General features: G+C 38.6%; 100 protein-coding genes and 1 tRNA gene (2 of these 101 cut by a window edge). 61 read left to right on the top strand and 40 right to left on the bottom strand.

What is annotated here, in order from left to right; all coding sequences use genetic code 11:
* A protein-coding gene (locus AC1RJ8_RS18385; RefSeq protein WP_492954766.1) for an acyl-CoA dehydrogenase family protein crosses the window boundary here: on the top strand, nucleotides 1–392 show its 3' portion. Its footprint begins 697 nt before the window's first position; 392 of the gene's 1,089 nt are visible here — the last part of the coding sequence; its start codon lies beyond the left edge, outside the window; it ends in the stop codon at nucleotides 390–392.
* On the opposite strand, the gene msrA is transcribed toward AC1RJ8_RS18385, so the two are convergent.
* From msrA to AC1RJ8_RS18360, 5 genes are all read right to left on the bottom strand, one after another.
* Nucleotides 393–935, bottom strand: a complete 543-nt coding sequence (msrA, locus tag AC1RJ8_RS18380) for a peptide-methionine (S)-S-oxide reductase MsrA (RefSeq protein ID WP_492954767.1) — start codon at nucleotides 933–935, stop codon at nucleotides 393–395.
* A 317-nt stretch (nucleotides 936–1,252) separates the two neighbouring features.
* A complete protein-coding gene (locus AC1RJ8_RS18375) occupies nucleotides 1,253–2,302 on the bottom strand; it encodes a hypothetical protein (protein WP_492954768.1) in 1,050 nt (349 codons plus the stop codon).
* A 97-nt stretch (nucleotides 2,303–2,399) separates the two neighbouring features.
* A complete protein-coding gene (locus tag AC1RJ8_RS18370) occupies nucleotides 2,400–3,281 on the bottom strand; it encodes an RsmD family RNA methyltransferase (RefSeq protein WP_492954769.1) in 882 nt (293 codons plus the stop codon).
* A gap of 105 nt (nucleotides 3,282–3,386) precedes the next feature.
* A complete protein-coding gene (locus tag AC1RJ8_RS18365; RefSeq protein ID WP_086547603.1) occupies nucleotides 3,387–4,139 on the bottom strand; it encodes an ABC transporter ATP-binding protein in 753 nt (250 codons plus the stop codon).
* Nucleotides 4,139–4,873, bottom strand: coding sequence for an MlaE family ABC transporter permease (locus AC1RJ8_RS18360; RefSeq protein WP_057932019.1), 735 nt, complete (start codon nucleotides 4,871–4,873; stop codon nucleotides 4,139–4,141). Before AC1RJ8_RS18360 ends, AC1RJ8_RS18365 begins: the two co-directional genes overlap by 1 nt.
* 147 nt (nucleotides 4,874–5,020) lie before the next feature.
* Here AC1RJ8_RS18360 and AC1RJ8_RS18355 point away from each other — a divergent pair, with 147 nt between their 5' ends.
* The 7 genes from AC1RJ8_RS18355 to AC1RJ8_RS18325 all read left to right on the top strand — a co-directional run bounded on the left by AC1RJ8_RS18355 (nucleotide 5,021) and on the right by AC1RJ8_RS18325 (nucleotide 12,545).
* Nucleotides 5,021–5,710: an SDR family oxidoreductase gene (locus AC1RJ8_RS18355; protein ID WP_492954770.1), complete on the top strand. Its 690-nt coding sequence runs from the start codon at nucleotides 5,021–5,023 to the stop codon at nucleotides 5,708–5,710.
* Between the two features lie 20 nt (nucleotides 5,711–5,730).
* Nucleotides 5,731–6,426 (top strand): PspC domain-containing protein, encoded by a 696-nt coding sequence (locus AC1RJ8_RS18350; protein WP_492954771.1) that lies wholly within the window; start codon nucleotides 5,731–5,733, stop codon nucleotides 6,424–6,426.
* Between the two features lie 5 nt (nucleotides 6,427–6,431).
* Nucleotides 6,432–7,412, top strand: coding sequence for a toast rack family protein (locus AC1RJ8_RS18345; protein ID WP_492954772.1), 981 nt, complete (start codon nucleotides 6,432–6,434; stop codon nucleotides 7,410–7,412).
* A gap of 104 nt (nucleotides 7,413–7,516) precedes the next feature.
* Nucleotides 7,517–8,128: an RDD family protein gene (locus AC1RJ8_RS18340; protein WP_492954773.1), complete on the top strand. Its 612-nt coding sequence runs from the start codon at nucleotides 7,517–7,519 to the stop codon at nucleotides 8,126–8,128.
* A gap of 360 nt (nucleotides 8,129–8,488) precedes the next feature.
* Nucleotides 8,489–10,465 (top strand): (E)-4-hydroxy-3-methylbut-2-enyl-diphosphate synthase, encoded by a 1,977-nt coding sequence (ispG, locus tag AC1RJ8_RS18335; protein WP_492954774.1) that lies wholly within the window; start codon nucleotides 8,489–8,491, stop codon nucleotides 10,463–10,465.
* Between the two features lie 394 nt (nucleotides 10,466–10,859).
* Nucleotides 10,860–12,134 carry a mechanosensitive ion channel family protein gene (locus AC1RJ8_RS18330; protein ID WP_492954775.1) on the top strand — a complete coding sequence of 425 codons (1,275 nt, stop codon included), beginning with the start codon at nucleotides 10,860–10,862 and terminating at the stop codon, nucleotides 12,132–12,134.
* 18 nt (nucleotides 12,135–12,152) lie between these two features.
* Nucleotides 12,153–12,545 carry a hypothetical protein gene (locus AC1RJ8_RS18325; protein WP_492954776.1) on the top strand — a complete coding sequence of 131 codons (393 nt, stop codon included), beginning with the start codon at nucleotides 12,153–12,155 and terminating at the stop codon, nucleotides 12,543–12,545.
* A gap of 200 nt (nucleotides 12,546–12,745) precedes the next feature.
* Here the strand turns inward: AC1RJ8_RS18325 and AC1RJ8_RS18320 are convergent, their stop codons facing one another.
* Nucleotides 12,746–13,570 (bottom strand): alpha/beta hydrolase family protein, encoded by an 825-nt coding sequence (locus AC1RJ8_RS18320; protein ID WP_492954777.1) that lies wholly within the window; start codon nucleotides 13,568–13,570, stop codon nucleotides 12,746–12,748.
* A gap of 685 nt (nucleotides 13,571–14,255) precedes the next feature.
* Between AC1RJ8_RS18320 and hemA the strand changes: the two genes are divergently transcribed.
* The 15 genes from hemA (at nucleotide 14,256) to AC1RJ8_RS18245 (ending at nucleotide 28,574) form a co-directional block, all read left to right on the top strand.
* Nucleotides 14,256–15,482, top strand: coding sequence for a glutamyl-tRNA reductase (gene hemA, locus AC1RJ8_RS18315; RefSeq protein ID WP_492954778.1), 1,227 nt, complete (start codon nucleotides 14,256–14,258; stop codon nucleotides 15,480–15,482).
* Nucleotides 15,483–15,829: 347 nt separating this feature from the next.
* Entirely contained in the window at nucleotides 15,830–17,410 is a 1,581-nt protein-coding gene (gene hemC / locus AC1RJ8_RS18310; protein ID WP_492954779.1) for a hydroxymethylbilane synthase, read from the top strand.
* A gap of 219 nt (nucleotides 17,411–17,629) precedes the next feature.
* Nucleotides 17,630–18,598 (top strand): porphobilinogen synthase, encoded by a 969-nt coding sequence (gene hemB, locus AC1RJ8_RS18305; RefSeq protein ID WP_492954780.1) that lies wholly within the window; start codon nucleotides 17,630–17,632, stop codon nucleotides 18,596–18,598.
* Nucleotides 18,599–18,766: 168 nt separating this feature from the next.
* Nucleotides 18,767–20,137: a glutamate-1-semialdehyde 2,1-aminomutase gene (gene hemL, locus AC1RJ8_RS18300; RefSeq protein ID WP_492954781.1), complete on the top strand. Its 1,371-nt coding sequence runs from the start codon at nucleotides 18,767–18,769 to the stop codon at nucleotides 20,135–20,137.
* A 117-nt stretch (nucleotides 20,138–20,254) separates the two neighbouring features.
* Nucleotides 20,255–21,121: a sensor histidine kinase gene (locus AC1RJ8_RS18295; RefSeq protein ID WP_492954782.1), complete on the top strand. Its 867-nt coding sequence runs from the start codon at nucleotides 20,255–20,257 to the stop codon at nucleotides 21,119–21,121.
* Between the two features lie 8 nt (nucleotides 21,122–21,129).
* Nucleotides 21,130–21,834 carry a response regulator transcription factor gene (locus AC1RJ8_RS18290; protein WP_025146905.1) on the top strand — a complete coding sequence of 235 codons (705 nt, stop codon included), beginning with the start codon at nucleotides 21,130–21,132 and terminating at the stop codon, nucleotides 21,832–21,834.
* Nucleotides 21,834–22,349, top strand: a complete 516-nt coding sequence (locus AC1RJ8_RS18285) for a hypothetical protein (protein WP_492954783.1) — start codon at nucleotides 21,834–21,836, stop codon at nucleotides 22,347–22,349. The genes AC1RJ8_RS18290 and AC1RJ8_RS18285 overlap by 1 nt, the downstream gene beginning before the upstream one ends.
* 191 nt (nucleotides 22,350–22,540) lie before the next feature.
* On the top strand, nucleotides 22,541–23,566 hold the full coding sequence (gene hemE / locus AC1RJ8_RS18280; protein WP_492954784.1) for a uroporphyrinogen decarboxylase: 1,026 nt from the start codon (nucleotides 22,541–22,543) through the stop codon (nucleotides 23,564–23,566).
* A 92-nt stretch (nucleotides 23,567–23,658) separates the two neighbouring features.
* On the top strand, nucleotides 23,659–23,838 hold the full coding sequence (locus tag AC1RJ8_RS18275; RefSeq protein WP_492954785.1) for a hypothetical protein: 180 nt from the start codon (nucleotides 23,659–23,661) through the stop codon (nucleotides 23,836–23,838).
* Nucleotides 23,826–24,113: a type II toxin-antitoxin system RelE/ParE family toxin gene (locus AC1RJ8_RS18270; protein WP_492954786.1), complete on the top strand. Its 288-nt coding sequence runs from the start codon at nucleotides 23,826–23,828 to the stop codon at nucleotides 24,111–24,113. Before AC1RJ8_RS18275 ends, AC1RJ8_RS18270 begins: the two co-directional genes overlap by 13 nt.
* Nucleotides 24,114–24,128: 15 nt before the next feature.
* A complete protein-coding gene (locus tag AC1RJ8_RS18265) occupies nucleotides 24,129–24,689 on the top strand; it encodes a CopD family protein (RefSeq protein ID WP_492954787.1) in 561 nt (186 codons plus the stop codon).
* Nucleotides 24,690–24,877: 188 nt separating this feature from the next.
* On the top strand, nucleotides 24,878–26,035 hold the full coding sequence (locus AC1RJ8_RS18260; RefSeq protein ID WP_492954788.1) for a lipid A deacylase: 1,158 nt from the start codon (nucleotides 24,878–24,880) through the stop codon (nucleotides 26,033–26,035).
* 389 nt (nucleotides 26,036–26,424) lie between these two features.
* Nucleotides 26,425–26,958, top strand: a complete 534-nt coding sequence (locus AC1RJ8_RS18255) for an RNA polymerase sigma factor (RefSeq protein ID WP_492954789.1) — start codon at nucleotides 26,425–26,427, stop codon at nucleotides 26,956–26,958.
* The gene (locus tag AC1RJ8_RS18250; RefSeq protein ID WP_492954790.1) at nucleotides 26,939–27,694 is read left to right on the top strand and encodes a hypothetical protein; all 756 of its coding nucleotides are present in this window, start codon (nucleotides 26,939–26,941) and stop codon (nucleotides 27,692–27,694) included. The genes AC1RJ8_RS18255 and AC1RJ8_RS18250 overlap by 20 nt, the downstream gene beginning before the upstream one ends.
* A 94-nt stretch (nucleotides 27,695–27,788) precedes the next feature.
* Nucleotides 27,789–28,574, top strand: a complete 786-nt coding sequence (locus AC1RJ8_RS18245; RefSeq protein WP_492954791.1) for an outer membrane beta-barrel protein — start codon at nucleotides 27,789–27,791, stop codon at nucleotides 28,572–28,574.
* A gap of 252 nt (nucleotides 28,575–28,826) precedes the next feature.
* Here AC1RJ8_RS18245 and AC1RJ8_RS18240 read toward each other — a convergent pair whose 3' ends face one another.
* Entirely contained in the window at nucleotides 28,827–28,991 is a 165-nt protein-coding gene (locus tag AC1RJ8_RS18240; RefSeq protein WP_184463623.1) for a DUF6364 family protein, read from the bottom strand.
* 132 nt (nucleotides 28,992–29,123) lie between these two features.
* On the opposite strand from AC1RJ8_RS18240, the gene AC1RJ8_RS18235 reads away from it, so the two are divergent.
* Both AC1RJ8_RS18235 and AC1RJ8_RS18230 read left to right on the top strand, forming a co-directional pair.
* Complete coding sequence (locus AC1RJ8_RS18235) at nucleotides 29,124–30,116, top strand: ABC transporter ATP-binding protein (RefSeq protein WP_492954792.1); 993 nt, start codon at nucleotides 29,124–29,126, stop codon at nucleotides 30,114–30,116.
* Nucleotides 30,117–30,208: 92 nt separating this feature from the next.
* Complete coding sequence (locus tag AC1RJ8_RS18230) at nucleotides 30,209–31,417, top strand: ATP-binding protein (RefSeq protein ID WP_492954793.1); 1,209 nt, start codon at nucleotides 30,209–30,211, stop codon at nucleotides 31,415–31,417.
* Nucleotides 31,418–31,481: 64 nt separating this feature from the next.
* On the opposite strand, the gene AC1RJ8_RS18225 is transcribed toward AC1RJ8_RS18230, so the two are convergent.
* Complete coding sequence (locus tag AC1RJ8_RS18225) at nucleotides 31,482–31,892, bottom strand: hypothetical protein (protein WP_492954794.1); 411 nt, start codon at nucleotides 31,890–31,892, stop codon at nucleotides 31,482–31,484.
* A 136-nt stretch (nucleotides 31,893–32,028) separates the two neighbouring features.
* Between AC1RJ8_RS18225 and AC1RJ8_RS18220 the strand changes: the two genes are divergently transcribed.
* Entirely contained in the window at nucleotides 32,029–32,589 is a 561-nt protein-coding gene (locus tag AC1RJ8_RS18220) for a DUF4230 domain-containing protein (protein ID WP_492954795.1), read from the top strand.
* Between the two features lie 189 nt (nucleotides 32,590–32,778).
* Here AC1RJ8_RS18220 and AC1RJ8_RS18215 read toward each other — a convergent pair whose 3' ends face one another.
* The 18 genes from AC1RJ8_RS18215 to AC1RJ8_RS18130 form a co-directional block, all read right to left on the bottom strand.
* Complete coding sequence (locus AC1RJ8_RS18215) at nucleotides 32,779–33,129, bottom strand: cupin domain-containing protein (protein ID WP_492954796.1); 351 nt, start codon at nucleotides 33,127–33,129, stop codon at nucleotides 32,779–32,781.
* Nucleotides 33,130–33,372: 243 nt separating this feature from the next.
* Nucleotides 33,373–34,623, bottom strand: coding sequence for a threonine ammonia-lyase IlvA (ilvA, locus tag AC1RJ8_RS18210; RefSeq protein WP_492954797.1), 1,251 nt, complete (start codon nucleotides 34,621–34,623; stop codon nucleotides 33,373–33,375).
* A 270-nt stretch (nucleotides 34,624–34,893) separates the two neighbouring features.
* A complete protein-coding gene (locus AC1RJ8_RS18205; RefSeq protein WP_083488690.1) occupies nucleotides 34,894–36,054 on the bottom strand; it encodes a 2-isopropylmalate synthase in 1,161 nt (386 codons plus the stop codon).
* A 10-nt stretch (nucleotides 36,055–36,064) separates the two neighbouring features.
* A complete protein-coding gene (leuB, locus tag AC1RJ8_RS18200) occupies nucleotides 36,065–37,156 on the bottom strand; it encodes a 3-isopropylmalate dehydrogenase (protein WP_147224934.1) in 1,092 nt (363 codons plus the stop codon).
* A 110-nt stretch (nucleotides 37,157–37,266) separates the two neighbouring features.
* Entirely contained in the window at nucleotides 37,267–38,736 is a 1,470-nt protein-coding gene (locus AC1RJ8_RS18195) for an ATP-binding cassette domain-containing protein (RefSeq protein WP_492954798.1), read from the bottom strand.
* A gap of 119 nt (nucleotides 38,737–38,855) precedes the next feature.
* Nucleotides 38,856–39,443 (bottom strand): 3-isopropylmalate dehydratase small subunit, encoded by a 588-nt coding sequence (leuD, locus tag AC1RJ8_RS18190; protein WP_492954799.1) that lies wholly within the window; start codon nucleotides 39,441–39,443, stop codon nucleotides 38,856–38,858.
* Between the two features lie 121 nt (nucleotides 39,444–39,564).
* On the bottom strand, nucleotides 39,565–39,918 hold the full coding sequence (locus AC1RJ8_RS18185) for an antibiotic biosynthesis monooxygenase family protein (RefSeq protein WP_492954800.1): 354 nt from the start codon (nucleotides 39,916–39,918) through the stop codon (nucleotides 39,565–39,567).
* A gap of 25 nt (nucleotides 39,919–39,943) precedes the next feature.
* Nucleotides 39,944–41,356 carry a 3-isopropylmalate dehydratase large subunit gene (leuC, locus tag AC1RJ8_RS18180; protein WP_492954801.1) on the bottom strand — a complete coding sequence of 471 codons (1,413 nt, stop codon included), beginning with the start codon at nucleotides 41,354–41,356 and terminating at the stop codon, nucleotides 39,944–39,946.
* 107 nt (nucleotides 41,357–41,463) lie between these two features.
* The gene (gene ilvC, locus AC1RJ8_RS18175) at nucleotides 41,464–42,945 is read right to left on the bottom strand and encodes a ketol-acid reductoisomerase (RefSeq protein WP_029276477.1); all 1,482 of its coding nucleotides are present in this window, start codon (nucleotides 42,943–42,945) and stop codon (nucleotides 41,464–41,466) included.
* 136 nt (nucleotides 42,946–43,081) lie between these two features.
* Nucleotides 43,082–43,546, bottom strand: a complete 465-nt coding sequence (locus AC1RJ8_RS18170; RefSeq protein ID WP_492954802.1) for a DinB family protein — start codon at nucleotides 43,544–43,546, stop codon at nucleotides 43,082–43,084.
* An 18-nt stretch (nucleotides 43,547–43,564) separates the two neighbouring features.
* Nucleotides 43,565–43,954, bottom strand: a complete 390-nt coding sequence (locus AC1RJ8_RS18165) for a glyoxalase superfamily protein (RefSeq protein WP_492954803.1) — start codon at nucleotides 43,952–43,954, stop codon at nucleotides 43,565–43,567.
* A 114-nt stretch (nucleotides 43,955–44,068) separates the two neighbouring features.
* Complete coding sequence (gene ilvN / locus AC1RJ8_RS18160; protein ID WP_440827337.1) at nucleotides 44,069–44,707, bottom strand: acetolactate synthase small subunit; 639 nt, start codon at nucleotides 44,705–44,707, stop codon at nucleotides 44,069–44,071.
* 47 nt (nucleotides 44,708–44,754) lie between these two features.
* Nucleotides 44,755–46,506, bottom strand: a complete 1,752-nt coding sequence (gene ilvB / locus AC1RJ8_RS18155; RefSeq protein WP_492954804.1) for a biosynthetic-type acetolactate synthase large subunit — start codon at nucleotides 46,504–46,506, stop codon at nucleotides 44,755–44,757.
* Nucleotides 46,507–46,527: 21 nt separating this feature from the next.
* A complete protein-coding gene (locus AC1RJ8_RS18150) occupies nucleotides 46,528–47,118 on the bottom strand; it encodes an ORF6N domain-containing protein (protein WP_492954805.1) in 591 nt (196 codons plus the stop codon).
* A gap of 47 nt (nucleotides 47,119–47,165) precedes the next feature.
* A complete protein-coding gene (gene ilvD / locus AC1RJ8_RS18145) occupies nucleotides 47,166–48,848 on the bottom strand; it encodes a dihydroxy-acid dehydratase (protein WP_492954806.1) in 1,683 nt (560 codons plus the stop codon).
* Between the two features lie 242 nt (nucleotides 48,849–49,090).
* The gene (locus AC1RJ8_RS18140; RefSeq protein ID WP_492954807.1) at nucleotides 49,091–49,669 is read right to left on the bottom strand and encodes an O-methyltransferase; all 579 of its coding nucleotides are present in this window, start codon (nucleotides 49,667–49,669) and stop codon (nucleotides 49,091–49,093) included.
* Nucleotides 49,670–49,794: 125 nt separating this feature from the next.
* A complete protein-coding gene (ilvE, locus tag AC1RJ8_RS18135) occupies nucleotides 49,795–50,685 on the bottom strand; it encodes a branched-chain-amino-acid transaminase (protein WP_131031715.1) in 891 nt (296 codons plus the stop codon).
* Between the two features lie 173 nt (nucleotides 50,686–50,858).
* Entirely contained in the window at nucleotides 50,859–50,996 is a 138-nt protein-coding gene (locus tag AC1RJ8_RS18130; RefSeq protein ID WP_492954808.1) for a hypothetical protein, read from the bottom strand.
* A 477-nt stretch (nucleotides 50,997–51,473) separates the two neighbouring features.
* Here AC1RJ8_RS18130 and AC1RJ8_RS18125 point away from each other — a divergent pair, with 477 nt between their 5' ends.
* Complete coding sequence (locus AC1RJ8_RS18125; protein ID WP_492954809.1) at nucleotides 51,474–52,343, top strand: alpha/beta fold hydrolase; 870 nt, start codon at nucleotides 51,474–51,476, stop codon at nucleotides 52,341–52,343.
* Between the two features lie 64 nt (nucleotides 52,344–52,407).
* Here AC1RJ8_RS18125 and atpC read toward each other — a convergent pair whose 3' ends face one another.
* Both atpC and atpD read right to left on the bottom strand, forming a co-directional pair.
* On the bottom strand, nucleotides 52,408–52,653 hold the full coding sequence (gene atpC, locus AC1RJ8_RS18120; protein ID WP_029276466.1) for an ATP synthase F1 subunit epsilon: 246 nt from the start codon (nucleotides 52,651–52,653) through the stop codon (nucleotides 52,408–52,410).
* A gap of 86 nt (nucleotides 52,654–52,739) precedes the next feature.
* Nucleotides 52,740–54,242, bottom strand: coding sequence for a F0F1 ATP synthase subunit beta (gene atpD / locus AC1RJ8_RS18115; protein WP_029276465.1), 1,503 nt, complete (start codon nucleotides 54,240–54,242; stop codon nucleotides 52,740–52,742).
* Between the two features lie 161 nt (nucleotides 54,243–54,403).
* Here atpD and AC1RJ8_RS18110 point away from each other — a divergent pair, with 161 nt between their 5' ends.
* The 6 genes from AC1RJ8_RS18110 to obgE all read left to right on the top strand — a co-directional run bounded on the left by AC1RJ8_RS18110 (nucleotide 54,404) and on the right by obgE (nucleotide 59,952).
* Nucleotides 54,404–55,312 carry an SDR family oxidoreductase gene (locus tag AC1RJ8_RS18110; RefSeq protein WP_492954810.1) on the top strand — a complete coding sequence of 303 codons (909 nt, stop codon included), beginning with the start codon at nucleotides 54,404–54,406 and terminating at the stop codon, nucleotides 55,310–55,312.
* A gap of 100 nt (nucleotides 55,313–55,412) precedes the next feature.
* Entirely contained in the window at nucleotides 55,413–55,877 is a 465-nt protein-coding gene (locus tag AC1RJ8_RS18105; protein ID WP_492954811.1) for a redoxin domain-containing protein, read from the top strand.
* A 99-nt stretch (nucleotides 55,878–55,976) separates the two neighbouring features.
* Nucleotides 55,977–56,050: transfer RNA gene (locus AC1RJ8_RS18100), tRNA-Arg, on the top strand.
* 232 nt (nucleotides 56,051–56,282) lie between these two features.
* Nucleotides 56,283–57,626 (top strand): serine hydrolase domain-containing protein, encoded by a 1,344-nt coding sequence (locus tag AC1RJ8_RS18095; RefSeq protein WP_492954812.1) that lies wholly within the window; start codon nucleotides 56,283–56,285, stop codon nucleotides 57,624–57,626.
* Nucleotides 57,627–58,224: 598 nt separating this feature from the next.
* Nucleotides 58,225–58,800, top strand: a complete 576-nt coding sequence (locus AC1RJ8_RS18090) for an adenylate kinase (RefSeq protein WP_492954813.1) — start codon at nucleotides 58,225–58,227, stop codon at nucleotides 58,798–58,800.
* Nucleotides 58,801–58,956: 156 nt separating this feature from the next.
* Nucleotides 58,957–59,952: a GTPase ObgE gene (gene obgE, locus AC1RJ8_RS18085; protein ID WP_029277724.1), complete on the top strand. Its 996-nt coding sequence runs from the start codon at nucleotides 58,957–58,959 to the stop codon at nucleotides 59,950–59,952.
* 81 nt (nucleotides 59,953–60,033) lie between these two features.
* On the opposite strand, the gene AC1RJ8_RS18080 is transcribed toward obgE, so the two are convergent.
* Both AC1RJ8_RS18080 and AC1RJ8_RS18075 read right to left on the bottom strand, forming a co-directional pair.
* Nucleotides 60,034–60,780, bottom strand: coding sequence for a YdcF family protein (locus AC1RJ8_RS18080; RefSeq protein WP_492954814.1), 747 nt, complete (start codon nucleotides 60,778–60,780; stop codon nucleotides 60,034–60,036).
* Between the two features lie 104 nt (nucleotides 60,781–60,884).
* A complete protein-coding gene (locus AC1RJ8_RS18075) occupies nucleotides 60,885–61,250 on the bottom strand; it encodes a YtxH domain-containing protein (protein ID WP_426325679.1) in 366 nt (121 codons plus the stop codon).
* Nucleotides 61,251–61,363: 113 nt separating this feature from the next.
* Here AC1RJ8_RS18075 and AC1RJ8_RS18070 point away from each other — a divergent pair, with 113 nt between their 5' ends.
* The 4 genes from AC1RJ8_RS18070 to AC1RJ8_RS18055 all read left to right on the top strand — a co-directional run bounded on the left by AC1RJ8_RS18070 (nucleotide 61,364) and on the right by AC1RJ8_RS18055 (nucleotide 66,563).
* Nucleotides 61,364–61,744, top strand: coding sequence for an OsmC family protein (locus AC1RJ8_RS18070; protein WP_492954815.1), 381 nt, complete (start codon nucleotides 61,364–61,366; stop codon nucleotides 61,742–61,744).
* Nucleotides 61,745–61,835: 91 nt separating this feature from the next.
* Nucleotides 61,836–63,089, top strand: coding sequence for a DUF2130 domain-containing protein (locus tag AC1RJ8_RS18065; RefSeq protein WP_492954816.1), 1,254 nt, complete (start codon nucleotides 61,836–61,838; stop codon nucleotides 63,087–63,089).
* Between the two features lie 161 nt (nucleotides 63,090–63,250).
* The gene (locus AC1RJ8_RS18060; RefSeq protein WP_492954817.1) at nucleotides 63,251–65,395 is read left to right on the top strand and encodes a glycoside hydrolase family 97 protein; all 2,145 of its coding nucleotides are present in this window, start codon (nucleotides 63,251–63,253) and stop codon (nucleotides 65,393–65,395) included.
* A gap of 691 nt (nucleotides 65,396–66,086) precedes the next feature.
* Nucleotides 66,087–66,563: an acyl-CoA thioesterase gene (locus AC1RJ8_RS18055; protein WP_116251707.1), complete on the top strand. Its 477-nt coding sequence runs from the start codon at nucleotides 66,087–66,089 to the stop codon at nucleotides 66,561–66,563.
* A 96-nt stretch (nucleotides 66,564–66,659) separates the two neighbouring features.
* Here AC1RJ8_RS18055 and AC1RJ8_RS18050 read toward each other — a convergent pair whose 3' ends face one another.
* Entirely contained in the window at nucleotides 66,660–68,411 is a 1,752-nt protein-coding gene (locus AC1RJ8_RS18050) for a HAMP domain-containing sensor histidine kinase (RefSeq protein ID WP_492954818.1), read from the bottom strand.
* Nucleotides 68,412–69,386: 975 nt separating this feature from the next.
* Entirely contained in the window at nucleotides 69,387–69,908 is a 522-nt protein-coding gene (locus AC1RJ8_RS18045) for an NADPH-dependent FMN reductase (protein ID WP_492954819.1), read from the bottom strand.
* A gap of 180 nt (nucleotides 69,909–70,088) precedes the next feature.
* Between AC1RJ8_RS18045 and AC1RJ8_RS18040 the strand changes: the two genes are divergently transcribed.
* The 10 genes from AC1RJ8_RS18040 (at nucleotide 70,089) to AC1RJ8_RS17995 (ending at nucleotide 85,413) form a co-directional block, all read left to right on the top strand.
* Nucleotides 70,089–70,892 (top strand): ParA family protein, encoded by an 804-nt coding sequence (locus AC1RJ8_RS18040; protein WP_029280114.1) that lies wholly within the window; start codon nucleotides 70,089–70,091, stop codon nucleotides 70,890–70,892.
* A 7-nt stretch (nucleotides 70,893–70,899) separates the two neighbouring features.
* The gene (locus AC1RJ8_RS18035) at nucleotides 70,900–71,808 is read left to right on the top strand and encodes a ParB/RepB/Spo0J family partition protein (RefSeq protein ID WP_492954820.1); all 909 of its coding nucleotides are present in this window, start codon (nucleotides 70,900–70,902) and stop codon (nucleotides 71,806–71,808) included.
* The gene (locus tag AC1RJ8_RS18030; protein ID WP_492954821.1) at nucleotides 71,808–72,551 is read left to right on the top strand and encodes a DUF5683 domain-containing protein; all 744 of its coding nucleotides are present in this window, start codon (nucleotides 71,808–71,810) and stop codon (nucleotides 72,549–72,551) included. Before AC1RJ8_RS18035 ends, AC1RJ8_RS18030 begins: the two co-directional genes overlap by 1 nt.
* Before the next feature lie 251 nt (nucleotides 72,552–72,802).
* A complete protein-coding gene (gene dapB / locus AC1RJ8_RS18025; RefSeq protein WP_492954822.1) occupies nucleotides 72,803–73,537 on the top strand; it encodes a 4-hydroxy-tetrahydrodipicolinate reductase in 735 nt (244 codons plus the stop codon).
* Nucleotides 73,538–73,670: 133 nt separating this feature from the next.
* Nucleotides 73,671–74,864 carry a signal peptidase I gene (lepB, locus tag AC1RJ8_RS18020; protein WP_492954823.1) on the top strand — a complete coding sequence of 398 codons (1,194 nt, stop codon included), beginning with the start codon at nucleotides 73,671–73,673 and terminating at the stop codon, nucleotides 74,862–74,864.
* Nucleotides 74,865–75,012: 148 nt separating this feature from the next.
* On the top strand, nucleotides 75,013–76,203 hold the full coding sequence (locus tag AC1RJ8_RS18015) for an ROK family protein (RefSeq protein WP_492954824.1): 1,191 nt from the start codon (nucleotides 75,013–75,015) through the stop codon (nucleotides 76,201–76,203).
* A 104-nt stretch (nucleotides 76,204–76,307) separates the two neighbouring features.
* Nucleotides 76,308–79,628, top strand: coding sequence for a SusC/RagA family TonB-linked outer membrane protein (locus AC1RJ8_RS18010; protein WP_492954825.1), 3,321 nt, complete (start codon nucleotides 76,308–76,310; stop codon nucleotides 79,626–79,628).
* A gap of 29 nt (nucleotides 79,629–79,657) precedes the next feature.
* Entirely contained in the window at nucleotides 79,658–81,241 is a 1,584-nt protein-coding gene (locus AC1RJ8_RS18005) for a SusD/RagB family nutrient-binding outer membrane lipoprotein (protein WP_492954826.1), read from the top strand.
* Between the two features lie 72 nt (nucleotides 81,242–81,313).
* Nucleotides 81,314–82,738 carry an alpha-L-fucosidase gene (locus tag AC1RJ8_RS18000; RefSeq protein WP_492954827.1) on the top strand — a complete coding sequence of 475 codons (1,425 nt, stop codon included), beginning with the start codon at nucleotides 81,314–81,316 and terminating at the stop codon, nucleotides 82,736–82,738.
* A gap of 2 nt (nucleotides 82,739–82,740) precedes the next feature.
* Nucleotides 82,741–85,413 carry a glycoside hydrolase family 3 protein gene (locus AC1RJ8_RS17995; protein ID WP_492954828.1) on the top strand — a complete coding sequence of 891 codons (2,673 nt, stop codon included), beginning with the start codon at nucleotides 82,741–82,743 and terminating at the stop codon, nucleotides 85,411–85,413.
* Nucleotides 85,414–85,647: 234 nt separating this feature from the next.
* Here AC1RJ8_RS17995 and AC1RJ8_RS17990 read toward each other — a convergent pair whose 3' ends face one another.
* The 6 genes from AC1RJ8_RS17990 to AC1RJ8_RS17965 form a co-directional block, all read right to left on the bottom strand.
* Nucleotides 85,648–86,733: an Ldh family oxidoreductase gene (locus AC1RJ8_RS17990; protein WP_492954829.1), complete on the bottom strand. Its 1,086-nt coding sequence runs from the start codon at nucleotides 86,731–86,733 to the stop codon at nucleotides 85,648–85,650.
* Between the two features lie 109 nt (nucleotides 86,734–86,842).
* A complete protein-coding gene (bshC, locus tag AC1RJ8_RS17985; RefSeq protein WP_492954830.1) occupies nucleotides 86,843–88,429 on the bottom strand; it encodes a bacillithiol biosynthesis cysteine-adding enzyme BshC in 1,587 nt (528 codons plus the stop codon).
* 156 nt (nucleotides 88,430–88,585) lie between these two features.
* Nucleotides 88,586–90,430: an alpha-L-fucosidase gene (locus tag AC1RJ8_RS17980; protein WP_492954831.1), complete on the bottom strand. Its 1,845-nt coding sequence runs from the start codon at nucleotides 90,428–90,430 to the stop codon at nucleotides 88,586–88,588.
* Between the two features lie 388 nt (nucleotides 90,431–90,818).
* Nucleotides 90,819–92,720, bottom strand: a complete 1,902-nt coding sequence (locus AC1RJ8_RS17975; RefSeq protein WP_492954832.1) for a DEAD/DEAH box helicase — start codon at nucleotides 92,718–92,720, stop codon at nucleotides 90,819–90,821.
* Between the two features lie 568 nt (nucleotides 92,721–93,288).
* A complete protein-coding gene (locus AC1RJ8_RS17970; RefSeq protein WP_492954833.1) occupies nucleotides 93,289–94,071 on the bottom strand; it encodes a fatty acid desaturase family protein in 783 nt (260 codons plus the stop codon).
* A gap of 35 nt (nucleotides 94,072–94,106) precedes the next feature.
* Nucleotides 94,107–94,574: a DUF4293 domain-containing protein gene (locus AC1RJ8_RS17965; protein WP_492954834.1), complete on the bottom strand. Its 468-nt coding sequence runs from the start codon at nucleotides 94,572–94,574 to the stop codon at nucleotides 94,107–94,109.
* Between the two features lie 281 nt (nucleotides 94,575–94,855).
* On the opposite strand from AC1RJ8_RS17965, the gene AC1RJ8_RS17960 reads away from it, so the two are divergent.
* The 6 genes from AC1RJ8_RS17960 (at nucleotide 94,856) to rlmF (ending at nucleotide 103,718) form a co-directional block, all read left to right on the top strand.
* Entirely contained in the window at nucleotides 94,856–97,345 is a 2,490-nt protein-coding gene (locus tag AC1RJ8_RS17960; RefSeq protein WP_492954835.1) for a prolyl oligopeptidase family serine peptidase, read from the top strand.
* A gap of 73 nt (nucleotides 97,346–97,418) precedes the next feature.
* Nucleotides 97,419–98,171 carry a tRNA pseudouridine(38-40) synthase TruA gene (truA, locus tag AC1RJ8_RS17955; RefSeq protein ID WP_492954836.1) on the top strand — a complete coding sequence of 251 codons (753 nt, stop codon included), beginning with the start codon at nucleotides 97,419–97,421 and terminating at the stop codon, nucleotides 98,169–98,171.
* Between the two features lie 123 nt (nucleotides 98,172–98,294).
* Nucleotides 98,295–100,064, top strand: a complete 1,770-nt coding sequence (locus tag AC1RJ8_RS17950) for an ABC transporter ATP-binding protein (protein ID WP_492954837.1) — start codon at nucleotides 98,295–98,297, stop codon at nucleotides 100,062–100,064.
* A 57-nt stretch (nucleotides 100,065–100,121) separates the two neighbouring features.
* Nucleotides 100,122–101,147, top strand: a complete 1,026-nt coding sequence (locus AC1RJ8_RS17945; protein ID WP_492954838.1) for an isoaspartyl peptidase/L-asparaginase family protein — start codon at nucleotides 100,122–100,124, stop codon at nucleotides 101,145–101,147.
* A gap of 61 nt (nucleotides 101,148–101,208) precedes the next feature.
* Complete coding sequence (gene dctA, locus AC1RJ8_RS17940; RefSeq protein WP_492954839.1) at nucleotides 101,209–102,495, top strand: C4-dicarboxylate transporter DctA; 1,287 nt, start codon at nucleotides 101,209–101,211, stop codon at nucleotides 102,493–102,495.
* A 206-nt stretch (nucleotides 102,496–102,701) separates the two neighbouring features.
* Nucleotides 102,702–103,718: a 23S rRNA (adenine(1618)-N(6))-methyltransferase RlmF gene (rlmF, locus tag AC1RJ8_RS17935; protein ID WP_492954840.1), complete on the top strand. Its 1,017-nt coding sequence runs from the start codon at nucleotides 102,702–102,704 to the stop codon at nucleotides 103,716–103,718.
* 211 nt (nucleotides 103,719–103,929) lie between these two features.
* Here rlmF and AC1RJ8_RS17930 read toward each other — a convergent pair whose 3' ends face one another.
* Together AC1RJ8_RS17930 and AC1RJ8_RS17925 are read right to left on the bottom strand one after the other, a co-directional pair.
* Nucleotides 103,930–104,619, bottom strand: coding sequence for a VIT1/CCC1 transporter family protein (locus AC1RJ8_RS17930; protein WP_492954841.1), 690 nt, complete (start codon nucleotides 104,617–104,619; stop codon nucleotides 103,930–103,932).
* An 89-nt stretch (nucleotides 104,620–104,708) separates the two neighbouring features.
* Nucleotides 104,709–105,137 (bottom strand): cupin domain-containing protein, encoded by a 429-nt coding sequence (locus AC1RJ8_RS17925; RefSeq protein ID WP_492954842.1) that lies wholly within the window; start codon nucleotides 105,135–105,137, stop codon nucleotides 104,709–104,711.
* A 638-nt stretch (nucleotides 105,138–105,775) separates the two neighbouring features.
* On the opposite strand from AC1RJ8_RS17925, the gene sucD reads away from it, so the two are divergent.
* From sucD to AC1RJ8_RS17885, 8 genes are all read left to right on the top strand, one after another.
* The gene (sucD, locus tag AC1RJ8_RS17920; protein WP_057931931.1) at nucleotides 105,776–106,648 is read left to right on the top strand and encodes a succinate--CoA ligase subunit alpha; all 873 of its coding nucleotides are present in this window, start codon (nucleotides 105,776–105,778) and stop codon (nucleotides 106,646–106,648) included.
* Nucleotides 106,649–106,835: 187 nt separating this feature from the next.
* Nucleotides 106,836–107,228: a GxxExxY protein gene (locus AC1RJ8_RS17915; protein WP_492954843.1), complete on the top strand. Its 393-nt coding sequence runs from the start codon at nucleotides 106,836–106,838 to the stop codon at nucleotides 107,226–107,228.
* Nucleotides 107,229–107,447: 219 nt separating this feature from the next.
* A complete protein-coding gene (locus AC1RJ8_RS17910) occupies nucleotides 107,448–107,951 on the top strand; it encodes a methionine-R-sulfoxide reductase (protein ID WP_492954844.1) in 504 nt (167 codons plus the stop codon).
* Nucleotides 107,952–108,095: 144 nt separating this feature from the next.
* Nucleotides 108,096–108,476, top strand: a complete 381-nt coding sequence (locus AC1RJ8_RS17905; protein ID WP_492954845.1) for a septal ring lytic transglycosylase RlpA family protein — start codon at nucleotides 108,096–108,098, stop codon at nucleotides 108,474–108,476.
* A 456-nt stretch (nucleotides 108,477–108,932) separates the two neighbouring features.
* A complete protein-coding gene (locus AC1RJ8_RS17900) occupies nucleotides 108,933–109,904 on the top strand; it encodes a ribonucleoside-diphosphate reductase small subunit (protein ID WP_025145778.1) in 972 nt (323 codons plus the stop codon).
* A 190-nt stretch (nucleotides 109,905–110,094) separates the two neighbouring features.
* Nucleotides 110,095–112,479: a ribonucleoside-diphosphate reductase subunit alpha gene (locus tag AC1RJ8_RS17895; protein WP_057931928.1), complete on the top strand. Its 2,385-nt coding sequence runs from the start codon at nucleotides 110,095–110,097 to the stop codon at nucleotides 112,477–112,479.
* A gap of 207 nt (nucleotides 112,480–112,686) precedes the next feature.
* Nucleotides 112,687–112,923, top strand: a complete 237-nt coding sequence (locus AC1RJ8_RS17890) for a cysteine-rich CWC family protein (RefSeq protein ID WP_492954846.1) — start codon at nucleotides 112,687–112,689, stop codon at nucleotides 112,921–112,923.
* 607 nt (nucleotides 112,924–113,530) lie between these two features.
* Nucleotides 113,531–115,343, top strand: partial view of an SPFH domain-containing protein gene (locus AC1RJ8_RS17885; protein WP_492954847.1) — the 5' portion only. The gene runs 155 nt beyond the window's last position; 1,813 of the gene's 1,968 nt are visible here — the first part of the coding sequence; it begins with the start codon at nucleotides 113,531–113,533; its stop codon lies off the right edge, out of view.

Genomic DNA, 115,343 nt, shown 5'->3' with positions numbered 1-115,343 from the left:
ATAGTTTAGGAATGACCAATCACTTTATTAAACTGGTAGCGCAATCTTTTTACTCCCGTTCGGGTTTGGGGAGATATAGCGAGGCGCAGATTTTGTTTTTTAACAGCGAACTTAACCGTTGTAAAGAAGAAGTACTGGGCCTTCGTACAAAATTCTACCATATGTTTGATAAATCCTGGAGGCAGTTAATGAGTGAAGGAGAAATTGCTGAAGATATTTTAATGGAGGTGAGTTCAATCAGTCGTAAATTGGCCCATGCCTGTTGGAAATCGGCAGCTACTTTATTCCCATACTGTGGTTTAGAGGCTGCAAAAAAAGAATCGGAAATAAATAGGGTTTGGAGAGATATTCATACGGCAAGCCAACATGCTTTACTTACTTTCGAAATTTAATTATTCCAAAAGCGCTGGCTTAATTTTATTTTTAAACTCAGTAGCAAACTTATTCAGTTTGGGTTGTATCACAAATGCACAGTAAGGTTTTCCCTGGTTGTTGCTAAAATAGTTTTGATGATAATCTTCAGCCTCATAAAATTCGGCTATAGGGGAAACTTCTGTTGCAATGGGTTTGTCGAAAATATGTTGTTGGGTTAAATCTTCGATCATTTCCTCCGTCTGCTTTTTCTGATCTTCATTTACGTAAAAAACCACCGAGCGGTATTGTGTACCAACATCATTACCCTGTCTATTTAAAGTTGTTGGATTATGGGTTTTAAAGAACACCAATAAAAGCTCGTTGAACGAAATAACATTTTCATCGAATGAGATCCGAATTACTTCTGCATGTCCGGTATCGCCATTACAGATTTCCATATAGGTAGGATGCTTTAAATCTCCCCCCATGTAGCCTGACGTAACCTGGCTTACTCCATTTAACGTTTGAAAAACGGCTTCGGTGCACCAAAAGCAGCCTCCGCCAAATGTTGCTGTTTGCATATCCTCCTTATATAAAATCTATTCCAATTTTTTAATCAATCAAAAAAAGACATTTTTTTGATATTAAAGATTGGTTAATTACCGATTATTCCTATAAGTTTTAAGTAGGGGCAGTTAGGCAGCATTTAGGGTAAATACTTTAATGTCTTTAAGATGATATACATAAAATGGATCTGTACAGAACTAAAAATCCGTGTTTATCTGGATGCACCTGTGGTTAAACTTAATTAAACGGGATTGATAGATATAGCACAAAGTGTATACTATATAGCATGAAAACAAAAAAGCCTGTAATCGAATTACAGGCTTCAAAATTCTTATTGATATTGAATATAGATCGGTTTTGGTGTAAGCTTTAACAGCTCTTCCGGAGTCATCAAACGCTTCGGTTCTTTCTTTAGATCATTTTTGTAAAATAATTTAAAGCCGGTAAACTGTACAGGTTCGCCTTGTATAAAATGGCGGTAGGTGCCTTTTTTTAATTCAGGTTCGCCCCATCCATCCATATGCACTACAACCTGCACTTCAGGGCGTAATTTAATGTTAGGCGAATTGGTTACCATCTTTTTAGTAAAACGGTGCAATACAAATACTTTTGGAGGCAAATTGTATTTTTTAACAATATCTGCTAAATATCCGGTTACATAGTTAATATCGGCAGCATCATAGGTGCCGATCTTTTTGCCAGGCAATGTTCCGTCTTTCATCGAAAATTCAGGATCTATACCCAAGTGAACGTATGGCAATTCAAGGTATTTTGCAATATGAGGTAACTCGGCTTTAATGGTACTTAAAGCTACCTGAAGATCTAAGAATACGATCGTGTTAGGCTGCATTTTGGCAATTTTCAAAACAGAATCAATCTGTTTATTGCCCATTCTATTGATGTATTTTCCATCTTTTCCTGGTGTTCCACTTGCTACTGCAGCAATATAGTGTAAGCCTGGTTGTACAGGGGTAGAAGGATCGGCTTTTTCCCAATGTTTAACCTCTGCATTTAAACGCTGCCACATTTCTTTAGGTGCATATTCGCCAAGTGCCCCCATTTTTTTTGAATGTAGGTTTCCGTAATAAACAACTATGCGTTTAAAAGGTAAAATAGCGCCCGCTAAAGGATATGGTTGTTTTTTTACCGGCCATCTTCCCGTAGTATCTCCGTTTGCTAGTTTTTTCACCAACGAATCGTAAAGCTTTGGATCAACCGGTTTCATTACGTTTACTGTTGAGTCTGTTTTCTTTTTAGTCGAATCAGAAGAGAAGATTTTACCGATACCGCTACTGCTCTTACCGTCTGAATTACAGTTGGCAAATAAGCTGATTGCGGCAAAACCAAGTATTAGTGTGCCTGCTAATTGAGGAAATTTCATAGATATTATATAGATAATTAAAGTTTAGACAGTTTCCGAATCTGTTTTGATGAAAATAGGGTGGAAATCTGGTAGTTTAAAATAAAGTAATCAACATTTACACATTACAGAATTTGCCAAAAACACCCAATGGCAATTTAATGCCCGAAGTAGCCTGTAGAAACAGTTCTCCGGTTTCGAGGTTTTTAACTGATGGGAATGATGTACGGATTAAATTTTCTACAATTACCGACGAAAACCCTAATGAATAAGTATTTAGGATTAAGAAGTGTTCTTTTTCATCCAGCAGCTGTACTACATCCTGCATCATTTCCTGAATATGATCTTCCAGTTTCCATTTTTCGCCATTAGGGCCGTGGCCATAAGCAGGAGGATCTAAAATGATTCCGTTGTATTTTTTGCCTCTTTTTAATTCTTTTTTTACAAACTTTAAGGCGTCCTCTACCATCCAACGGGTATCTTTCAATCCTGAAAGCTCCTGGTTTTCGTTTGCCCAGGTAACTACCTGTTTAATCGAATCTACGTGGGTAGTCTCGGCGCCAGCAGCATTTGCAATTAGCGATGCAGCACCGGTATAGGCGAAAAGATTTAAAACTTTAGGCTGTGGTGTTTTAAATTTTTTAATCGAAGCGGAAATAAAATCCCAGTTTACTGCCTGCTCAGGGAATACGCCCACGTGTTTAAAAGAAGTTAAACCTAGGCGGAGTTTAATGGCCACTTCATCATTTTTATATTCTACATGCCAACGATCAGGAATAGATTGATTTTTCTTTACCCATTCGCCAGAAGTAGCCGAACGGCCCCTGAAAGTAATGTTGGCCGTTTTTTTCCAATCCTGTTCTGAATATGTTTTTTTCCATACCGCCTGTGGTTCAGGACGGATAAGGGTTACATTTCCAAAACGTTCTAATTTTTCAAAATCCCCGCAATCAATCAGTTCATAATCTTTCCAGTGGGTTGGGGCAAGTAATTGTATCATGTATTATTATGTATAGTCCGTCATTGTGTGGCACCAAGCAATCTTAATGCGATCAATATACAGAAGGAGATTGCTTCGTGCCTCGCAATGACGATTTTATTTAGTTTAAAACTTATCTTTTGCTGCCTTCATAAAGCGGCTGGCGAATACGAAATCGTTTAGTTCCTTAATATCGGTATGTGCAATTTCTTTATTGCTGCCTTCCCAGAATTTTTTCCCTTCGTGTAAGAATAAAATGTAATCGCCAATCCCCATTACCGAGTTCATATCATGCGTTACCACAATAGTTGTGGTTTTATATTCTTCGGTAATTTCCTGAATTAGTTCATCAATTACGATCGAGGTTTTTGGGTCTAGACCCGAGTTAGGCTCATCGCAGAACAAATACTTCGGGTTCATCGAAATGGCACGTGCAATACCTACACGTTTTTTCATTCCTCCCGATAATTCTGCCGGGAATAATTTGTTTTTACCTGCAAGGTTTACCCGTTCCAAACAAAAATCAACTCTTTCAAGCTTTTCTTTTCTGCTCTGATCAGTAAACATATTTAAGGGAAACATGATGTTTTCTTCAACTGTCATACTATCAAACAGGGCAGAACCTTGAAACAACATACCAATTTCTTTACGCACTTCAATGCGCTGTTCGTAGGTCATCGGCGTAAAATCGCGGCCATCGTACAATACCGAGCCCGAATCTGGTTGATGTAAACCTACCATACATTTCAGTAGCGTTGTTTTTCCTGATCCGGAACCACCGATAATTAAATTGGTTACACCTTCTTCAAACTTTCCAGAAATGCCTTGTAGTACATCATTTCCGGAAAAAGATTTATAGATATCTTTAATTTCGATCATTACAATAAAAGTTGAGTAACTAAATAATCGCAAACTAGAATAGAGATACAGCTAATTACAACCGCTCTTGTACTGGCCTGCGAAACTTCTAAAGCACCACCACGAACGTAAAAACCTTCGTAAGCCGGAACTGATGTAATAATGAAACCGAATACAAATGCCTTTACCAAAGCAACTGTGATGGTGTAAGGATTAAAATCAGTTGTTATACCTTGAATATATTCTGCAGGAGTAACAGCACCCGAAATAGAACCGCCAATATATCCACCGGTAATGCTTAAAAACATAGAAATGATTACCAACATGGGCACCATGGTGATGCCCGAAATAATTTTAGGTAGAATTAAATATCCAGGTGCATTTATACCCATAATTTCTAAAGCATCAATCTGCTCGGTAACACGCATCGAACCAATTTCTGATGAAATGGCCGATCCGATTTTTCCTGCAAGTACAATTGCACTAATGGTTGGGCTTAACTCCAATATACTCGAGTCGCGGTTTACAGAACCGATAATTGTTTTTGGAATAAAATCACTAACCAGCTGGAAAGCAATTTGTAGTGTCATTACTGCACCAATAAAAGTAGAGATAATAGCAATTAAACCTAAAGAGCCTACGCCAACATAATCCATTTGTTTGGCGATTTCTTTTAGGTAAATTTTCAGTTTTTCCGGCCTTCTGAATACAGACTTGAGTAGCAGGATGTATCTGCCGAAATTGGTAAAATTCATTCCGTATGTATTTGCTTAATTTAAATGATCATTTATAATACTACAAAGAAACGATAAAAAAGTTGGAGCGCTTTGCTAATTGCAAAAATATTCGTGGTTTTGAATATAAATATGGTTTTTTGTTAACAAAAATTAAACCATTAAATAATGAAAGCTGTAATAACCGGTGCAACTAAAGGAATTGGTAGAGCTATTGCGACTAAATTTGCCCAAAATGGGTACGATTTAGTTTTGGTAGCAAGGGGGAGAGATGAACTCGACAGGCTTCGACAGGAATTAACCCCTTATGGGCATGCTATTTTTACCCAGGTAGCAGATTGTTCAGTTAAAGAAGATGTGTATGCTTTTTTAAATTCGACCGATGTAGATTTTGATCATGTAGCGGTTTTAGTAAACAACGTAGGGATTTTTTTTCCGGGTAGCATGCTCGATGAGGATGACGAAACCTTCGAAAAGCAGCAGCATTTAAATACAAATGCCTGTTATTACATCAGTAAATTTTTCGGAAAAAAAATGCGCTCGGCCAAGCGGGGCCATATATTCAACATCTGTTCGGTGGCCAGTAAAGCACCTGTAAAAAATGGAGGCAGTTATAGTGTAACAAAAGCAGCGATGTTAAGTCTTAATCATGTATTGCGGCAAGAGTTAGCACCTCATAATGTTAAAGTAACTGCATTTTTGCCAGGCTCTACTAAAACTTCATCTTGGGAAGGAACAACAATTCCGGATGAAAAATTTGTACAGCCTGAAGATATTGCAGAAACTTTGTTTACCATTTTAAACTTAAGTAAAGGGGTAAATGTAGACGAGGTTTTGATTACTCCGCTTGATTTTTAAACACAAAAATGAACAACGTTATGGAAAAGAAGCTTTTTAGAAACGAACACGATAAGATGATTGCCGGTGTAGCTTCGGGACTTGCAGATTACATGCAGGTGGAGGTTACCATAATTAGATTATTGTTTGCATTATCGGCTATATTTATGGCTGGAGGTGGCTTAATTGCCTATATAGTAATGTGGATTATTGTTCCGGTTAATGATGATCCGGCAGCAAGATTTTCTAAATTTAACGATTACTTTGGCAAGAAAAACCCAAATGCACAACCCTTTGGAACTGCCGATCCTTTTGCAGGACCAGCGAACCAGGGAAACCAGAATTGGACGCAACCTGTTGATGGTGGGCAGAAAACACCTTTCGAAACACAGCCCAATTTCGATAAATTCAATAAATCTAACGATACCGGCCGCACCATAGGCGGATTGGTATTGCTAGTGATAGGATGTTTTTTCCTGATGCGGGAAATGGATTTTATCCCCGATTGGTTTAGTATCCGCAATTTATTCAGGTACATGTGGCCATTAATATTTATTGCTTTAGGTGTAAGTATCATAGCCAAATCAAAAAGAAAGAACGACTGGGCTGCTTTTCAGCATCAACAGGAAGCCGAACAACAAAAAACAGCTGATTTTTCTGAAACCATTGTAGAAAATGAACCTACAGCACCAGCTAACAAAGATGATAATTCAACATCCGCTAACCCTCAAGTATAAATAAAATGAAATTAGATAGATTAATTTGGGGTATTATCCTGCTTTTTATTGGCGGTGTACTTCTACTCGAAAACTTTGGCGTAATCAATTTTTATTGGCGCAACGTTTGGAGCTTCTGGCCGGTATTCTTAATCATAGCAGGTTTAAATATCCTGTTTAATAAAAACAATTCGCAAACTGGGAGTATCATTTCTATTGGCGTTTTAGTGGTAGCCTTATCGTTCCTTTTTTATAAAGGGCAGCAGGTTCCCGAACGCGGTAATTGGTGGGGGCGCCACTTTAAAAAAGATGTCGACATTAATATCGAACATAACGATGACGACAACGATGATGATAACGATAACGACACTTCGTATAATCATTTAAGTTTGTCTGAGCCATTTGTAGCGGCAGATAATGCGAAAAAAACGGTACTAAATATTTCTGGAGGTGGCATTTCATTTAATCTTGATGGTGAAACAGCTGAGTTGATTAATGCTGACGTGAAGAAAAGGCATGGTAACTTCTCTTTAAAGAAATTGCTTACCGATAGTGCTACCGTACTTACTTTCCAAATGGAAGATAAAAAGAGCAAGTGGAATTTTGGTGATGGCGGTAACGATGTTAATTTTAAATTGAATAAAGAAGCCAACTGGGATATTTTAATGAAACTGGGCGCTGGCGAAGCAAACTTTGATTTTACCAATTACAAAGTTCGCACCTTCCGCTTTGATGGTGGAGCAGCAGCTCTGGATATTAAATTCGGAGATTTATTGCCAATAACCGACGTAATTGTGAAATCTGGGGTGGCCGATGTGAAAATTAAAGTGCCTACCAATTCAGGTTGCCGAATTAAAACCAAAACAGGTTTATCAGCCAAAGATTTCGATGGTTTTGAAAAATTGAGCGATGGTGTTTACGAAACTTCAAACTATAAGGCCTCAACTAAAAAAATCTTTATCAATTTAGATGGCGGATTGAGTAACTTTGAAGTAAGCAGATATTAGGGAGGTTGAAGGTTAGAAGGTAGAAGGCGTAAGGCTTCATTAACGGAATCTTTATAAAATGCTGATCTTACAATCCTAAAATCTCATAATCCTGATCCAATCTAATGAATCCTGATCAATATATAGTTGTAATTAATGGAAAGCCACAAGGGCCATATAGTTTAACCGAACTGACAGATTTAAACATCAGTGCGAATACTTTTATACGTAAGCCCGGAATGGACGATTATAAAGAAGCTCATGCAATTCCCGAATTGCGTGAGCTTTTGGGTTTTAGTTATCAAAAAACAGCACCCCAATATTTTGCAGCTTTCGATCAAAGGTTGTTGGCCTCGGTAATTGATCATTTTATTATTTTTGGAATATATAGCATCATTATTTTAACGAGCTATATTTTTATCGAAGGTAAAGATCAGCGGATTATGGCTTTTTTAATTCCATTTCCCTCCATATTTATCATTAAGCTCATTTATGGCAGCATTGCCGAAGCATCAGCCAGTCAGGCCACTATCGGTAAAAAACTCCTCAATATTAAGGTAACCGATTTAGAAGGCAGCCGGGTTTCTTTTGGAATTTCCCTGGTGAGGAATTTTTCTAAAATCTTATCCGTAATTCCAGTTTTCTTTGGTTACCTGTACAGTTTCCTCAATAAGAAAAACCAATGCTGGCACGATATTGCAGCCAATACGCTGGTGATAAAAGACAGGTTGATATAAGTTAGAAAAGCGAAGTCAATACAACTATTTTCGTTAGCCGGGCTGTACGCTATATCTTTGGCTGGCCTTTCGGCTACACTCAGGCTGACAGTCAAAGGATGCCGCTTCCACCCGTTTATGAACCTGGGCCGGGTGCAATGATGCCAAACCCACCCACCGTTAAAAAATAAACCTGATTGAGGCGGTAGCGCCCGATTTCCTTCTAATCGGGACTAAAGCCGAAAGCAAGGCTGGATTTGCCAAGCAATACGGCTCTTCCGTTTCCAAAAAAACTTTGAATTTTTGCCATTAGGATCGGGGCAATTTAATTACAACATTACAACATTAAAACATTCCAACAATCCTTATCTTTGCAAACAGATGGAAAATATATTGGCAAAACATGATCTGGCTGGCGGATATTGCAACAGTTTAACGGCTTATTCGAGATATTTAACCCGTGAAGTTAACATAGGTGATATTGCTTTAGGTGGGCACAATCCAATCCGGATTCAATCGATGACAACCACCGATACCATGGATACTTTGGGTACTGTAGAGCAGACCATCCGCATGGTAGAATCGGGTTGCGAGTATGTTCGTATCACTGCACCTAGCATTAAAGAAGCCGAAAATCTAGCCAATATTAAAAAAGAACTACGTTTCCGTGGTTATAATGTGCCATTAATTGCAGATATCCATTTTACGCCTAATGCTGCCGAAATGGCTGCACGTATTGTAGAAAAAGTAAGGGTTAACCCAGGCAATTATGCAGATAAAAAGAAATTCGAAAATTTAGAATACACACAAGATGCTTACAATGCGGAGTTAAGCAGGATTTACAAAAAGTTTATCCCTTTAGTTAAAATCTGTAAAGAGTATGGCACTGCCATGCGCATCGGCACTAACCACGGGTCGCTTTCAGACAGGATTATGAGCCATTATGGCGATACGCCCCGCGGAATGGTTGAATCGGCAATGGAATTTATCCGTATGTGTGAAGACCAGAATTACTATAATCTGGTAATTTCGATGAAAGCCAGCAATACCCAAGTGATGGTGCAGGCATACCGTTTACTGGTAGAAACCATGGCTAAAGAAGGGATGAATTATCCTTTACATTTAGGTGTTACCGAAGCGGGTGATGGAGAAGACGGCCGCATTAAATCAGCAGTTGGCATTGGAACGTTATTAGAAGATGGTTTGGGCGATACCATCCGTGTTTCCTTAACTGAAGACCCTGAATTTGAAGCACCAGTTGCTAAGGCTTTGGCAGACCGATATGCTTTAAGGAGTCCGAAGTCTGAAGCCGGAAGTCAGGAGTCGATTTCACTCCTCCCAACGCTTCACGGCCAGCGCCAAACTTATAGCCCTTACGAGTACAATCGCCGCATTACCACTGCTGTACAGCATATTGGTGGCCATCACCATCCGGTAGTAATGATCGATGTTTCGAAAGAAAATTTAAAAGACCCTTACTTTTTAAGTTCAGTTGGTTACAATTATAGCGCAGGTTTAGATAAATATAACTTAGCCGATCAGGCTTGCGATTTAGCCTTCTTGGGTGATAATTTGCCATCGTTCTCTTTTCCCGGGAATTTAAAGCAAGTTTACAATTACGAAACTTGGTTAAAACTTAATGATAAAAGCAACTGCCATCCTTTATTCTCTTTGGAAGCTTTTAAAGAGGCAGAAGCTAAAGACGAATTTTTAAACTTTGTTCAAGTTGATGCCAAGCAATTGACCAATTTAACAATTAACCAGTTAGCCAATGTTGTATTAATTCTCGAAACATCAGCAGTGCATGGAATGGCTGAACAACGGGCATTTTTTGTGGCTTTGCAGGAGGAAAATATTCAGATCCCGGTAATCATTAAGAGAACCTACCAGAATGTAGATGCTGATCATTTAATGCTTTATGCTGCAACCGACATTGGCGCTTTATTTACCGATGGTTTTGGGGATGGGGTATGGATTGATGCAGGAGATCAAAACCTCTCGCTGATTAATTTAACCAGTTTTGGTATTTTACAGGCTACCCGTACACGCATCAGTAAAACAGAATATATTTCTTGCCCAAGCTGTGGAAGAACACTTTTCGATTTACAAGAAACTACACAACTGATCCGTTCACGTACTGACCATTTAAAAGGGATAAAAATCGGTATCATGGGCTGTATAGTTAACGGCCCAGGCGAAATGGCCGATGCCGATTACGGTTATGTGGGTACTGGTCCCGATAAAATTACGTTATACCGCGGTAAAGAAGTGGTAAAGAAAAATGTAACTACCGCTTATGCCTTAGACGAACTGATCGACATTATTAAAGATGATGGCAACTGGGTAGAAAAGGTTTAATTAAATTATCCCTGGTCTGTGTTCTCACAGACCAGTATAAAGATTTTGATTTACATATTTTTACTTTCGATCTGTGGGGACACAGACCGAGGAGTTAAAATTATCCGCCTTGGTTTGTGTCCCCACAAACCACTTTTATAAATTAACTCATTTTTGTTTCGGTCTGTGAGGACACAGGCCGAGGCTGTTAGATCATCATTTCTATCCGCCTTGGTTTGCGTCCCCACAAACCACTTTTATAAATTAACTCGTTTTTTATTTCGATATGTGAGAATACAGACCGAGGAGTTTGAATTTTATCTGTGTGTATCCTCTTTATCTGTGGTTAATGATACATTATGGACAAGTCACACAACCATTTAAATTTCTGATCAATAAATCCTAAATTGCCTTAATGAACATCCCCGAGTTTCAATCCCTGTTTACCGAACTTAGAAACTGGCTCGCCGGCAAAGGCCTTGCTGATGGCGAACTCATTTATTCTTACTTTTTTATCGGACTGGTTGGCGTTATTTTATTTCTGTTCATCACCATATTTTTAACCCGACAGCTTTTTATCGGTGTGGTAAAAAGTGCAAAAACCAAATCCGATTGGCAAAAGGCGCTGTTCGAATTTAGGGTGTTCAGGGCATTTGCCTTAATATTTGGCGCCTACATCATCTATAATGTTGTTCCTTATCTTTTTATCGATTTTGAAAACGGGTTATTTTATGCTTTAATATTTGCTAAAATCTACATGGTTTTAGCCGTAATGTTTGCTGTAAATGCATTTCTGAATGCTTTGGTATCCATTATGGAATCATCAAAGAAATATGCCGATAAACCCATTAGAAGTTACAAACAGGTAGCCAAAATTGTATTTTATATTGTTGGTTTTGTACTCATCCTGTCGATTATTCTTGGTGAATCGCCGCTTTATGTTTTCGGTGGTTTTGGCGCAGTTACCGCTGTTTTTATTCTGGTTTTCAGAGATCCGATTTTAGGTTTTGTAGCTTCCGTACAAATGAGCGCTATTGACCTGGTAAGGGTAGGTGATTGGATTACCGTAGAGAAGTATGGTGCCGATGGCGAGGTAACTGAAATAAATTTAACTACCATTAAGGTGCGTAACTGGGATAAAACGGTAACCATTGTCCCTAGTTATGCCATCGTTAGTGAGTCGTTTAAGAACTGGCGGGCAATGGAAGAAAGTGAGGGGAGGCGGATTAAACGCCATATCAACATTAAAATTTCGAGTATTAAATTCTGCGATGAAGAATTGATCGGTAGACTGCAAAGTATCGATTTTCTGAAAGATTACCTGAAAGAAACGCAGGCTTTTATAGAAAGGTATAATGCTGAAAATACGGTGAACCCCAATAATCTGGTTAACGGCCGCCATATGACCAATATTGGAACTTTTAGGGTTTATACAGAGAAATACCTCGAAAGTAATCCACACATTAATACCGATTTAACCTTTATGGTGCGGCAGTTACAGGCCACAGAAAACGGATTGCCGATTGAGATTTATGTGTTCTCTAAAGAGAAAGGATTGAAGCGTTTCGAAGAAGTTGCCGCTGACATCTTTGATCACCTGCTGGCTGCGGTACCTTATTTTGATCTGGAAATCTTCCAAAGCCCAAGCGGCAGCGATATGCGTAATTTTGTGAGAAGAGGGGATGATTAATTTTCGAACTTAAATAGTATGGAAATAAGAATTGCGACAAATATCAACACAGAAATATTTTATGCAGCTATTAAATTCTTAAAAGAAAAAGGTTGGGAGTTAACGGCTGAATACGATGATAAAATGATTGATAAAGGGATTGACTTTGACTTTTATCGATTTGAAAAAGATAATGGAATCATATTATTAGCATGGAGCAACTGGTTTGAAGGAGAAATTAAGGCAACTGCCAAAATGTTGGATGAAATTGCTAAATATTTTAATTTGACCTTAACATATGGGGCTCCTGAATATTTAAATAACTCGAATATAATTAGTGATAGTAAGGACCTAATCAAAATCAGAAATAAGTCATTTCTCCTGATTTTAGCTTCGAAATTTTCCAAATTTAAAACGATATTCAAATTGTGAGGAGATGATTAAATTACAAGTTTTTACAGCCTAATATTTATTCATAAAGCTTAATTTCTTGTTCCTTTGCCTCATATGATCGTCATGCTGTCCCGAAGTTTCGTGATCAGCATCTTTCTAGCTGACTAGACCCTGACATAAATTACCTTCAGTGAGCTCGCTAAGGCTCGGTTCAGGGTGACGGCCACGAATTAGGGGTACTACTCACCCAAAAATACTAAAACCTTTTCACAAACCTTAAACAACAGCGGTGGTAAAGTTTCGTTGGTGTAGGGCTGTGTAGCACCATAAACATGATTGGCACCTTCAATTTTAACTAACCTGCTGCCAGGATTGGCCTCTGCCAAAGTTTGTGCAGTTTCAAAAGGAACATTTACATCATCATCGCCATGGATAATCAACCACGGGATGTTTACCCGTTTTGCTGCAGCTATAATATTCAATGCTGCTTCATTCTCTTCCAGATCTTCCAATAGACTAACATTTAAAGGCATCTGCTCTTTCGTACGGGCATTGGTCACAAAGATTTTTCCATTCTTTTTCCATTCAGCTTCTTGTTCTTTTTTCCACAGGCTGGTAAAATCACCAATGGCACTCCAGGTAATCAGTTTGTTAATCCTTAAATCGTTTGCAGCCTCAATGATCGATAATCCACCGCCGCGGCTATGGCCTATCAGGTTTACCTTTGTGTCTTTACCGTATGCTTTTTCGATAAAATCGAGTACCGCATTTAAATCAAAAAGTTCTTTCGATACAGTATTGTTAGCAAAGGCATCCATATCGGTTACATCTTTCGGGTCATCAACTGGCACACCACTATGCGATAAATTGAATTTAACGTAACGGTAACCGTTGCTGGCAAAATGCCTGGCTACTAAATTGTGTGCCCCCCAATCTTTAAAACCTTTAAAGCCATGCACAAAAAGTACAATGGGCGTATTAGGGTTTTTCTCATCGAAAGTAATATCGCCGATAATTAATTTTCTGTCAGCACCGATCAGGCTAAAATTGCTTTGTGTAATCATAATTTAAGGAATTGGTACAGATTATAAACCTACGAAATCTTATTTTGTTGTGCATTTTTTGTGTTTAGAATAGAAGGATATTGACCACAGCCGTGAGTATAATAGCCCTGATGGAAATGGAAATCCCTTTTGGATAGGTTAAATTGTTGTTTAGCGAGGTTTATCCAAAAGGATTGGAATGTACAGCAGGACAGTACCCTTCCCACTCGCACCGGAACTGCGCTTCAAAAAAAGGATATATAATATTTTGAATAATAAATATTCTTTAAGTAATAATGCGTGGCCCAATCATAAACAATAACCGCCAAGGCAACCTTATTCATGCAATTATGATCAATATAATTAATAGTACCGCTAGCTTTCCGGTCAATATAATCCAAAAAAGATTTCTAATATCCCTAAGAAATAAATTAAAAAGCCAGGTGCAGGCAACCATTTTGGCATAATAACGTAATATACTGCAGTGGATAAAAAGTAGTTACATCTAGCCAGGACCTAGAAAAGGGCGTAAATCAAGAGGAAAATTATGCAGATTGGTTTGTTCATATAAATCAATATGGTTTGATTAATCTTTAGGTTCTTTATTTAAAACCGTTCTAAATTGATGTAAATTACAGGTTAATGACAGTCACATGCGTTCACCCTGTTACTTTTGTATCCCGATAATAGTTAATAACGGAAGCACTTGGAATATTTAAAAGTAATAGCTTTTACGCATCACCACATCGACCTGAAATCTTTAGGGAAATTAGTTATTTGTGATCAGAGTTTAGATAGCAGGTTGAAGAATGTTCAGGCAGAACTTCCCGTTAGCGAAATTTTCTATATTGGAACCTGCAACCGGGTGGAGTTTGTTTTCCTTACCAAAGAGAAAACAGACAAGGAATTTGTAACCAGGTTCCTTACTGTTTTAGACATGGGCCTACCTCCTGAATTTATGGAGCGTTTTCTGGATAATGTTACGGTATACGAAAACGAAGAAGCTTTTAACCATTTGCTCAGAACATCGTGCTCTTTAGAAAGTTTGGTGGTTGGTGAAAAGGAAATTCTTGCCCAGATCCGTAAAGCTTATGAAAACTGCCGCGATGCAGGTTTTACTGGCGATTACATGCGTATGATTATGGACCGTGTGGTTAAAACCGCAAAAGAAGTTTATACCCACACCAATATTTCAAAGAATCCCGTTTCTGTTGTTTCATTGGCCTACCGCAAACTAAAAGAGTTAAATATGTGTGGCAACTCACGTATCTTGATTATTGGCGCTGGCGAAACCAATCAGAACATTGCAAAGTACCTCAACAAACATAAATACTCGAATTTCTCGATTTTCAACCGTACGTTTTCTAAGGCCGAATCTTTGGCACAAGAGCTAGGTGGTAAGGCTTATCCTTTAGCAGCACTTGAAGATTTTAATGAAGGATTTGATGTAATCATTACCTGTACTGGCTCTACGGAGGCAATTATTAACGAAGCCTTATATGCCAAACTTTTAAACGGCGATCAGGGCAAAAAGGTAATTGTAGATTTGGCCATTCCGAATGATGTTACGCCTGCAGTGATCCATAACAACCCTGTACATTATATTGAGGTAGAATCGCTAAAAGAGGTAGCACGCAAAAATATCCAGGAACGTTATAACGAACTGGTACATGCCGAAGAAATTATCAGCAATAACATCACCGAATTTTTCTCTGTTTTAAAACAACGCCGTATCGAACTGGCGATGCAGGAAGTGCCAAGAAAGATTAAAGAAATCAAAAATACAGCCATAAATGGCGTGTTTGCCGATGAAATTAGTCAGATGGATGAAGCCTCACGCGAAGTTTTAGAACGTGTAATGAACTACATGGAGAAAAAATACATCAGTGTTCCGATGGTAATGGCCAAAGAAATTTTGGTCAATCAATCTTAAGGTTTTACCGCAAAAAACACTAAGCCCAGATATCTTTTGTCTTTTAGCTAAATCCTGAAACCAATTCCCTTTTCGTCATGCTGAACTTGTTTCAGCATCTTTCTTGCAATCAACTTAATTTCTTACATGGTTTAACTGCCATCTAATATAAATAACATTTAAATTTTATTTATGGGGAGCGTTGTGTGGCTTAAGATTCTTCGCTGCACTCAGAATGACAAACCGATTGTGTAATGTCACAGAAATCCTTTAAATTCCCTATTCTGTAACCTCACTGTCTCATTTTTAAACAATTCATGGTATAAACCACTAATTAAATTAAATTTGCAACTCATTTAACCTTTATAGTGAAGAAATTAACCATTGGAACACGCGGTAGCGACCTGGCTTTATGGCAAGCAAATCATATAAAAGATGAATTGGCTGCAATTGGGATAGAAGCAGAAATAAAAATCATTAAAACGCAGGGCGATAAAATCCTGAATTTAAGATTGGATAAACTGGAAGGCAAAGGCTTTTTTACCAAAGAATTGGAAGAGGAGCTTTTAGGTGGAACAATTGATCTGGCTGTACATTGCCTTAAAGATTTACCTACTACACACCCTGAAGGATTGATTATCGCTGCTTTACCACCACGTGAAGAAGCAAGCGAATACCTATTGATTTTAAAAGATTGTGTAGATGTTTCGCAGAAGCTTTCGTTAAAAAAAGGTGCTATGGTTGGCACTTCATCCAACCGTCGCAAAGCCCAGTTACTGGGCTTACGCCCTGACTTAGAGGTTGAAGATTTACGCGGAAATGTGCCCACCCGTATCCAAAAACTTCGCGATGAAGATTATGATGCCATTCTGATCGCAAAAGCTGGTGTTAAGCGCTTAAATCTTGATGTGAGCGATTTACATGTGGAAGAATTAGAAACTACCGAGTTTATCCCGGCACCCGCCCAGGGCGCTTTGGCTATTCAGATCAGGGAAAATGATACTGAGCTTTTTGATGCATTGCAAAAATTGCACGATCCTGAAACGGCAGAGACTGTAACTGTAGAACGTAAGGTTTTAAACCTTTTCGAAGGTGGTTGCCACATGCCTTTGGGCTGTTACTGCAAAAAAGAAAACGGAAAATTCGAAATATGGACTTCAAAAGCCGAAACGGCCGACCATTTTCCAGAACGTTTGTTTTTACGCGCAGAAAGTACCGAAGGTTTGGCAGAAAAAATTGTGGCCAAGTTTAATGTAGAAAGAAAGAAACCGGCAAAGGTTTTCATTTCACGCGAAATTGGCGAGCACAGTTATTTCCGTAGAGCATTAGAAAATAATAATATTGAAATAGAAGGACGTTCATTGATCCGTACCTTCCCGATAGTAACGGTTTTAGATCAGTTTATTTTAAGGCATGTAGACTGGGTTTTCTTCAGCAGCCGCAATAGTGTTGAATATTTTTTCAACTTAAAACCGGTATTGCCAAAGAAAACAAGGTTTGGCGTGGTAGGAAGAGGATCAGAAGATGCCTTGCGTAAATTTGGCCATATTGCCGATTTTGTTGGCGAGAGTGGCGATATCACCGAAGTTGCTGAAGATTTTGCGCAATTGGTTGGTGGTCAGCAAATACTGTTCCCTAGAGCACAGGATTCTTTACAATCGATTCAAAAATCATTGCCAGCTGATGCTAAAATAATCGATCTGCCGATTTACGAAACGGTAATCGAAGATGATATAGACCAGAGTTATGCCGATGTGCTGATTTTTACCAGTCCATCAAATGTTGATGCCTATTTCGCTGATAATTTATTGGAACCAGGCCAACAGGTAATTGCTATAGGAAACTCTACCGGTAAGAAATTTGATGAAATGGGCGTGAAATATGCTTTGCCTTATTCGCCTGATGAAATTGGATTAGCTGAAGCGGTGTTTGGGATAGAGATAAGGTAGGTTTGAGGCGGAAGGTAGAGGGTTGGAAGGCCGAAGGTTTTGAGAGGGTAAAGACTAAAGCGCAAAGCCGATTACCCCCTGCAAGAAATATCCACTGCGAAATCCAAAATCGGTGTAATCATCTAATCCGTGTAATCACCCCGTAAGGAAAAATAGAAGATATTCAGGTCTCGATACTTGATACTAAATACCTGATACTAAATACTTGATACAAATAAAATGTTAAACCGTCCGCGTAGATTAAGGAAAAACCCATTGGTGAGAGAGATGGTAGCCGAAACCCGGTTATCGAAAGATATGTTTGTGTACCCTTATTTTATAGTGCCAGGCAGCAATGTTACCCACGCCATTGATGCCATGCCGGGGGTAAACCATTATTCGGTTGATACCCTTGTTAAAGATGTTGAGGCTGGATTGAAAAAAGGACTCAACAAAATTATGCTTTTCGGTGTGGGCGATGAAAAATCAGAAGATGCTAAGTCAGCCTATCACGATCATTCTTTGGTACCAACTGCAGTTCGTGAGCTCAAAAAACAATTCGGAGACGATTTATATCTAGTTACCGATGTTTGCGTTTGTTCTTATACTACCCATGGTCATTGCGGTATTTTAGAGAACGATTATGTTCAAAACGATAAAACAGTAGAGGTAATCGCTAAAATGGCTTTAACACATGCTGAAGCTGGTGCTGATATGTTTGCCCCGTCTGACATGATGGATGGACGGATTGAGGCCATTCGTAATCTTTTAGATCATAACGGTTTTGTTAATGCAGCAATTATGAGCCATGCTACAAAATTTGCTTCTGCCTATTATGGCCCTTTTAGAGAGGCTGCAGACTGCGCACCAAGCAAAGGTGATAGGAAGGCTTATCAGATGGATTTCAGAAACCCGCTGGAAGCTTTACGAGAAGCGCAGCTGGATGAACAAGAAGGCGCTGATGTGTTAATGGTGAAGCCGGGTTTAGCTTATCTGGATATTATCCAAAGGTTAAAACAAGATACCAATTTGCCAATTGCGGTTTATAATGTATCAGGCGAATACTCGATGGTAAAAGCAGCTGCCGAACGCGGTTGGATAGATGAACAAAAAGTAGTAATGGAAACCATGCATGCTTTCGCCCGTGCAGGCGCAAGTATTATTACCACTTACCATATTAAAGATATTTTAAATAACAACTGGCTTTAGAGGCGGAAGGTAGAAGGCTTAATGGTTGAGGGCTTATACCCACAATCTAGATCCTTAACAATTCGTTCTAAAACCTACAATGAGGTAAAAGATTGATGGCTTATTGGCTATGGGTTATGCGCCCAGATCCTTCTACCTTCTACCTTTTAGCCTTCAACCTTAACAAAAATGTTAGATTCATTAAAGAAAATGTTTTCAGGCAACGAAGCTGATATTCCGGTAAATACGGGTAGTAAACCTGATATTTCGAGAGTAAAATCTGCCGAATTGTACGAGAAATCAAAAACGTATTTCCCAGGTGGGGTAAACTCTCCGGTAAGGGCTTTTAAATCTGTTTATGGTACACCACTTTTTATAGAAAAAGGTGACGGCTGCTTTATCTGGGATGCTGATGGTAATCAGTTTATCGATTTCTGTGGTAGCTGGGGACCACTAATTTTAGGTCATAACAATCCTAAAATCCGCGAAAAAGTTACCGAGGTAATGCAGAACGGAATGAGCTTTGGTGCGCCAACAGCTTTGGAAAATGAATTGGCTGAGCTGATTATTAAAAATAATCGTTTTGTTGAGAAAATACGTTTTACGAGTTCGGGAACGGAAGCGGTAATGTCGGCGATACGTTTGGCAAGAGGTTTTACCAGCCGCGATAAGATTTTAAAATTCGAAGGCTGTTACCATGGTCATAGCGATTCGCTTTTGGTTAAAGCCGGTTCTGGTTTGGTTACTTTTGGTGAGACCTCTTCTGCGGGTGTGCCAAAATCTTTTGCTGAAGAAACCATCGTTGTACCCCTAAATGATAAAACGGCTATTGAACAAGCTTTTGCTCAGTTCAAAGATCAAATCGCTGCGGTAATCATTGAGGGTATTCCGGCAAATAATGGTTTGATTATTCAAGATGAAGAATATATTCATTTCTTACGTAAAATTTGTACGGATAACGGTTCCCTTCTGATTTTTGATGAAGTTATTACCGGTTTCAGGATAGGTTTTGAAGGGGCAGCAGCACATTATGGTGTTACACCTGATATTGTTACTTATGGTAAAATTATTGGTGGCGGCTTACCTGTTGGGATGTATGGTGCACGTGCCGAAATTATGGCGCATATTTCTCCTGATGGTGGTGTGTATCAGGCCGGAACCCTATCTGGAAATCCTGTGGCCATGGCAGCAGGAATCGCCACATTAACAGAACTGAACAAATCGAGCTTTTATAAAGATCTGAATGCGAAAGCACAAGAATTTGTAGCCAGTATTCAGCGTTTTGCAACCGCACGCAATTATAAATTTAAAGTATTTACCATTGGCTCAATCTTCTGGTTTGCATTTACTGATAAGGATAAAATCCAATCGGCCGATGATATTGATGCTGGCAGCATGGAGAAATTCAAAATTATGCACCGTGAACTATTGAACAGAGGAATTTACTTAGGGCCATCGGGATATGAAGTTGGTTTCGTATCTTCAGCACATACTAAGATCGAATTGGAGAAAGCAAAACGTGCTATTTTTGAAGCATTAGATTTAGTGTTTAAGAAGTAAGGCTTTTTTAAGCTACGACATAATGATTTATGATGGTTCGTGGAGACACGAACCATGGGAAAAACAATCTGTGAAATCCAGAAATCTGTGTAATCAACCCGAAGGAAAGATCGACGAATGAAGAAATCTATAATTATATTTTACGCATTATTGCTTTACGCACTCATTCAACTCGTTTCGTGGGGAACACTGGTGGTGCGTTTGCAACCAAGCCGCATGACGATGATTATGGGTGAAGGTTCGGTGTTTTTATTTTTGCTTTGTATCGGCGGGTATTTCCTGCATCAATCGTTAAAACGTGAGGATAAATTAAGAGAGCAGCAGCAAAATTTCCTGATGTCGATAACACATGAACTTAAATCGCCTTTAGCTGCTATAAAACTTTCTATTCAAACAATTGTTAAACGGGATTTGGATAAAGCACGTCAAACTTCATTATTAAATAATTCGTTAAAAGACATTGAGCGTTTGGATGATCTGGTCGAAAATATGTTGTTGGCCACCAAAATTGAAAACCGATCTTACACTTTTCCCAAAGAAAAATTTAACTTTTCGGAGCTGGTATATAAAATTACCGATCGTTTACAGGTTCATTCTTGTGGCAATGAACAATTAATAAGTACGCAAATTCAGCCAAATTTGCAGATAATGGGTGACAAATTTGCCTTATCGTCAGTTGTAACCAATTTGATAGAGAATGCAGTAAAGTATTCGAGCCCATGCGATGAGATAAATGTGCATTTAAACGAGGTGGATGGACATATTCAGTTAAGTGTTATTGATAAGGGGCCAGGTATTTCAGATGCCGAAAAAATGTTGATATTTGATAAGTTTTACCGTGTTGGTAACGAGAATGTCAGAAAAGCGAAAGGAACAGGTTTAGGCTTGTTTATTGTGAAAGAGGTTTTACAATACCATGATGCAGATATTACAGTAAAAGACAATTTGCCTCAAGGAAGTATTTTTGAAGTAACATTTAGTTAATCTCAATTATGTCACAAAAATTAAGAATTCTATTGGTAGAAGACGAGGATCACTTGTTAGATGCTATCAAATTAAACCTGGAACTTGAGGGTTATAAAGTTCACGCCGTTAAAGATGGCAAAACCGCTCTTAAAATTTTTAAAGAAGAACGCTTCAATCTAATTATTTTAGATGTAATGCTGCCTGAAATGGATGGTTTCCAGGTTTGCGAAACAATCCGTTTAGAGAATGCAGAAGTTCCAATTATGTTTTTAACAGCTAAAAACACGTCGGAAGACCGTGTGTTAGGTTTGAAAAAAGGAGCTGACGATTATTTGGTTAAACCTTTCAACTTAGAAGAATTAATTCTTCGTGTGGGTATTTTGGTTAAACGCAGTTTAAAATCTGATGATTTAAAAGAATTGAATTCTTACAAAATCGGTGATAAAACAATTTATTTTAACTCTTTCGAATTAAAACACGATGATGGTACCATTACACCATTAACCAAAAAAGAAACGATGTTGTTGAAACTGTTAATCGAGCGTAAAAACGATGCCGTTTCTAGAGAGCAGATTTTAGAAACCGTTTGGAATTATGATGTTTATCCATCAACGAGAACGATTGATAACTTCATCTTAACGTTCCGCAAGTATTTCGAACCAGATCAAAAAAATCCGGTTTATTTCCATTCAATTCGTGGTGTAGGCTATAAATTTACTGATAGTCATTAATGTACAATAATAAGGGCAGATATGCTTTAATGGCAGTTTTTTTGCTTGCTGCATTTGTTTGTGTATTTTACAATCAATATCAGCTGGCAGCTGTTTCAGGGCTGTTGTTTGCCTTTGTTGTTTGGAGTCATTTTAAGCACAGTTCAGTTTTAATGGCATCGAAACATTTTAAGAATAACGAATTCGGAAAAACCAAAACCCTATTGGCAGAGGTGGTTAAGCCAGAGCGCTTGGCCAAAAGCCGAAGGGGTTATTACGAATTTATGCAGGGCAATATGGCTTTGAAGGAAGAAGACTACGATAAGGCGGAGTATCACTTTCAGTTGGCTAGCCGCTTTCCTGTGGGAGGTAAAAATGAAAAATCGTACGTATTGATCCATTTGGCTAACCTTGCTTTGCGGAAGAAAGATAAAGAAAGGGCAGAAGCTTATACGAAATTGGCGAAAGAACTTGCCGAAACGCAACGCTCGAAAGACATTATCGTTAAAATTGAAAAAGAAATAAGCAAATTATAATATTAATATTGTCATTTTGAATAACGAAGCACCAGTTTAGGAATAAAAAGGTACTTCGTTTTTTTTTTATTTATACCTTTGCAAAATTAAAATTTTAGCTCGGTCGTCATGCTGAACTTGTTTCAGCATCTTTCCTTAGTTAGACCCTGAAATAAATTCAGGGTGACGATACGCGGCACCAGATACAAATCATGAAGAATAACTTATTTTTAGACGCAGCATTTTCAAAACAAACCGAACGCCCACCAGTATGGATGATGCGTCAGGCAGGTCGTTTTATGCCACAATATTGGGAAATTAAAAACAAATACTCTTTTTTAGAGATGTGTAAAAACCCAGAAATTGCTGCAGATGTGACCATGTTACCCGTTGATTTGTTGGATATTGATGCCGCGATTTTATTCTGTGATATTTTGGTAACCGGCGAGGCTATGGGTGGTGATTTGAGTTTTACTCAAGGCGTTGGACCTAAGTTTGCAAATCCGGTGCGTACCGCTAAAGATATCGAAAACTTAACTGTTGATTGCCTGGACGAATTGCAGTATGTTGCTGATGCGATTAAAGTGATTCAACAACGATTGGATAGCAGAATTCCATTGATCGGTTTTGCAGGTGCGCCATTTACCGTAATGAGTTATTTAATTGAAGGAGGTTCTTCTAAAGATTTTAAATTAACCAAGCTCTTTATACATAATCAGCCAGAATTGGCACACAAACTTTTGGCTAAAATTGCAAAAGTAACGGCCGATTACCTGAATCTTCAGATTGCTGCTGGCGTTAATGCTGTTCAGATTTTTGATAGCTGGGCACTTGCCTTATCATGGAATGATTATCAGGAGTTTTCTCACCGTTACATTCAGGAAATCATTGCCAACTTAAACAGAAAAGATATTCCCGTTATTTCTTTCTGTAAAGGAAGTTCGGTTTTTGCTCCGATTATGGCAGAAGCTAAACCAGATGTAATTTCGGTTGACTGGAATGCTGATTTATTGAATATTAAAAATGCTTTGCCAAAAGGTATTGCTGTACAGGGAAATTTAGATCCACATATTTTATATGCTGATAAAGCAGTAATTAAAGCACAGATCCATAAATTGTTCGAGCGCATGCGTGGTACTGAAGGTTTTATCTTCAACTTAGGACATGGTATAATGCCAGATATTCCTTTCGATAATGTGAAGTATGCAATTGAGGTGGTTAAGGAGTTTAGGTATTAACCACTAAATCCCTTAAAGGGGACTTTGAACAGCGAATACAAATTGTTATATTTGGATATATAAGGGCTAGAGCTTATCCTAAAATTTTTCTAATGAAGAAGATCGAAGTTATAGATACGTTGAAAGAGATGCCAGATGAATTTTCTGCAGATGAATTAATTGAAAGGATTTTATTACTTCAAAAAATTGATGCAGGATTGAATCAAGTTCAAACGGGTAAAATTTATTCTGAAGAGGAGGCCGAGAAAAAATTAGAGAAATGGCTAAAATAGTCTGGACAGAAATAGCCATTGATGATTTAAATAATATTGCAAATTTTCATAGTCAGTATTCTCATAACTTTGCTTCAGCTATAATTAAGAAACTCTTTAACAAACCTAAAATTTTAAAGGAAATGCCCGAATTGGGAAGGATCGTTCCTGAAAGAGATAATGAAGCAATCCGTGAACTTATAGAAGGTAATTACCGGATTATTTATTTTTTCGATAAGGGAATTGATACTGTTGAGATCATTACCGTTCATCATGCCGCTCAACCCTTTCTATAATCCTCTAAATATTAAATGATAGAAACCTTACAGCCATATTACTACTATTTTCTTGCAGTACACATTGTATTTGTAATTAGCTGGATGGCGGGATTGTTTTATATCCTTAGTCTTTTTATTTACCACACTGAGGCAAACGATAAGCCCGAACCTGAAAAAAGTATCCTCCAGAAACAGTTTGTTAAAATGGAGGCTACTTTATGGAAAATTATCGCCACCCCAGCCATGATCATTTCTGTTTTGGCAGGTGTATCTATGCTGACTTTAAACCAAGGTTTGCTTCAAGCTGATTGGATGTGGGTTAAGCTAGGTTTTGTTGTTGGCTTACTCATTTATCATTTCATCTGCCAAAACATCGTTAAACAGCTTAAAAACAATCAATATAAGCTAAGCAGCTTTCAGTTGAGGTTATGGCGTGAGCTTGCTACCATTTTTATGATCGCCATTGTATTTGTGGTCATCCTTAAAAGTGCCATTAACTGGATTTATGGTTTAATTGGTATAATGGGTGTAGCTATGGCCATTATGATTGGGGTTAAGCTGTACAAGAACTATCGTAAAAAGCGTGGTGAATAATCATTTTGCCACAAAGTCACTTGGGCATCAAGAATATTGTTTGTAATTAAAGTATTAAAAAACTTTGTGTTCTTGCACCTTAGTGGTTAATTGAATAAATTACTTTGTTTTCTTTGCGTAAACTTCGCGTGCTTCGCGGTTAAATAAACCAAAAACTATTCTAAATTTGGGCGATAAAATTCAAGCGCATGTTTACATCTACGGGTCTGAAAAAGACCTTACTCTTAATATCTTTTCTTTTTAGTACTTATTTCGCTTCGGCACAGTTTAATCAATCGGCTTTCGAAAATCGTATCCGTCCCGATAGCAGCTTAACCAACGAGGTTCACTTCAACTTTTATAATTTAAACTACGTTCGTAATTACGAGTATACCAACGATTTTCACGATGGTTATACATTGTACGGAACACAGTTGCAGCCTCAAATTGTTTATTACGCGCATCCTAATCTGGCGATTACCGCTGGTGCTTTTATCAGAAAGGATTTCGGGCGGAACGGAATTTCCGATGCAAAGCCTTTGTTCAGTGTAAAATACCATAAAAGAAATCTTACTTTAATTTTTGGAAGTTTAGAAGGTAATATTCAGCATAAGTACATCGAACCATTATACGATTTCGAAAGAACCCTAACCACACCAATTGAATATGGAACACAGTTATTGGTTGAGCGCAAGAAGTTTACTTTAGATGCCTGGATAGCCTGGCAGAAAATGATTTATAAGGGTGATCCTGCCAAAGAAGAAATTATTGGTGGTTTATCTACCGAAAGCACCATTGCAGAAGGTAATGGATGGAAATTTAGTTTGCCTGCCCAATTTTTGGCTTTCCATCAAGGTGGGCAGATTGATGTGCTAAAAGAAATTCCCATTACCACCATGTTTAACGGTGCGACTGGGTTAAAACTGCACAAAGCAATTAATACCAACATTAAACAGGTGTATACCGACAATTATATTGCGGTGTATAAAGATTTTTCACCTGATAAAAGAAAAGCTTACGAAGGTGGCTTTGGTTTATGGTTAAATGCAGGTGTAGAAAGTAAATGGGGCAGTTTGGTGGCTTCTTATTGGAAAGGCAATAACTTTATTTCAATTAAAGGTATGCCGCTTTATGAATCGGTTTCAGATAATCTGTACAGTCCGGGCTTAAAGCAGAGTGCAAGAAATATTGTTTCATTGCGTTATGCTTACCAAAAAGAGTTAATTCCACATTTATACCTTGATGTTCGTTTCGAACCGCATATCGATTTAGACAATACCGATAAACAACTTCAGTTTAACCATTCATTCTTTTTAACCTACAAACAGGATTTTAAATTGTTTAAGGTGAAAAAGGATGGAAGGTAGAAGGTGGAAAGGTTGAGGGTGATTAAGTTCATACAATTTCAAACCCCGTAGGTTTTAAAACCTACGGGGTTTGTTATTTAAGCATTGTCCCTGCCAACTAAACCCGATAACAGCGAAAAACACGAAGGTGAGGAACGAACCAAGGCTTTGAAGCGGATAGCGGGACCGCTGCTCCCGATGAAATGCTGAATATTCATTTTCAAATAAAAATCTATATCTTTCTTAAAAAATATTTTAATCATATCTATTTGATAGTCAATAGATATGATTCTGTTTTTAACTTTATTTAACTTTTTTTCTCACCTCATGCAACCATTGTTTGTAATCCGCCATCTTCTATATACAAACACACAATGAAATTGACGCGGAGCTATACGATAAACGATTTGATGGAAGGCTGCAAAGCTGGCGACCGGAAGATGCAAGAGTTGCTTTACAAGCAAACAGCATCGAAGATGTTGGCCGTTTGTATGCGCTACGCCAAAGACAGGATGGAAGCAGAAGATGTACTGCAGATGGGGTACATTAAAATTTTCCAGAAAATAAAAGAGTACAGGGGCGATGGTTCTTTTGAAGGCTGGATTAGAAGGGTTATGGTGAATACTGCAATTGAAAGTTACCGTAAAAATTTACGCAGCTTAAATGTTGTAGAAATAGATGAAGCTTACGAGCAACCGTCAACGGGATTTGATTTTGGCACTTTAGGGATGCAGGATTTAATGAAGGCAATACAAAAATTGGCAGATGGTTACCGCATGGTTTTTAACATGTACGTAATTGAAGGTTATTCGCACAAAGAAATTGGAGAAACACTTGGGATCACAGAAGGCGCGAGTAAATCGCAACTGTCGAGAGCAAGGGCAATATTAAAAGAAGAAATTATTAAAATGGAGGGATTTGGTTATGCAACCTATACGGGATAAGGATTTCGATCAGTTATTTAAAGATGCTTTTGCTGATGCAGAAGTAACACCTTCGAGGGATTTATGGAGCAATATTGAAAGCGAAATAACACCTAAGAAAAAAAGAATCATACCGATTTATTGGTTGTCTGCGGCCGCTGTATTATTGATCGCTACGATTGGGATTTTGGTTTATCAACAGCAAAATACCGGCAGTGGAGGTAAACAATTGGCCAGTAACACGATTAAAAAAACGAAACCAGTGGTACAAGAGCCCGTTGTTAAAGATTCGTCGGCTACAATTGTTGCACCAGTTGAAAATATCGCACCAGTTGTGCCAGTTCAACCTAAGGTGGTAAGTGCTATTGCCAAAACGAAGGTGAAACGAGAAGTTAAGCCTGTTATAGGGCAACCGCGCATAGTTACAGCCCCTGAAATGCAAAAGCAAGAAACAATTGTGGCTAAAGTAGAAGAACCTAAAAAGGATATCAAAACAAGAATTGAAGAGGCGATTTTACAGCCAAAAGAAGAGGTTGTAACTGCGGTTGTTGCAACGCCAGTTAAAACGGATGAACCTGTTAACGATAACGAACAAAATAAAGGTATCCGTAATGTTGGTGATGTGGTAAACCTCATCGTTAATAAAATGGACAAAAGAAAAGATAAGCTGATCCAGTTCCGTACAGATGATGATGATTCTTCTTTGGCATCGATCAATATTGGCCCATTTAAAATAGGTAAACGGAATAAGAAATAAACAGTTTTTAATGATCAGTTGGCAATTATCAGTTAACAGTGTCTAACATTAAACATTTAAACTTTACAACAATTAACATAACAAACACACATATATGAAACGTCTAATTTATACAACACTTTTGGTAAGCGGGCTTGCCGGTGTTATGGCTCCAGGTGCTTTTGCACAACAAGATAGTACCAAAAAGAAAATGGATTATAGTGAAGGACATGGTATCATCATTAAAACCAAATCTACAGATTCAGTTAAAAAAGGCCGTTTTGTGGGCGGAATTACTTTTACCAGGGTTGATTTAGGTTTCTCCAGGTTAATCGATAATGGAAGCTTCAACTTATCTCCAAACAACGATTTTTTGGATTATAAAGGTGGTAAAACCAGTACTTTCTCTTTCGATGTTCTGCAATTAGGCTACCGTTTTAATTCAAACTTTAAGGTTTATGTAGCCGGTGGGTTCGACTGGACATTGATCCGTTTGCGGAAAGACATTACTATTGCTAAAAATTCTAACGAATTTGTATATACCGATCAGGCGCCTGTACATTTTTCAAAAAACCGTTTCTCGAGCAGTTATGTACATATTCCCTTAAACTTCGAATTCCGTACCAGCGAAAACAAAAACAGCAAAAGATTTTACCTGGTTTTAGGTCCGGAGGTTAGCTTTTTGCTAAACGGAAAAATTAAACAGGTAAGTGAAGAACGTGGTAAAGAAAAACAATACGATAGCTACCACTTTCAATCAGTTCGTTACGGTGGTACAGTTAGATTTGGCTATGGTGGTATAGGATTATTTACCAAATATTACTTTAACGATATGTTTACTACCGCTCAACAAGCTGGCTTGAAAAACATGAGCTTTGGGGTTACCTTCGGATTAAACTAAAACACAGCAACACACAAATAAGACAGATCCTGTTTCGGTTAGGCGAGACAGGATTTTTTGATATGAGCTTAAATTCAGTAATTAGTTGTTAAAAGTGTTTTAAAAACGTCTAGTCCAGATCGATTCCTTATACTGATCCAATAGCTATCGGATTTATTTCAACATCTTTTTAGCATGAAAGACCCTGAAATAAATTCAGGGTGACGATCGCGTTAGAAAAAGAGGGAAAAAACTGATCGAAATACATAAGTATTAATCGAATTCAGGTTCTAAAGTTTTGGTAAGATTATTCTCATCGATTAAAGATTTTAAGCAATTCTCTATAAATTCATCCAAACTTATACCTTGCTCTTGCGCATAAATTTTGGCCTGCTCTATAACAGCATCATCAAGTGTTAGTGTGATTTTAGCTTTCATGTCTTTGTATTTTGTTGATTTAAAGATAAATACAGTTTCGCTGAATTTCTAAATAAAATATTAACAATTACACCGGGTTTAACCTTATACCTTCCACCTCAAAACCCTCCACCTTTTTATTATCTTTACCGTGTGAGCAATACCATAATCAGCGTTAAAAACTTAACCAAGCAATATCAGGCAGAACAGGCCGGGGGGATTAAAAATGTAAGTTTCGAGATCAAAAGAGGCGATGTAGTGGCCATAATCGGAGAGAGTGGAAGTGGAAAATCGACTTTACTTAAATCCATCTACGGATTGCTGAAAACCGATGAAGGTGAAATCTTTTTCGAAAATCAAAGGGTTAAAGGCCCTGATGAACAACTCATTCCAGGCCATAAGCAGATGAAAATGGTTACGCAGGATTTTTCGTTGAATATTTATGCGAAAGTTTACGATAATATTGCCTCACAACTCTCCAATACCGATCTTAAAACGAAAGCCGAAAAAACGCTCCAGATTATGGAACATCTCCGGATTTCGCCACTCCAGAACAAAAAAATTATCGAGCTGAGTGGGGGAGAGCAGCAACGTGTGGCCATAGCTAAAGCAATGGTAGCTGATACACAGGTTTTACTTTTAGACGAACCTTTTAGCCAGGTTGATGCCTTACTTAAAAATCAGCTACGTGCCGATATCAAACGGGTAGCCTCCGAAACTGGTGTTACTGTAATTTTGGTTTCTCACGATCCAGCCGATGGTTTATTCCTGGCCGACCAGTTACTGATCCTGAAAAATGGCGAACTGCTGCAAACAGGAAAACCGGTAGAAATTTACCAGCACCCAAAACACATTTACACCGCTCAGATTTTAGGCAATGCTGTGGTTTTATCGAAAGCCGATGCCGAAAAAATTGGTTTAAAAACGGAAAAAGAATTCGTTGTGTTTTACCCCGAATGGGCCGAAATAAGCAATAGTTGGAGCAGTAGGCGCTATGAGGTAAAGGATGTGTACTACAAAGGCTTTTATGATGAACTGCTTTTAGAAAGAAATGGCGTGAACATTCGTGCCTTGCAACTGAACAAGGGAGAGCATAAAAAAAACGACCACGTTCAATTGAACATCAGTCGTTTTTTGGAGTTTTAATTGTAGTTATAGTTTTATGTTTTAATTAAAAAGTTATAATTATAATTATAACTTTTTAGTATATTTGATATGATTGTAATTATAATTATAACATGAATATACCAGCTGACATTTTAAATCGTGATAAATACATATCCCAAATACGACCTTTCATACGTAAAAACCTGATTAAGGTATTAACTGGGCAACGTAGGGTTGGAAAGAGTTATCTGATTTTTCAGATTATAAACAATATTATTGGACAGGATAAGGATGCAAATATTATTTACATTAATAAAGAAGATTTACAGTTCGATTTTATTCGAAATGCAAATGATCTGAATGATTACATCCTATCAAGAGTAAAACCTGATTTGCATAATTATATCTTTATAGATGAAATACAGGATATTGCTGATTTTGAAAAAGCGTTAAGATCACTTTTACTCGATCAAAATAATGATATATACATTACAGGTAGCAATGCTAAAATGCTTTCTGGAGAATTGGCTACTTACTTAAGCGGGAGATACGTTGAGTTTACCATTTACAGTTTGTCATATTCTGAGTTTTTATTGTTTCATAAATTGAAGAATAGTGACAAAAATATGGAGCACTATTTTAAGTATGGTGGGTTACCTTATCTGATTAATTTAACTTTAAATGAGCAGGCTTTTGAATATCTTAATAGCATTTATACAACTATTTTGTTTAGGGATGTTGTTTCCAGATATAATCTGAGAAATAGTAATTTCTTAGAGAAACTTGTTCTTTTCCTAGCAGATAATATTGGAAGTTTGTTTTCTGCCAAAAAAATAAGTGATTTTCTTAAATCTCAACAAACAAAAATAGCACCGAATCAAATACAGACTTATACAGGGTATTTGGTAAATGCATATATTATTCATGAGGTAGACCGTTATGATATTGTTGGGAAAAGGATTTTTGAAACAGGCAGTAAATTTTATTTTGAAAATACGGGCATTAGAAATGCCATTATTGGATATAGGCTGCAGGACTTAGGCAAACTACTCGAAAATGTAGTATATAATCATCTCCTATATTTGGGCTACAAAATAAAAGTTGGCACAATGAATACAAAGGAAATTGATTTTATTGGTGAGCGCAAACGTGAATTTATTTATGTCCAGGTAGCCTTAAAATTAGAAGATGAGTCAACCATCAAGCGTGAATTTGAAAACTTGCTTCTGATAGACAACAACTATCCAAAATATGTAATTACCAATAGTCAATTTAATGGGAATACATATCAAGGGATACAACATGTTTACATCCGCGACTTTTTAATGTGGGAAAATTAGAACATAAAAAAAAACGACCACGTTCAATTGAACATCAGTCGTTTCTTGGAGTTTTAAATACTAGTTATAAATCGTTTCCAACAAGAACTATTTTTACCCTTACTGTTGATGTAGGTTTTATCGGAGTTGTTGCCTGGTAATCTGAACTTTGGACATCGATAGATACCCCGCCTTTATATACTTCGAAGCTGTATGCATCAACATTATAAACAAATGGTAACGCGATATAACTTGCACCGCTATTGTAAGAAATGTAAACTAAGGTGCCTTCATTATCAATATGATATTGATCTATTTCCGGAACAGAAATATCTGCAGTAAATGTTTTTCCGTCATTGCTTAATACCCACGCGTTAGTAGATATATCTTTAACTACAGTTAAAATGGCATTGCCCGGTTGAACAATCGTGTCTTTTTTGCAGGAAGCCAGACCTAGTGTGGCAATGCAAAGCATTAAGATGGTAAGTTTTTTCATGTTGATTAGTGTTTATTTGTGTGTGTGATATTGGTATTACAAATCTGTTGCCAAAAAAAAATAATTGAAGATTTATGGATTAATTATTGTGCAACAGATTAAATACACAAATATTGGTACCCTATTTTTTAAAAATATGAAGCTCTTTTTTCGTCTCTTACCTTGGTTAATTTTAGTCGTAGCAGGGTATTTATTTATCTCCAAAAAGTTTAGTATTAATACCTCTGTAGAAAGCAAACATCAGCTTCTGGTAGAAAAAATTGAGACAATTGGTAAATTGGAGCTGGTAAGGTACCAGATCAGCGATGTTTTAGAACACAAAAATAAAACAGACTTTTTACCGGAAGCCAGTGTTTTATTGATTGTTAAAGCCGAAGCGGTAGGCTGTATCGATTTAACAAAAATTACGCGTGAAGATATTGATATTGATGCGGACACAGCTGTAGTAAATTTACCACAGCCCGAAATATGTTATGTGAAAATCGACCATAAAAACTCGCGTGTTTACGATACAAAAATGGCTTTCTTTCGGGAAGCGGGTTTGGTAGATGAAGCCTATAAAGCGGCCGAAAGACAGGTAACTGCTGAGGTTAAAAAATCGAGTATTTTAACACAGACTAAAACCAATGCTACAACCGTACTTAAACCAATTATTGAAGGTTTAGGTTATAAGAATGTGCGGTTTACCTTTGAATAAGGTGGAAGGTAAAAGGTTTAAGGCGGAAGGTTCCTAGCGATCGACACACTAGATCCCGTCATCTCGACCGAAACGCAGTGTAGGGGAGAGGTCTATCTCGAGACAGATTTAGCTTCGCTGAGCCTGCGAGTTCTCGACTTCGTTGCACTGCGCTCGAAATGACTACACTTTGAACTGCCAACCTCGGTCTTATTTCAAAAAATCTTCCCGATGTGGATTAAAAACATCGATCAATAATCCGGCTTCTAAGCAAAGCACACCATGAAATACGTTTGACGGAGCAAAAAAAACGTCACCTTCGTTTAAAATTTTCTTATCATCGCCCATGCTAACCTCAAAACTTCCTTTTGCTACGTAACTCATTTGTAGGTGAGGATGATTGTGGATAGAGCCAATGGCGTCTTTTTCAAAGTCTACCTTAACCAGCATCAACTGGTCATCATAAGCCATAATCTTGCGTTTAACGCCTGCTCCTAAATCTTCCCAATCAATATCGCTGTCAGAAATTAATGCTTTGTTGCTTAAGTCTTTGAAATTCATATTTTATATTTTTGCGTTAAAAAAAAAATCGTCATCTCGACTGGAACGCAGTGGAATGGAGAGATCTGTCTCGAGGTAGATTTAGCTTCGCTGAGCACTTCGTGGTTCTCGACTTCGCTGCACTTCGCTCGAAATGACGGATTTGATTTTGCGGTTATCCTTCAACAGGCTCAGGATGACAAAGGAATTAAATTATACTTTGTGTGCTTTGTGAAAAACTCTGCGCCCTTTGCGGTTAAACTTTTAAACCAAATATTCAAACAAAGTTTGGTCTTGGTTTAGTTCGATAATTTCGAATTTAAAATCTTTCATGCGTTGTAATAAACTTGCATAATCGTTTTTATTAGAAAGCTCGATACCAACCAATGCAGGGCCATTTTCTTTATTTGTTTTTTTAATAAACTCGAAACGGGTAATATCATCCTGTGGACCTAAAACCTCATTCACGAATAACTTTAAAGCCCCTGGTCTTTGTGGGAAACGTACAATGAAATAATGTTTCAAGCCTTCGAAAAGCAAAGATTTCTCTTTAATCTCCTGCATACGCTCAATATCGTTATTTCCACCACTTACGATACAGACTACCGTTTTACCAGCAATCTGGTCTTTAAGCTGATCTAATGCAGCCACAGACAGTGCTCCGGCAGGTTCAACCACAATGGCATCTTCGTTATACAATTTTAAAATGGTTGTGCAGATTTTTCCTTCTGGGATTAAATGCATCTGATCAAGCAGTTCCTTGCAATATTCGTAAGTGATATGGCCAATTCTTTTTACAGCGGCACCATCCACAAAACGATCTATCTCTTCTAAGGTAAAAGGGCCACCAAATTCCATAGCAGTAACCATTGATGGTGCACCCAATGGTTCAACACCTACCAATTTCACTTCGGGTTTAACGGTTTTCATGTAAGCACTCACGCCTGATGCCAAACCGCCACCACCTACAGGCATTACAATGATATCCAGATCAGGTAGGTCTTCATAAATCTCTACACCAACCGTTGCCTGGCCTTCAATTACCTTTTCGTCATCGAAAGGCGGAATAAAAGTGGCTGATTTTTCTGCACTGTAAGCTAAAGCTTCTTTTAAACAATCATCAAAAGTATCGCCAACTAAAACCACTTCAACATTGTCGCCACCAAACATGTAAGTCTGTTTAACCTTTTGTTTCGGCGTAATCTCTGGCATAAAAATAACACCCTTAATGCCCAGTTTTTTGCATGAATAGGCCACACCTTGCGCGTGGTTACCCGCACTTGCACAAACTACACCGTTAATTAATGCATCTTGTGGCAATGTGCTGATTTTATTGTAGGCACCACGTAATTTGTATGAGCGTACAATCTGCAGGTCTTCTCTCTTTAAATAAATATTGGCATTGTAATGCGCAGAAAGTCCGGCGTTAAACTCTAAAGGCGTGCGTTTTACCACGCCTTTTAACCGTTGCGATGCAGATAAAAAATCTAATGTATTCGGTGTTGTAGTATTCATAATTTAGTATCAAGAAGAGAGATATGAGTATCGAGACTAATATTTCACTTGTATTTTTTTGTAAAGCAGGGTTTGGTGTTCCATCGGTTGCAGCAGTCCTACTTTACATTTTATTCCACTGCGCTTCATGCCCATTTCATCCGATAGCTATCGGATCAGGTTTAGGAAGCAAGGTTTGTGTTTCAAACTTAAATCCCCCCTGCCCTTCCAAAGGGGGACACCCCTCAAAGTTTCTAAGGCAATTCGCTTTAGTCTTTAACGTTTCAGCTTTTACGCCAAATGCAAAGCAACCAATTGGTTTAGATCGTAATCGTTAATACCTTGTTTACTATCGGCTAAAACCAAAAATTGTTTGTAAACAATATCTAAATGATCTTTTTCCAATTTATGGCCTAAACGGTCTAAATGGTGTTTTAAGGCATGGCGTCCGCTTCTTGCAGTCAATACAATGGTTGCATCAGGGAAACCAACATCCTCTGGTTTAATAATTTCGTAGTTTTCACGGTTTTTCAAGAAACCATCCTGATGAATGCCTGAGCTATGTGAAAATGCGTTTCCACCAACAATTGCTTTGTTTGGTTGTACCGGCATATTCATCTGGTTACGCACCATATGGCTCATTTCATAGAAACGGGTAGCATCAATTTGGGTGTTTAAGCCTAAAATCTTGTGTGTTTTCAAAATCATGACGACTTCTTCCATAGATGTATTGCCTGCACGCTCTCCGATGCCGTTTATGGTACATTCTACCTGACGGGCACCATTTTGTAAACCTGCGATAGAGTTGGCTGTAGCCAAGCCTAAATCGTTGTGGCAATGCACAGAGATAATGGCTTTATCGATATTTTTTACATTCTCTTTCAAAAAAAGAATTTTCGAACCATATTGGTCTGGTAAGCAATAACCGTTGGTATCTGGAATATTTACCACGGTGGCACCGGCAGCAATTACTGCTTCAACCATTTTAGCTAAAAATTCGATATCTGCGCGGCCGGCATCCTCTGCATAGAATTCAACATCTTCCACAAATTTTTTCGAATACCTTACTGCTTCAACAGCACGTTCTAAGATTTCTTCGCGGGTGCTGTTAAATTTATGTTTAATGTGGAAATCGGATGAACCAATCCCAGTGTGGATACGTGGTCTTTTTGCATAACGTAAAGCATCTGCAGCAACGTCGATATCATTTTTATTTGCACGGGTTAACGCGCAGATAATCGGGTTGGTAACTGCTTTTGATAACTCAATTACGCTATTAAAATCTCCAGGACTAGATACCGGGAAACCAGCTTCAATCACATCAACACCTAAAAGCTCAAGTGATTTAGCGATTTCTACTTTTTGGTTTGTATCTAACTGGCAGCCTGGAACCTGCTCGCCGTCACGCAATGTCGTGTCGAAAATATAAACTTTGTTCGGGTCGTGAATCATAATCTTAAGTTTAGGAAGTGATTAATTTTTGTGATAAGAATTTAAGAACCAATTTGCCCATTTCGGCTGTGCCTAAAACTTTAAATCGGTTTGTATTTTGGTCGGCAATGTCATGTGTTCTAAAACCTTCTTTCAATACCTGGTCGATGGTATCAACCAATAATTTGGCTTCTTCTTTTAGTCCGAAGCCAATTTCTAACATTAACGCTGCCGATAGGATAGAGGCTAATGGATTAGCTAAATCTTTACCTGCAATATCATGTGCCGAACCGTGGATTGGCTCGAAGAAACCTGTGCTTTCGCCAACAGATGCCGAAGCCAGCATACCCATTGAACCTGCAATCTGCGAAGCTTCATCTGTTAAAATATCCCCAAATAAATTGGCGGTTAAAACCACGTCAAATTTTTTAGGGTTTTTGATCAACTGCATGGCTGCATTATCGATAAACATGTGTTCTGTTTCTACGTCAGGATATTGTTTGGCAATTTCCTGAACGGTTTCGCGCCATAAGCGGGAACTTTCTAAAACATTAGCTTTATCTACCGAACATAATCTTTTGTTACGTTGCTGTGCGGCCTGGTAAGCTTTATGTGCAATGCGTTCTACTTCATAGCGGTGATAAATCATTAAATCTGAAGCCGTATTACGATCCTCAGAGCGGGTTTTTTCACCAAAGTATACATCCCCGGTTAATTCGCGGAAGAACAAAATATCGGTTCCTCTTAAAATTTCCGGTTTAATGCTCGATGCTTGAAGAAGTTCATCAAATAGTAATATCGGGCGGAGATTAGCGAATAAACCCAGTTCCTTACGGATTTTTAACAGGCCTTGTTCTGGTCTAACTTTTAAACTTGGGTCATTGTCGTATTTGGCGTGACCAATTGCGCCAAAAAGGATAGCATCACTTTGTCTTGCTTTTTCTAAAGTTTCATCTGGCAAAGGCTCGCCAGTAACTTCAATAGCCGCATGGCCCATTAAAGCTTCTTCGAATACAAATTCGTGGCCAAAAATTTCGGCAATTTTCTCTAATGCTGCTTTTCCCCAAGTGGTAACCTCGGGCCCAATACCATCTCCAGGTATTACTAAAATGTTCTTCTTCATTGTTGACTCCTCTTTTGCTTTGCAATTTGCTTATTGGTTACCACGGAGGCACAGAAATCACAGAAAAATTTTGTTTCCGTGTTCACCGTGTTTCAGTGGCTAAGCTTGCATCAGCTTAATATTTCTGTGTTTAAACTTTCGACGACTTTCACCTCGCCTTTTTCTAACAATATTCTTTTTTCTATGCAGGTTGGCAGCTGCGATTCAAAATGGCCAACGTAAATTAAGGTCATCCCATTACTGCACAATTCATCAACCAATTGGTTAAAATACCGTGTTTGCTGTTGGTCCAAACCCTGGCAAGGTTCATCCAGAATTAATAGTTCCGGATTTTTTATAATTGTTCGCGCTAATAATACCAATCGTTGTTTGCCGAGTGGAAGTGCGGTTAATAATTCATCTTTGTTTTCGGCTAATCCAAAATATTCAATCAGCTCATCAACTTGTGCGCTTTTGGTATAAGGCAATTGCTGAAACAGGCCTACGGTATCATAAAAGCCCGAAGCAATACATTTCCAAACGGTTGAAGTGGCATCGAAGTACCAATGAAACTCTGGTGATATTAAACCAATGTGCTGCTTAATATCCCAAATGCTTTCGCCAGTTCCACGCCTGTTACCAAATAAATAAAGCTCGTTGGCATAAGATTGCGGGTGATCGCCATTTATTAAACTCAATAAAGTGGATTTTCCAGAGCCATTAGGGCCCTGCAATAACCATTTTTCGCCAGCTTTAATTTCCCAGTTGATATTTTTCAGCACCTGTTTTTCGCCATAACTGATGTTAACATCAACCATTTTCACCATATCATTTGATGAGTAAATTGGCGACTCCTTTAAAAAAGCGGGGATTTTCCTTTTATGTATTTCAGGTGGAAGATCTCCAATTTCTCTTGAAAATGAGGTTACAATCTGCCCGTCTATAATCTCCGCAAAACAATCGATGCTTGCAGGGAATTCTAAATCATTACAGATTAAAATTAATTGTACACCCTCTGCTGTAATCTGATCCAAAAGCGTATTCAGGTTTTTGCGCGATGCTTTATCTAAACCGGTATGAGGCTGATCGATAATTAACAATTGAGGTTTTAACCATAAGGCTTTAACCAACTGCAGTTTTTTATGTTCACCGCTTGATAATTCGATTAGCTGTGAACTGGCAAAAGTAGTAAAGCCCAGTGCTTCTAAAATGGGTTCAACCAAATCGAAATGAAGTCCTTTTTCTTTGCCGTAAGCTACCAGTTCTGCATGTACAGTTAAAGTATCATTGGCCTGTAAGCTAGTGTAGCGTTGCTGATAATAAAAGTTTGCAACACCTTCGAGGTTTTTAAACTGATACCAGCTTTCTACAAATAAAACTTCGGCCGGTAATTTACTTTGGGCGTCGTAATTGATTTCAATACTGCCCTGTGAAGGAATTAAACCTGCAATGGCTTTAGCCAAAGAAGTTTTTCCGCTGCCACTTTCACCCCATAAAACCCAGTTTTGGCACACATTTACTTCCCAATACAAATCCTTTAGCACCGCTTTATTGCGGTAACTTAAGTTTAGGTTTTGTATATAGACAAATGGTTTAAACATTATTTTTTCCTTTCGGGATGATTACACTGATTAGGCGATTACACTGATTTTTTTACTTTAGTCTTTCTGTTTTGGTCTTTCTGCTTTAGTCTTTTACCTTTTTCAGGCCTTCAACCTTTCTACCCTCTACCTTCTTCAAATTCTGTGATTAATTCTTTTTGGGCTAAGATGAAATCGATATCATCATAACCGTTTATCAAACATGATTTTTTGTAAGGATTGATCTCGAACGATTCGTGAGCACCAGTTTCTAGAATGGTAACCGTTTGATTTTCCAGATCAACTTCTAGGGCCGATTTTGGATTGTTTTCAACCGCTTTGAAAATCTGAGCCAAAAAATCGTCACTTACCTGAATGGGTAATAAACCATTGTTCAAAGCATTTCCTTTAAAGATATCGGCAAAGAAACTGCTGATTACTGCATCAAAACCAGCATCTTGAATAGCCCATGCAGCGTGCTCGCGACTACTGCCACAACCAAAGTTTTTTCCAGCTACTAAAACCTGACCGCTGTAGGTTGGGTTATTCATTACGAAATCAGCTTTAGGCTGGTTATCGTTTTCATAACGCCAATCGCGGAACAAGTTTTCGCCAAAACCCTCGCGGGTGGTCGCTTTTAGAAACCTCGCAGGGATAATCTGATCGGTATCGATGTTCTCTATATTTAAAGGCACTACTGCCGATGTTAATTTTGTGAATTTTTTCATGTCAATTAGTATCAAGTAGGGAGTACCAAGTAGCGAGACTTGTATTCCACTTTTTATCTTTAATCTTTAAGCCTTTTGCTTAATCCTGGTAATTTTATGCTCTAAGTTTTTACCCTCCGCCTTAAGCCCTACAACCCTCTACCATCTCAAAGTGTTCAACTGTTGGGAAAGGATCATAAAAGTGATGTAATAACTTTTTCCAATCCTGGTATTCTGCAGATCCCCTGAAACCTTTGGTATGTGCCTCCAGTGTTTTCCAGTTTACCAGCAGGATATATTTATTTTCTACCTCCACACATTTTTGAAGCTGATGCGAAATGTAACCTTCCATCGAAGAAATGATTTTTTGCGCTTCGCTAAAAGCTTTTTCAAAATCAGCCGATAACCCGGCTTTTACATTTAATATGGCAACTTCTAAAATTCCCAACCCCCTTAAGGGGGCTTTAAATTGAGTGCTGGTAATATTATTATTCATCTTGCTAAAGTCTCCTTTAGGGGATTTAGGGGTTAACCTTCTCCAAAAAATCCCTTACGTCAGTAATCTTTCCGGTTACGGCTGCTGCTGCTGCGGTAAGCGGACTGGCCAATAAGGTACGTGCATTTTGTCCTTGTCTGCCTTCAAAGTTTCTGTTTGATGTAGATACACAATATTTACCTGCAGGGATTTTATCTTCGTTCATTCCTAAACAGGCACTACAACCCGGTTCGCGTAACTGGAAACCAGCGGCTTCGAAAATTTTATCCAAACCTTCGTTTTTAGCTTGTTGCTCAACTTGTTTTGAACCTGGAACAATCCAAACAGTCACATTATCTGCTTTGCGTTTATCTTTAACAAAATCGGCAACTTCGCGTAAATCTTCAATGCGTGAGTTGGTACAGCTTCCAATGAACACATAATCAACCGGTTTCCCAATTAATGAAGAATCGTCATCAAAGCCCATATAATCTAACGCTTTCTGGTACGAAAGTTTTTCTTTTTCTGGTTGTGCGCCAGTGGCCGGAATATGTTCGTGAATACCCATACCCATTCCAGGGTTGGTACCATAGGTAATCATTGGTGCAATATCTGCCGCATCGAAAGTTAAAACACTATCGAATTTTGCATCAGCATCACTATATAATGTTTTCCAATAGGCCAGGGCTTTATCCCACTCTTCGCCGGCAGGAGCAAATTCTCTTCCTTTAATGTAATCGAAAGTGGTTTGATCTGGTGCAATTAATCCACCACGTGCACCCATTTCGATACTCATGTTACAGATCGTCATACGGGCTTCCATACTTAAAGCTTCGATTGCCGAACCTGCATATTCTATAAAATAACCTGTACCGCCTGCGGCAGAGATTTTGGCAATAATATATAAGATAATGTCTTTCGCGCCAACACCTTTTCCAAGCTCGCCGTTTACCTCAATTTTCATGGTTTTAGGTTTCGACTGCAATAAACATTGCGTTGCAAAAACCTGCTCTACCTGCGAAGTACCGATACCAAATGCAATTGCACCAAAGGCACCATGGGTTGAGGTATGGCTATCGCCGCAAACCATGGTTTTACCTGGTAAGGTGATGCCCAATTCAGGGCCGATAACATGCACAATACCCTGAAAAGGGTGACCTAAGCCATAAAGCTCCACACCAAATTCTGCACAGTTTTTCGTTAACATATCTACCTGATAGCGCGAAAGCTCCTCTTTAATTGGCAACAATTGATTTAACGTAGGTACATTATGATCGGCTGTCGCTACAGTCTGCTTCGGACGAAAAACAGGTAATCCTCTTTTGCGCAAACCATCAAATGCCTGCGGAGAGGTTACCTCGTGTATTAAGTGTGTATCAATGTATAAAATATCAGGAAATCCTTCTTCACTTTTTACAACGTGAGCATCCCAAATTTTTTCTACTAATGTTTTTGACATTTTAACCCCCTAGCCCCCTAAAGGGGGAATTTAAGTTTGTAATTATTATTTTTATAAGACCTGTCCAAAGTCCCCTCTCTTTTAGGAGAGGGGATTTAGGGGTGAGGTTATGCTGTTTTAATCGCTTTCATTGCAGTCATTGCTTTACGCAAGGTTGCTCCGATCTGCTCTACCTGGTGAGAGCGGATAGCCTCGTTGATATCGATTAATTGTCTGTTATCAACAGCGCCATCTTTACCTTCGTTGAAGTTTTTACCCACTAAATCAGTATCTACTTTTTTCATGAAATCACCTAAAAGTGGCTTACAAGCCTGATCGAACAAATAACAACCGTATTCAGCCGTATCAGAAATTACGCGGTTCATTTCGAACAATTTTTTACGTGCAATAGTATTGGCAATAAGTGGTGTTTCGTGTAACGATTCGTAGTAAGCCGACTCTGGTTTAATACCTGCCTGTACCATGGTTTCGAAAGCCAATTCAACACCAGCGCGAACAAAAGCAACCATTAAAGTATAGTTATCGAAATATTCCTGCTCACCGATTTTAACATCACCGGCAGGCGTTTTTTCGAAAGCGGTTTCGCCAGTTTCAGCTCTCCAAGCCAATAGGTTTTTATCACCATTTGCCCAATCTTCCATCATGATACGGCTAAATTCGCCACTCATAATATCATCCTGGTGTTTTTGGAATAATGGACGCATAATATCTTTCAATTCTTCCGAAATTTCGAAAGCTTTGATTTTAGCTACATTGCTTAATCTGTCCATCATAGCCGTAATACCACCTTGTTTTAAGGCTTCGGTAATTACCTCAACACCATATTGAACCAATTTAGAAGCATAACCTGCATCGATTCCTTTTTCTACCATTTTATCGAAAGATAGGATAGAACCTGTTTGTAACAAACCACAAAGGATGGTTTGCTCGCCCATTAAATCTGATTTTACCTCAGCTACGAAAGATGATTTTAATACACCGGCTCTGTGACCGCCTGTACCAGCACAATATGCTTTTGCCTGTGCCAATCCTTTACCTTGAGGATCGTTTTCAGGGTGAACTGCAATTAAGGTAGGAACACCAAAACCACGAACATATTCTGCTCTAACTTCGCTACCAGGGCATTTAGGTGCAACCATAATAACGGTTAAATCTTTACGGATCTGCATACCTTCTTCAACGATATTAAAACCGTGAGAATATAACAAAGTAGCACCTTCTTTCATTAAAGGCATAATTGCATTTACAACAGCAGTGTGTTGTTTATCTGGAGTAAGGTTAATTACTACATCTGCATTTGGAATCAGTTCTTCGTAAGTGCCAACTGTAAAATTGTTTTCAGTTGCATTTTTCCACGAATCGCGTTTGCCTTCAATTGCTTCCTTACGTAAAGTGTAGCTTACATCTAAACCACTATCTCTTAAATTTAAACCTTGGTTTAAGCCTTGTGCACCACAACCAACAATTACCAGTTTTTTGCCTTTTAATGCGCTAACGCCATCTAAAAATTCAGAACTGTCCATGAAGTCGCAAACACCTAATTGGTTTAATTTTTCTCTAAGAGGTAATGTGTTAAAATAATTTGCCATTGTTTTTTATTGGTTAATTTCTATTTAATTATCGTTATATATTCTTTTTTTTCCTTCGGTTTGATTACACAGATGAGGTGATTACACTGATTTTTTTATTATCGGTTCATATCTCATCTATCTCACATCTCCCAGTTTATACCAGTTTCTTCAGTGCCCATGCATAACCTTGGTGTACATTGTCGTGGCCAATAGTCGTGATCAGAATTTCTTCAATGCTGTTCATCTGTACGCCATAGGTAGCTGTTGTAAAAGGAGTGATGCTCGAAAATTTTTCGTTCGCATAATCTTCTTTTATTTTTTCAATGCTCTCCAATGCTATAACTTTTAGTTCTGCTACTTCTTCTTCTGTTACGGTGTAAGTTGGCTTCGTATCTTTTTTATAATACTCGTTAAATTTTACCGAGGTTGCATCTTGTAATATACCTGTACGAACATAACAAAGCGTTTGTGTGCTCACTACAATATGACCAAAGTTCCAGATGATGTTGTTGTTGTAACCATCGGGAATTTTATTCAATTCTTCAATTGTTAAACCATCTATTAACTTAATAAATGCCTTGCGTGAGTTTATTATAAAATCAAATACCTCGTTCATCATATTATAATTCGTATCTATCTAATTATCATTTTGTTTTTCAGCCTCACTTAATTCTTCGTTAAAGGTAATCTTGTTAAAGAACGGGTCGTTTACGGTTACTGCCCAGGTTCCGTAAAAAGTTTTCTCCAAACCTGGCCTGTTATACTTGTACTTTTTATCTATGATTTCTTTATGAAACGCTTTTAAACCTGTACAATCAATATGAATATGTGCACCTGGAGAACTATCTCCGTGATGTTCGCTCAAATGCAATTCAATCCCATTTAACGAAATCTGCATATAAACAGGGGTATTTTCTTCAAAAGTATGTTCCCAGTCTATTTTAAAGCCCAACCAGTTTACATAAAATTCAACTGCTTTATCGTAATCGAATATTCTTAAAATCGGTATGACTTTATTGCATTTCATATTCTTATTTTTCGTCGTTGCGAGGCCGCGTTTGTGTGAGCCGAAGCAATCTATTTGAACTAGTTTAAAAGATTGCTTCGTCGTTCCTCCTCGCAATGACGGATTTGTTGTGGTTTACATCGTAAAAATCTTCTGTCCTTTTTCTAAAAACTCGTTTTCTACCAATTCTTCACCTGGTTCGAAAGCTTCGAATTCCTTTAATTTTTCGTGGAAACCGGCACTGTCTTTAATAATTGCTACTCTGGCAGATCTCACAAATTCAATTAGTTCGTAAGGTTCTAAAGCTTTTACCAAAGCATCAGTTTCTTCGCGGTGACCAGTTACTGCAAAAACAGTATAATCTTTACGGATTACCACCGCGCTTGCACCATATTGTCTTAATAAACGCTCTACGGTTACTTTTTCTGCAATTTCATCTGTAGAAACTTTGTAAAGCGCCAGTTCCTGCCAGATAATTTCTTCGTTGGTGTTGAAATAAACTTTCAATACCTCAATCTGTTTTTCTATCTGACGGGCCAGCTTTCTCACTACTTCGTAACCTTCGTGGATAACGATGTTGAAACGGTGTATTCCTTCAATTTCTGATGCGGAACTGTTTAAACTTTCGATATTGATTTTTCTTTTCGAGAAAATAATCGCAATCCTGTTTAATAAACCAATGCGGTTTTCGGCATACACCGTAATGGTATATTCCTGCTTTCCGTCTAAATCGGCTTTATCTATTTTATGTTCTATTGTATTTTCAGTACTCATGATAATTTCTTTTTTACCTTAAACCTTAGGCCTTTGAACCTTCTACATTATTTCAGCCTGATTTCGCTTACACTCATTCCTTGAGGAACCATAGGGAAAACGTTGTTTTCTCTACCAACCATTACTTCTAATAAATAAGAACCTTCATGGTTGATCATGGTTTCTAGTGCAGTTCTTAGGTTTGCACGCTCATCAACTTTGCTCGCTTCGATATAGTACGATTTTGCTAAAGCCACGAAGTCAGGGCTGGTGATATTCACGAAAGAATAACGTTTATCATGAAAAAGTTGTTGCCATTGGCGAACCATACCTAAAAAGCGGTTGTTCAAGATCAGAATTTTTACTGCTGCGCCGAACTGCATAATGGTACCCAATTCCTGAGGTGTCATCTGAAAACCACCATCACCAATAATTGCGATAACCGTTTTGTCAGGTGCACCATATTTAGCACCAATTGCTGCTGGTAAACCAAAACCCATTGTACCTAAACCACCAGAAGTGATGTTGCTGCGGGTATTATTGAATTTAGCATAACGACAGGCCACCATTTGGTGTTGACCAACATCGGTAACGATTACGGCATCGCCACCGCAGATTTCGTTGATGTTGCGTAATACTTCGCCCATAGTCATTTCATCACCTGTAGGGTAAAGTTCAGGAGTAATGACCTGATCTATTTCCTGTTGGTTATAATCTCTAAACTTGGCTAACCAGTCTTCGTGTTTATTTTCGTTAACCAGATTGGTTAGTAGGGGTAAGGTTTCTTTACAGTCGCCCCAAACACCAACTTCTGCTTTAACATTTTTATCAATTTCGGCAGGGTCGATATCTAAATGCACCACTTTAGCTTGTTTAGCATATTTATCTAAACGACCGGTTACACGGTCATCAAAACGCATCCCGATGGCAATAATTACATCAGCTTCGTTGGTTAATACGTTTGGCCCGTAATTACCGTGCATGCCTAACATACCTACATTTAGCGGATGTGAAGTTGGGATAGCACCTTCGCCCATAATGGTCCATGCAGCTGGGATTCCTGATTTATTGATAAAAGCTTTAAATTCTTCTTCAGCTTTACCTAAAATAACACCTTGTCCAAATAGAATGAAAGGTTTTTTTGCTGAATTGATTAATTCGGCTGCCTGCTCGATATATTCAACCCTAACTTTTGGTTTCGGGCGATAACTGCGGATGTGATTGCATTTTACATATTCAGGAAATTCCTCCAATTGTAACTGTGCATTTTTGGTAATGTCGATCAGTACAGGGCCTGGCCTGCCGCTTTTTGCAATGTAAAAAGCTTTAGCCAATACTTCCTGAATTTCTTTGGCATCAGTAACCTGATAGTTCCATTTTGTAACTGGAGTGGTTATATTAATTACATCGGTTTCCTGGAAAGCATCTGTTCCCAATAAGTGAGCGAAAACCTGTCCGGTGATACAAACCAATGGCGTACTGTCTATCTGTGCATCTGCTAAACCGGTAACCAAATTGGTTGCACCTGGCCCGCTGGTTGCGAAAACAACACCAACTTCGCCGCTTGCTCTTGCAAAACCCTGAGCAGCGTGGATACCACCTTGCTCATGGCGAACTAAGATGTGTTCTAATTTATCGGCATAATCATAAAGAGCATCATAAATAGGCATGATTGCTCCCCCTGGATAACCGAAAATGGTGGTTACACCTTCTTCAATTAATCCATTCAACAAAACTTGCGAGCCTGTTCCTTTGAATAAGGTTTTTGAGGTTTCTGCTTTCGCCTCGTTTTGTTGTATTGTATCTTGTGCAGTTTCCATAGTTATGTTTTTGCGGTTCTACTATTCTTTAATTTTAAACCCAATTCTTTGTCTGTCGTTCCATTTTAATTGAGCAATTTTATCGTCTATTAAATTTTCCATTGCATCATAAAGCTCGTTGAGCTGAACATCATGTTCGCCAATCCGTTCTTTAATTTCTGTCAATTGTTCGTTAAGGTTGCTTTGCTTCAGCAAAATTTTCCGAACATCAACAAAGGCCCTCATAATGGCAATGTTCATATTAATCGCCTTATCGCTCTTTAAAACACCACTCAACATGGCTACACCTTGCTCTGTAAAGGCATAAGGCATTTTTCGGGTACCTCCCCAACTTGAAGTCACAAATTGTGACTTCAAGTTGGTTCCGCCTGTCATCACTATTTGTGATGATGTACCTTGATTACTTGCATCAATATGAAGTCTTATCTCTTCAAACTCAGCAGAAGTTAACTGAAACATAAAATCATCTGGAAAACGCTTTATGTTACGTTTTACCGCCTGATTCAGTGCCTTCGTTTCAACTTCATAAAGTGATGCCAAATCGAAATCTAACATTACTCTTTCTCCCCGGATTTCATAAATCCTATTCTGAATACTTTTAATTATTTGCATAATCTATTTTCTTAGTAATCAATTAATCTGGGGATGATTTTTTGATTTTAATATTCGTCAGTTACGCAACCGCTGGCTGCGTCTGAAACTGTTTTAGCATATTTATATAAAACACCTTTTGTTACTTTTAATGCTGGTTGTACATAGTTTTTTCTACGCTCGGCAATCACTTCATCACTTACTTGTAAGCTAATGATGTTGTTTACTGCATCGATCAAAATCCGGTCTTCATCTTCCACCAGGCCGATTAAGCCACCTTTGTAAGATTCAGGCGTGATGTGGCCAACCACAAAACCGTGTGTACCACCAGAGAAACGTCCGTCAGTAATTAAAGCCACTGATTTGCCTAAACCTGCACCAATAATTGCTGAGGTTGGTTTTAACATTTCTGGCATACCTGGTGCACCTACCGGGCCAGAATTTTTAATTACGATTACATCACCAGGTTGAACACGTCCGCTAGAAATTCCGGCGATTAGATCGTGTTCACCATCAAATACGCGTGCAGGCCCCTCAAATTTCTCACCTTCTTTACCACTTATTTTTGCAACAGAACCTTTTTCTGCCAGGTTTCCGTAAAGAATCTGTAAGTGACCTGTTGCTTTAATTGGCTCACTTAGCTTCTGAATGATTTTTTGATCATAATCCATGATCGATTTTACGTCAGCCAAATTCTCAGCTACAGTTTTTCCGGTTACGGTTAGGCAATCGCCATGTAATAAACCCTCGTTCAATAAATATTTGAGTACTGCAGGGATACCTCCATACTGATGTAAATCCTGCATTAAGTATTTTCCACTAGGTTTGAAATCGGCAAGTACAGGTGTTACATCGCTCATGCGTTGGAAATCATCCTGGGAGATTTCGATACCGATAGCTTTACCCATTGCAATAAAATGCAATACTGCATTCGTACTGCCACCTAAAATAATAATAGAACGAATGGCATTTTCAAATGCTTTTCTCGTCATGATATCAGATGGTTTGATATCTTTCTCTAATAAGATTTTGATGTATTTACCCGCATCTAAACATTCTTGTTTTTTTTCTGGGCTGATTGCTGGGTTTGAAGATGAATAAGGCAAACTCATACCTAAAGCCTCTATTGCTGATGCCATTGTGTTTGCAGTATACATCCCTCCGCAGGCACCTGCACCAGGGCAGGTATGTTTTATGATGCCCTGGTAATCTTCCTCAGAAAGGTTGCCACAAATTTTCTGCCCTAAGGCTTCGAAAGCCGAAACAATGTTCAATTCTTCGCCTTTGTAATGGCCTGGGGCAATTGTTCCACCATAAACCATAATTGAAGGGCGATCCAAGCGTGCCATGGCCATGATCGCGCCGGGCATATTTTTATCACAGCCAGGGATAGAGATAATTCCATCGTAGTATTGACCACCGCAGATGGTTTCGATGCTGTCAGCTATTACGTCACGGCTTACTAATGAGTAACGCATGCCATCTGTACCGTTGCTCATCCCATCACTTACGCCAATGGTATTAAAAACCAAGCCCACTAAATCATTATTCCAGACCCCTTTTTTCACATCTTTTGCAAGATCGTTAAGGTGCATATTGCAGGTGTTACCATCGTAACCCATACTTGCAATACCGACCTGTGCTTTAGCCATATCAGCATCAGTTAATCCGATTCCGTAAAGCATAGCTTGCGCTGCGGGTTGTGTAGGGTCTTGTGTAAATGTTTTACTGTACTTGTTTAATTCGCTCATTGTTTAAATTGTATGTATGCTGTTGTATTTCAATTATTTCTTTTTGAGGCAAAAAAAAACCGCCTCTTGTGGGAGGCGGTTTCGATGTGGTATATTTTTTATATTATACGCAACGATTTCCACCTCTCTTTTGAGAAATGACAATAATTAGGTTGCTAATAATGTTTGTGTTTATATTCATGTTTTTGATGAATCACAAACATACTAACTATTTAAAAAAGTAAAGAACTATTTAGTCTTATTTATTTTTTTACTCCGATCGCGATTCCTGTTGCCCAAACCTGCTTGGTTAAGTGCAGATCTTCGCGGGATTCTAAATCTTTGATCAATTTTATAGCTTTATCCTGGTGGCCATCAGGCCAATTCGATTGTGGCAGCATATCATCGATGATGTAAAGTCCGCCGGTATTAAGCATAGATAAAGCTTCCTCTAAAAGCAGGTATTTCCCATGCCATGTATCAGCAAAAATATAATCGAACTTTTTGTCTTTATTCTTTTCAATCCATTCGGCACCATCGGTATCAAGCAATGTTAAACGATCGTCGCCACCAAGAAATGTTTTGGCAATGGCTAAAAATTTAGCATCGTTATCAATCGAGGTCAATGTACTTTCTTGATCTAAACCATCTAAAATCCATGAAGTAGACAAGCCTGTACCCGTTCCAAGCTCCAGAAATTTACCTGAAGGCTTTGTAGCAGCAAGTGTTCTGAGCAAAGAGCAGGTCAACACATCAGAAGCCATGTCAAATCCTGATGCTTTTGTTGCACCATTAATTTGCTGATAGGCTTTCGGGAAGTGTTGATTGATTTCTTCGGTCATCTGCTTTTAATCGCTTTCTATTATTTAATTATTTTGTTACTGGTTGATGGTTTTTTAGTCGATGGTTTATAGCTTAATTGGCCATCAACAATGAACTATTTAACTATCAGCCAGTATGCTTCTCGCTATATAATCACTTCGTAATTCACTTTTTCGAGTACAAGGTTTTTATAAGCTCGCTGTATGGTATAACCGAGAGATTCTCTCCACAATGGGCGATATACAATATCATCAATTGATGCTATACCTGCTATTTCAGTTGCTGTTCCACATAAGAAAGCGCTGTCCGCATTTTTAAGATCTTCTATGGTTAATTTTTTCTCAATGCATTCTATATCCAGAACGGTGCAAAGTTCTTTTACGGTTGCACGTGTAATACCTGGTAAAATATTTCCTAACGATGGTGTAAACAGTTTTCCGTCTTTTTCAAGAAAGATGTTCGCTCCAGATGCCTCGGCAACAAAACCGTGCATATCTAAAAGCAAAGCTTCGTCATAACCTTTAATATTTGCCGCTGTAGTAGCTAAAATAGAATTAACATAGTTTCCACTCAATTTCGCCTCCATTGGAATCGATTTTGGGTTTGGTCTTTCATAATCAGAAACTGTTAATTTTAACAATTTGTTGCCAGAATATGCATCCCATTCCCAGGCACAGATTAAGATCGAAACCCCACTAGGCTCGTTTAATTTCATGTTTGGGTGGCAAAATACCAAGGGGCGGATATAAGCATCTTTTAGTTTGTTTAACTGAAGTAATTTATAGGTTGCAGCAATTAATTCTTGTTTATCCCATGGGAAAGGAATGTTTGCCAACTGGCAAGAACGCTCTAAGCGATCGAAATGGGCAGCAGCTTTGAAAATGCGGTTACCGTTGTGTGTTTTATAGGCTCTAATACCCTCGAAAGCAGCATAGCCGTAGTGTAGCGACTGCCCGTAAAGGTCAGTACTGCTATTTACAGCCTTTTCAAACTGTCCGTCAAGGTAAATAATCGTATTAGAATTATAGTATTTCATCTGTTTATTCTTATTGTTTTAACCGTCAGATGGAGCTTATCATGATAAATAAGCATTCCATTTTTTTATTTTGACTATTTATCATGGGCGGTTCATAATACTGTCCTTTTGTTATTTAAAAAAAGCGTCCCGTTTGTATCGGGACGCTTTAGGTATATTTAGTTTTTTAAAATCTATTTAAACTGCGTCCGCTTGTTGCCCCATAAAATGTTTAGGAGTAGGAGGTTAAGTAAAATGACAGGTAACAACACTACATTACCAGCTGCTTTTGCAGTAGTAGCGGTAGAAAATACGTTGTTCTGAATGGTCATTTTTATCTTATTGTTTATAAAAACCAATTTAGTTTTTGGTTCATTAATATGCAAGAGAAATCAGAAAAAAGTTAAATAAGAATATTATTCTGAAAATATATTAACAATCGGAATATTATTCTTAACTATTATTGGATTAGTTATTTAATGCCGATAGCCGTAGACCAAATATCAAAACGGTATACGGTATGTTTGTTATGCTTGCATTATAAATTTTCTGTTTTTCTGCCTAAAACGAGCTAATGGCGATGTAAAATTGAAAATTCAGGCGATATTTTGACGTTAAAATGCGAAGCATTATTGATGTTTTCTTGGTGCATATCATGGTATTATTAAACTCCTTTGATTGCTTATTGGAAATAGTTATGTAATTTAATATTAGAAACTATTCCTATGAAAATAATTTATATCCTTTCGATTCTTTTAATCGGATTATTTAGTGGATGTTCCCCATCAGATTCAACCGCCCATCTCAAAATGGGAAACCAAACCATTTTAACTTCTGATACAATAAAGTTATCTGTTAAGGTAGCAGGCAAAGGCCCTGTTTGTATCTATTTGCATGGAGGCCCTGGTCAGGATTTTCTTTCTTTTGAAAAAATGGGTGGGGCTAACCTGGAGAAATGTTTAACGATGGTTTATCTGGATCAAAGAGGATCTGGTCGTTCGCAAAATGCAAAAAATTATAGTTTAGACCGGATCGTTCAAGATATTGAAGAACTGCGGTTAAAATTGGGCGCAGAAAAAGTGTACTTACTTAGTCATTCGTTCGGTGGTGTTCTGGCTATAAATTATGCGCTGAAGTATCCCGGACATTTATCTGGCATCATCATGGCGAATACAATAGCCCATTTTATGAATCCAAATCAGGTTAAGGAACAAATTGAATATGGATACTGGTTATTGAAAAAGGATACCATGATAAATGAAACAGATTTTAAAAAATTAATGAATGAAGCGGCGCTGGTTAGAAAAAAGTTAAGCGCAGTGCATCTTGGGTATAAATATATTGCTAATGATGTAAATACCATTATCAAAATGGACAGCATCGAAAATTCCTATAAGCGTACATCAGATTTCGGAATGACACTTTTTATGCCTTTGATGGATAGCACAAAGGCGCAACAGTATCCTGAATATTTTAAAGATTATGCTTTACTTACCAGTGAAATTAAAACGCCGGCCTTAATTATAACGGGTAAGGATGATCGCGCTGTTGGACCAAATTATTATAAAAATTATCAATTCCCCAATCAAAAAGTAGTGCAGATAGATGGTTCGCACATGCTTTATTACGAAAAGAATAAGGAATTTACTGCGGCGGTTTGTGATTTTGTTAAACAATAACATAAAACAAAAAACCTCCCTGATTTTTAAATCGGGAGGCTTTCTAAATGTTTAATTATTTTGCTTAAGCGACGCCTTCAGCTAAAACCACAATTTTATTGTGAATAGCTTCTACTACACCGCCTTTAATAAAAAAGCGTTGCTCATCAGCTTTGTTTGCTTTTATAATAACTTCTCCATCTTCTAAAGTAGAGATGATAGGAGCATGGTCTTTTAAAATCTGGAAAGAGCCTAAAGTACCAGGAACCGTAACCGCTGTTACTTCACCTTCGAAAACTTTTTTATCTGGAGTTAATATTTCTAAATTCATTTTTTTTAGATTTAAGTATCAAGTAGCTAGTATCAAGTATCAAGATCGTGTTAGTATTCCTGGTACTTAATACTCAAATCTCGATACTAGTTCGCTTCTGCCAATAATTTTTTACCTTTTTCGATCGCATCTTCAATGCTACCAACTAAGTTAAATGCAGCTTCTGGATACTCATCAACTTCACCATCCATGATCATGTTAAATCCTTTGATGGTATCTTTAATGTCAACCAATACACCTTTTAAGCCAGTAAATTGCTCAGCTACGTGGAAAGGTTGAGATAAGAAACGTTGAACACGACGAGCTCTTGATACCACTAATTTATCTTCTTCAGATAATTCGTCCATACCTAAGATCGCGATGATATCTTGTAATTCTTTGTAACGTTGTAAAGTTTCTTTAACACGTTGTGCAGTATTATAATGCTCGTCACCTAAAACCGCAGGAGAAAGGATACGTGAAGTAGAATCTAATGGATCTACCGCTGGGTAAATGCCTAGCTCAGCAATTTTACGCGAAAGTACTGTAGTAGCATCTAAGTGGGCAAAAGTTGTTGCCGGAGCCGGGTCAGTTAAATCATCCGCTGGTACATATACCGCTTGTACTGATGTAATTGATCCACGTTTTGTTGAAGTAATACGCTCTTGCATTAAACCCATCTCAGTTGCCAATGTTGGTTGGTAACCTACAGCTGATGGCATACGACCTAATAAAGCCGATACCTCAGAACCTGCCTGCGTAAAACGGAAGATGTTATCAACGAAGAAAAGGATGTCTTTTCCAGCGCCTTCGCCATCACCATCACGGAAATATTCTGCAACAGTTAATCCTGATAATGCTACACGTGCACGTGCACCAGGAGGCTCGTTCATTTGACCGAAAACCAATGTTGCTTTAGATTCTTTTAATTTTTCAGTATCAACAGCTTTCAGATCCCATCCACCTTTTTCCATTGAGTGTAAGAATTCGTCACCATAGTTGATTACACCTGACTCGATAAACTCACGAAGTAAATCGTTACCCTCACGAGTACGCTCACCAACACCTGCGAATACTGATAAACCAGCATAAGCTTTAGCGATGTTGTTTACCAACTCCATAATTAATACGGTTTTACCTACACCAGCACCACCGAATAAACCGATTTTACCACCTTTTGCATATGGCTCTAATAAATCGATAACTTTAATACCTGTAAAAAGTACCTCAGTTTCAGTTGATAAATCTTCGAACTTAGGAGGAGTAGCATGGATAGGACGACCATCAGTTTTATCAACTGTGTTGATACCATCAATCGCTTCACCAACTACATTAAATAAACGACCTTTAATTTGGTCGCCAACTGGCATTTTAATCGCAGCACCAGTATCAACTACGTCCATTCCACGAACTAAACCGTCTGTAGAGTCCATTGAGATTGCGCGTACACGATCTTCACCTAAGTGCTGTTGAACTTCTAAAACAATTTTTTGTCCATTTTCTTTCGTTATCTCTAACGCATCAAAAATTTTAGGTAGATGGGCATCATTAGCAAAGCTAACGTCAACCACAGGGCCGATAATTTGTGCTATTTTTCCTAAGTTAGGCATATCTGTTGTGAGTAAATTTATTACAGTCAATGAATTAAAGCTGTTTACAGGGGCTCCAATTCGGTTGGCAAAGTTAAGTTATTCTTACTTAATTTTAAATATATATTATAAATTTTTTCAACATGGTTTTTATAGATAATTTAGCGCTATAAATAAGGCATATGAAAACCATTTTAACAACAGGTAGCAACGGTCTTTTAGGGCAGAAATTAACTGAAAAAATTCTCGCCGAGGGCAGGGTAAAGCTTGTTGCCACTTCTAAAGGAACAAATCGCTATCCGGTAAAGGGTGGGTATGGATATGCAGAAATGGATATTTTAAATGCTGCTCAGGTTAGGGAAGTTATCGAAACATACAGCCCTGATGCCATTGTGCACACTGCAGCAATGACCAATGTTGATACTTGTGAAGCCAATAAAGCGCTTTGTCGCCAGTTAAATGTAGATGCAGTTCAAACGCTGATATCAATATGTGAAGAAAAAAATATTCAGCTTATTCATTTAAGCACCGATTTTGTTTTTGATGGTGCCGACGGACCATATAAAGAAGAAGATGCCGTTAATCCTGTAAGTTATTATGGCGAATCGAAAGTACTGGCAGAAGCGCTGTTGAAGAACTCAAAAGTAAACTGGGCAATTTTAAGAACAATATTGTTATATGGGATAAGTAGTGATATGAGCCGGAGCAATATCGTATTGTGGGCCAAAGCGGCATTAGAAAAAGCATCACCTATTAACGTAGTAAACGACCAGTGGCGCATGCCCACTTTGGCCGAAGATTTAGCTGAAGCCTGCCTGCTGGCTGTAGAAAAAAATGCAAAAGGAATTTATCACGTGTCGGGTAAAGATTACATGAGTATTGCAGATTTAGTGCGAAAAGTTGCCGATTATTGGGGGCTCGATCAATCTTTTATTAATGAAATAAGTTCTACAAGTTTAAACCAGATGGCTAATAGACCGGTTAGAACTGGTTTTATTTTGGGTAAGACCATTAAAGATTTAGATTACCGTCCACATAGTTTTGAAGAAGGCTTGGCCATTTTAGATCAGCAGATGAAAAAAGATAATTAGTTCACCGGTTATTATTTTATTGGGAGGATACAATACTAATAAGCTAATAGCCAATGAACTACTAAACCAATTAATATATTTAACCCATAAAAAATACATAATGGCATTACAAATTGGCGATAACGCCCCTGATTTCAAATTATACAGTTCAGATTTAACCGAAATTGCGCTTTCTGGTTTCAAAGGCAAAAAAGTTATTATTCACTTTTTCCCGATGGCTTTTACCGGAACATGTACAGAACAATTATGTACCATGCGCGATAATTTTAGCTATTACGAAGGGATAGATGCGCAGGTAATTGGCATTTCAGTTGATTCTCCGTTCTCTTTGGCTAAGTTTAAAGAAGCTCAAAGTTATCAGTTCCCTTTATTGTCTGATTTTAACAAAGAAGTGTCAGCAGCTTATGGTGCTTTTTATGATGAATTTGTGTTCGGATTGAAAGGTGTTTCCAAAAGAGCAGCTTTTGTGATCAATGAAGAAGGAAAAATCGCCCATGCAGAAGTTTTAGAAGATGCAAAGGATTTACCTGATTTTAAAGCAATTAATGATGCATTGAGCGCGTAAAGCTTATTCTGCAAAGAATTATTTTAAGATTTTTTTAAAATTTAATTGGAAATTAAAATATCAAATTATACCTTTGCAGTCCGTTAACGATACGGAAACGCATTTGTAGCTCAATTGGATAGAGCATCTCACTACGGATGAGAAGGTTTGGGGTTCGAATCCCTACAAGTGCACTTGAAGGGATGATTTTTAAATCATCCCTTTTTTTGTTTACAATAACCATATCTAAGTATCTCATTTTAAGATATTTGTCGGATAATAGATTCATTTATTATTGGCGAGATGAGGTCAATCGACAAAGGTTTATCCAGAGCGCAAATAATTTATATTTTAATAGGAAAGTTATTAAAATAGTTTGTAACCTTTTTAGGGAAAAAGTAGTCTACATTTAAAATACTCGACGTTGTGACGAAAACTATACTTGCCTTTTTCCTTTTTTGTTTTATTTCCATTTGTGCCTTTGCCCGGTCAGTTCCTAAAGCGATCGATAGCCTTATAGGGGCTTATGCAAAGTTGAATAAGTTTAACGGTAATATTGTCGTAATCAAATCAGGGGAAACGGTTTTCAATGACTCTTATGGGTTTAGAGACGTGGAAAAGGGTATTAAATGCAATGGCAATGAAATTTTCCAGTTAGCCTCTTTGAGCAAAACTTTCACTGCTGTACTGACCATGAAATTGATAGAAGAAGGAAAACTATCGCTCAACACCAGGATATCTGATTTTTTTCCGGTATTGCATCCCGAGCAAAAAATAACAGTAGCGCAGCTGCTTGGGCACACATCTGGAATTCGGGAAGTACTCGCTGATTCAGCCTTGCGTGAAAGGGTCTTTTCAGGTCTGAAAGCTGATCGTGAAGAACTATTGCAATATTTTTCATCACAGCCGCTGGAATTTACTCCGGGAAGTGAATTTTCATACAGTAATTCAGGTTATGATCTGCTCGGAATGATTATCGAAAAAGTTACCGGCATGCAGTATGGTGAGGCGGTAAGTAGAATGATATTCAGGCCGCTCGGCATGAGCAGTAGCGGTTATGATTATTCAAGGTTAAAAAGCGGGCTAAAGACTGTTGGTTATGAGTATCTTTCCTCTGGCCGCTTTGTAACAGCGAAGATCTGGGATGAAAGCTGGACTTATGCATCAGGTGGTCTTTACAGCGCGGTGGGTGATCTGGTAAAATGGAATGATGCGCTTAGGCACAATAAGGTTATTTCTTCGAGGTCTCTTGCTGAATGTTATACGCCAGGTAAGGACGATTATGGCTACGGTTGGTTCATAGATTCACTATACGAAAAAAAGATTGCCTATCATTCGGGGAATCTTGAGGGTGCAACAAGCTACTTTGCCCGGATACCACAGGATGATATCTGCATCATTATGCTTACCAATCAAACCAGTACCATTATTGAGTCTATTGGAGCTAAAATTATTGCCATCTTAAATAAAAAGCCTTATGCCCTTCCGAAGCCTAAACAGGAAATACTGGTTTCCACTAAAACTTTAACCAGTTATATCGGGAGCTATGATATATCGGGGAGTTACGCCACTTCGGTTGACCTTATTTCGGATAACCTTTATCTCAGTACTGCTAATGCTGTTCCGGTAAGGCTCTTTGCTGAAAGCCAGAATAGATTCTTTATTGCGGATTCAAATATGACCCTGACTTTCAATGTAGGCAAGGATGGGAAACTATCTTTAACGATTAAATCAGGTTTATCCACTAAAATTGGTGGTAGATTGGATTAGAGCACTATATTTTGTTATCCCTTTCGCGTTTGATTGTTTTCCTTTGGATTTGGCAATTCTTTTGGGTCCGGGTTCATGTATTTCGTTGAAAGTGGTTCCTCCCCGGTTTTGGTGGTTAAGTCGGCTTGAGTATCAATTTTTTTATAAGTAATTCTAAACTTGCTCTACCGTACATTAGTTGTCCACATGCACGGCTCGAAATGATCTTTATGGCGTTCTGTGAAAATTTTAAGTGGACACCCATCCGTGGGACAATGAAAAATGTCAGTTCAGTAATGCAGTAAATGCTTAAGTTTTTGGTCAGATTTAATAAAAATGTATAAGGATTGTTTGGTCAGCCCCCCTTAATATTTGAAGAAAATTCTGTTAAATACAAAAATGGCACAAGATTCTTCTTGGAAGAAGATAAATGTCATTAAAATAGCCCATTTTTAAATAAATCATCAATTTTAAATGGCATCTAAATTAATAATTATATATTTGCAGCCTTGAAAGTAAGCAATGTCTAATCCTATTAATCAGTGATTTGAATATTACTTTTAACGGAGCCATAGGAATAAGGCTTTTTTAATTTTTGAAGACAACCTAAACAACTTGAATGCTTAATTTAGTTCTCTTTGGCCCTCCAGGGGCGGGTAAAGGCACCCAATCTGAAAAGCTGATTGCAAAATATCAGTTGGTACATGTTTCAACAGGCGATCTTTTTAGAGCACACGTTAAAGGAGAAACAGAATTAGGAAAAAAAGTAAGTCAATTGTTAGCTGATGGAGAATTGGTTCCAGATGCCATTACAATTGCCATGCTTGAAGAAGAGGTAGATAAAAATCCTGATGCTAAAGGATTTGTGTTTGATGGATTTCCGCGTACCGTTCCACAAGCAATTGAGCTTGATTTATTTTTAGCGCGTAAAGGCAGTAAAATTGCTGGCGTAATTGCTTTAGATGTTGATCAGGAGGAGTTAACAAAACGTATTGCCGAACGTCATAAAACCAGCGGTCGCCCCGATGATGATGCTGAAAAATTGAAAAAGCGGATTTCAGAATACTTTGATAAAACCATCCACGTATTGCCTTATTATGAAGAGCAAGGAAAGTTGAACAAGGTAAACGGAATTGGTGAAATAGAAATAGTATATAATGATCTTTGCGCTGTAATCGATCAGTATAAGGTATAAAGTTCAAGTAGTGGATATAAAAGAAAAGGTTTTAATTAATTCCTGATCCAGTATTCAAAAACATAAAAAGAGTTATAATGTTAAAACGTTATAACTCTTTAATTTTAAAGGAATTGTTGTTTCGACGTTCCAGTATTAACATTTCAATATTAAAATATGTCACAGGGTTCGAATTTCGTAGATTATGTAAAAATTTGTTGCCGTTCTGGTAAGGGCGGGGCAGGTTCGGCACATTTGCATCGTGATATTTTAACCTCAATGGGCGGGCCCGATGGTGGTGATGGCGGTCGTGGCGGCCACATTATCGTTAAAGGTAGTATCCATATCTGGACATTATTACACCTTAAATACCGTAAGCACATTATTGCTGAAGATGGTGGCGCAGGCGGTAGTTCTCATAAATTCGGTAAACAAGGGAAAGATGAGATTTTGGAGGTTCCGCTTGGTACCATAGCAAAAGATGCTGAAACAGGAGAAATTCTTTTCGAAATTACCAAAGATGGCGAAACCAAAATATTAACAGCCGGCGGCCGTGGCGGTTTGGGTAATGCACACTTTAAAAACTCTGTTCAGCAAACACCTCGTTTTGCACAACCAGGCGAGCAGGGACAAGAGGTTTGGAACATTTTAGAATTAAAAGTTTTGGCCGATGTTGGTCTGGTTGGTTTCCCAAATGCAGGAAAATCTACTTTACTTTCAGTAGTTTCAGCTGCTAAGCCAGAAATTGCCGATTATCCTTTTACTACCATTGTTCCTAACCTGGGTATTGTGAGTTACAGGGGCGGAAAATCTTTTGTAATGGCCGATATTCCAGGAATTATCGAAGGTGCATCGAAAGGTAAAGGTTTAGGCTATCGCTTCTTACGCCATATTGAGCGAAATTCCGTATTGTTATTCATGGTCCCGGCCGATACAAGTCGTTCAATTAAAGAAGAATACGAAATCCTTAAAAGCGAACTTGAATCTTACAATCCTGAATTGATGCAGAAACCGCATGTTTTAGCCATTACCAAATCAGATATGTTAGATGAAGAACTGATGGAAGAAATGAAACAGGATCTGCCAAATATTCCATCTATATTTATTTCCTCAGTAGCTGAAAAAAATATTTTAGAACTGAAAGATATGCTTTGGAAAGCAATTGAAGGATAGGAAGTTCATCAGTTCATTAGCCGGTTGTTTATTGGTGCGAATTTCAACCAATGAAGCAATGACTAATGAACAATTAGATAGTTAAGCCCTTATCCGATCTACAGCCAAACCAATCCATTCTTTAAATAACATTTCCCATGTTCCTAATGCGCTGGCATCTGGAATAATGAAATCACTTAAGTCGAATTCAGTATCTCCAGAAAAATTGGTTGGATAATATTCAATTTTTTGTTTAGCCTGTTTATTAAAAATCAGTTTTGCCCTTGGAATGTGCCAGGCACTGGTAATGACCAAAACTTTAGCTTTAGGGGTACTTTTCGCAATGAGTGCCAGGCTGTACCTGGCATTTTCGACAGTATTTCTGCTTTGGTTTTCAATCAGAATTGCAGAATCAGGAATACCGATCAGCTTTAAGTACTTAATGGCTAAATCAGCCTCTTTTATTTTTCGGTCTACTAAATTTGCGCTCCCGCTACTAAGCAATATCTGCTTAATCTGTCCTTTTTTATAAAGTGCAATTGCCTGGAACAATCTATCCCCTGCCCAATTAAAAGCAATTTCATTATTTCGTTTATTTAAGCCCGAAAAGCCTCCTAATACTATTCCAACATCGTATTTCCCTATTTTTGGATAGCCGGCTTCGTAATTGTTTATAACTTTGCCAACGATTAAACCGTTGGAGAAAAAGATGAAAATAATTAGGGTAAGTATTAAGAATTGTCTTTTCCTTTTAGGATGTTTTGATGCGATTGCAAAAATCAAAAGCACAAAAATCCACACTATAGGTTTAATGAGGAAGAGCAAAATCTTCGAGAGGATAAAAATCATATGCAGATATTATCCTGTAAAACTAAGAAATTGTTTAAACGGTGAAAGGTTTTGGCATGTATTAATTAATGCATGCCAATAACCAATTCATGTCTTTTATATTTTTATCCCTGGCCTTCCTGTACCTGACCGTTTTCATGAGCGTTTTCTAAAATTTCCTTCACATCCGATTTACGTTTCTTAGTAACAGTATGTTTAAAATGTGGCACTTCATGCTCAACAATATCTTCTTCAATGGCTTCAACACCAAAAACTTTCTCTTTTAAAAGATTGTATTTGTCCTGAAATCCATAACGAAGATTTCTAGCCCCGCCCGCAATTTTTCCACGGGTACCTGCACCACTATCAGGGGCAAATAAAATACTAATTACTGCGCCCGCTGCTAAACCAGCCACTAAGGCTAGTGCTATTTTTGCACTGTTGTCCGATTCGTGCTTTAAGTATTTTCCGATTAACTTTCTGTATTTCATAACGTAGCATTTTAAAAAAGAACAAATGCCATCATATAATGTTTCGTAAAATCTAAACCAAATCGCAATAAAGCATAATATTTGGTAAGTTTAATATTTTAAATATCTAATAAATGGTAAAAGCAACAATAAACAGGGAACACTATGCGTGTTCGGTAACCAATGGTTCTCATGATATTATAGTAGACGAACCTTTAGACTTAGGTGGAACACATAAAGGTTTTGCCCCTAAGGGATTATTAATGGCCTCTTTGGCATCGTGTGTAGCCATTACCTTAAGGATGTATGCCGATAGAAAGGAGTGGCCTATCGATAAAATTGAGGTGGAAGTAAATATTGATACCGAAAACGGAGAAACCATATTTTTTGAAGAAATTGTATGTACTGGGATACTTACTGAAGAACAAAAAATCAGGTTGGAAGAAATTGCCGCAAAATGCCCGGTAAGTAAAATTTTAGCGTCCGGTCACGAAATCAGATCGAAGGTACTTTAATGGTAACGGTGCAAAACTCGTTTATACATTGACAAAAAGCTTTAATATCTTTGTCAAAACCCAAGCGTTCGCTGTGGTAAAAAAATAATTTATGCCTACCGAAATAAAATGCCCCAATTGTGCCCATGTTTTTCCGATGGAAGAAGCCATGGCCGAAGATTATAAGAAAGAGTTACGTGAGAAAGCGGCTGCTTATGCAAGGCAGAAAGATGATGAATATCAACGTAAACTGCAGGTTTTTGAATCAGAAAAACAACAGCAATTGAAAGCTTTTGATGCCAAACTTGCAGAAGAGAAAAGCAAGCTTAAGGATGATTTGGAGGAAAATCTGCGTAAAAGCATTTCGGCTGATTTTGAAACCAAACTGCAAATGTTGGAGGGCAACGCGAAAGATAATGCAGAAAAATTAAAGCTGGCCCGCGAAAAGGAACTTGAGTTTTTACGCCGCGAGGAAAGCCTTAAGGTAAAGGAAGAAGAAATGGAACTTGCCTTTCAACGTAAAATGCAAGAACAGCGTAACGAGCTGGTAGAACAGATCCGTAAGCAGGAGGCAGAAAAAAATAGTATTAAAGATACCGAACACCAATTGCGTTTAAAAGAATTAGAAAAACAGCTCGACGACCAGAAAAAATTGGCCGAAGAAATGAAACGTAAGGCTGAGCAGGGCAGTATGCAATTGCAGGGCGAAGTGCAGGAACTGATTTTGGAAGAATTACTCCGTACCAATTATCCTTTTGATTTAATTGAAGAAGTTGGCAAAGGAGTGCGTGGTGCAGATTGTGTACAGGTGGTACGCAACCAATTTGGACAAGAATGCGGTAAAATTATTTACGAAAGCAAGCGTACCAAAGATTTTGGTGGCGACTGGATCGAAAAACTGAAGAAAGATATGCGCAGTATGGGAATTGATGTAGCGGTAATCGTAAGTCAATGTTACCCAAAAGGCATGGATTGTTTCGGGCAGCGCGATGGGGTTTGGATCTGCTCTTTCGAAGAAGTAAATGCTGTAGCATACGTGTTGCGCGAAGGAATATTGCGCTTGGCAGGTGCAGTAAAATCGCAGGAAAACCGCGGAGAAAAAATGCACATGCTTTACGATTATTTAATGGGCGCAGAGTTTTCAGAGCAATGGAAAGCCATTAGAGAAGGTTTTATGAGCATGAAACTGTCCATACAACGCGAGCGTGATGCGATGGAACGCTTATGGAAAGCACGCGAAAAGCAGTTAGAAAAAGTATTGTTAAATGCGACCCATATCAGGGGTTCGATAGAAGGTATTGCCGGTAGCGATAGTGTGCAGCTGAGCTTAACCGATGAGGATGATGATACGTTGCTTTTAGAGTAACTTGCAGTACGTCATCCTGTCCCGATTTTTATAACGTATAGTCGTCCTGAACTTGTTTCAGGATCTATTTGAATGGACTGACGGTGCTCATTGCCATGTGTGGAGTGGAAACCGCCAGTTCTAATGTATATAAATAGTAACAACAAAAAATAAATGATAACATGAATAAGAAACCTAACCAATCCTTTAACCGCTCTGGAATCCTTACTTTACTATGCACGTTGCTATTTTTCGGGAATGTTTTCGGGAACGTTCCCGAAAAAGATTTAAAGTCGCCGGATGGCAACCTGTTGGCCAGCTTTGCTTTGGCTGAAGGGGGGGTACCTACCTATAGCTTAAAGTACAAAGGAAAAGACGTTATTAAAACCAGCAAGTTGGGGCTTGAACTTAAAGATGGTAAATCGTTCCTGAATGGTTTCACTATTACTGATACCAAAACGCGCACTTTTAACGAAACCTGGAAACCGGTTTGGGGCGAGGTTAAAGAAATTGTAAATCATTATAACGAATTGGCGGTAACGCTAACCCAAAAAGAAAGCAACCGTTATATTATTGTACGTTTCCGCCTTTTTAATGATGGTTTAGGCTTTAGATACGAATTTCCAGAGCAAAAAAACTTAGATTACTTCGTAATTAAAGAAGAGAAAACCCAGTTTGCCTTAGCAGGCGATCATAAAGCATTTTGGCTTCCGGGTGATTATGATACACAGGAATACAGTACGGTAACCTCAAACTTATCAGAAGTACGCGGTAAAATGAAGGCTGCGGTTACACCAAATGCTTCACAAACTACTTTTTCGCCAACGGGCTTACAAACACCTTTGATGATGAAGAGTAAAGATGGTTTATACATCAATATCCATGAAGCGGCACTGATCAACTACTCTTTAATGTCGTTAAATCTCGACGATAAAAATATGGTGTTAGAATCGTGGCTAACGCCTGATGCAGTTGGCGATAAAGGTTATATGCAAGCGCCTTGTTTATCGCCCTGGAGAACCATTATTGTAAGCGATAAAGCAGGTGACATTTTAACCTCAAAGCTAACCTATAACTTAAATGAACCAACAAAATTTAAAGATGTATCGTGGATAAAACCAACCAAGTATGTAGGTGTTTGGTGGGAAATGATTACAGGTAAAAGTACCTGGGCCTATAATGATTTAACCAGTGTGCAATTAGGGATAACCGATTATGCCAAAACAAAACCTAACGGAAAACATGCTGCAAATACGGCACATGTAAAAGAATACATCGATTTTGCTGCTAAAAACGGATTGGACGCTGTTTTAGTTGAAGGCTGGAACGAAGGCTGGGAAGATTGGTTCGGTAAAACAAAAGATTATGTGTTTGATTTTGTAACGCCCTATCCCGATTTCGATGTAAAAGAACTGCACCGTTACGCTGCAAGCAAAGGCATTAAAATGATTATGCACCATGAAACTTCTTCGTCGGTACGTAATTATGAGCGCCATTTAGATACCGCTTATAAATTTATGAAAGCCAATGGTTACGATGCCGTTAAAAGCGGTTATGTAGGCAACATGATCCCAAGGGGAGAGCATCATTATGGCCAATGGTTAAATAACCATTACCTGTATGCCATCCAAAAAGCAGCTGATTATAAAATTATGGTGAATGCACATGAAGCTGTTCGCCCAACAGGCCTGGCGCGTACTTATCCGAACTTAATTGGAAACGAATCGGCAAGGGGAACAGAATACGAAGCTTTTGGGGGCAATAATGCCGATCATACTACAATTTTGCCATTTACACGTTTAATTGGTGGTCCGATGGATTATACGCCAGGTATTTTTGAAACTAAAGTAAGTGTTTATAACCCCGAAAATACTTCTTTTGTGCACAGCACATTGGCCCGCCAGCTGGCACTTTATGTTACCATGTATAGTCCTTTGCAAATGGCTGCCGATTTACCTGAAACGTATAATAAGTATATGGATGCTTTTCAGTTTATTAAAGATGTGGCAGTAGATTGGGACGATACCAAAGTTCTAGAAGCAGAGCCAGGCGATTATATCACTTTTGCGCGTAAGGCAAAAGGTAAAAACAACTGGTTTGTTGGCCGTACCAATGATGAAGTGGCGCGGACATCTAAGATCGATTTCAGCTTTTTAGATCCCGGGAAAAAATATACTGCAACCATTTATGCCGATGCAAAAGATGCCCATTACGAAACAAACCCTAAAGCCTATACTGTCCGTAAAATGGAGGTAACCAGTAAAACTAAATTAACGCAGTATTGCGCACCGGGTGGCGGATATGCGATAAGTATTATGGCGAAATAAATTAAGTTGGTGGTGCCAATTGTTACCAACTGACACTGCTTCTAGCCGTAGCGTCCCGCTGCGGCTTTTTTTATTGTTTTTGCCACGGATGTACACGGAGTAAGAATTTATTTCAGTATCTATCATGCTGATCAGATCCTGAGATGAACTCAGGATGAAGACCGCTGGGAGAATTTCTTATTTGTGATGTCAGTTGTTGCCAACTGACACTGATTCTAGCCGTAGCGCCTCGCTGCGGCTTTTTTATTGTTTTTTGCCACGGATGTACACGGATAAACACGGAGTAAGAATTTATTTCAGTATCTATCATGCTGATCAAATCCTGAAATGAACTCAGGATGACGACCGATTGGAGAATTTCTTATTTGTGGTGTCAGTTGTTGCCAACTGACAATAAGCTAAATCCATCAGTCAGATGGTAACATCTGACTGCACCGGAATTCCAATTTTATACTGAACTTGCTTCAATATTTATCATGTAATTTAGATCCTGAAATGAACTCAGGATGACGGCCGCTGGGAGAATTCTTGTTTGTGGTGTCAGTTGTTACCAACTGACACTTGATCAGGTGCCATTATTATTGTATCGAGTCGCCTTAACAGATCATAACAGCTGACTGCAGGAAAATAGCTTATTTTATAATATCTTAGCAAACACATTAAAACCAAGCAATTTTTAACAAATATTACCATGCCCAGAACCAAAAACCATATCGAACTTCAATTTTTAAGCGAACCCTCTGACGTTAATTATGGCGGTAAGGTACATGGTGGGATGATGATGAAATGGATTGATCAGGCTGCTTTTGCCTGTGCTTTACAATGGAGCCAAACTTATTGTGTAACGGTTTATGTTGGTGGTATCCGCTTTTTTCATCCTGTTCATATCGGCCACTTAGTTAAAATGGAAGCCCGCATTATTTACACGGGTAAAACCAGTATGCATATTGCAGTAGATGCTTTTTCGAAACCCGTAGGGCAGACCGATTTTGTTAAAAATACACACTGTATTATTGTTTTTGTGGCCGTTGACGACGATGGACAACCGAAGGCAATCCCAGCTTTTAAGCCCAAAACCGAAAAAGAAATTGCCATGCATGGTTACGCCATTAAATTAATGGAATTGCGTAAAAGCATCGATAAGGAAATGGAGCCGTATATCGTATAGCGCTGGGCGAGTATTGCTATAGTTGTCTATCTTCCAAATTTCTCTGTGTCCTCTGCGTAAAACTTTGTGCTCTTTGCGGTTAAAAGGAAATAGAACCTACTCCAAAACAGGCAAGCTGAAACAAAACTTGCTGCCTTCGCCAATAGCGCTTACTACCCATATTTTTCCATTTTCGGCTTCGATAAAATCTTTCGAAATGGCAAGACCCAATCCTGATCCCGATTTATTCTGACCATCGGTTGGTACCTGGAAATACCTGTCGAATAATCTTTTCTGGTATTTTTCGTCAATACCTTTTCCAAAATCGCGCACAGAGAATTCGATAAAATTATCTTTTTGGAAAACATCGATAATTACTTTTGATTTTTCCGAACTGTACCGCAATGCATTAGATAAAAAGTTAACCAGTACCCAGGCTGTTTTTTGGATATCGGCATTCACATTAGGTAAATTCTGGTCGCAGTTTAGCACCAATTGAATTGATTTTTGTTCAGCCTGAAATTTAACGGCATCAACGGCATAACTTACAATTTCTTCAGGTTTGGTTATGGCAAAAGTGAGTTTTAAATTGCCGGTTTCTACTTGCGAAAGATCTAAAAGTTCGCTGGTTATTTTTAGCAGCCTGTCGCTATCCTCTTTGATGTGGTTGAGCAGCTCATGCTGTTCTTCGTTCATGGCACCAACACGCTCATCGTTTAGCAGTTTCAGGCTCATTTTGATAGATGATAGGGGTGTTTTTAACTCGTGCGAAACCGTAGCGATAAAATTTGTTTTGGCTTCATCGAGCTCTTTAAACTGCGTAATATTTTTTAAGGTGTAAACGCTTCCGGCAGATTTAGAAGAGGCAATTAAAGTGTTTTCGTCTTGCTCTTCATAATTTGGGATGATGATCTCGCGGTTTTCCAACAGGAAATAAGATTCTTTATCATCAGCATAAATTTTTAAAGTATTATCATCTGTTTCGGGTTTAATGATCCGTTTAAGCAACTCGTTTTTTTGCATCAGTTCGGCCACGTTTTGACCAATAACCTTATCTTCATCTAGGCTCATCAGTTTTGCAGCCAAATGATTTAGAAAGAGTACTTCTCCCTTTTCATTTAAGCCGATTATGGCATCCTGCATTTGTGCTATAATGGCTTCGATACGCGATTTTTCGGATTTAATTTTAGATAAGTTGCTGTTTTCCCATTCGTTTAGTTTAACCACCATCCCGTTAAAGGAATCTGCCAGTTCTGTAAACTCATCCTCGTTTTCGAAGTGCAGGCGCTGTTTATAGTTTTTACGACTGATCTGTTTAATCGCTGAACTAAATTCGGCGAGCGGGTTGGCCACAAAACCAGGGAAGTTTACAATGAATGTAAAAAGGATAATAAAACTCAGGGTAGCGGCAATCATGATGTAGAGGTTTGCCCTTGATGAGGTTTCATTAGCCAGTTCATTTTTATCGTAAATGGCTTTCATATTTACCTGTTCGATATTTTGCAGCGCAACGCGTAAATTTTTGATGCTATTTTCTTTATTGGCTGATGATGGTGAGTTGTTCAGCATGCTAAAAGCCGCTTCTAATTTCTGGAAAGCCACTTTCTCGCCAGGTTCGGTAATGTTTAACCCTTCGTTTTTCAAATTTTTAATAAATACAGCCAGTTGAGTACTGCTTAATGGAAATTGGTTCTGATCGATTACATTGCGCATAGCGGCCACATACTTTAGCGATTTGTAGTTGTCTTTAAGGATTACCTTCGATTTATCGGAAAGCTCGTTTAAGAAAAAGAGCGCGATTAACCCGAAGGATAAAACAATTATAAAGAGAAACCCGAATCCGAGGCGGAGCTTGGTTTTTATTTTCATCTGTTTATGTTTTTTTTAATGGGTGATGAAGCTATCATGATTTGCTTATTTTATTGTGTGATATTTGAAAATCATTGATGGTTTCATGACTTTTTTAGTTTAACCGCAAAGGGAGGAGAGGTTTTTGCTATTAACGCAAAGCAATTTCTCTCTTTTTTGTGGTAAAAATAGGTTATAATTAAATCTGTTTCCTGATCAACTAAATTATATAATAAAGGTTAAATAAATAGCATCTGTTAGCCTGTAGTCAATAGCTATGCCAGTAGATTGAGGGTGTTGTTTAAGTTGTTGTTTTTTAGATTGATAGGATGTTTTTGTAGCTGTGTTAAGCAAAAAAACCTTTTCATTTTGGAAGGGTTTTTATCATTTTGAACCATTGCTTCTGAAGGTTTAGTGCGCTGTTTTTACGTTCCTAAACCTGATTGACGTGGAAAGCCCGCAGCGCTGGAGGACTTGTAACAGATATGAGCAGGAGTGACGCTCATATGAAATACAGGTATTGCTTTTCCAAACAAAAAATGAGCTTTTGTTTTTTGGAAAGCAGATTTGGCAGCATTTAGGTTAATGCATTCCCGCTGTCCGCTTTACTGCGTGCCGCTTCCATCGGGTTTAGGTGGCACGGTCTGTACTAAGATTCGGGGCTGCAAGATTATGAAAGAAATCTTTTATAATAATGGACTATTTTTTCTGGAAGTTTAAACCATTGTTTTTTGTTCCCTAAACCTGATTGACGTGGAAAGCCCGCAGCGCAGCGAGGACTTGGAATGAAAAGCAGGAGTGACGCTCATATGAAATGCAGGCTTTGCTTTTCAAAAAAAAGAATAGATTTTTTGTTTTTTTCGGAAAGCAGTTTACGGAGCGTTTTGGATCATGTATTCCCGCTGTCCGCTTTACTGCGTGCCGCTTCCATCGGGTTTAGGTGGCGCGGTCTGTACTAAGATTTGGGGTTGCAGGCTGCAGAAAAATGAATGAAGACTAGAATTTAATAAACTTCTCGATCTGCTCATTGGTAAATTTAATTGTATCTGGCTGGCTTAGGTTACCCGCTGCATCAAACTCGGTTTTAATATTCGGAATGTGCAAACGTAAGGGTAAAATATGCAGATGAATATAATGGCAAACGCCCGTGAAATGATCAACCCCGCGGATGTTACCATATTTACCAGAAGAAATTCCGACCAAAGCAGCTTTTTTATCATAAAAGCTATCGGGGAAATTACAGGCATCTATTAACACTTTTAATACGCCTGGGTAGCTTCCATTGTACTCTGGCATGATAAATAAAAACTTTTCGGTGTTATTGATCATGTTCTGGATTTCCTGAAAAGCTTCTGATCTTTTGCCGTACATATCCGTGTTCAGAACATCTGCAGGCAGGTGCTCCAGGCTGAACAAACTGGCATCAGCTCCTTTTTCTTTTAGTTGCCTTTGGTAATATTTGGCAACTTTTAGCGTATTGCTATTGGGCCTATTGGTAGCGGCTATAATTGTGATCATGGATAATTGTTAATAAGATGTGTAAAACCCAAACATGCTTCTTGCTAAAATTGCCATATAGTTTGTATCTTAGCTGATTGTGAAAAAGGCCGTAAACAACGCAAAAATAGAACTTTTTGCCAATTAAAACGCATAAATAACACAGCCCAAATAAACGTTAAGTAAATTTCGGATACATAGATGAGCAAAATTATTGCATTAGCAAATCAAAAAGGTGGTGTTGGTAAAACAACTTCATCTATAAACCTGGCTGCGAGTTTGGCCGTACTAGAATACAAAACTTTACTGGTTGATGCTGATCCTCAGGCAAATTCGACTTCAGGTATCGGTTTCGATCCCCGGAATATTAAAGATAGTATTTATGAGTGTATCATTAATGATATCGATCCTTTACAGGCCATCCAAAAAACGGATACACCAAATTTAGACTTACTGCCTGCGCACATCGATCTCGTTGGTGCAGAAATCGAGATGATTAACCTGAATAACCGCGAGTACAAAATGAAAGCGGTTTTGGAGAAAATCAAAGATCAGTATGATTTTATTATCATCGATTGTTCACCATCTTTAGGTTTAATCACCATTAATGCTTTAACAGCGGCCGATTCGGTTATTATTCCCGTTCAGTGTGAGTATTTCGCGCTTGAAGGTTTGGGTAAATTATTAAATACTATCAAAATTGTTCAGAACCGTTTAAACCCTGATCTGGAAATTGAAGGTATTTTACTAACCATGTACGATGTGCGTTTACGTTTATCAAACCAGGTAGTAGAAGAGGTAAAAACACATTTCCACGAACTGGTTTTCGATACCATTATTCAGCGTAATACGCGTTTAAGTGAGGCGCCTAGTTATGGCGTTTCGGTAATTATGCACGATGCGAATTGCAAAGGCGCCATTAATTACCTAAACCTTGCCCGCGAAATTGTAAAGAAAAACGGCCTTTTAAAGGAAGAAGAAAACATAGGAACAGCAACTTTATAAATTATAGATGACATCTTTTCAGCGAAAAACAGGTTTAGGAAGAGGGTTAAGTGCGCTTTTAGATGATAGCGAATCTTCTCATCCGCCGAAACAGCAGGTAAATGCTGTGAGCGAAACCGAGCAGATTGGCAATATCAGTCATGTAAGTTTAACTGAAGTTGAAACCAATCCATACCAGCCCCGTACCGAATTTGACCAGGTAGCTTTAAACGAGCTTGCCGATTCGATCAAGGTACAAGGTTTAATACAGCCCATTACGGTTAGAAAACTGGCTGCAAATAAATATCAGCTCATTTCGGGTGAGCGTAGGTTCAGGGCTTCGAAACTGGCTGGTTTAACACAAATCCCTGCTTACATCCGTAGTGCCAACGACCAACAGATGTTGGAAATGGCCTTAATCGAAAATATTCAGCGCGAAAATTTAAATGCCATTGAAGTAGCATTGAGTTTCCAAAGGATGATTGATGAGGTAGGTTTAAAACAGGAACAATTAGGCGAGCGTGTAGGGAAAAACCGTACCACGGTAACCAATTACCTGCGTTTGTTAAAACTTCCGCCAGCCATTCAGGCTTCCATCCGCGATCAGAAAATTAGCATGGGGCATGCAAGAGCCTTAATTAATGTTGATGGTGTAGACAAACAATTGTTTATCCACCAGGAAATTTTAGAAAAAGGATTATCGGTACGCAAGGTAGAAGAGCTTGTACGTAATCTGCAGCATGTACCTTTAAAAGGCAGTGAAAAATCAAAAGAAAAAGCTGTTTCTTTTCAATATCAAAAATTACAGGACGATCTGGCCTCTAAATTTGCTACCCGCGTAAAGTTAAAAGTAAGTCAGAACGGTAAAGGGGCTATAGAAATTCCTTTTATGAGTGATGACGACTTAAACCGAATTTTAGAGTTATTAGACTGGTAATGCAAAAGACTAAGCTTTTAATACTGGTTGCTGCATTTACATTTTTTCTTGTAAACTTAGCCTCGGCGCAGGTTAAGGATACGGTATTAAAACCTGCTGATACTTCGAAAATTAAATTATCTAAATCGTTAGATACGGCGGCTAAAAAACCGATGACCAGAAAGGATTCGATGAAAGCCAAATATGTTAACCCGGGTAAGGTTGCCGGTAGAAAAGCTGTTTTCAGATCGATGATTATACCAGGGTGGGGGCAATTGTACAATATGCAATTGCTAAACGATGGTTATGGTACAAGAGCAGGAAAAAGTCAGTTTTTTCAAAAGCTGTATACCGGCGGCAAAATTGCGGCTATTTATGGTGGGATAACCGTGCTAACCATGTCGTACATCGAAAGTAGCAAACAATATAATCTTTACTTGACAGAACTGCAGTATCGCAACGATCACAATGATAAACCAAATCCGGATGGCCCATTTGTAAACGCAGACAAGGTAACTACAAGGTATTCTACACAAGGAATAACAACCGGTAAAGATACCTATAGAAGAAATAAACAGATTGTATTGTTCTCTTACGGTTTGGTTTATTTTGCTAATATAGTTGATGCCTATGTTGCAGCCCGTTTGCATTTCTTCAATATTGATGATAACCTTTCTTTTAAGGTAATGCCATCTATAATTAATACCAATTCAATGTATGGTTTCAATGCAACGCCTGCATTAAAAGTATCACTGACATTTTAATGCCGAAAACCACCATGATACTCAATATTAGGAGAAACATTTTAAATGGTGATGAGCTGCCAATTAACTGCGAAGGTTAAGCACAAAAAATTAGAATAGAAACTGAAAAAATATAAACAGATGAAACCATCATGATTTTTCAAACCACGCCTGGGATGAATAAACGGCTCAAGCCTTCTTGAGCACCGTTAAAAACAACTACCTTGGTGAAAAATCTGATCGCTTCAGCACATTAAAATAAACTATAAAAGATGAAACTTGCGCTTTTAGGATACGGTAAAATGGGGCAGATTATCGAGAAATTTGCAGTAGAACGTGGCCACGAAATTGTTTTAAAAATAACGATCGATAACCAGGAAGATTTAACCAGACAAAATTTAAAATCGGCTGATGTAGCCATCGATTTTAGTACGCCTGATTCGGTTCTGAAAAATATTGATGCCTGCTTTGATGCCAATGTGCCTATAGTTGTGGGTACAACAGGCTGGTATGGCAAACTTCAGGAAGTAAAAGATGATTGCAGCAACAGTAACAATACGCTGCTTTATGGGTCTAACTTTAGCATTGGCGTAAATTTATTCTTTAAGCTTAACCAAACTTTGGCCAAGCTGATGAATAACTACCCTGCCTATGAGGTTCAGGTTGAGGAAATACATCATACACAGAAACTGGATGCACCAAGTGGTACAGCCATTACCCTTGCAGAGGGGATTGTCGATAACCTGGATAGAAAACAGGAGTGGTTGAATGAAGTGGTAGGAACTGATGTTGAATTGTTTCCGAAAGCAGAGCAATTGCTGATAGAATCGCATAGGATAGAAAATATTCCAGGAACACACACTGTAATTTACAGTAGTGAGGTGGATGAAATAGAAATTAAACACACTGCGCATAATAGAGCAGGTTTTGCTTTAGGTGCGGTTGTGGCGGCAGAATGGTTGAAAGATAAAAAAGGATTTTTCAGTATTACTGATATTTTTGAATAAAGTCCAAAGCCTAAAGCTGAAAGACCAAAGCACAATATAATTTGTGAAATCACGCAATCAGTGAAATCACATCAAAGGAAGTACAGATAACAGGTAGCCGATTAAATAAATCGCGAAACCAAAAAAAAGATATATGAATTATAAATTCTGGCAGCGAAAAAAAGATGCCCCAAAGAAGAAAAAAACTAAAACCCGTGAGTGGGTTGATGCAATTGTTTTTGCTGTAGTAGCAGCAACCATCATCCGTGTATTTTTTATCGAGGCTTACACCATTCCGTCTGGTTCGATGGAAAGATCTTTGCTTATTGGCGATTTCCTTTTTGTGAGCAAAGTTAATTACGGTGCACGTATCCCGATGACTCCGGTTGCTTTTCCTTTCGCACATCATACTATGCCATTAACCACTTCTACCAAAGCTTATTGGGACGGTGTACAATGGAAATATCACCGTTTACCAGGTTTATCTAAAATTAAGAGAAACGATGTTGTGGTATTCAACTTTCCCGAAGGAGACACGGTTGCGGTAGAAAACCAGGCAGAAAGTTATTATGCACTAGAACGCAGCATGGGCCGGCAGCAGGTGAGAAGCACGTTTACGATAATAGACCGCCCTGTAGATAAACGGGAGAACTTTATTAAAAGATGTATTGGTATTCCGGGCGATGTAATTTCGATGAGCAATGGTATTGCCAATGTAAATGGTAAAAATGAGCCTTTAAAAAACACGGGGATGATGCCATATCGCATCGAGTTTAAAACCATGGATTTTAATTATGCGGCGCTTGATGAGTTTAACTTAAATTTGGGTGGAACACCAGCTATTGCAGATAAGACCTACGTTGTAGATGCATCGCCAGAAATTGCCGATAAATTAAAAACATTTGATTTTGTAAAATCAGTTACCTTAAGTCCAGATCCTGCCGGAGCTGTTCCGGGAGGTGTTTTTCCGAATGATCCCAACAGGGTTTGGAACAGGGATAACTTCGGGCCGATTAAAATCCCTTCAAAAGGATGGACGGTTAAAATCGATAGCAATACCATGCCGCTGTATTACAGGGCTATTAGAACTTACGAAGGAAACAAAGTAGAGCAAAAAGCTGGTGTTTGGTATATTAATGATAAAATAGCTACTACTTATACTTTTAAAATGGACTACTATTGGATGATGGGTGATAACCGCCACAATTCGGCTGATTCGCGCTATTGGGGGTTTGTGCCCGAAGACCATATTGTAGGCAAAGCTTTATTTGTTTGGATGAGCTGGGATAGTACAGCATCTTTCTTGCATAAAATAAGATGGAGCAGGTTGTTTATGGGGATCCATTAATAAAATATAATTCTTTAAAAAGGGCGGATAATCGAAGATTATTCGCCCTTTTTGTTTATAGCCAATTGATAATTAACTTTTAAAAAAAATTAAAAAGTATTATGATGTTTTAAAAATATTTTTTAAGTTTGATCTGTAATCAAATATCATGTCTGTAATTGTAGAGAAAAATCAGCGTCTAAGGGCTGGTATTATTAAGCATTTATACTATAAGAAATCGCTATCACTTACAGATTTGAGTAAGCTGACGCAAAAGAGTTTGCCTTTGGTTACCACTGTGGTTAATAATTTGATAGCTGAAGGCTATATCATAGAAGAGGGTTTTGCACCATCAACAGGTGGCAGAAGGGCTGCAATGTTCTTGATCAATCCAAATTTGAAAAAATACATTGTAGCCATCGCCATGGATCAGCTAACATCGAGGTTAACCATTTACAACCTTTCTAGAACAATGGTTACGCCAATTCGGACTTTAGAGTTTGAGCTGTCATCAAAAGAAAGTGATATTGGCGACCTTGTAAATTTTATCAACACCAGTATCGATCAATCTGAAATCAACAGAACAGATATTTTAGGGGTTGGTATTGGTATGCCAGGCTTTGTTAATGCCGATGAAGGAATTAACCACTCTTTTCTTAAAGTTAAAGAAGGAACAACCTTACAAAATTATCTTTCTTCTGAAATCAATTTACCTGTGTATATAGATAATGATTCTAGTCTGATTGCGCTGGCCGAATTAAATTTCGGAGAAGCTGTTAATTTAAAAGATGTAATGGTGGTTAATATTGGCTGGGGAACAGGTTTGGGAATAATTGTAAACGGCAAATTATACCGCGGCAGTAGTGGCAGTGCCGGTGAGTTTAGTCACATTCCGCTTTCAGACAGCGACAATTTGTGTTCTTGCGGCAGAAGAGGCTGTTTAGAGGTTGATACTTCCTTATTGGTAATGGCTAGGCGGGCAGAAGAAGCAATAGCCGGAGGTGCTGAATCGAGCATGAAAAAACTGTTTAAAGACAAAAGTAAACACCCTGCAGATCATTTCTTGCATGCTGTAAGCCAGCAAGACCCTGTGGCCATATCAGTATTAGCTAAAGCTATTTTTCAATTGGGCAAAGGAGTAGCCACATTAATCCATCTTTTAAACCCTCAGTGTATTGTTTTAAGTGGAAGAGGGGCTAAGGCAGGTAAAATGCTTTTGCCGCCAATCCAACAAGCTATCCATGAGTTTTGTATTCCGCGAATAGCAGAACAAACCGAAATAAAGCTCTCTACCCTAACGGATGAAGCTGAATTATTGGCCGCTGGGAGTTTAACAGTAGAATATAATCAATTTGACTAAAGAAATTCTTAAACATAAAACCAATGTATATGCAAAAATAAAAATCAACTTACCAAGTCTCGCACTACCTTAACTAATCTTAAACTAAACTAAACTAAGAAATTATGAAAAAAACGTACTTAAGGTGCTTAAGTATGCTGTTGTTATGTTTATTTACAATAACAACTTATGCACAGAAGAATATTACCGGTACGGTAAAAGACGCTTCAGGGGCTCTTCCTGGCGTAAGCGTTTCTGTTAAAGGAACATCCAGAGCAACACAGACCGATGCATCTGGTAAATTTTCAATAAATGTACAACCTAATGATGTACTGGTATTTACCGCTGTAGGTTTCCGTAGAAATGAAGTAACAATTGGTGAACAAAGTACACTAAACATAACATTAATTGAAGATGCAAATGCATTAAGTGAAGTTGTTGTAACGGCACTAGGTGTTAAAAGAGAAGCCAAATCTTTGGGATATGCGGTAAGCACCATTTCTTCAAAGGAGATTACACAAGCGGGTGCTACGAACTTTGCGGGTGCCATGTATGGAAAAGCTCCTGGTGTTCGTATTTCATCGGCAACGGGCGGCGCCACAAGTGGGGTTAATATTAACATTCGTGGTGTAAATTCAATAACCAATAAAACTCAACCTCTTATCGTATTGGATGGAGTTCCGATTCGTGACGGAGAGTACAATAACAATGATTATTGGGGAGATCAACGTATGCGTGGTAATGGTTTGTTAGATATTAACAATGAGGATATCGAAACTATATCTATTCTTAAGGGTGCTTCTGCAGCAGCTTTATACGGATCAGAAGCTGTTAATGGTGTTGTTTTAATCACCACTAAAAGTGGTAAAGGTGGTAAAGGATTTAGTGTAGATTTCAATGCAAATTATTCTCAGGATAAGGTGGCTTATTTGCCAAGATATCAAAACGTTAGAGGGCCAGGTACTCAACCATGGTTAACAACAGTAGTTACGGCTGCTGATGGTTTTGTTTATCAAGATTTAGATAAAAATGGAACTGCAGAAACCAGAGGCGTTGGTGCTTTTACACTAAACTTTGGCCCTGTTTTCGATGGTAAGCCAACGCTAACTTGGGATGGGCAGATTAGACCTTACGAGGCTCAGACAGATAATTTTTCTAAATTTTTTCAGACAGCAAATAATTCGAATGTTAATGTGGCTATTTCTCACGCTACAGATAATTCAAATATTCGCTTCTCATTAACCCGTCAGGATAATGAAGGTGTAAGTTACGGTGCAAAAAATGAGAAGAACATCGCTAATTTAAATAGTACCATTAAATTAGGCAACAAAGTAACAACTGATGTGGTGGTAAATTACATCAATCAGTATACACATAATCGTCCGTTTATGATTGATAGGATGATCAATAATTTTACGGGTATGATTAGCCGTTTTGATAATCCAGATTGGTACTATGCTAAATATAAAACCAGTTTGGGCTATAAATATGTAACGGATCAAAATCAGAGTTTGACCCCCGGCGAGAATATTATTTATCCGGGCTTCAAAGCTGATGTTGCCGATTATATCTGGAATGTTAGAGAAAATACCGAGAATGAATATAGTGATCGTATAATTGGTAGCTTAACTAATACCTGGTCTATTATTGATGATTTAAAACTTAGAGTTAGAGCTTCTGCTGATGTAACTTCTCAAAAAAGAGAGAATATGAACCCGAATGAAAGACCTCTTGAATTCGGAAACTCAGGATCCTTTGCATTCACGAATTACCAAGGTAAAATTATGTATGGAGATGCGTTATTAACCTACTCTAAAAAATTAACTAAGGATTTGAATATGTCGGTTTTAGGAGGTTATACGGCGACGCGAGAAACTTATACATCTTTACAACGAGAAACTACTACTGGTTTAAGTGTTAGAAATTGGTATGATCTAAATGCTTCTGTAGATAGAGCTGGATTTAATCAAGGCTTAAATTATAGACAAAGATTAGTTAAAGATGCACTTTTGGGAACCATGAATTTCAACTTCAGAGATTATTTCTTTGTAGAAGGTACGGTTCGTCGCGATAGAACATCAACAATGAATCCGAACAAGAATAGTTTTGTTTATCCATCAGTAAACTCAGGATTTGTGTTTTCTGAAGCATTTAAATTACCAGAGGCAGTTAGCTATGGTAAGTTAAGAGCATCATGGGGAATTGTGGGTAATTACCCAGGCATTTATGTAGCCAACGTGGCTTATAACCAACAATCCCTTGGTGCGCAGGGTGGTGCAAGTGTTTTGTACACTACTATTCCAGGATCATACGGAAATGAATTTATCGAACCAGAGCGTAAAAATGAGTATGAACTAGGTTTGGAAATGAGGTTTCTAAAGGGACGTGTAGGATTTGATGTTTCCTATTATAATGGCCAAATTAAAAATCAAATTTTACCACTTACCTTACCATCAACTTCAGGTGCCACCTCAATTTTGGCTAACGTAGGTACCCTAAGAAACCAAGGTATCGAAGTAGCGTTAACAGGTTCGCCAATAAAAAGTTCAACTTTTAACTGGAATACCATCATTAACTTTTCTAGCAACAAGAACGTTGTTGAAGCCTTGGCTAATGGAGCTACTGAATTGTTACATGCAGACTATGATGGTAATGCAGCACAGTTAAAATCTTTTGTCGGTCAGCCAATGGGAGATATTATGGTACACCCGGTTGCAAAAAATGCAGCTGGTCAAATGATTGTTAATGATAATGGATTGTATAAGCTTGATGAAGTAAATATGATCAAAGCAGGTAATGCAATGCCCAAAATGGTAGGTGGTTTCATTAATAACTTTAGCTACAAGAACTTCTCATTAGATGTTGTAATGGATTTTCGCTTTGGCGGACACGTAATGCCAACCGGTATTAACTGGATGATTAGCCGTGGTTTGCTTGAGGAAAGTTTAAATTACATGGACGCGGCTAGTGGTGGTTTAAGCTACTATCGTGATGCAAGTGGAAAGGGAATCCAAACAAGTGCCAGTACAGGCCCTAATGGTGAACGGGTATATCATGATGGTATGCTTATGGATGGTGCTACAGCTGATGGTAAAACCAATACAAATGTAATATCTCAAGCTTATTATTATACTCAAACTTACAATTGGGGAGGTCCGCAATACAGCTATTCAAGATATGAATTGTATGTTAAGAAGAACAACTACATCAAAATGCGGGAAATCAACTTAGGATTTAAACTTCCGGTTAGGTTTGCTAAAACAATTGGTGCTAAAAATGTACAGATATCGGCATTCGGGCGTAACCTGTTTTTTGTATACAGAACTATCAAAGATCTGGATCCGGAACAAATGACATCAGGATCAAGATGGACACAGACCATTAACAACGCCGGATCAAATCCTGCAACCAGAACCTATGGTTTAATGCTTAGAGCTGGATTTTAACTGATTGTTAATTGCTAAATAAAACTAAAATGAAAAAGACATTATCATTTATAACTACGGCAGCAATTGCAATGACATTTGCTAGCTCGTGTAAAAAATCAAGCTTCGAGGAAGCTTACAGGGATCCAAGTAAAGTAGTTACCTCATCAGTTGATAAGCAGTTTGCAGGCATGATTTATACAAATAGGGAATACGTTGTGCCTTCGTATTGGAACTATTTTGTAATTCAAAGAACAACAGTTCATGTTTACAATCAGGTTACTGGTTTTACTAATGCCATTGGTCAATATGTTCCAGGTGCAGCCAGTATTACAGATAGGTGGAATAACTATTATAATTTTCTTGCGCAGTATAAGGAATTTATGAAAATCTACAATGCGAGCACACCTGCAGAACAGGCGATTAACAGAATTTATATGTTGGCAGCAACTATTTACTTCTACGATCATTCGCAAAAAGTGGTTGATTTACATGGTGATATTCCTTGGGCTGAAGCAGGAATGCTGAGTTCAAACGGAGGAGATTACAGTGCATCATATGCTAAATATCAAAACGCTGATGATATTTATACCACTATGCTCGACAATTTAAAGGCCTATTCTGATGAGTTATCAACACTTACAATTGCAGCAAGTATTTCTGATAAATTTAAAGCGCAGGATTTAATCAATAAAGGAGATGTTACTTTATGGAAGAAATATTGTAACTCCCTTCGATTGCGTATGTTGACACGTGTTTCCGGAACTACTAAATTCAGTACAAGGGCAACGCAAGAGATTGCAGCAATCATTGCCAATCCTGCAAAATATCCCTTGGTTCTAACCAATACTGATAATATTGCACTTAAAGTTTATGATCTGGGCACTGATATAAATGCTAAAGGTTTCAGAACTGGTTTGGAGGATTGGAATGGAAATATTGCCGGTAAAAAAATGATTGATATGATGAACACCACTGCAGATCCGAGATTGAGGGCAATGTTTGAGCCTGGTGCAAGTGCTGCTGGTGTTTATGTGGGTTTAGATCCTTTGGCAAATGCAACAACGCAGACAGCTGATATCGCAGCAGGTAAATTAGCCATTTACAATAGATCTACATTAAGTCGAAACGAGTTTTTCCCTGGCTTGTTAATCACATCAGCTGAAGTGAATTATCTTTTGGCAGAATATTATTTGAAAGCTGGTAACGATGGAGCTGCAAAAACTGCTTATGAGACAGGTGTAAAGGAATCTGTTAACTATTATTATTGGCTAAGAACTTTTAGTAAAGATAACACAGCCGGTACATTAACACCAACTTCGGATGCAGAGATTAACCTTTATATTGCTAAACCTACCGTAATTTGGCTTGGAACAAACGCAGCTAAATTGAATTTAATAGCAACACAAAAATGGATTCATTACAGTGTGGTAGAACCAATTGAAGGTTGGGCTGAATTGCGCCGCTTAGATTTACCGGCTTTAAGCTTTTCACCTGATAATTCTAGTCCGCAAACAGCTCCACCTGTTAGATGGATTTATCCCTCAAGTGAAATTTCTTATAACACCACTAACTATCAGGCTGTGGCCTCAAAAGATAAATTAACGACCAAATTGTTTTGGGATATTAATTAAATTATAGCAAGTTTAAACAATTTTCTAATCCCAGCTCTTTCAAAAAGGGCTGGGATTTAAATTAAATAAATTATGAAAAACTTCTTTAAACCGCTCGTACTTTTTTCGTTCCTTGTAAATACTGCACTTGCCCAGCAAAACGATATTATGCCGCAATCCGAGATTTACGAATGGCCCAAAGATGAAGCAGTAAAAAAGAAATTAGAACACTGGCAAGATCAAAAGTTTGGGATGATTATCCACTGGGGCTTATATGCTGTTCCAGGGATTATCGAATCCTGGTCAATCTGTTCTGAAGACTGGATTGATAGAGACAGTACGATAAAGTACGAAGATTATAAAAAATGGTATTGGGGCCTAAATGAAAAATTTAACCCAACAAAATTCAGCCCTGAGCAATGGGCCAAAGCTGGTAAAAGTGCAGGAATGAAATATCTGGTGTTTACCACCAAACATCACGATGGCTTTGCCATGTTCGATACCAAACAATCTGATTTTAGCATTGCAAAAGGTCCTTTTTCAACCAATGCTAAAAAAGACGTAGCCAAATATGTGTTCGATGCTTTCCGTAAGGAAAATTTTATGATCGGTGCTTATTTCTCTAAACCCGATTGGCATTCTCAATACTATTGGTGGGACAAATATGCCACCGCAGATAGAAATAACAATTACGACATCAGAAAGAATCAGTGGCGGTGGAATATGTTCAAAAGTTATACTCAGAACCAGATTGGCGAGTTAATGAACAATTACGGAAGCATTGATATTTTATGGTTAGATGGCGGATGGGTTCGTCCCAGGGCTAGTGTAAATAAAGAAGTACTTTCTTGGGGTGCACCTATTCCAGAGTGGAGTCAGGATATCGATATGCCTAAAATTGCCGCTGATGCCAGAAAAGCACAACCTGGTTTAATTGTGGTAGATAGAACGGTACATGGCCAGTTTGAAAACTACCAAACCCCTGAACAGAAAATCCCTGAAAATCAGTTAAATTATCCATGGGAAAGCTGCATGACTTTAGGTGGAGCCTGGGGTTTTGTACCCAACGATCAGTACAAATCGGCAGGCGAAGTGGTTCATAAGTTAGTAGAAATAGTAGCCAAAGGCGGAAGCTTGCTTTTAGGCATTGGTCCTAAAGCTGATGGAACGCTCCCTGATCATGTGATTACAAGATTGGATGAAATTGGTAAGTGGACGAGTAAAAATGGTGTTGCCCTATACGGAACAAGGATTACTAAAAACTACCATGATGGACAGAACTGGTTTACGCAAAGTAAAGATGGTAAAACTATTTATGGCATCAGTTTAATTGGCAGTACCCCAAGCAAAGAAATTTCATGGCAAGGGAGTATGCCTAAAAAAGGAAGTCTCATCACTATTTTAAGTACCAATCAAAAGGTAAAATGGACATTGAAAGATGGCAAGGTACACTTCGATTTTCCTAAAACAGAGGAGAAAATAGCTTTAACTTTTTCTTTTACACCCGAAACTAATTAGCAATGCAGAAACCAAGAAGATATCTATACTTATTTCCTGCCTTGTTTTTCTGCAGTGGCCTTTTTGCTCAAGTTAAAAATGGACAATCTTTACCCTATAAAAATCCAAAATTAAGTATCGATTTGAGGGTAAAAGACCTCATTTCGAGAATGACACCGGAAGAGAAATTCTGGCAGTTATTTATGATCCCAGGTGATGTTACACCTGAAAATAAGACACAATTTAAAAATGGGATTTTCGGTTTGCAAGTGAGTGCAGCCGCACAGGGAAGTGGCAATGCACAACAAATGTTGATCTATAATACCTCAGAAGACGGACTTTCTCTGGCTAAAAAGGTAAATAAAATTCAAAAATATTTTGTTGAGGAAACCCGTTTGGGCATCCCGATTATTCCATTTGATGAGGCTTTACACGGTTTGGTTAGGCAGGGTGCTACGGCTTTCCCGCAATCAATTGGTTTGGCTGCAAGTTTCGATACTACCTTAGTGGCTAAAATAGGTACCGCTATTGCCAACGAGGCAAGGGCACGCGGTTTGAGAGATCTTTTGGCACCTGTAATCAATATGGCTACAGATGTAAGATGGGGCAGGGTAGAAGAAACCTATGGAGAAGATCCTTATTTAACAACCGTTCTGGGCCATGCCTTTATGAATGCCATAGAAAGGCAGAATATCATTGTTACCCCAAAACATTTTATTGCTAATGTTGGCGATGGTGGGCGGGATAGCTACCCGATAGAGATGGACAAACATTTTTTAGAAGAAATCCACTTTCCGGCATTTAAAGATGGGGTTAAAAACATAGGTATCCGTTCATTAATGACTTCCTATAACAGTGTTTTTGGTACTCCGGCAACTTCCAATAAATGGCTACTTACCACTAAACTAAAAACAGAATGGGGCTTTAAAGGTTTCGTAATTTCTGATGCAGGTGCAGTTGGCGGGGCCAATGTATTACATTTTACAGCTAAAGATTATAAAGATGCCACAGCGCAATCAATTAACGCGGGCCTTGATGTAATCTTTCAGGTAGATTATAACCATTACAAACTTTTTCTACCTGCATTTTTAGATGGTAGCATTCCAAAAACGAGAATAGATGATGCATTGTCAAGGGTGCTGAAAGCTAAATTCGAACTCGGGCTGTTTGAACATCCTTATGTTGATGAAAGTATCGCCGAAAAGATGTTAAGCGATCAAAGTAACCATAATCTGGCCAAAGAAGCTGCCTTAAAATCTTTCGTGCTCCTCAAAAATGATCAAAACACGCTTCCGTTAAAAAGTGCAAAGCAGATCCTACTGGTAGGGGAAGATGCTGTAGAAGCCAGGTTAGGTGGCTACAGCGGTACCGGAAACAATAAGATAAATATATTGGATGGCTTAAAAAACGCAGTATCCAATAACGTCAAGGTTAATTATGTAAAAGGTAGTAGCCGAGAGCTACAATCTTATATTCCGGTAGATAGCCAGTTTCTTTCTGTTAATCAGAAAGCAGGATTAATGGGAAGCTACTACAAAGGACTTCAATTGTCAGGGAAACCCGTTAAAGAAGTAAATGATAAGGCCGTTAATTTTAGCTGGACATTATACCCGCCAGATGAGCAGCTCCAGCTGGATGATTATTCGGTAAGGTGGACTGGTAAAATTAAGGTGCCACAGAATGCTGATGTTAATATCGGATTGGATGGAAATGATGGTTACCGATTATACCTGGATAACCAATTACTTATCGATAATTGGGACAAAAAATCTTTCAATACGAAGACCGTTCCATTTCATTTCGAGAAAAATAAGGAGTATGCAATTAAGGTCGAATTTTTTGAACCTAAAGGCAATGGTAAAATCAAACTGATCTGGGATTATAATATCAGAAAATCAAACGAAATAGCCGATGCAGTTGCTGCCGCAAAAAATAACGATGCAATTGTATTTGTTGCAGGGATAAAAGAAGGAGAGTTTCTGGACAGGGCAATGCTTAACTTGCCTGGTAATCAAGAAATGTTACTGGAAGAGCTCGCAAAAACCGGGAAACCTATTATTGTGGTATTAACAGGCGGAAGCGCCATTAATATGCAGCCTTGGTTAAATAAAGTAAACGCAGTTTTAAATGTATGGTACCCAGGCGAGGCAGGCGGTAGCGCCATTGCAGATGTACTGCTTGGCAAGGTAAATCCATCAGGTAAACTTCCAATTACCTACCCGGTTGACGAATCGCAATTACCGCTGGTTTACAACCATAAACCTACGGGCAGAGGCGATGATTATAACAACTTAAGCGGAGAACCACTTTTTCCATTTGGATATGGATTAAGTTATACCAACTTTTCTTACAGCAATTTGAAGTTTAGCCGCAAAAGCATTGCTAAAAATGAAACAACTACTGTAAGCTTCGAGCTTAAAAATACCGGCAATTACGATGGTGAAGAAGTAGTACAGTTATACATGAGGCCTTTGTTAAGCAAATTGGCTCAACCTGTTCTTGCACTACGTGCTTTCCAGCGGATACATTTAAAGGTTGGTGAAACAAAGGTAATTTCATTCAAACTGGATAAAGAGGTGCTTCAAACACTCAATATCAATAATGTATGGGAAATAGCTCCGGGGGAGTATAGAATTATGATCGGATCATCAAGCAAAGCACTTTATTTAAAAGATAACTTAACTGTTAAGCCTTAAAAAAATACCTCCTATGGTTGGGTATAAACCATATCAAGTAATTTTGCCGCAGATCTTGGTTAAATCTGCGGCTTTTTATTTTATTCCGTCATTGCGAGGAGGAACGACGAAGCAATCTAAAACGCAATATTATTTTTACAGTATTAAGATTGCTTCGGCTCCTTCATATCCAGCCGCTATGATAATTTCGCGATCTTCGCACTTTTTCTCCGTGCCCTTTGCGGTTAAATGAAACTATTTTAGCTCTTCTATACCCAATTTCACTGCAAGTTCATTCAGGTCCTTTACCACAACATCAATGATCGGAATACCGCTGATTTTCCTTTCCTGCTCAAACTCATGTTCAGGTTCGCCTGGGATGATTACCTTTTTGTCAGGATCGATCGTTTTTGCACTTTTAAAGCGTTCTACCCAATTATCTAAATGGTTTTTGAAGTCTGCAGCCGGCCTGAAGCCATCTACTCGCATAGCGCCTAAAAAGTGGCCAAGTCCTTCGCCGACCGGATTTGCCGATGGTTCTAAGAAAGCTACAAAAGGAGGTACCCAGGGCCCGTAATTGGCGCCAGATAACACCGCTGATAAAATATCAACAGTAGCACTCAGTCCATAACCCTTATGACTGCCATGGTCTTTGTCGCTACCTAAAGGTAAAAGCGAACCACCATTTTTTAATTCGTTCGGATCGGTAGAGTTTTCTCCGCTTTTATCCTGCACCCATCCATCAGGAATACTTTTATTGGCGCGTTGGGCAATTTCCAATTTGCCATTTGCTGCTGCGGCAGTAGCCATATCCACAATTACAGGCGGATATTTTCCGGCCGGGAAAGCGTAACACATCGGGTTGGTACCCAATAAACGTTCGTTAGCATATGTAGGGGCTACCAAAGGGCTTGCATTCGTCATGCTAATGCCAATCATATCTTTTTCTACCGCCATTAAAGCATGGTAACCGGCAATACCGAAGTGATTGGAGTTTTTAACGGATACCCATCCACTACCGTACTTTTCTGCTTTTTCGATGGCAACTTTCATCGCGAAAGGGGCAACCACTAAGCCTAAGCCTGCATCGCCATCAACAGTGGCAGTAGTAGGTGTTTCATGTATAATTTTAATGTCAGGAGTAGCATTTATTCTTTTCTTTTCCCAAAGGCGTACATAACCGCTTAAACGGGCAACGCCATGCGAGTCGATTCCGCGTAAATCTGAGCGGATCAACACATCGGTTGCTAAATTGGCATGTTCATTAGAGCAGCCCATTTTTTTAAAAACGTTATAAGTAAAAGTCCTGAGGTTGGTTTCGGTAAAAGTGATGAAGTTCATTTTATACTATTTGTCGTTAGCCTGTCCCGATTTTACATCGGGATCAGGGTATTTTTTGATAGATGCTGATCCCGAAGCTTAGGGACAGCATGATGAATCTAAAAATAATTTACGGCAATAAAACGGTAAAATCGCCGCCTAATGGTTCAAAGTTTTCTATACATGAGGAAAGAAAATCTTCTCCGTAATTAACATACATAGGGGCAATATTTAAGATTCTTTCTTGCAGTGTTCCATTTGGGAAAAGTCTTTTCTTTACATTGTCGATCTGCAGCAATGCCGTTTCATGTTTCCTTTTCTCTGCGCGGAATAGTTTCTTTTCCAGGTTAGCCAATAAATGGTTGGTTCGCTGTTTTGCCGTATCAGTAGAAACAGAAAGTGTTTTATCTATTTTATAGGCATTTAGTTTAATCTGATCGAAAATGCTGTTAATGGCCCTGGTTTCATCAGCCAAACTCAACAATGCAGTGGTATTCCGCTTTACCCAAATGTTCTTTAGTTCTTCAACGGGCAAGAAAATGTCTTCTAAAGAAAAGCCTAAATGGTATAAATTCTGTGCACTGCGTTTATCAATCAATAAAGCAGAATTACGCAATAGTAAAACCGGGAAATCAACTTTATAAAAGTCGAAATTTGCTTTTAACTGCATCCAATAAGCTACTTCTGCACCGCCACCTATATACGCAATGTTTGGCAAAATCACTTCCTGGTACATGGGCCGCATCACCACATTCGGACTAAAGCGCTCGGGATATGATTCGATTTCGGCTTTTAGTTCCGCTTCCGTAAAACTAATGTCTGTATGATTTACAATGTATTTTCCTTTTTCGAAGATCAAACGCTCACGCAAATTATCGATAAGGTAAAAGAAGTTAATGTCACGGCCGTTTACCTGGGTTTTATAGCCTAAATCCTCCAGGTTTTTCGAACTTTCGTCGATATTTTTTGCACTATTATGCTGAATAACATCTTCGGTAATGATATTCGCGAATTGTTTTTTTAGTTGTGCATCATCAGCATTTACAATCACCAGGCCATATTTCTCGAATAAGTTATTCACCAAAAACCTGGTGGCGTCGGCTAAATTATCGTGTTGCAAATAGGCCTGTTCTACCAATTTGGCAATTCGTTTTCCGTTTTTAGAAATTCCGAGGTATCCCTTATAAGCCGTTACTGCTGCGGCGACGGTTTTGGTGCTTAGTCTTCCGGTAGCACCGTTGGTTTGTTGTATCCAGCTAATGTTCTTTTCATCAACACTTACGTGGTTAATTTCATCAAAATCGTGATCCTCTGTTGCCATCCAATAAACCGGAACAAAGTTTTTATCGGGATGGGCCATTTTTAACTCAATGGCTAAATTAATGGTGGTTACAATTTTGTAAATAAAATAAAGCGGACCGGTAAAAAGGTTCAACTGGTGGCCCGTGGTAACCGTAAAGGTATTCGCTAAGCCTAAAAGTTCTATGTTTTTGGTAACCGATTTATTCGGCTGTAAATGCTGGTATTGATCTTGTAAAACCTGAACTAAAGTTTCTCTGTTCCCTAAGAAATTTCTATGCTCAATTGCTTTGGCCAAGCCCTCCATATCAGGACGATAGCTGTAAAAAGCTTTAAGCTGTTCTTCGTCGTTAATATAATCTAAAACCAGTTTTGAAAATGATCCGGTTTCCTGATATGAGATATATTTTGCCTGCATGATGTGCGAAAGTAATGCAATTTAAGGATAATCGTAAAGTCGCGCCACTATTTTACAATTGTTAAATAATTTTTTGCCACGGAAGCACAGAATCACGGAATTTCCATATAGCCGTCATCCTGAGCGGAGTCGAAGAATCTTTAGGATAGAAAATAATTAAAGATTGCTCTCAATCGCGCCAACTTTTTCACGGTACAAATCAATCGGGCTATCTAAAAGTACTGCAATTACGGTTAATTCTGGATCTAGTTTGTCTTTAGGCACCGGAATGTAAACAATACCCGGTATTTTGCTCCAGTACAGCTTGTTATAAATTTCATGTGGCAGCATGGTACCTTCACCCACAATCCTGATCCTGCTGATGTTGTTTTTTAAACCTTTAATGGCAATTGGTCCGGTTGGTGTACCTTCTACAAATAAATAAAGGGTTTGTTTATCTGCAGAAAGTGCCGTATTGCCTTGGTAATGGCCACTAGGGATGCCTTTGCCTGTTTTGTAAAGGACCTCGGCATTTTTGATTACCCAGTTACTAACCTTTTGATCTACGTTGTTAATTCCAGGGTTAAAGTCTAAGCCATCAGCAGGTAAACCGGTATTTTGAAATATATTTGTACCTGCATTTAAGTTAATGGCCAGCCTGCTCAGGTTTAAGTTGGTTAAACCCCGTTGTTTGGGCGCAGCATATAAGTCTGCGAGCGAAAGGCTTTCCTGTTTGTCTTCAACGAGCTGAATAGGACCGTTTAATGATACTTTTAGAACGGTTACATCGCTGTCAAAATCGGCATCTTTTAAATTAAGCAGATAATCTGTTTCATTTAGCTTAATTGTATATGGCTGTGCTTTGCTGCCAACTACTTCAATCTTCTTTATTTTTGATTTTATACCTGATAGTAAAATCCCGTTTTTGGTTTTATAATCGAGATACAGGTACAATATATCTTTGTTTTTGGATAAAGTAGTTTTTCCATCGATATGCCCATCTGGGATCCCGGCCTGTGTACTGTAAATAGCTTCTGCGTGTTTTTGAGTCCAGCGGCCTAAATCTTTTAAAATTTTAACCTGTTCTGGCGCAATAGTTCCATCCGCTTTTGGTCCAATATCAAGCAATAAGTTACCGCCCATGCTGATACAATCAACCAGGGTGCGGATGATCATGTTTGATGATTTATAATGATTATCATAAGGCTGATAGCCCCACGAATCGTTCATCGTGTAACAAAGTTCCCATTCTGGTGAGCTTGGTTTTACAACGGGAACACCTTGTTCCGGCGTATCGTAATCGCCATGCCCGTTTAAGCGAGAGTTGATAATGATATTTTGATTTACCTTACGTAAGTTAGATAATATGTTTTTAGCCTGCCATTCTTCTCCACTATGCTCCCAATCGCCATCAAACCATACCAGGTCGGGATTATATTTGGCCGAAAGTTCGTTTAATTGCCCCTGGAAATAATTCTGAAATTTTTTAAAGCGTACGGGATCCTGTTTATAATCATAACGTTTTCTGTCGCGGGTAAAACCATCATAATCCGGATAACTCCAATCGGGTAATGAAAAATATAACCCTGTTTTAAGGCCAGATTTTTTAAGTTCGGCCACGAATGGAGTGATTAAATCTTTTTTTGCAGCACTATTTTTTAATGTGGTAGTGGCTAAAGGAGCTTTACTATCCCAAAGGGCCACGCCATCATGATGTTTTGTGGTAATTACTGCATATTTAGCCCCGCTTTCTTTAATCAGGTTTACCCATTCTTCAGGTTTATATTTTGCTGCCGTAAAGCCATTAAGCTGTTTCATGTAGGCATCATGATTGATGTAGTTGTTAAAAAATGACCACGATTCGGAAATGCCATTAACCGAATAAATACCCCAGTGGATGAAAATACCCAGTTTGGCATCAGCAAACCATTGCATTTTTTGATCGGAAACCTTTTGTTGGGCAGAAAGTTCACTAGTGATGAATAGGGAAAATAAAATGATGAAAGACTTTAAATAACGCATGATCTGTTTAGTATATCTAAACGTTAAATATAATGTTTTATAGCTGTTTTTTAAACAAAAATTGGGTGTGAAGTCAGGTGTTACCATCTGACTGGAGATAGATTTAGTAAAGAAATTGTAAATGGATATTATATTTGCTTGAAGGTAACTATCGAAGCCTTAAACTAAGAATTCTGTTATATGTCAGATGGTAACATCTGACATCACATATGTCTGTTGATGAGATACCGACAGATATACGAATAGATTTAGCTTCGCTGAGCACTTCGTGGTTCTCAACTGCGTTGCCCTTCGCTCGAAATGACGATCCTCAAAACAACAAACTTTTACGCATAAAAAAAGCCGCCCCGAAAAATCGGGACGGCTGTAAAATATTTGGTTTAGTGATTTACCATTTTTTTCTGCGTTCGCCGCCTTCACGGTTTCCGCCTTCTCTGCGTGGGCCTCCAGTGTTACCACCTTTGTCGTCACGGCTACGTCCAGAGAAATCTCTGAAACCACCACCTTCACGGTTTCCGCCTTCGCGTCTTCCGCTACCACCGCCAGATCTTCTCTCGCCACCGCCACGGTAACCACCGCCGCCGCTTCTGCGTTCTCCGCCGAAACCACCGCTACGTCTTTCACCGCCACCGCGTCTTTCGCCAGCACCTTCACCACGACCACCATCTCCGCTTTTCTCGATACGTACCTGACGTCCGTTAAACTCAACAGATTTAAAGCCTTCAAAAACTTTGTCAGCTACATCGTCTTCCACTTCAAAGAAAGAGAAAACACCTTTTAAATCGATTTTACCAACGCTTTTGCCGCCAATTTTACCGTTGTTACAGATAAATGACAACATATCGCCGCGGGTAAACTCATCTACAGAACCTAAGTTGATGAACAAACGGGTGTAACCTTCGCTACCACGTCCACGTCCGGCACCTCTTTCGCCTCTGTCTGCACCACGGTCGTCGCCAACTGCTGCATTTAAGTCAGGTGCTTTAGAATAGTAATCTAAGAAACGGTTAAATTCTAATGAAGCAAAACGTTTAATTACATCTTCTTTTGATAAATCAGCAAATTCATCCATAATACGTGGAATGTACTGATCAATCTGTTCGTTATTAACTTCTACATTGTGTACTTTATGTACCAAAGAGAATAATTGTTTTTCACAAACATCAAATCCTGTAGGAAGCTCAGCTTTGGTAAATTGTTTGCCAATAATGCGCTCTAACTGACGGATTTTACCTAATTCTTTAGAGTTGATGATACAGATAGAAATACCTGTTTTACCGGCACGGCCGGTACGGCCAGAACGGTGGGTATAACTTTCAATTTCGTCAGGTAAAGAGTAGTTGATTACGTGTGTTACATTGTTTACATCGATACCACGTGCGGCAACATCAGTAGCAATTAACAATTGCATGTTACGCTCACGGAAACGTTGCATTACTTTATCACGTTGTTGTTGCGATAAATCGCCGTGTAAAGCATCAGCATTGTAACCATCTTTAATTAAGTGCTCGGCAACATCTTGCGTATCCAATTTGGTTTTACAAAATACTACAGCAAAAATTTCAGGATTAAAATCTACAATACGTTTTAAGGCAGCATATTTATCACGTGCACGAACAATGTAATATTCGTGTTCGATGTTTACGTTACCTGTATTTTTTGTGCCCATGGTTAATTCAACAGGGTTATCCATATAGTTTTTAGCTATACGGCGAACTTCTGCAGGCATGGTAGCCGAGAATAACCAGGTTTTTTTGTCATCAGGAGTGGTTGATAAAATGTCGTTGATATCGTCCTGGAAACCCATGTTCAACATCTCGTCAGCTTCATCAAGCACAACATATTTAACGTTAGTGAAGTCAATGGCTTTACGGCCAATGATATCCAACATACGGCCGGGCGTGGCCACTACGATCTGAACGCCTTGGCGTATTTCGCGTAGTTGTTGCATAATGTTCGCGCCACCGTAAACGGCAACAACGTGGGCATTAGCAACGTTTTTAGAAAAGTTTTTAAGGTCGTTAGCGATTTGCAAGCATAACTCACGGGTAGGGCATAAAATCAATGCCTGTGGTTTATTAACTTTAAAATCGATTAGTTCTAACAGCGGCAAACCAAATGCGGCTGTTTTTCCTGTTCCTGTTTGGGCCAAACCAACAAAATCATTAGTGCCTTCTAACAGTACAGGAATACTTTGCTCCTGAATAGGTGTTGGAGTTTCAAATCCAAGATCCTTTACGGCATTAACGACGTCATCACTTATCCCCAATAATTGAAATGGGTTTGTCATTCGTCTTTTTATTTTTAATTGAGCCGCAAAGGTAAGGTTAATATTTCGTATTTTACAGATAATCAAGTAAATAGTTTTTTAAGCTAAATATTTGAAAATAAGGAAGTAACAGTGGATGTAAGAATGGATGATGGAAAAGGTGGGACGGAACTGGTTTAAGTTGAGGTCGTGATTGTAATAGAGACAGGTGTTTTTTATTTGGAAAGCGGCTGCAGTGGGGCTTAGGTTACTTCAGTCCCGTTTTCCGTTTCAATCTTTTTAAAACCTTTCAGGTTTGAAAAAGGATTTTCACTCCAACCGGGTTTAGTTGGCAGGGCTGGAGGTGAAGATTTGAGTTTACCGTATCAGGACCATCAAACGGTTTTATTTAGATAGTCTTTAACGAGCCATTGCTAAAAACATCGGTATTCAAGCCTTTTATCTCCGCTATTCTCCGTTTAAGATAAAAACGAATCAGGGCTTTTGGCAATTTTAGCCTTACCAAAAGTCTGGATGCGACTGTTGCAAGAACTTAAAATAACTGAAGTAATTAGCAGAAAAAAGGTGGATTGACAAGTTTTTTTAGACATTAGAATGTATTCTTCTTCTCTAAATCAGGTAGAGATTCATCGATTCTTCTCGCTAGCTCTGGTAATTTAATTGTTGGTACTGCGGGGAATAGATGGTGTTCGAGATGATAAAACATGCTGAAAGTAACTTTATTTTTCCATCCATCTCTTTGTGTTCTCGCAAAATCAGGATTTTCTTCTGTATCGTGATGAACTGACCAAACAGCAAAGAATGCCATTAAAAATTCAGCAATTACCATAATAATAACATGGTAAATTAAGAAGTTAATTTGAAAATAAAAGATCAATCCTAAAAATACAATAATGGATAATAATTCAATAATTACATTTTTGACATATTTTTTGTTGCCCAATTGTAAAGTGACTTTATGGATTAAAAACATGTGTATCGGGCCATAAAGTATTGCACCGTACCATGTCATCCCTGCCGATTTACCTTCGTAATCTTCTGCAGTTAAGCAATATTTATGGTGCCGGATATGATTAAATTTGATGGCATGTATTGAGGATACCATCAGTATGCTATTAGAATACAAAGAGAACCAGGTTAAGAATTTGTTTGTTCCCAACGAATTGTGAAAGCCATTATGAACTTGCCTTAATCCAGTTAAGAAAAAGAATGCTGAAAATGGTAATGCAAATAAATAATAACCATAGTAGGCCAATGTTAGAGAAATCAATAACCAAGGGATGGTTAAGTTATTTTCTATCAACATTTCTTTTAACGAAAGACTTCTTAAGTCTTTCCATTCAACTTTTTTAAGTATTTCTGAGTGTGTCATACCCCTGTGATTAATTATTCTCTGTCGATGTATTTCTATCTTAACCTTTCAGCAGAACGGATTAATCTTTCATCTTTATTGATGCCAAAAATAGCCAGTACAACGAATAAAATGGCCAATGCCGGTAAATAAGCACCAATACCAAAACTGGCACCTTCAATACCACCAGGTAGTTTTTTAGCATAAACACTGCACCAAAAAGCAAAACCTCCAATTAGAATGATCGAAATAACTGCAATGCGTTTTTGAAAACTTCTTTTTTTATAGTTGAAGATATTAATTAAACAAATAAATGCAACAGCTATGTTGGTGATAATTAAAGGTAGAAAAGATTGAACTTTAAGACCTATGCCTGCCTTAATGGTTAAAGTTTGGTATAGCCCGGTGGTGTATACCGCTGATTCTGTTCCTGCAACATCTTTTGTGGCGATGGGTAAAAACAACATTAAAACTAAGGTTAGTGCTGCTAAAAAGAGCCAGATCGATTGTATTCTTTGTATCATGAATGAAAAATGTATGGGAACAAATCTAGCCTTTTTTGAGAAAAGAAAGAAAGATTAAAGTTCCCGGCCAGGCCAGGGATTAATAAGATGCATTAAATGCAATTTATGATAGATATTTTCCGCCCAACGCCAAACACTTAACGCCAAATGCACTATTTAGTATTTTTCCTCAACTGTATTTTTAGATCGCTTTGAGTAAAAAAGGTATTACATCCAGCTGTTCTGCGATGGCGGTCTTTTAAATCGGTTAACTTTGATCAACCATGCCAATAAAACGATTTATGCTCAAAAAAATACTTTTTCTAATTCTCCTGCTTGCTGCAACAAACACCTTTGCTCAAGATACCCTTAAATTTGAACAGGCATTAACGGTAGCCAGTGGTAGCCGTTATGGGCGAGAAGCTGTTTATACCGATTTACTGGCCTGGCAAATGGCCAATGGAAAATTAGAAAAGCCGACCGAAAACGGAGCGTTTTCAGCAGGAAAAGATGGTCAAAAAGTATTATGGAAAGCCATTAAAGCAGATGCTAATGGCCGTTTTAGTGCATTCACTAGAAGATCTTTTCAGACTACCAATAATCCTTTCCTAAATCCGGGGAGCATAGATAGGGGTTCTGATTATATCTACATTGCTTACACTTCTCCTAAAGAACAAACTGCAATTTTAAATGTAATTGGTGGCAATAGTTTGTTTTTCAATGGTACGCCACATATGGGCGATCCTTATGCATCGGCTTATATGAATATTCCGGTTCAATTAAAAAAAGGTGTAAACGAACTTTTTGTAAGAGGTGCCAGCATATTGCCAATGATTATTATTAACACCAAAAAGTTACTTATTCATACGGATGATATTACCTTGCCGAGCATTGTGCTTAATCAGGCAAACACTGTATTAAGTGGTGCATTAACGGTAAGTAATTCTTCATTAAAGGATGTTAACGATTTGCACATTAAAACCATCTTAAATGGCAAACAGCGGGAAGTGGCCATTTCGCGCATTGCAAAACTCAGCATGCGAAAGGTGATTTTTGAACTGGATGCAAGTGCTATAAGCACATCAGGTAATTATAATCTTGAAATACAGCTGCTGCAAAACAAGACAATTTTAGATCAGAAAACGATTGTAATTGAAGCTTTAAGCAATTCATCAAGCTATAAACAGACTTTTATCAGTAAAATTGACGGCAGCTTGCAGTATTTCGCAGTTACGCCGCAACTTAACGGCTGGAAACCAAATTCAGCATTATTTCTTTCTGTACATGGTGCTGGTGTAGAAGCTATTGGTCAGGCGAAAGCCTATAAATCTAAAGACTGGGGAACAGTGGTTGCCGCTACTAACCGCAGGCCACGCGGTTTTAATTGGGAAGATTGGGGCCGTCAGGATGCTTTAGAAGTATTGGCTATGGCAAAAGATCAGTTTAAACCAAACGATAAACAGATTTACCTCACCGGCCATTCTATGGGCGGCCACGGAACGTGGTTTTTAGGTGCCACTTATCCCGATAAATGGGCTGCTATTGCGCCTGCTGCTGGTTATGCTTCGCTTAAAGATTACGGCTCTGCTGATGGGAAAATTCCTGATAGCAGTAAAAATCTGATAGAAAGGATGTTGTTAAGGGCTGGAAACCAGAGCGATGTTCCGAAATTAGTAACTAATTATACACCACTGGGTGTTTATATTCTTCACGGTGATGCCGATAGGGTCGTACCGGTTAGTTATGCAAGACAAATGAAGGAATTGCTTGCTGGTTTTCATGCCGATTTTAGTTATTACGAATACCCGGGCGGCGAGCATTGGTTTGGCGATCAAAGTGTAGATTGGCCACCTATTTTTAGTTTTTTTAAGTGGCATACTATTGCCGCCGATTCTGCTGTAAACCGAATCGATTTTACCACATCCAGTCCGGGTATTTCGGCTACCTACCGCTGGGCCACCATTTATCAGCAAACGCAGCCTTTACAATATAGTCGCATCACTTTAACAAGAGACAGGAAGCTATCAACCATTGTTGGTAAAACCGAAAACGTTGCGCTTTTAAAGTTGGCTTTAACAGATTTTGCAGCTAAAACACCCATAAAAATTACTTTAGATAGTTTAACGGCTATTAATTATACCACACAAAGTATTAACGATACCCTGTTTTTGGAGAAAAATAACGAAGCATGGCAAATCATCACCAAAATTGATAAAAGAGATAAAAACCCGTTGCGATATGGCACTTTTAAAGAGGCTTTTAATCATAAAATGGTTTTTGTAGTGGGGACAAATGGCACTGCCGAAGCCAATCTGGCTAATTTAAATAAAGCCAGATACGACGCTGAAAGTTGGTATTACCGTGGTAACGGCGCAATTGATATCATCATGGATAAAGAATTTTCGGCATCAAAATACCAGGGGCGTAATATTATTTTGTACGGAAATTCCGAAAATAATACAGCCTGGAAAACATTACTGAAAGATTGCCCGATACAGGTAAGCAATTCGCAAATAACCACAGGACAAGGCAGCTGGAAAGGTGATGATTTAGCAGCTTATTACATTTGGCCTCAACAGGACAGTAAACTATTGATAGGCGTAGTGGCCAGTACCGGGGTAACGGGGATGAAAGCGGCTTATGCCAACCAATATTTTGCCGGCGGTAGCGGTTTTCCTGATTTTATGATATTTTCGTCTGAATTACCAAAAGAAGGAAGCAAAGGCATAAAGCTGGCTGGTTTTTACGATAATAAATGGCAATTTGACGAAAAAAATACCGCTAAGCTTTAGTTACGGGCTACTTATAATAAATGTAGCGCGCTTTCCTTCTAAATAAAAAGGAAAAAAGTATTTTTGCATCACTTTGAGTAAAAAAAGGTATTTCATCCAATTGGCTTATGATGGCAGCTTGTACCATGGCTGGCAAACACAGCCTAATGCAATCACCGTTCAGGAATTGTTGGATAAGGCGATGTCTGTTTTTTTTAGACAGCCAATAGAGTCTTTGGGTTGCGGCAGAACGGATGCTGGCGTGCACGCAACTGATTTTTATGCCCATTTTGATGTGGAAGGTGTAGAAGAGGCAAAGGTTTTAAACGCAGTAACAGGCATCAATGCCATGTTGCCCTATCAAATTGCGGTAAAAAAAATTATTCCCGTGCATGATGATGCCCATGCCCGCTTTGATGCAACCGCCCGCGCTTACAAATACTATATTCACTTTGAAAAAAATCCTTTTAAACTTAACCGGTCATGGTTGGTTAAAGATAAATTGGATGTAGAAGCGATGAACAATGCGGCCTCACTGTTATTAAATTATACTGATTTTTCGTGTTTTAGTAAATCAAACACGCAAACTTTTACAAATAACTGTAAAATAACCAAAGCCGTTTTCGAGCAGCAGGAAGATGGATTAGTTTTTACCATCCAGGCCGATCGTTTTTTGAGGAACATGGTGAGGGCCATTATGGGTACTTTGGTACAGATTGGTAAAAAAGAAATAAATTTAACGGATTTTAAAGCAATAATAGAAAGTAAAAACCGCAGCAATGCCGGGCAATCGGTGCCTGCTTGCGGTTTATACTTAGTGAAGATAGAATACCCTTATATAAGGTAGAAGGTTAAAGGTGTAAGGTAAAAGGTTTGGCGACCGCTTTACAAGATAAACTTTTCCTTTATTGAAATTTGTGTAAGATATGTAGGGCCTTAAACCCTAAACCTTACACCTTAAACCATAAGCATGGCAGTTACAGGCGACGTATATAACACCGGATTACTGAAACGTATTTTTCAATACGTAAAGCCTTACCGTGCCGTTTTTGTGTGGTCGGTTATTTTAACCATTCTGCTGGCGGCCATTTCTCCGGTGCGTCCGTTTTTAATTAAATATACACTCGATCATTATATTTTAACAGGTAATTATTCTGGTCTGGTAAATATGACTATGCTGATGATCTTTATGTTGATCTTACAGACTTTGATCCAGTATAATCACACACTTTTAACCAATACACTGGGGCAATCGGTTATCCGCGATCTTCGGATCAATGTTTTTAACCACATTACCAAACTCCGCTTAAAGTTCTTTGATAAAACACCCATCGGACAATTAATTACCAGAACTGTTTCCGATTTGGAAACCATTGCTGATATCTTTTCGGAAGGTTTAATCTCGATGATAGGCGATAGTTTGCAGGTGGTGGTGATTGTGTGCGTAATGTTATACACCGATTGGCAATTGAGTTTAGTGGTGCTTTTGCCCATTCCGTTGTTGATTATTGCTACCCGAAAATTTCAGAAAGCGATTAAGGTTGCTTTCCAGGAAATCAGGAATGAGGTTTCTAACCTGAACACTTTTTTGCAAGAACACATTACTGGCGTTTCTATTGTGCAGTATTTTGCAAGGGAGAAACAGGAATACAGAAAATTCTATGCCATTAATAAGCGCTATCGCGATGCCAATATCCGTTCTAACTGGTATTATTCTATCTTTTTTCCGGTGGTTGAGTTAATATCAGCCATGTCTTTAGGTTTGTTGGTATGGTACGGCGCAAAAAGTATCCTTTCTAAACCGTTAGATGTAACGCCCGGAACGATCACACAGTTTATCATGTACCTGGGGATGGTGTTTACGCCAATCCGCCAGTTGGCAGATAAATTTAACACATTACAGATGGGTATGGTTGGCGCCGAACGTGTTTTTAAAGTTTTGGATACTGACGAAACTACGCCAAATACGGGGACGCAAAAGCCAGCCAGATTAGACGGAAATATTAAATTCGAAAAGGTTTGGTTTGCCTATAATGATGAGAACTACGTACTGAAAGACCTTACATTTGAAGTGAAGGCTGGCGAAACTGTGGCCTTGGTAGGCGCTACAGGTGCTGGTAAATCTTCTACCATTAATATCCTGAACCGTTTTTATGAAGTGAAAAAGGGAGATATCACCGTAGATGGCATTCATATCGAAGATTTTGATCTGGATTATTTAAGAAGCCATATTGCCACTGTACTTCAGGATGTTTTCTTGTTTTCAGATACCATTTTAAACAACATTACACTAAATAACCCCGAAATTACCATCGAAGAAGTGGTGAATGCTGCTAAAAAGGTTGGTGCGCACGATTTTATCGAACGTTTACCGGGTGGTTATCAGTATAATGTAATGGAAAGGGGAGCTACCCTGTCAGCTGGCCAGGCGCAATTGATTTCGTTTATCCGCGCCCTCGTGCATAATCCGGCTATTTTGGTTTTAGATGAGGCCACTTCATCCGTTGACACCGAAACCGAATTATTGATCCAGAAAGCCATTGATAACTTAATGGAAGGCCGAACCTCAATTGTAATTGCCCACCGTTTATCCACCATTCAAAAGGCCGATCAGATTATTGTGCTCGATAAGGGCGAGATAAAAGAAAAAGGAACCCACCAACAATTGTTAAAGTTAAACGGCTATTATAAAAAACTTTACGATCTGCAGTTCTCATCCAAAGGGATAGCTAAAGTTTAAACACATTTATTCCCGAGGATTTTCTTAATTTAACAGCTTCTTAAACCCAATAGGAGGATGAAACGGTTAAAATTACTTGCCTTGTTCTTGTTTTCGGCTTTAGCCTTGCAGGTTTCTGCACAGCAGAAAAAATATGTAATGGTGATTCACGGTGGTGCCGGCACCATTCTCAAAAAGAACATGAGTCCCGAAAAAGAGGCTGCTTATATCGCTGCCTTAACAAAAGCATTAAATGCAGGCTATGCAGAAATTAAAGCAGGTAAATCGAGCCTCGATGCTGTTGAGGCAACCATTCACGTTTTAGAAAACGATCCTCATTTTAATGCGGGTAAAGGCGCTGTTTTTACTCATGATGGCAGAAATGAGCTCGATGCCGCAATAATGGATGGAAAAACCTTAATGGCTGGATCGGTTGCCGGAGTAACTACCATAAAAAATCCAATTTCTGCAGCCAGGGCCGTGATGGAAAAATCGGAACATGTAATGATGGTTGGCGCTGGTGCCGATCAATTTGCAAAAGAAGTCGGACTGGAAATCGTTGATCCTAAATATTTCTGGACTAAGGAACGTTGGGATGGCTTACAAAAAGCCATTAAAGAAGATTCTACCAAAGCGGTGTTAGATCATGGAAACAAGAAATCGGAATTATTTGGAATTAAAAACCACGATTACAAATTCGGTACAGTGGGTTGCGTGGCTTTAGACAAGGCTGGAAACCTGGCAGCTGGAACATCAACCGGTGGTATGACGAACAAAAAATACGGACGTGTGGGCGATGCGCCGATTATTGGTGCGGGTACTTATTGCAATAACGAAACGGCTGGTATTTCCTGTACTGGTTGGGGCGAGTTTTATATCCGCAATGTGGTGGCCAAAACGATTTCCGATTTAATGGAATATAAGGGATTGTCTGTTGCAGAGGCATCGAAAATTGCTTTAGATAAAGTAGGCAAAATGGGTGGTGATGGTGGTTTAATTGCTTTAGATAAAAAAGGCAATATAGCTATGCCATTTAATACCGAAGGCATGTATAGAGGCGCAATTACTGCCGACGGGAAAATTGAAGTCAGTATTTATAAATAAAATTATTTTATGCCTACTCTGTCGTATTCAATAGCAAGCCAAAACACCTAAAAAAATAAAGATGACATTTATAGAATTCGTAAAGAAATTATTTGCCAACTTAACCTTTCAGGTTATCATAGCCATCATAATTGGGATTAATGTTGGGATTTTCTTCCCGGGTTTTGCGCCCACGGCTAAATTAATCAGTCAGGGTTTTATCAACCTGATTAGCATGTTAATTGCACCAATTATATTCTTTACCATTGTTTTAGGAATCGCACACATGGGCGATATGAAAAAAGTAGGCAGGGTGGGTGGCAAAGCATTGTTATATTTCGAAATTGTAAGCACAGTGGCTATTGCAATTGGTTTATTGGTGGCTAATATTTTAAAGCCGGGTGCCGGAATGATAACTAAGGCTAGCGATGCTACAAAAATTGTAGGTTATGCCGAGCAGGCTAAAGATATGAACTGGGCAGAATTTTTCCTGCATATTATTCCGCATAATGTGATTGCCGCTTTTGCTGAAGGAAATATTTTACAGATTTTGCTGTTTGCCATTCTTTTTGGTTATGGCCTGAATAAATTGGGCGGAGAGGGAACAAGCGTTTTAAATGCCTTCGATAAAATATCGAAAGTACTCTTCAAAATTATGAAGGTAATTATGCGTTTAGCACCAATTGGTGCTTTCGGCGGAATGGCTTTCAGCATTGGTACACATGGTTTGGAAAGCATAGTGGGCATGGCTAAACTAATGGGTTCGGTTTATTTAACCTGCATCCTGTTCATTTTTATCGTTTTAAATGGAATTTGCATGTACTATAAATTTAGCCTATGGGCTTACCTGAAGTATATCCGACAGGAAATTTTAATTGTACTGGGTACTTCTTCTTCTGAATCGGCCCTGCCAAGCATGATGCAGAAAATGGAGGCTATTGGTTGCGATAAATCAGTTGTTGGTTTGGTTATTCCTACCGGCTATTCCTTTAATCTTGATGGAACGGCAATTTACCTGGCCATGGCCGTTATATTTCTTTGTCAGGTTTTTCATGTCGATTTATCCTTAGGTCAGCAGATTACGGTTTTAGGTGTGCTCATGGTTACCTCTAAAGGTGCTGCTGGGGTAACGGGTAGTGGTTTTATCGTTTTGGTCTCAACCTTAACCGCTTTGAAAATTATGCCGATAGAACATATCTCCATATTAATTGGCGTAGATCGTTTTATGAGTGAAGCCAGAGCAATAACCAATGTAATCGGGAACGGCGTGGCTACGATAGTGATAGCTAAAAGCGAAAAGCAGTTCGATGAGGCAAAGTATCAGAAAGCCATTCAGCCTGCAATGATAGAAAAAGCAGAGGAGGTGTAGTTGTGAGTTTTCAGTTCTGGGTGCAGATAATTTAGCCACGGAAGCACAGAAATCACGGAAAATTTCTTGTATTTATGTTATCGTAAATCTTTGTTTTTATAGCACATGCAAAACCCTTCTACCCTCAGCCTTCACACCTTCAACCTTTTTTATGTACCTTTGTCGTAGAAACATGCACACAGCTTGTTTAATTAATCCACAGCACATTGGCTCAAGAAGAACAAAATAACCGCAAAGAAAAAAGCGAGTTACACCCACGCAACAAACACCGTTCGCGTTACAATTTCAAACAACTTATTGCAACCTCAAAAGAATTAAAACGTTTCGTTTTTAAAAACGAACACAATGATGATTCTATTGATTTTGCTGATCAAAGTGCCGTTAAGGCACTTAATAGGGCATTGTTGAAGTATTTCTATAACATTTCACAATGGGACATTCCTCAGGATTTTCTTTGTCCGCCTATTCCGGGCCGGGCTGATTATATCCATTACGTTGCCGATCTTTTAGGGTCGAGCAATAAGGGTAAAAATCCAAAAGGAGCTAACATCAATGTATTAGATATCGGCGTAGGTGCTAACTGTATTTACCCCATCATTGGGCACCAGGAATATGGCTGGAGTTTCGTAGGTTCTGAGATCGATCCACTTTCGGTCGATTCGGCAAAACGCATTATCGAAGCCAATAAACCATTACAAGGGGCAGTAGAAATCCGTCAGCAATCTTCAAAAATGGGTATTTTTAGAGGTGTTGTAGGTGGTAAAGAAAGGTTCGATGCGGTAGTTTGTAACCCACCGTTTCATGCTTCTTTAAAAGAAGCCGAGCAAGGTACCCGTCAGAAATGGCGTAACCTGGGCGGAAATGAAAAGGAAGTAAAACACGTATTAAACTTTGGCGGTAACAAGGCCGAACTTTGGTGCCCGGGTGGTGAGCGTGCTTTCGTAGAGCAGATGATTATCCAGAGCGAGCAGATCAAAAATCAGGTTTTATGGTTTACGTCATTGGTATCAAAAAGTGCTAACTTAAAAAGTATCTACAGCGCATTGGTTAAAGCAAATGCTTTTGAGGTTACCACCGTTCAAATGAGCCAGGGGCAAAAAATAAGCCGTTTCGTAGCGTGGACCTTTCATGACGAAGCTGCACAAGCTGAATGGGTAAAAGCCTGGAAAACCGAACCGAAACCAAAAGCAGATAGTCCAAAGGCTGAAGTTAAAAGTCTTTAGTCTAATAATAGTAAAGCAAAGCCGGATTATAAAGTTAGTCCGGCTTTTCGTTTTTAGGATTATGATACGGGAAAAGCCAAGCTACATTCTGCGTTTATCATTTAAAATCAGCGGGAATAAATACGTTTAAATGGTTCACACAGATTACACGGATGTGCGCAGATTTTGCAACTATAGAACCGTCAACCGAGAACTGTAAACTGCCCATTGATTAACTGGTCTTTGCTTCAAAAATATACCCGGCCAGAGCAGTTATTACCATGGCCACTGTTCCCCAGAAACAAATCCGCAATATTCCTTTAATCATACTAGAGCCTCCTGCCTTTGCCGCAATTGCCCCCGATAAAGCTAGGAACATAATAGCGAAACCGTATTGGTAAAACACCATCGATTTTATTGGGGCAAGAAAAGCAACTAAAAAAGGTAAAATACCGCCGCTGATAAAGGAGGCTCCAGATGCAAAAGCAGCTTGAAGCGGTTTGGGCTGTGTAATTTCGTTAATACCCAGTTCATCTCTGGCATGTGTGCCTAAGGCATCTTTTTCGGTTAATTTTATGGCTACCTGCATGGCCAGATCTTCGTCAAGCCCCTGCGCAACATATATCTTTGCAAGCTCTTTCAGTTCCAATTCGGGCATGGTTTCGAGTTCTATCTTTTCTCTCGCCAAATCTGCTTTTTCAATATCCGACTGAGAACTTACGGAAACATATTCTCCGGCAGCCATAGATAATGCTCCGGCAACCAAACCGGCCAGTGCCGCCAATACAATCGGACTTCTGGTATCGCTCGCTGCGGCAATACCAATAACTAAACTGGCTGTAGAAATAATGCCGTCGTTGGCCCCAAGCACTGCCGCCCTTAGCCAACCTGTTCTATTGGTATAATGTTTTTCTAATTCCATTTTTGGTTAAGTATGCTGTACTTGTAGTATTCAATGTCCCCCTTCGAAGGGGGCTGGGGGATGAAAAACTAACGCAACTCCTAATATCATCATTTCTTCTCGTAAACAATCAGAATAGTCAAATCATTACCCGTATTCGGGGCAATACCATGCGAACTGCCAGGGCGGGTTAAAATGGCATCACCAGGTTTAACAGCGAAAGTTTTTCCGTTCATCTGCATGGTTCCGTTTCCACTAATCACATAATAAATTTCATCCTCTTTCTGCAAATGATAGCCTATAGCAGAGCCCGATTTTAAAGTACGTTTTTTAAAGACCGTTTTCAGGCTTTTCGCCTCCGCAAAAAAGTTAAAGCCGATGGTTTTGCCCCCACCGTTATGTGTACCGGGTTCTTCTTTAGCTACTTCAATATCGTTTTGAAGGATATATTTACTCGTATCGGTACTTTGTGCACTGGCCTTAACTGAAATAAAAGTAGCAGTAAAAATGGTTACGATTGGGATTAGCTTCTTGATCATATACGTTTTATAATTGGCTTAAGTTTTGTCTGGGTTTTTAGACTTCCCGCTTTGGTCTTTAGTCTTTTCGCTCAAAAGGTAAATTTAGGCGTTTTGCATGGATGTTGCCACAAGCACCATCACTTTGTTAATAAACCCGATCGCAGTGGTTCCGATTCTTCATCGGAAAGAACGGAGAGTGGGAGTGGAGCTCCCCAAAAGCACAGGACTGCTCATTTCCTAATCTTAAGCCTTAATGTTTTTGATTTGAAAACGAACGGTTTGTGGTTCTTGGCAAGTGAAGTCCTGCCATCCACTGTAGCTCCGATAGAAAAAATCGGAGGCTGCCGTTACTGTCAGGTTTATAGCCGAAGGGCTTGCTCCAGGTATAATGCCTAAAAGGTATTATTCTTTATTCATACGGAGGCGCGAAACATCACGATAGTTAATTCTGCATCACGTCTTTAGCTTTAGTCTTTCCGCTTTGGTCTTTAGTCTAAATGTTTCCTATTCATTTTGCTATTACAATCTATATAGCGGGCTACAGCTGCCATAAAGCATTTCCTTACATTTTACTGAAAAAACAGACTAAATAATATGGTTTTAGATTTGAATTCCATTACAATAATATTAGCTTTGCACAAAAAAAATATTGATACATGAGCGTTTTAGTAAATAAAGATTCTAAGGTTATCGTTCAGGGTTTTACCGGAAACGAAGGAACTTACCACGCTGAGCAGATGCTGGCCTATGGTACAAACGTAGTTGGTGGTGTAACGCCTGGCAAAGGTGGGCAATTGCATTTAGAAAAGCCTGTTTTTAATACTGTTAAAGATGCCGTTGATAAAACGGGTGCAAATGTATCTATCATTTTCGTGCCACCAGCTTTTGCTGCTGATGCCATTATGGAAGCTGCCGAAGGTGGTATTAAAGTTATTGTTTGTATTACTGAAGGTATTCCAACTAAGGATATGATTCAGGTTAAAGAATATATTGCTGACCGCGATGTTACGCTTATCGGCCCTAACTGCCCGGGTGTAATTACTGCTGATGAAGCTAAAATAGGTATTATGCCAGGTTTTATCTTCAAAAAAGGTCATGTAGGAGTGGTTTCTAAATCGGGAACTTTAACTTACGAAGCAGTAGACCAGGTGGTTAAAGCTGGTTTAGGTATTACTACGGCTATCGGTATCGGTGGTGACCCAATTATCGGAACACCAACTGTAGAAGCGGTGAAATTATTAATGAACGATCCTGAAACTCACGGTATCATCATGATTGGTGAAATTGGTGGTGGAATGGAAGCAGAAGCAGCCCGTTGGATTAAAGAAAACGGTACTAAACCTGTTGTTGGTTTCATCGCTGGTCAAACTGCGCCTCCGGGACGTAGAATGGGCCACGCTGGTGCTATTGTTGGCGGTGCTGATGATACTGCAGCTGCTAAAATGAAAATCATGCGCGAGTGTGGTATCCGTGTAGTAGAAAGTCCTGCTGAAATCGGTGCTGCAATGGCAGAAGAATTAGCAAAATAAGATTTAAAAATCTCTTTATAGAAAAGCGTTTCGATTAACTTCGGGACGCTTTTTTTGTTTGGCCAGGTTGCCATCGTACAATAGAGGAAAAAAAAGGTAAATTAATTGCCACGGAAACACGGAAGGCACAGAATAAAAAAGAGAAAAAAATTAGAAAATTTAATTAGCTTAGTTAAAATTCTCATTTATGGATTATCAAATAAAACAAGGTAATCTTCCCTATAAAAATGAAACTGATTTAATTATTAATGCTGCAATTGAAGTTCATAAGGATTTGGGTTGTGGTTTTCTTGAGATCGTTTATAAGGATGCGCTTTGTATCGAATTTGAAAGTCGCGGATACTTTTATGAGAGAGAAAAACATTATCCTGTTTACTATAAGGATGTTTTACTTCCGCATAGTTTTTATGCTGATTTTATAGTTTTTGATACTGTAGTTTTAGAAATAAAATCAAAAAGTGGAATAGCGAATGAAGATTTGGCTCAAGCTATAAACTACTTGAAATGCTCAGAATGTAGCGTTGGTTTAATATTAAACTTTGGCAAGCCTACTTTAGAAATAAGACGCGTTGTTTTTTAATCATTTTCCGTGTCTTCCGTGCTTCCGTGGCAAAAAAACTTTCCGAGTCTTCCATGGCAAACCAGCGATCTCTCGAATGATGGTGCATTTAGCATCTAAAAACTTCCAACTCCTAACTGAAAGCTCTCAACGCCAAACTGAATTATCATTCCTTTGTAAACACTCATACAAACCACTAAACCAGCAAACCAAAACAAAATCTATGTCGTATATTGATATATGAAAACGATGTTAAATAAACTATTTTTGCTTACTGCTGTTGTTTTAATAACAGGTCTTTCTGCTTGTGCCCAAAAGCAAGATAAGAAAGCCATAAAACAATCGAAGGAAACAGAACAAATCATACCAAAGAAGAAAATGAACTGGAATCCATTAACACCCGAAGAAGAAAGAGTAATTGTAAATAAAGGTACAGAATACCCTGGTACAGGTAAATATGAACATACAACAGATAAAGGGACTTATACCTGTAAACGTTGTAATGCAGCGCTATATCGTTCGGAAAGTAAGTTTGATGCACATTGCGGATGGCCTGCTTTTGATGATGAAATTAAAGGTGCTGTAAAGCGCATTCCTGATGCCGATGGTTCCCGTACAGAAATTGTTTGTGCCAACTGTGGCGCGCATCTTGGCCACGTATTTTTGGGCGAAGGATTTACCAATAAAGACACCCGTCATTGTGTAAATTCTATCTCCATGAATTTCGTGCCGGATCAAAAATAAGGTGGATGTAGAAGGGTTAGGTAGAGGCGTATGGCGGCAAGCTGTACGCCTTTTTTAATGCACAAAATCAGGCTGTTTTTCCACAAATTATTGATTATAAACTAAATGCTTATATTTGCAGGCTCGATAAATAAAATTTAGCCTATGAAGTATCTGCTGTTATTAAGTTTTTGTTTCCTGTTTTTACAAGGTAAAGCACAAAATTCTGATTCATCAAACGGACCGGATAGCATCAAAAAAACAGTTCTCGCCACTTATTATCACAGAAAATTTGAAGGCCGCCGCACCACCAGCGGCGCCAAATACCGGGCAAAAAAGCTAACAGCTGCCCATCGTACGCTGCCATTCGGCACCCTGGTTACAGTAACTAATCCAGATAACGGAAAATCGGTCGTAGTAAAGGTAAATGACCGTGGTCCTTTCTCTAAAAGATTGGCTATAGATCTGTCTGAACGTGCTGCAAAACAGATCGGTATCTTCCGTAAAGGCATAGCTAAAGTAAGCCTTAGTTATACCGTTGAGTAAATACTCTTTTTAGCTCTATTTAAGGCTTGTTATACCCCTCAAATTTAAGTTATTAACACTCGTTTTGGTTTGCTAAGCCCTTGAAAAGAAACGATTAGCTTTTTTTTCGCTTGAAAATGATATTCGAGTGATCGTTTTTCCCCAGCAATTGGACAGGGTGTTAACAACTTTGGTTCACAAAAAAGGGCCGCCGTATATATATTTGTTATAACAAAGTTCTTTAACTTCTTGCGCTTGAAAACAAATATAAAAGCTTAGTTTTTAGTAATTTATACGTATATCACCTGATTGCAATTTTAAATTTTCCCTAACTAAAAACCCAGTTGTTTGTCAGGCAATAGAGTTAGCACTTTCACAACAGCGTTTTGATAAAAGACATTACAATCATCATATAAAATTGATGGATGCGTGCCTTTGTCGGCCCTGTTAAAAAAATAGAATTAAAAATATCAGCGTATGGAACAGGAATTATTACTACAAGAAAACAAAGATAGATTTGTGCTTTTGCCGATTAAGTATCCGGCAATTTGGGAAATGTATAAAAAGACCGAAGCTAGTTTTTGGACTGCAGAAGAGATTGATCTTTCTGATGACCAGAAACACTGGGACAATTTAAATGATGGCGAAAGACATTTCATTTCTCATATTCTTGCTTTCTTTTCTGCTAGTGATGGTATTGTGAACGAAAACCTTGCGGTAAACTTCATGAGTGAGGTTCAATTGCCGGAAGCACGTTGTTTTTATGGTTTCCAGATCATGATGGAAAACATCCATGCAGAAACTTATGCGCTGTTAATCGATACTTATATTAAAGATCCCGAAGAAAAAGACCGTTTGTTCCACGCCATTGATACTGTTCCTGCGGTGAAAAGAAAAGCGGAGTGGGCTTTACGCTGGATCGAAAACGGAACTTTTGCTGAGCGTTTAGTGGCATTTGCTGCGGTTGAAGGTATTTTCTTCAGCGGAAGTTTTTGCTCTATTTTCTGGTTAAAGAAACGTGGTTTAATGCCGGGATTAACTTTCAGTAACGAACTGATCTCGAGAGACGAAGGTTCACACTGCGAATTTGCCTGTTTACTTTACAGCATGTTAAGCAATAAGTTGAGCGAAGAAGCAGTTCATGGCATTATTAGTGATGCTGTAGAAATTGAAAAAGAATTTATTACTGATGCATTACCGGTTGCTTTAATTGGTATGAATGCAAAATTAATGAGCCAGTATATCGAATTTGTGGCCGACAGATGGTTGCAGGAGCTTGGTTACAAAAAAATCTACAATGCAACCAATCCATTCGATTTTATGGAAATGATTTCATTGCAGGGTAAAACCAACTTTTTCGAAAAACGTGTTGGCGATTATCAGAAAAGTGGTGTACTAACCTCTGCTGATAACAACAAACAGGCGTTTTCTTTAGATGAAGACTTTTAGGTAGAGGGCTAAAAGGTAGATGGCGGAAGGTTAATCTTGATACTAAAATCCCGCTACTTGATACCTGCTACTCGCTACTTGATACCTGCTACTCGATACTAATAAATAAATAACAAAAAATACAAAGTGATGATTAGGTCTTGATACTTGATACTCACGACTTAATAATAAAACTTAAATCTCATAAAATATGTTCGTACTAAAAAGAGATGGCCGCAAAGAAGCGGTGCAATTTGACAAAATCACAGCCCGCATTCAAAAGTTGTGCTATAGTTTAAATTCAGATCTGGTAGATCCAATCGATGTAGCCAAAAAGGTTATCGAGGGTTTATACGATGGTGTAACCACATCGGAGTTGGATAACCTTGCTGCAGAAACTGCTGCCTCGTTAACAACAAAACACCCTGATTATGCTTTGTTAGCATCACGTATTGCGGTTTCTAACCTACATAAAAACACCACTAAATCATTCTCGGGTACGATGAAAATGTTGTACGAATATTTCGACCCGAAAGCGCAGAAAGATGCTCCTCTTATTGCTGATGATGTTTATGAGATTATAGAAAAAAACAAGGATATTTTAGATAGTTCTATCATTTACGACCGCGATTTCGGTTTCGATTATTTCGGTTTTAAAACGTTAGAAAAATCTTACCTTTTAAAAGTTAACGGTCAGATTGTAGAGCGCCCGCAACATTTGTTTATGCGTGTTTCTGTTGGTATCCACAAAGAAGATATCGAGAGCGCAATCAAAACCTATAATTTAATGAGCGAGCGTTGGTTTACACATGCTACACCAACTTTGTTCAACGCAGCTACACCAAAACCTCAAATGTCGTCATGTTTCTTGTTAACCATGCAGGATGATAGCATCGAGGGTATTTACGATACTTTAAAACAAACGGCTAAAATTTCGCAAAGTGCTGGCGGTATTGGTTTAAGTATCCACAATATCCGTGCAACTGGCTCGTATATTGGTGGTACAAACGGTACAAGTAACGGTATTATTCCAATGTTACGTGTATTTAACGATACGGCCCGTTATGTAGATCAGGGTGGAGGTAAACGTAAAGGTGCTTTCGCTATTTATTTAGAGCCTTGGCATGCAGATGTTTTCGAATTCTTAGATCTTCGTAAAAACCATGGTAAAGAAGAAATGCGTGCGCGCGATTTGTTCTATGCCCTTTGGATTAACGATTTGTTTATGCAACGTGTTAAAGATAATGGCGATTGGACCTTATTCTGCCCACACGAAGCACCAGGTTTGGCAGATTGTTTCGGCAAAGAATTTGAAGAATTATACACTAAATACGAAGCAGAAGGCCGTGGCCGTAAAACCATTAAAGCACAAGAACTTTGGTTTGCCATTTTAGATTCGCAAATTGAAACGGGTACACCGTACATGTTGTTTAAAGATGCAGCAAACAGCAAATCTAACCAACAGAACCTAGGTACCATTAAGAGCTCTAACTTATGTACCGAAATTATCGAGTATACCTCTAAAGATGAAGTTGCGGTTTGTAATTTAGCTTCATTGGCATTGCCTCGTTTCGTAATCAATGGTGCTTTCGATCACCAAAAATTATACGATGTAACGTATCAGGCTACTTTAAACCTGAACAAAATCATCGATCATAACTATTATCCAGTACCAGAAGCCGAAAACTCAAACATGCGCCATCGTCCCGTTGGTTTAGGTGTACAAGGTTTGGCTGATGCCTTTATCTTATTACGTTTACCTTTCGAAAGTGATGAGGCTAAACGTTTAAATAAAGATATTTTCGAAACGATTTATTTTGCTTCGATGACAGCTTCGCACGATTTGGCTGTGAAAAATGGTCCTTACCAAACATTTAAAGGTTCTCCATTATCTAAAGGTAAATTCCAGTTCGATTTATGGAATGTTACACCAGATAGCGGCCGTTGGGACTGGAATGCATTACGCAAAAAAGTAGTTAAAGATGGTGTGTACAACTCATTATTGGTTGCGCCAATGCCAACTGCATCTACTTCTCAGATTTTAGGTAACAACGAATGTTTCGAGCCATATACTTCTAACATTTACACCCGCCGTGTATTAAGCGGAGAGTTTGTAGTGGTAAACAAACATTTATTGAAAGATTTAGTAGCATTAGGTTTATGGAACAACGATATGAAAAATCAGATCATATTGGCTAACGGTTCAATCCAGGCGATTGATTCGATTCCTGATTACATTAAAGAATTGTACAAAACCGTTTGGGAGATCAAGATGCGTAATATCATCGATATGGCTGCCGATCGGGGTGCCTATATCTGCCAATCGCAATCGTTAAACTTGTTCGTAAACGCACCAAATACATCAAAATTAACTTCAATGCACTTCTACGCATGGGAGAAAGGTTTAAAAACCGGTATGTATTACTTGCGCACACAAGCCGCTTCTCAGGCTGTTAAATTTACAGTAGAGAACCAGGGTGGAAAAGCAATTGAAGCGGTTATCCCAGCTGAAATGACACAAGATCAGGTTGCAGAAGAAATCGTTGACGGACCAGTTTGTTCAATGGAAGAAGGCTGTATCAGCTGTTCTGGATAATCTCGCACAATATCGTCATGCTGAATTTAGTTCAGCATCTGTATAACATAGATCCTGAAACAAGTTCAGGATGACGAATCTAATCATATCGTAAGGTTTTGGGCAAAACGCTCAAAACCTTATTTTTTGTTTATACTTTTGTGTTGGTTTAGTAGTTCATTAGTCATTGGTTCATTAGTTTCTAAGGCGCCAAATACGAATGAACTAATGACCGGTGAACAAATGAACAATACCTTAAAACATAGCAAACACGAAATCATTCCTTGCGAACGATGTAATACGGCTATTGAATGCAAGGCAAATTCATATACCAAATGCCAGTGCAGTGTGGTACAGCTGAGTATAAACGAAGTACAATACATCTCAGAACTGTACGATGGCTGCCTCTGCGCCAAATGCTTATTCGAACTGCAACAGGAATACAGAGAAGAAATAGGCGTATAATCTTTCTTCCAAAGTTCCACGGTCTGTGCTCACAGACCGGATCTATTAATATTTTGTGAATTACTGATCATCAAAATATAAGCTGAATAAATCATTTGAAAAGCAAGTTTCTGTGTCTTTCGGTTGGTTCCTGTCCGCTTTTCCTTCTGCAGATTGAAAGAATCGGCATTCGTGCAATCGGGTTTAGTTAATCTGGGTTCCGGGTTTTTCCAGAATTACGTTTATATCAGGCAGCTTTCATTTATATAAATCACTAAAACTGATTCATTAGTGTATCCCAATTCGGTCAACTGTATAGGTCTAAAAAAGGACACATTTTTTCGATTAATTGTAATTTATACAATTAAAATTTCTGCAACTATCTCGGTAAACCTAAATGGTTAGTTTTTGGCATTTATAAGCATTCAGCTAGGCTATTTAGCAAAATGTCATCTGCAGATGACATTTTGCTCTAAATCGATCCTGAGTCATCTTTTAGGCCTTAAAATCAACAAAAAATAGTTTAAAAATAAGTGTTATAAATGATAACAAAGCACACCGTTTGATAGCTATATCGTGCTTGATAAATGGTTTATCAGGCGTTAAAAAAAAGAAAAAATATAACATTATGGAAGCGCTCATTTCTAATTACTGGTGGGTTTTAGTGGCACTGTTGTGCGTAGTTTTATACAAATATATTTTACGTTTCCTATTTGGGATGGTCATCGTACCCGAAGATAGGATCGGGTTGATTACCAAAAAATTCGTACTCTTTGGTTCGGACCGGGAGCTGCCCGATGGCCGCATTATCGCGGTTAAAGGCGAAGCCGGTTTTCAGGGAAAAACACTGGCGCCAGGACTGTATTTCGGAATGTGGTTCTGGCAGTATAGCGTAACCATGGAACAGTTTACCATTATACCGGAGGGTAAGATCGGACTGATTATGGCCAAAGATGGTTCCGAAATCCCAACGGGGAATATCCTTGGGCAAAAGGTAGAGTCTGATAATTTTCAGGATGCAGTAAAGTTTCTCGAAAATGGCGGTCAGCGAGGCCGGCAAACATCTTACATTACCTCGGGTTCTTATCGTATCAATACCATGTTGTTTCAGGTTTCTGTTACGGATATGATCCGCATTCAGGAAAGCATGGTGGGCATTGTAACCACGTTGGATGGTTTACCGATTGAGGCCAATCAGATTGCGGGTAAGCTTGTTGATGGACACAACAATTTCCAGGATTTTGATGCCTTTATAAAACAAGGCGGTAATCGCGGTTTGCAGCCCCAGGTAATTTTGGCGGGTTCTTATAATCTTAATCCTTGGGCAATCCAGTTAGAGGAAATTCCGATGACCGAAATAGCAATCGGTTATGTTGGTGTGGTAATCTCATTTATTGGTACGGACGGAAATGACTTAACCGGTGCCGATTTTAAACATGGTAATATTGTTGGCAAGGGCTCAAAAGGCGTTTGGTTGGAACCCCTCGGTCCAGGTAAATATCCGATTAACAAATACATTATGAAGGTAGAGCTGGTGCCAAAAACCAACTTGGTGTTAAACTGGGCATCGGCACGTAGTGAGGCACATAATCTGGATAAAAACCTATCAACCATTACTGTACGTTCAAAAGATGGTTTCCCCTTTAATTTAGATGTTGCGCAGATTATCCACGTACCAACAACCGAAGCACCAAAAGTAATTGCACGTTTCGGCAATATGGTGAATCTGGTTTCGCAGGTTTTAGAGCCCACAATTGGTAACTATTTCCGTAACTCCGCACAGGGAAGTGATGTGATTGCTTTCCTGAGTACCCGTAAAGAGCGTCAGGAATCGGCTAAAGAACATATCCGTAAAGTGCTTGATGAATATAATGTAAACGCAGTGGATACATTAATCGGTGACATTGTTCCGCCAGAATCGTTAATGAAAACCTTAACCGACCGTAAAATTGCGGAAGAGCAAAAGGTTACTTACGAAACCCAAAAACAGGCACAGGAAACCCGCCAGGGGATGGAAAAAGAAACTGCAATTGCCGATATGCAGAAAGATATTGTGAAGGCACAACAAAGTGTAGAGATTGCTGAACGTACTGCAAGTGCAACGGTAAAAAAATCGGAAGGTGATGCCGCTGGTGTAAAACTAGCCGTAGGAGCAGAGGCTGAGGCCACTAAAATGAGGACACATGCCGAGGCTGAAGCAACCAAAGCAAGAGCACAGGCCGATTCGGAAGCGATTAAGTTGCGTGCATCAGCGGAGGCTGAACAGATTTCGTTAACCGGTAGTGCAGAAGCAGGTAAAATTTTAGCCGTAGGTAAATCAACTGCCGAAGCTTACGAGCTTGCGGTAAAAGCTTTGGGCGGCGAAAACTTTACCCGTTACAAAATTACCGAAGAGCTATCGAAAGGTAACGTGAAGTTGATCCCTGATGTGCTGATTGGAG

The sequence above is a fragment of the Pedobacter sp. GW822-FHT03F06 genome (genome assembly GCF_058801365.1).
The sequence above is the reverse complement of the archived record's forward strand: the minus strand, read 5'-3'. Positions and strand labels throughout refer to the sequence as shown.

What these genes read in the sequence shown, in the direction of transcription:
- msrA (WP_492954767.1), bottom strand. Translation starts at nt 935, where the DNA reads ATGCAAACAGCAACATTTGGCGGAGGCTGCTTTTGGTGCACCGAAGCC.
- AC1RJ8_RS18375 (WP_492954768.1), bottom strand. Translation starts at nt 2,302, where the DNA reads ATGAAATTTCCTCAATTAGCAGGCACACTAATACTTGGTTTTGCCGCA.
- AC1RJ8_RS18370 (WP_492954769.1), bottom strand. Translation starts at nt 3,281, where the DNA reads ATGATACAATTACTTGCCCCAACCCACTGGAAAGATTATGAACTGATT.
- AC1RJ8_RS18365 (WP_086547603.1), bottom strand. Translation starts at nt 4,139, where the DNA reads ATGATCGAAATTAAAGATATCTATAAATCTTTTTCCGGAAATGATGTA.
- AC1RJ8_RS18360 (WP_057932019.1), bottom strand. Translation starts at nt 4,873, where the DNA reads ATGAATTTTACCAATTTCGGCAGATACATCCTGCTACTCAAGTCTGTA.
- AC1RJ8_RS18355 (WP_492954770.1), top strand. Translation starts at nt 5,021, where the DNA reads ATGAAAGCTGTAATAACCGGTGCAACTAAAGGAATTGGTAGAGCTATT.
- AC1RJ8_RS18350 (WP_492954771.1), top strand. Translation starts at nt 5,731, where the DNA reads ATGGAAAAGAAGCTTTTTAGAAACGAACACGATAAGATGATTGCCGGT.
- AC1RJ8_RS18345 (WP_492954772.1), top strand. Translation starts at nt 6,432, where the DNA reads ATGAAATTAGATAGATTAATTTGGGGTATTATCCTGCTTTTTATTGGC.
- AC1RJ8_RS18340 (WP_492954773.1), top strand. Translation starts at nt 7,517, where the DNA reads ATGAATCCTGATCAATATATAGTTGTAATTAATGGAAAGCCACAAGGG.
- ispG (WP_492954774.1), top strand. Translation starts at nt 8,489, where the DNA reads ATGGAAAATATATTGGCAAAACATGATCTGGCTGGCGGATATTGCAAC.
- AC1RJ8_RS18330 (WP_492954775.1), top strand. Translation starts at nt 10,860, where the DNA reads ATGAACATCCCCGAGTTTCAATCCCTGTTTACCGAACTTAGAAACTGG.
- AC1RJ8_RS18325 (WP_492954776.1), top strand. Translation starts at nt 12,153, where the DNA reads ATGGAAATAAGAATTGCGACAAATATCAACACAGAAATATTTTATGCA.
- AC1RJ8_RS18320 (WP_492954777.1), bottom strand. Translation starts at nt 13,570, where the DNA reads ATGATTACACAAAGCAATTTTAGCCTGATCGGTGCTGACAGAAAATTA.
- hemB (WP_492954780.1), top strand. Translation starts at nt 17,630, where the DNA reads ATGTTAAACCGTCCGCGTAGATTAAGGAAAAACCCATTGGTGAGAGAG.
- hemL (WP_492954781.1), top strand. Translation starts at nt 18,767, where the DNA reads ATGTTAGATTCATTAAAGAAAATGTTTTCAGGCAACGAAGCTGATATT.
- AC1RJ8_RS18295 (WP_492954782.1), top strand. Translation starts at nt 20,255, where the DNA reads ATGAAGAAATCTATAATTATATTTTACGCATTATTGCTTTACGCACTC.
- AC1RJ8_RS18290 (WP_025146905.1), top strand. Translation starts at nt 21,130, where the DNA reads ATGTCACAAAAATTAAGAATTCTATTGGTAGAAGACGAGGATCACTTG.
- AC1RJ8_RS18285 (WP_492954783.1), top strand. Translation starts at nt 21,834, where the DNA reads ATGTACAATAATAAGGGCAGATATGCTTTAATGGCAGTTTTTTTGCTT.
- hemE (WP_492954784.1), top strand. Translation starts at nt 22,541, where the DNA reads ATGAAGAATAACTTATTTTTAGACGCAGCATTTTCAAAACAAACCGAA.
- AC1RJ8_RS18275 (WP_492954785.1), top strand. Translation starts at nt 23,659, where the DNA reads ATGAAGAAGATCGAAGTTATAGATACGTTGAAAGAGATGCCAGATGAA.
- AC1RJ8_RS18270 (WP_492954786.1), top strand. Translation starts at nt 23,826, where the DNA reads ATGGCTAAAATAGTCTGGACAGAAATAGCCATTGATGATTTAAATAAT.
- AC1RJ8_RS18265 (WP_492954787.1), top strand. Translation starts at nt 24,129, where the DNA reads ATGATAGAAACCTTACAGCCATATTACTACTATTTTCTTGCAGTACAC.
- AC1RJ8_RS18260 (WP_492954788.1), top strand. Translation starts at nt 24,878, where the DNA reads ATGTTTACATCTACGGGTCTGAAAAAGACCTTACTCTTAATATCTTTT.
- AC1RJ8_RS18255 (WP_492954789.1), top strand. Translation starts at nt 26,425, where the DNA reads ATGGAAGGCTGCAAAGCTGGCGACCGGAAGATGCAAGAGTTGCTTTAC.
- AC1RJ8_RS18250 (WP_492954790.1), top strand. Translation starts at nt 26,939, where the DNA reads ATGCAACCTATACGGGATAAGGATTTCGATCAGTTATTTAAAGATGCT.
- AC1RJ8_RS18245 (WP_492954791.1), top strand. Translation starts at nt 27,789, where the DNA reads ATGAAACGTCTAATTTATACAACACTTTTGGTAAGCGGGCTTGCCGGT.
- AC1RJ8_RS18240 (WP_184463623.1), bottom strand. Translation starts at nt 28,991, where the DNA reads ATGAAAGCTAAAATCACACTAACACTTGATGATGCTGTTATAGAGCAG.
- AC1RJ8_RS18230 (WP_492954793.1), top strand. Translation starts at nt 30,209, where the DNA reads ATGAATATACCAGCTGACATTTTAAATCGTGATAAATACATATCCCAA.
- AC1RJ8_RS18225 (WP_492954794.1), bottom strand. Translation starts at nt 31,892, where the DNA reads ATGAAAAAACTTACCATCTTAATGCTTTGCATTGCCACACTAGGTCTG.
- AC1RJ8_RS18220 (WP_492954795.1), top strand. Translation starts at nt 32,029, where the DNA reads ATGAAGCTCTTTTTTCGTCTCTTACCTTGGTTAATTTTAGTCGTAGCA.
- AC1RJ8_RS18215 (WP_492954796.1), bottom strand. Translation starts at nt 33,129, where the DNA reads ATGAATTTCAAAGACTTAAGCAACAAAGCATTAATTTCTGACAGCGAT.
- ilvA (WP_492954797.1), bottom strand. Translation starts at nt 34,623, where the DNA reads ATGAATACTACAACACCGAATACATTAGATTTTTTATCTGCATCGCAA.
- AC1RJ8_RS18205 (WP_083488690.1), bottom strand. Translation starts at nt 36,054, where the DNA reads ATGATTCACGACCCGAACAAAGTTTATATTTTCGACACGACATTGCGT.
- leuB (WP_147224934.1), bottom strand. Translation starts at nt 37,156, where the DNA reads ATGAAGAAGAACATTTTAGTAATACCTGGAGATGGTATTGGGCCCGAG.
- AC1RJ8_RS18195 (WP_492954798.1), bottom strand. Translation starts at nt 38,736, where the DNA reads ATGTTTAAACCATTTGTCTATATACAAAACCTAAACTTAAGTTACCGC.
- leuD (WP_492954799.1), bottom strand. Translation starts at nt 39,443, where the DNA reads ATGAAAAAATTCACAAAATTAACATCGGCAGTAGTGCCTTTAAATATA.
- AC1RJ8_RS18185 (WP_492954800.1), bottom strand. Translation starts at nt 39,918, where the DNA reads ATGAATAATAATATTACCAGCACTCAATTTAAAGCCCCCTTAAGGGGG.
- leuC (WP_492954801.1), bottom strand. Translation starts at nt 41,356, where the DNA reads ATGTCAAAAACATTAGTAGAAAAAATTTGGGATGCTCACGTTGTAAAA.
- ilvC (WP_029276477.1), bottom strand. Translation starts at nt 42,945, where the DNA reads ATGGCAAATTATTTTAACACATTACCTCTTAGAGAAAAATTAAACCAA.
- AC1RJ8_RS18170 (WP_492954802.1), bottom strand. Translation starts at nt 43,546, where the DNA reads ATGATGAACGAGGTATTTGATTTTATAATAAACTCACGCAAGGCATTT.
- AC1RJ8_RS18165 (WP_492954803.1), bottom strand. Translation starts at nt 43,954, where the DNA reads ATGAAATGCAATAAAGTCATACCGATTTTAAGAATATTCGATTACGAT.
- ilvN (WP_440827337.1), bottom strand. Translation starts at nt 44,707, where the DNA reads ATGAGTACTGAAAATACAATAGAACATAAAATAGATAAAGCCGATTTA.
- ilvB (WP_492954804.1), bottom strand. Translation starts at nt 46,506, where the DNA reads ATGGAAACTGCACAAGATACAATACAACAAAACGAGGCGAAAGCAGAA.
- AC1RJ8_RS18150 (WP_492954805.1), bottom strand. Translation starts at nt 47,118, where the DNA reads ATGCAAATAATTAAAAGTATTCAGAATAGGATTTATGAAATCCGGGGA.
- ilvD (WP_492954806.1), bottom strand. Translation starts at nt 48,848, where the DNA reads ATGAGCGAATTAAACAAGTACAGTAAAACATTTACACAAGACCCTACA.
- AC1RJ8_RS18140 (WP_492954807.1), bottom strand. Translation starts at nt 49,669, where the DNA reads ATGACCGAAGAAATCAATCAACACTTCCCGAAAGCCTATCAGCAAATT.
- ilvE (WP_131031715.1), bottom strand. Translation starts at nt 50,685, where the DNA reads ATGAAATACTATAATTCTAATACGATTATTTACCTTGACGGACAGTTT.
- AC1RJ8_RS18130 (WP_492954808.1), bottom strand. Translation starts at nt 50,996, where the DNA reads ATGACCATTCAGAACAACGTATTTTCTACCGCTACTACTGCAAAAGCA.
- AC1RJ8_RS18125 (WP_492954809.1), top strand. Translation starts at nt 51,474, where the DNA reads ATGGGAAACCAAACCATTTTAACTTCTGATACAATAAAGTTATCTGTT.
- atpC (WP_029276466.1), bottom strand. Translation starts at nt 52,653, where the DNA reads ATGAATTTAGAAATATTAACTCCAGATAAAAAAGTTTTCGAAGGTGAA.
- atpD (WP_029276465.1), bottom strand. Translation starts at nt 54,242, where the DNA reads ATGCCTAACTTAGGAAAAATAGCACAAATTATCGGCCCTGTGGTTGAC.
- AC1RJ8_RS18110 (WP_492954810.1), top strand. Translation starts at nt 54,404, where the DNA reads ATGAAAACCATTTTAACAACAGGTAGCAACGGTCTTTTAGGGCAGAAA.
- AC1RJ8_RS18105 (WP_492954811.1), top strand. Translation starts at nt 55,413, where the DNA reads ATGGCATTACAAATTGGCGATAACGCCCCTGATTTCAAATTATACAGT.
- AC1RJ8_RS18090 (WP_492954813.1), top strand. Translation starts at nt 58,225, where the DNA reads ATGCTTAATTTAGTTCTCTTTGGCCCTCCAGGGGCGGGTAAAGGCACC.
- obgE (WP_029277724.1), top strand. Translation starts at nt 58,957, where the DNA reads ATGTCACAGGGTTCGAATTTCGTAGATTATGTAAAAATTTGTTGCCGT.
- AC1RJ8_RS18080 (WP_492954814.1), bottom strand. Translation starts at nt 60,780, where the DNA reads ATGATTTTTATCCTCTCGAAGATTTTGCTCTTCCTCATTAAACCTATA.
- AC1RJ8_RS18075 (WP_426325679.1), bottom strand. Translation starts at nt 61,250, where the DNA reads ATGAAATACAGAAAGTTAATCGGAAAATACTTAAAGCACGAATCGGAC.
- AC1RJ8_RS18070 (WP_492954815.1), top strand. Translation starts at nt 61,364, where the DNA reads ATGGTAAAAGCAACAATAAACAGGGAACACTATGCGTGTTCGGTAACC.
- AC1RJ8_RS18065 (WP_492954816.1), top strand. Translation starts at nt 61,836, where the DNA reads ATGCCTACCGAAATAAAATGCCCCAATTGTGCCCATGTTTTTCCGATG.
- AC1RJ8_RS18060 (WP_492954817.1), top strand. Translation starts at nt 63,251, where the DNA reads ATGAATAAGAAACCTAACCAATCCTTTAACCGCTCTGGAATCCTTACT.
- AC1RJ8_RS18055 (WP_116251707.1), top strand. Translation starts at nt 66,087, where the DNA reads ATGCCCAGAACCAAAAACCATATCGAACTTCAATTTTTAAGCGAACCC.
- AC1RJ8_RS18050 (WP_492954818.1), bottom strand. Translation starts at nt 68,411, where the DNA reads ATGAAAATAAAAACCAAGCTCCGCCTCGGATTCGGGTTTCTCTTTATA.
- AC1RJ8_RS18045 (WP_492954819.1), bottom strand. Translation starts at nt 69,908, where the DNA reads ATGATCACAATTATAGCCGCTACCAATAGGCCCAATAGCAATACGCTA.
- AC1RJ8_RS18040 (WP_029280114.1), top strand. Translation starts at nt 70,089, where the DNA reads ATGAGCAAAATTATTGCATTAGCAAATCAAAAAGGTGGTGTTGGTAAA.
- AC1RJ8_RS18035 (WP_492954820.1), top strand. Translation starts at nt 70,900, where the DNA reads ATGACATCTTTTCAGCGAAAAACAGGTTTAGGAAGAGGGTTAAGTGCG.
- AC1RJ8_RS18030 (WP_492954821.1), top strand. Translation starts at nt 71,808, where the DNA reads ATGCAAAAGACTAAGCTTTTAATACTGGTTGCTGCATTTACATTTTTT.
- dapB (WP_492954822.1), top strand. Translation starts at nt 72,803, where the DNA reads ATGAAACTTGCGCTTTTAGGATACGGTAAAATGGGGCAGATTATCGAG.
- lepB (WP_492954823.1), top strand. Translation starts at nt 73,671, where the DNA reads ATGAATTATAAATTCTGGCAGCGAAAAAAAGATGCCCCAAAGAAGAAA.
- AC1RJ8_RS18015 (WP_492954824.1), top strand. Translation starts at nt 75,013, where the DNA reads ATGTCTGTAATTGTAGAGAAAAATCAGCGTCTAAGGGCTGGTATTATT.
- AC1RJ8_RS18010 (WP_492954825.1), top strand. Translation starts at nt 76,308, where the DNA reads ATGAAAAAAACGTACTTAAGGTGCTTAAGTATGCTGTTGTTATGTTTA.
- AC1RJ8_RS18005 (WP_492954826.1), top strand. Translation starts at nt 79,658, where the DNA reads ATGAAAAAGACATTATCATTTATAACTACGGCAGCAATTGCAATGACA.
- AC1RJ8_RS18000 (WP_492954827.1), top strand. Translation starts at nt 81,314, where the DNA reads ATGAAAAACTTCTTTAAACCGCTCGTACTTTTTTCGTTCCTTGTAAAT.
- AC1RJ8_RS17995 (WP_492954828.1), top strand. Translation starts at nt 82,741, where the DNA reads ATGCAGAAACCAAGAAGATATCTATACTTATTTCCTGCCTTGTTTTTC.
- AC1RJ8_RS17990 (WP_492954829.1), bottom strand. Translation starts at nt 86,733, where the DNA reads ATGAACTTCATCACTTTTACCGAAACCAACCTCAGGACTTTTACTTAT.
- bshC (WP_492954830.1), bottom strand. Translation starts at nt 88,429, where the DNA reads ATGCAGGCAAAATATATCTCATATCAGGAAACCGGATCATTTTCAAAA.
- AC1RJ8_RS17980 (WP_492954831.1), bottom strand. Translation starts at nt 90,430, where the DNA reads ATGCGTTATTTAAAGTCTTTCATCATTTTATTTTCCCTATTCATCACT.
- AC1RJ8_RS17975 (WP_492954832.1), bottom strand. Translation starts at nt 92,720, where the DNA reads ATGACAAACCCATTTCAATTATTGGGGATAAGTGATGACGTCGTTAAT.
- AC1RJ8_RS17970 (WP_492954833.1), bottom strand. Translation starts at nt 94,071, where the DNA reads ATGACACACTCAGAAATACTTAAAAAAGTTGAATGGAAAGACTTAAGA.
- AC1RJ8_RS17965 (WP_492954834.1), bottom strand. Translation starts at nt 94,574, where the DNA reads ATGATACAAAGAATACAATCGATCTGGCTCTTTTTAGCAGCACTAACC.
- AC1RJ8_RS17960 (WP_492954835.1), top strand. Translation starts at nt 94,856, where the DNA reads ATGCTCAAAAAAATACTTTTTCTAATTCTCCTGCTTGCTGCAACAAAC.
- AC1RJ8_RS17950 (WP_492954837.1), top strand. Translation starts at nt 98,295, where the DNA reads ATGGCAGTTACAGGCGACGTATATAACACCGGATTACTGAAACGTATT.
- AC1RJ8_RS17945 (WP_492954838.1), top strand. Translation starts at nt 100,122, where the DNA reads ATGAAACGGTTAAAATTACTTGCCTTGTTCTTGTTTTCGGCTTTAGCC.
- dctA (WP_492954839.1), top strand. Translation starts at nt 101,209, where the DNA reads ATGACATTTATAGAATTCGTAAAGAAATTATTTGCCAACTTAACCTTT.
- AC1RJ8_RS17930 (WP_492954841.1), bottom strand. Translation starts at nt 104,619, where the DNA reads ATGGAATTAGAAAAACATTATACCAATAGAACAGGTTGGCTAAGGGCG.
- AC1RJ8_RS17925 (WP_492954842.1), bottom strand. Translation starts at nt 105,137, where the DNA reads ATGATCAAGAAGCTAATCCCAATCGTAACCATTTTTACTGCTACTTTT.
- sucD (WP_057931931.1), top strand. Translation starts at nt 105,776, where the DNA reads ATGAGCGTTTTAGTAAATAAAGATTCTAAGGTTATCGTTCAGGGTTTT.
- AC1RJ8_RS17915 (WP_492954843.1), top strand. Translation starts at nt 106,836, where the DNA reads ATGGATTATCAAATAAAACAAGGTAATCTTCCCTATAAAAATGAAACT.
- AC1RJ8_RS17910 (WP_492954844.1), top strand. Translation starts at nt 107,448, where the DNA reads ATGAAAACGATGTTAAATAAACTATTTTTGCTTACTGCTGTTGTTTTA.
- AC1RJ8_RS17905 (WP_492954845.1), top strand. Translation starts at nt 108,096, where the DNA reads ATGAAGTATCTGCTGTTATTAAGTTTTTGTTTCCTGTTTTTACAAGGT.
- AC1RJ8_RS17900 (WP_025145778.1), top strand. Translation starts at nt 108,933, where the DNA reads ATGGAACAGGAATTATTACTACAAGAAAACAAAGATAGATTTGTGCTT.
- AC1RJ8_RS17895 (WP_057931928.1), top strand. Translation starts at nt 110,095, where the DNA reads ATGTTCGTACTAAAAAGAGATGGCCGCAAAGAAGCGGTGCAATTTGAC.
- AC1RJ8_RS17890 (WP_492954846.1), top strand. Translation starts at nt 112,687, where the DNA reads ATGACCGGTGAACAAATGAACAATACCTTAAAACATAGCAAACACGAA.